111 protein-coding genes and 1 pseudogene (2 of these 112 cut by a window edge) are annotated in these 113,319 nt (G+C 66.7%); 58 read left to right on the forward strand and 54 right to left on the reverse strand.

Going from position 1 to position 113,319, the window contains the following annotated elements; genetic code table 11:
- The 7 genes from ACWW36_RS11305 to ACWW36_RS11335 form a co-directional block, all read right to left on the reverse strand.
- On the reverse strand, window positions 1–210 hold the start of the coding sequence (locus tag ACWW36_RS11305) for a YibE/F family protein (protein ID WP_456141622.1). The gene continues 1,053 nt to the left of window position 1, outside the view; only the first 210 of its 1,263 coding nucleotides appear in the window; it begins with the start codon at window positions 208–210; its stop codon lies beyond the left edge, outside the window.
- 137 nt (window positions 211–347) lie between these two features.
- Window positions 348–1,640, reverse strand: coding sequence for a pyridoxal phosphate-dependent aminotransferase (locus tag ACWW36_RS11310; RefSeq protein ID WP_456142448.1), 1,293 nt, complete (start codon window positions 1,638–1,640; stop codon window positions 348–350).
- Between the two features lie 32 nt (window positions 1,641–1,672).
- A complete protein-coding gene (locus ACWW36_RS11315) occupies window positions 1,673–2,539 on the reverse strand; it encodes a hypothetical protein (RefSeq protein ID WP_456141623.1) in 867 nt (288 codons plus the stop codon).
- A 12-nt stretch (window positions 2,540–2,551) separates the two neighbouring features.
- Entirely contained in the window at window positions 2,552–5,383 is a 2,832-nt protein-coding gene (locus ACWW36_RS11320; protein ID WP_456142449.1) for a (Fe-S)-binding protein, read from the reverse strand.
- A 138-nt stretch (window positions 5,384–5,521) separates the two neighbouring features.
- A complete protein-coding gene (locus tag ACWW36_RS11325; protein ID WP_456141624.1) occupies window positions 5,522–7,261 on the reverse strand; it encodes an Hsp70 family protein in 1,740 nt (579 codons plus the stop codon).
- A gap of 109 nt (window positions 7,262–7,370) precedes the next feature.
- Window positions 7,371–9,902 (reverse strand): isoniazid response ATPase/transcriptional regulator IniR, encoded by a 2,532-nt coding sequence (gene iniR, locus ACWW36_RS11330; protein WP_456141625.1) that lies wholly within the window; start codon window positions 9,900–9,902, stop codon window positions 7,371–7,373.
- A 3-nt stretch (window positions 9,903–9,905) separates the two neighbouring features.
- Entirely contained in the window at window positions 9,906–11,675 is a 1,770-nt protein-coding gene (locus ACWW36_RS11335) for an Hsp70 family protein (protein ID WP_456141626.1), read from the reverse strand.
- Window positions 11,676–11,878: 203 nt separating this feature from the next.
- Between ACWW36_RS11335 and ACWW36_RS11340 the strand changes: the two genes are divergently transcribed.
- The 5 genes from ACWW36_RS11340 (at window position 11,879) to ACWW36_RS11360 (ending at window position 17,778) form a co-directional block, all read left to right on the forward strand.
- Complete coding sequence (locus tag ACWW36_RS11340) at window positions 11,879–12,427, forward strand: Rv0340 family IniB-related protein (RefSeq protein WP_456141627.1); 549 nt, start codon at window positions 11,879–11,881, stop codon at window positions 12,425–12,427.
- A 278-nt stretch (window positions 12,428–12,705) separates the two neighbouring features.
- Complete coding sequence (locus tag ACWW36_RS11345) at window positions 12,706–13,686, forward strand: IniB N-terminal domain-containing protein (protein WP_456141628.1); 981 nt, start codon at window positions 12,706–12,708, stop codon at window positions 13,684–13,686.
- A 115-nt stretch (window positions 13,687–13,801) separates the two neighbouring features.
- Window positions 13,802–15,661 (forward strand): dynamin family protein, encoded by a 1,860-nt coding sequence (locus tag ACWW36_RS11350; RefSeq protein ID WP_456141629.1) that lies wholly within the window; start codon window positions 13,802–13,804, stop codon window positions 15,659–15,661.
- A gap of 21 nt (window positions 15,662–15,682) precedes the next feature.
- Window positions 15,683–16,234: an IniB N-terminal domain-containing protein gene (locus ACWW36_RS11355; RefSeq protein ID WP_456141630.1), complete on the forward strand. Its 552-nt coding sequence runs from the start codon at window positions 15,683–15,685 to the stop codon at window positions 16,232–16,234.
- Window positions 16,235–16,293: 59 nt separating this feature from the next.
- Window positions 16,294–17,778: a dynamin family protein gene (locus tag ACWW36_RS11360; protein WP_456141631.1), complete on the forward strand. Its 1,485-nt coding sequence runs from the start codon at window positions 16,294–16,296 to the stop codon at window positions 17,776–17,778.
- A 98-nt stretch (window positions 17,779–17,876) separates the two neighbouring features.
- On the opposite strand, the gene ACWW36_RS11365 is transcribed toward ACWW36_RS11360, so the two are convergent.
- From ACWW36_RS11365 to ACWW36_RS11380, 4 genes are read right to left on the reverse strand one after another with little or no spacing between them, the layout of a single operon-like run.
- A complete protein-coding gene (locus tag ACWW36_RS11365; protein WP_456141632.1) occupies window positions 17,877–18,386 on the reverse strand; it encodes a hypothetical protein in 510 nt (169 codons plus the stop codon).
- 19 nt (window positions 18,387–18,405) lie between these two features.
- Entirely contained in the window at window positions 18,406–18,873 is a 468-nt protein-coding gene (locus ACWW36_RS11370; protein ID WP_456141633.1) for a hypothetical protein, read from the reverse strand.
- Window positions 18,874–18,912: 39 nt separating this feature from the next.
- Window positions 18,913–19,854 carry an LLM class F420-dependent oxidoreductase gene (locus ACWW36_RS11375; RefSeq protein ID WP_456142450.1) on the reverse strand — a complete coding sequence of 314 codons (942 nt, stop codon included), beginning with the start codon at window positions 19,852–19,854 and terminating at the stop codon, window positions 18,913–18,915.
- A gap of 23 nt (window positions 19,855–19,877) precedes the next feature.
- The gene (locus ACWW36_RS11380) at window positions 19,878–20,318 is read right to left on the reverse strand and encodes a winged helix-turn-helix transcriptional regulator (RefSeq protein WP_456141634.1); all 441 of its coding nucleotides are present in this window, start codon (window positions 20,316–20,318) and stop codon (window positions 19,878–19,880) included.
- 120 nt (window positions 20,319–20,438) lie between these two features.
- On the opposite strand from ACWW36_RS11380, the gene ACWW36_RS11385 reads away from it, so the two are divergent.
- Complete coding sequence (locus ACWW36_RS11385) at window positions 20,439–21,356, forward strand: NADP-dependent oxidoreductase (protein WP_456141635.1); 918 nt, start codon at window positions 20,439–20,441, stop codon at window positions 21,354–21,356.
- A gap of 4 nt (window positions 21,357–21,360) precedes the next feature.
- Here ACWW36_RS11385 and ACWW36_RS11390 read toward each other — a convergent pair whose 3' ends face one another.
- From ACWW36_RS11390 to ACWW36_RS11410, 5 genes are all read right to left on the reverse strand, one after another.
- Window positions 21,361–21,984: a TIGR03085 family metal-binding protein gene (locus tag ACWW36_RS11390; protein WP_456141636.1), complete on the reverse strand. Its 624-nt coding sequence runs from the start codon at window positions 21,982–21,984 to the stop codon at window positions 21,361–21,363.
- A 12-nt stretch (window positions 21,985–21,996) separates the two neighbouring features.
- Window positions 21,997–22,503 (reverse strand): hypothetical protein, encoded by a 507-nt coding sequence (locus tag ACWW36_RS11395; RefSeq protein ID WP_456142451.1) that lies wholly within the window; start codon window positions 22,501–22,503, stop codon window positions 21,997–21,999.
- Window positions 22,504–22,526: 23 nt separating this feature from the next.
- On the reverse strand, window positions 22,527–23,246 hold the full coding sequence (locus tag ACWW36_RS11400; RefSeq protein WP_456141637.1) for an oxygen-binding di-iron domain-containing protein: 720 nt from the start codon (window positions 23,244–23,246) through the stop codon (window positions 22,527–22,529).
- 77 nt (window positions 23,247–23,323) lie between these two features.
- Window positions 23,324–23,545 (reverse strand): hypothetical protein, encoded by a 222-nt coding sequence (locus tag ACWW36_RS11405; RefSeq protein WP_456141638.1) that lies wholly within the window; start codon window positions 23,543–23,545, stop codon window positions 23,324–23,326.
- Between the two features lie 21 nt (window positions 23,546–23,566).
- A complete protein-coding gene (locus ACWW36_RS11410; protein ID WP_456141639.1) occupies window positions 23,567–23,974 on the reverse strand; it encodes a DUF5709 domain-containing protein in 408 nt (135 codons plus the stop codon).
- 196 nt (window positions 23,975–24,170) lie between these two features.
- Here ACWW36_RS11410 and ACWW36_RS11415 point away from each other — a divergent pair, with 196 nt between their 5' ends.
- The 3 genes from ACWW36_RS11415 to ACWW36_RS11425 all read left to right on the forward strand — a co-directional run bounded on the left by ACWW36_RS11415 (window position 24,171) and on the right by ACWW36_RS11425 (window position 28,834).
- Window positions 24,171–24,398 (forward strand): hypothetical protein, encoded by a 228-nt coding sequence (locus ACWW36_RS11415; protein WP_456141640.1) that lies wholly within the window; start codon window positions 24,171–24,173, stop codon window positions 24,396–24,398.
- 279 nt (window positions 24,399–24,677) lie between these two features.
- The gene (locus tag ACWW36_RS11420) at window positions 24,678–27,296 is read left to right on the forward strand and encodes a helix-turn-helix transcriptional regulator (RefSeq protein WP_456141641.1); all 2,619 of its coding nucleotides are present in this window, start codon (window positions 24,678–24,680) and stop codon (window positions 27,294–27,296) included.
- 275 nt (window positions 27,297–27,571) lie between these two features.
- Window positions 27,572–28,834: a PGRS repeat-containing protein gene (locus ACWW36_RS11425; RefSeq protein WP_456142452.1), complete on the forward strand. Its 1,263-nt coding sequence runs from the start codon at window positions 27,572–27,574 to the stop codon at window positions 28,832–28,834.
- Between the two features lie 10 nt (window positions 28,835–28,844).
- Here the strand turns inward: ACWW36_RS11425 and ACWW36_RS11430 are convergent, their stop codons facing one another.
- Window positions 28,845–29,420 carry an SHOCT domain-containing protein gene (locus ACWW36_RS11430; RefSeq protein ID WP_456141642.1) on the reverse strand — a complete coding sequence of 192 codons (576 nt, stop codon included), beginning with the start codon at window positions 29,418–29,420 and terminating at the stop codon, window positions 28,845–28,847.
- 249 nt (window positions 29,421–29,669) lie between these two features.
- On the opposite strand from ACWW36_RS11430, the gene dnaK reads away from it, so the two are divergent.
- Genes dnaK through ACWW36_RS11450 form a run of 4 tightly spaced genes read left to right on the forward strand, consistent with a single transcriptional unit; the run spans window position 29,670 to window position 33,742 of the window.
- Window positions 29,670–31,535, forward strand: coding sequence for a molecular chaperone DnaK (dnaK, locus tag ACWW36_RS11435; protein WP_456141643.1), 1,866 nt, complete (start codon window positions 29,670–29,672; stop codon window positions 31,533–31,535).
- On the forward strand, window positions 31,532–32,152 hold the full coding sequence (gene grpE / locus ACWW36_RS11440; protein WP_456141644.1) for a nucleotide exchange factor GrpE: 621 nt from the start codon (window positions 31,532–31,534) through the stop codon (window positions 32,150–32,152). Before dnaK ends, grpE begins: the two co-directional genes overlap by 4 nt.
- A 37-nt stretch (window positions 32,153–32,189) precedes the next feature.
- Complete coding sequence (dnaJ, locus tag ACWW36_RS11445; protein ID WP_456141645.1) at window positions 32,190–33,356, forward strand: molecular chaperone DnaJ; 1,167 nt, start codon at window positions 32,190–32,192, stop codon at window positions 33,354–33,356.
- On the forward strand, window positions 33,356–33,742 hold the full coding sequence (locus ACWW36_RS11450; RefSeq protein WP_456141646.1) for a heat shock protein transcriptional repressor HspR: 387 nt from the start codon (window positions 33,356–33,358) through the stop codon (window positions 33,740–33,742). Before dnaJ ends, ACWW36_RS11450 begins: the two co-directional genes overlap by 1 nt.
- A 77-nt stretch (window positions 33,743–33,819) precedes the next feature.
- On the opposite strand, the gene ACWW36_RS11455 is transcribed toward ACWW36_RS11450, so the two are convergent.
- The 3 genes from ACWW36_RS11455 to ACWW36_RS11465 are packed head-to-tail and all read right to left on the reverse strand — an operon-like array spanning window position 33,820 to window position 36,931.
- Entirely contained in the window at window positions 33,820–34,722 is a 903-nt protein-coding gene (locus ACWW36_RS11455) for an aldose 1-epimerase (RefSeq protein WP_456141647.1), read from the reverse strand.
- Window positions 34,723–34,742: 20 nt separating this feature from the next.
- Window positions 34,743–35,909, reverse strand: coding sequence for an FAD-binding oxidoreductase (locus ACWW36_RS11460; protein ID WP_456141648.1), 1,167 nt, complete (start codon window positions 35,907–35,909; stop codon window positions 34,743–34,745).
- A gap of 11 nt (window positions 35,910–35,920) precedes the next feature.
- Complete coding sequence (locus ACWW36_RS11465) at window positions 35,921–36,931, reverse strand: ABC transporter permease (RefSeq protein ID WP_456141649.1); 1,011 nt, start codon at window positions 36,929–36,931, stop codon at window positions 35,921–35,923.
- Window positions 36,932–37,029: 98 nt separating this feature from the next.
- Here ACWW36_RS11465 and ACWW36_RS11470 point away from each other — a divergent pair, with 98 nt between their 5' ends.
- Window positions 37,030–37,653, forward strand: a complete 624-nt coding sequence (locus tag ACWW36_RS11470) for a TetR/AcrR family transcriptional regulator (RefSeq protein ID WP_456141650.1) — start codon at window positions 37,030–37,032, stop codon at window positions 37,651–37,653.
- On the opposite strand, the gene ACWW36_RS11475 is transcribed toward ACWW36_RS11470, so the two are convergent.
- Together ACWW36_RS11475 and ACWW36_RS11480 are read right to left on the reverse strand one after the other, a co-directional pair.
- Window positions 37,648–38,298, reverse strand: coding sequence for a GAP family protein (locus ACWW36_RS11475; protein ID WP_456141651.1), 651 nt, complete (start codon window positions 38,296–38,298; stop codon window positions 37,648–37,650). The genes ACWW36_RS11470 and ACWW36_RS11475 overlap by 6 nt on opposite strands.
- Window positions 38,299–38,844: an Rv0361 family membrane protein gene (locus ACWW36_RS11480; RefSeq protein WP_456141652.1), complete on the reverse strand. Its 546-nt coding sequence runs from the start codon at window positions 38,842–38,844 to the stop codon at window positions 38,299–38,301. It lies immediately after the preceding gene.
- Window positions 38,845–38,891: 47 nt separating this feature from the next.
- Between ACWW36_RS11480 and clpB the strand changes: the two genes are divergently transcribed.
- The 8 genes from clpB (at window position 38,892) to ACWW36_RS11520 (ending at window position 48,680) form a co-directional block, all read left to right on the forward strand.
- A complete protein-coding gene (clpB, locus tag ACWW36_RS11485) occupies window positions 38,892–41,438 on the forward strand; it encodes an ATP-dependent chaperone ClpB (RefSeq protein ID WP_456141653.1) in 2,547 nt (848 codons plus the stop codon).
- 68 nt (window positions 41,439–41,506) lie between these two features.
- Window positions 41,507–42,346 (forward strand): trehalose monomycolate transport factor TtfA, encoded by an 840-nt coding sequence (gene ttfA, locus ACWW36_RS11490; RefSeq protein ID WP_456141654.1) that lies wholly within the window; start codon window positions 41,507–41,509, stop codon window positions 42,344–42,346.
- 195 nt (window positions 42,347–42,541) lie between these two features.
- Window positions 42,542–43,318 carry an SDR family NAD(P)-dependent oxidoreductase gene (locus ACWW36_RS11495; protein WP_456141655.1) on the forward strand — a complete coding sequence of 259 codons (777 nt, stop codon included), beginning with the start codon at window positions 42,542–42,544 and terminating at the stop codon, window positions 43,316–43,318.
- 6 nt (window positions 43,319–43,324) lie between these two features.
- Window positions 43,325–44,221, forward strand: coding sequence for a hypothetical protein (locus ACWW36_RS11500; RefSeq protein ID WP_456141656.1), 897 nt, complete (start codon window positions 43,325–43,327; stop codon window positions 44,219–44,221).
- Window positions 44,166–44,855, forward strand: a complete 690-nt coding sequence (locus ACWW36_RS11505; protein WP_456141657.1) for a TrmH family RNA methyltransferase — start codon at window positions 44,166–44,168, stop codon at window positions 44,853–44,855. The genes ACWW36_RS11500 and ACWW36_RS11505 overlap by 56 nt, the downstream gene beginning before the upstream one ends.
- A gap of 15 nt (window positions 44,856–44,870) precedes the next feature.
- Complete coding sequence (locus tag ACWW36_RS11510) at window positions 44,871–45,998, forward strand: glycoside hydrolase family 76 protein (protein WP_456141658.1); 1,128 nt, start codon at window positions 44,871–44,873, stop codon at window positions 45,996–45,998.
- On the forward strand, window positions 45,995–47,833 hold the full coding sequence (nhaA, locus tag ACWW36_RS11515) for a Na+/H+ antiporter NhaA (RefSeq protein WP_456141659.1): 1,839 nt from the start codon (window positions 45,995–45,997) through the stop codon (window positions 47,831–47,833). Before ACWW36_RS11510 ends, nhaA begins: the two co-directional genes overlap by 4 nt.
- Window position 47,834: 1 nt before the next feature.
- Entirely contained in the window at window positions 47,835–48,680 is an 846-nt protein-coding gene (locus tag ACWW36_RS11520) for an alpha/beta fold hydrolase (RefSeq protein ID WP_456141660.1), read from the forward strand.
- Here the strand turns inward: ACWW36_RS11520 and ACWW36_RS11525 are convergent.
- Together ACWW36_RS11525 and ACWW36_RS11530 are read right to left on the reverse strand one after the other, a co-directional pair.
- Window positions 48,645–49,322, reverse strand: coding sequence for a VTT domain-containing protein (locus ACWW36_RS11525; RefSeq protein WP_456141661.1), 678 nt, complete (start codon window positions 49,320–49,322; stop codon window positions 48,645–48,647). The two genes, ACWW36_RS11520 and ACWW36_RS11525, sit on opposite strands and share 36 nt — an antisense overlap.
- A gap of 20 nt (window positions 49,323–49,342) precedes the next feature.
- Window positions 49,343–49,993, reverse strand: coding sequence for a hypothetical protein (locus tag ACWW36_RS11530; RefSeq protein ID WP_456141662.1), 651 nt, complete (start codon window positions 49,991–49,993; stop codon window positions 49,343–49,345).
- 76 nt (window positions 49,994–50,069) lie between these two features.
- On the opposite strand from ACWW36_RS11530, the gene ACWW36_RS11535 reads away from it, so the two are divergent.
- From ACWW36_RS11535 to ACWW36_RS11545, 3 genes are read left to right on the forward strand one after another with little or no spacing between them, the layout of a single operon-like run.
- Window positions 50,070–51,083 (forward strand): alcohol dehydrogenase catalytic domain-containing protein, encoded by a 1,014-nt coding sequence (locus ACWW36_RS11535; RefSeq protein WP_456141663.1) that lies wholly within the window; start codon window positions 50,070–50,072, stop codon window positions 51,081–51,083.
- A gap of 47 nt (window positions 51,084–51,130) precedes the next feature.
- The gene (fbaA, locus tag ACWW36_RS11540; protein WP_456141664.1) at window positions 51,131–52,168 is read left to right on the forward strand and encodes a class II fructose-bisphosphate aldolase; all 1,038 of its coding nucleotides are present in this window, start codon (window positions 51,131–51,133) and stop codon (window positions 52,166–52,168) included.
- A 10-nt stretch (window positions 52,169–52,178) separates the two neighbouring features.
- Entirely contained in the window at window positions 52,179–52,463 is a 285-nt protein-coding gene (locus ACWW36_RS11545; protein ID WP_456141665.1) for a hypothetical protein, read from the forward strand.
- Here the strand turns inward: ACWW36_RS11545 and ACWW36_RS11550 are convergent.
- Window positions 52,460–53,302, reverse strand: coding sequence for an Rv0361 family membrane protein (locus ACWW36_RS11550; RefSeq protein ID WP_456141666.1), 843 nt, complete (start codon window positions 53,300–53,302; stop codon window positions 52,460–52,462). The genes ACWW36_RS11545 and ACWW36_RS11550 overlap by 4 nt on opposite strands.
- A 58-nt stretch (window positions 53,303–53,360) precedes the next feature.
- On the opposite strand from ACWW36_RS11550, the gene ACWW36_RS11555 reads away from it, so the two are divergent.
- Entirely contained in the window at window positions 53,361–53,777 is a 417-nt protein-coding gene (locus ACWW36_RS11555; protein ID WP_456141667.1) for a DUF3151 domain-containing protein, read from the forward strand.
- A gap of 2 nt (window positions 53,778–53,779) precedes the next feature.
- Here ACWW36_RS11555 and ACWW36_RS11560 read toward each other — a convergent pair whose 3' ends face one another.
- The 3 genes from ACWW36_RS11560 to ACWW36_RS11570 form a co-directional block, all read right to left on the reverse strand.
- Entirely contained in the window at window positions 53,780–54,670 is an 891-nt protein-coding gene (locus ACWW36_RS11560; protein WP_456141668.1) for a cation diffusion facilitator family transporter, read from the reverse strand.
- Between the two features lie 44 nt (window positions 54,671–54,714).
- Window positions 54,715–55,494 carry a site-2 protease family protein gene (locus ACWW36_RS11565; RefSeq protein ID WP_456141669.1) on the reverse strand — a complete coding sequence of 260 codons (780 nt, stop codon included), beginning with the start codon at window positions 55,492–55,494 and terminating at the stop codon, window positions 54,715–54,717.
- Window positions 55,495–55,684: 190 nt separating this feature from the next.
- The gene (locus ACWW36_RS11570) at window positions 55,685–56,272 is read right to left on the reverse strand and encodes a peptidase M50 (protein WP_456141670.1); all 588 of its coding nucleotides are present in this window, start codon (window positions 56,270–56,272) and stop codon (window positions 55,685–55,687) included.
- Window positions 56,273–56,341: 69 nt separating this feature from the next.
- Between ACWW36_RS11570 and ACWW36_RS11575 the strand changes: the two genes are divergently transcribed.
- Genes ACWW36_RS11575 through ACWW36_RS11585 form a run of 3 tightly spaced genes read left to right on the forward strand, consistent with a single transcriptional unit; the run spans window position 56,342 to window position 58,968 of the window.
- On the forward strand, window positions 56,342–57,637 hold the full coding sequence (locus ACWW36_RS11575) for an adenylosuccinate synthase (protein WP_456141671.1): 1,296 nt from the start codon (window positions 56,342–56,344) through the stop codon (window positions 57,635–57,637).
- The gene (locus ACWW36_RS11580) at window positions 57,637–58,272 is read left to right on the forward strand and encodes a PaaI family thioesterase (RefSeq protein WP_456141672.1); all 636 of its coding nucleotides are present in this window, start codon (window positions 57,637–57,639) and stop codon (window positions 58,270–58,272) included. The genes ACWW36_RS11575 and ACWW36_RS11580 overlap by 1 nt, the downstream gene beginning before the upstream one ends.
- An 18-nt stretch (window positions 58,273–58,290) precedes the next feature.
- Window positions 58,291–58,968, forward strand: coding sequence for a hypothetical protein (locus ACWW36_RS11585; RefSeq protein ID WP_456141673.1), 678 nt, complete (start codon window positions 58,291–58,293; stop codon window positions 58,966–58,968).
- Here the strand turns inward: ACWW36_RS11585 and ACWW36_RS11590 are convergent.
- From ACWW36_RS11590 to ACWW36_RS11610, 5 genes are read right to left on the reverse strand one after another with little or no spacing between them, the layout of a single operon-like run.
- On the reverse strand, window positions 58,916–59,182 hold the full coding sequence (locus ACWW36_RS11590) for a hypothetical protein (protein ID WP_456141674.1): 267 nt from the start codon (window positions 59,180–59,182) through the stop codon (window positions 58,916–58,918). The genes ACWW36_RS11585 and ACWW36_RS11590 overlap by 53 nt on opposite strands.
- A 50-nt stretch (window positions 59,183–59,232) precedes the next feature.
- Window positions 59,233–59,424: a ferredoxin gene (locus tag ACWW36_RS11595; protein ID WP_456141675.1), complete on the reverse strand. Its 192-nt coding sequence runs from the start codon at window positions 59,422–59,424 to the stop codon at window positions 59,233–59,235.
- Window positions 59,421–60,626 carry a cytochrome P450 gene (locus ACWW36_RS11600; RefSeq protein WP_456141676.1) on the reverse strand — a complete coding sequence of 402 codons (1,206 nt, stop codon included), beginning with the start codon at window positions 60,624–60,626 and terminating at the stop codon, window positions 59,421–59,423. The genes ACWW36_RS11595 and ACWW36_RS11600 overlap by 4 nt, the downstream gene beginning before the upstream one ends.
- 9 nt (window positions 60,627–60,635) lie before the next feature.
- The gene (locus ACWW36_RS11605; RefSeq protein ID WP_456141677.1) at window positions 60,636–61,442 is read right to left on the reverse strand and encodes an alpha/beta fold hydrolase; all 807 of its coding nucleotides are present in this window, start codon (window positions 61,440–61,442) and stop codon (window positions 60,636–60,638) included.
- Complete coding sequence (locus tag ACWW36_RS11610) at window positions 61,390–63,429, reverse strand: MMPL family transporter (protein ID WP_456141678.1); 2,040 nt, start codon at window positions 63,427–63,429, stop codon at window positions 61,390–61,392. Before ACWW36_RS11610 ends, ACWW36_RS11605 begins: the two co-directional genes overlap by 53 nt.
- A gap of 62 nt (window positions 63,430–63,491) precedes the next feature.
- On the opposite strand from ACWW36_RS11610, the gene ACWW36_RS11615 reads away from it, so the two are divergent.
- Window positions 63,492–63,974 carry a MarR family winged helix-turn-helix transcriptional regulator gene (locus ACWW36_RS11615; RefSeq protein ID WP_456141679.1) on the forward strand — a complete coding sequence of 161 codons (483 nt, stop codon included), beginning with the start codon at window positions 63,492–63,494 and terminating at the stop codon, window positions 63,972–63,974.
- Here ACWW36_RS11615 and ACWW36_RS11620 read toward each other — a convergent pair.
- Window positions 63,961–65,550, reverse strand: coding sequence for a Na+/H+ antiporter (locus ACWW36_RS11620; protein ID WP_456141680.1), 1,590 nt, complete (start codon window positions 65,548–65,550; stop codon window positions 63,961–63,963). The two genes, ACWW36_RS11615 and ACWW36_RS11620, sit on opposite strands and share 14 nt — an antisense overlap.
- A gap of 41 nt (window positions 65,551–65,591) precedes the next feature.
- Here ACWW36_RS11620 and ACWW36_RS11625 point away from each other — a divergent pair, with 41 nt between their 5' ends.
- The 6 genes from ACWW36_RS11625 to ACWW36_RS11650 are packed head-to-tail and all read left to right on the forward strand — an operon-like array spanning window position 65,592 to window position 69,705.
- On the forward strand, window positions 65,592–65,900 hold the full coding sequence (locus tag ACWW36_RS11625) for a UBP-type zinc finger domain-containing protein (protein WP_456141681.1): 309 nt from the start codon (window positions 65,592–65,594) through the stop codon (window positions 65,898–65,900).
- A 23-nt stretch (window positions 65,901–65,923) separates the two neighbouring features.
- Window positions 65,924–67,174: a formate-dependent phosphoribosylglycinamide formyltransferase gene (gene purT, locus ACWW36_RS11630; protein WP_456141682.1), complete on the forward strand. Its 1,251-nt coding sequence runs from the start codon at window positions 65,924–65,926 to the stop codon at window positions 67,172–67,174.
- Window positions 67,171–67,611 (forward strand): Rv0361 family membrane protein, encoded by a 441-nt coding sequence (locus ACWW36_RS11635; protein ID WP_456141683.1) that lies wholly within the window; start codon window positions 67,171–67,173, stop codon window positions 67,609–67,611. The genes purT and ACWW36_RS11635 overlap by 4 nt, the downstream gene beginning before the upstream one ends.
- Before the next feature lie 19 nt (window positions 67,612–67,630).
- On the forward strand, window positions 67,631–68,044 hold the full coding sequence (locus tag ACWW36_RS11640) for a rhodanese-like domain-containing protein (protein ID WP_456141684.1): 414 nt from the start codon (window positions 67,631–67,633) through the stop codon (window positions 68,042–68,044).
- Window positions 68,041–69,255: an O-succinylhomoserine sulfhydrylase gene (locus ACWW36_RS11645; RefSeq protein ID WP_456141685.1), complete on the forward strand. Its 1,215-nt coding sequence runs from the start codon at window positions 68,041–68,043 to the stop codon at window positions 69,253–69,255. The genes ACWW36_RS11640 and ACWW36_RS11645 overlap by 4 nt, the downstream gene beginning before the upstream one ends.
- Complete coding sequence (locus ACWW36_RS11650) at window positions 69,256–69,705, forward strand: hypothetical protein (RefSeq protein WP_456141686.1); 450 nt, start codon at window positions 69,256–69,258, stop codon at window positions 69,703–69,705.
- Window positions 69,706–69,768: 63 nt separating this feature from the next.
- Here the strand turns inward: ACWW36_RS11650 and ACWW36_RS11655 are convergent, their stop codons facing one another.
- Window positions 69,769–70,632 (reverse strand): SDR family oxidoreductase, encoded by an 864-nt coding sequence (locus ACWW36_RS11655; RefSeq protein WP_456141687.1) that lies wholly within the window; start codon window positions 70,630–70,632, stop codon window positions 69,769–69,771.
- A 127-nt stretch (window positions 70,633–70,759) separates the two neighbouring features.
- On the opposite strand from ACWW36_RS11655, the gene ACWW36_RS11660 reads away from it, so the two are divergent.
- The 5 genes from ACWW36_RS11660 to ACWW36_RS11680 are packed head-to-tail and all read left to right on the forward strand — an operon-like array spanning window position 70,760 to window position 75,106.
- Window positions 70,760–71,263 carry a GNAT family N-acetyltransferase gene (locus ACWW36_RS11660; RefSeq protein ID WP_456141688.1) on the forward strand — a complete coding sequence of 168 codons (504 nt, stop codon included), beginning with the start codon at window positions 70,760–70,762 and terminating at the stop codon, window positions 71,261–71,263.
- Complete coding sequence (locus ACWW36_RS11665; protein ID WP_456141689.1) at window positions 71,260–72,330, forward strand: LLM class flavin-dependent oxidoreductase; 1,071 nt, start codon at window positions 71,260–71,262, stop codon at window positions 72,328–72,330. The genes ACWW36_RS11660 and ACWW36_RS11665 overlap by 4 nt, the downstream gene beginning before the upstream one ends.
- The gene (locus tag ACWW36_RS11670; protein WP_456141690.1) at window positions 72,327–73,442 is read left to right on the forward strand and encodes an LLM class flavin-dependent oxidoreductase; all 1,116 of its coding nucleotides are present in this window, start codon (window positions 72,327–72,329) and stop codon (window positions 73,440–73,442) included. The genes ACWW36_RS11665 and ACWW36_RS11670 overlap by 4 nt, the downstream gene beginning before the upstream one ends.
- The gene (locus ACWW36_RS11675) at window positions 73,439–74,773 is read left to right on the forward strand and encodes an NtaA/DmoA family FMN-dependent monooxygenase (RefSeq protein ID WP_456141691.1); all 1,335 of its coding nucleotides are present in this window, start codon (window positions 73,439–73,441) and stop codon (window positions 74,771–74,773) included. The genes ACWW36_RS11670 and ACWW36_RS11675 overlap by 4 nt, the downstream gene beginning before the upstream one ends.
- A gap of 42 nt (window positions 74,774–74,815) precedes the next feature.
- Window positions 74,816–75,106 carry a hypothetical protein gene (locus ACWW36_RS11680; protein ID WP_456142453.1) on the forward strand — a complete coding sequence of 97 codons (291 nt, stop codon included), beginning with the start codon at window positions 74,816–74,818 and terminating at the stop codon, window positions 75,104–75,106.
- 4 nt (window positions 75,107–75,110) lie between these two features.
- On the opposite strand, the gene ACWW36_RS11685 is transcribed toward ACWW36_RS11680, so the two are convergent.
- A complete protein-coding gene (locus ACWW36_RS11685; RefSeq protein WP_456141692.1) occupies window positions 75,111–75,842 on the reverse strand; it encodes an MBL fold metallo-hydrolase in 732 nt (243 codons plus the stop codon).
- A gap of 35 nt (window positions 75,843–75,877) precedes the next feature.
- On the opposite strand from ACWW36_RS11685, the gene fgd reads away from it, so the two are divergent.
- Genes fgd through ACWW36_RS11700 form a run of 3 tightly spaced genes read left to right on the forward strand, consistent with a single transcriptional unit; the run spans window position 75,878 to window position 80,094 of the window.
- A complete protein-coding gene (gene fgd / locus ACWW36_RS11690; RefSeq protein ID WP_456141693.1) occupies window positions 75,878–76,888 on the forward strand; it encodes a glucose-6-phosphate dehydrogenase (coenzyme-F420) in 1,011 nt (336 codons plus the stop codon).
- Window positions 76,889–76,900: 12 nt separating this feature from the next.
- Window positions 76,901–78,961, forward strand: a complete 2,061-nt coding sequence (pta, locus tag ACWW36_RS11695; RefSeq protein WP_456141694.1) for a phosphate acetyltransferase — start codon at window positions 76,901–76,903, stop codon at window positions 78,959–78,961.
- A complete protein-coding gene (locus tag ACWW36_RS11700) occupies window positions 78,961–80,094 on the forward strand; it encodes an acetate kinase (protein ID WP_456141695.1) in 1,134 nt (377 codons plus the stop codon). The genes pta and ACWW36_RS11700 overlap by 1 nt, the downstream gene beginning before the upstream one ends.
- Here the strand turns inward: ACWW36_RS11700 and ACWW36_RS11705 are convergent.
- The 4 genes from ACWW36_RS11705 to glnX form a co-directional block, all read right to left on the reverse strand.
- Window positions 80,091–80,525, reverse strand: a complete 435-nt coding sequence (locus tag ACWW36_RS11705; protein ID WP_456141696.1) for an STAS domain-containing protein — start codon at window positions 80,523–80,525, stop codon at window positions 80,091–80,093. The genes ACWW36_RS11700 and ACWW36_RS11705 overlap by 4 nt on opposite strands.
- Before the next feature lie 211 nt (window positions 80,526–80,736).
- Window positions 80,737–82,995: a serine/threonine-protein kinase PknG gene (locus ACWW36_RS11710; RefSeq protein ID WP_456141697.1), complete on the reverse strand. Its 2,259-nt coding sequence runs from the start codon at window positions 82,993–82,995 to the stop codon at window positions 80,737–80,739.
- Entirely contained in the window at window positions 82,995–83,951 is a 957-nt protein-coding gene (locus ACWW36_RS11715; RefSeq protein WP_456142454.1) for a glutamate ABC transporter substrate-binding protein, read from the reverse strand. The genes ACWW36_RS11710 and ACWW36_RS11715 overlap by 1 nt, the downstream gene beginning before the upstream one ends.
- 8 nt (window positions 83,952–83,959) lie before the next feature.
- Window positions 83,960–85,279 (reverse strand): protein kinase G-activating protein GlnX, encoded by a 1,320-nt coding sequence (gene glnX, locus ACWW36_RS11720; RefSeq protein ID WP_456141698.1) that lies wholly within the window; start codon window positions 85,277–85,279, stop codon window positions 83,960–83,962.
- 155 nt (window positions 85,280–85,434) lie between these two features.
- Here glnX and ACWW36_RS11725 point away from each other — a divergent pair, with 155 nt between their 5' ends.
- On the forward strand, window positions 85,435–85,929 hold the full coding sequence (locus ACWW36_RS11725) for an NUDIX hydrolase (protein WP_456141699.1): 495 nt from the start codon (window positions 85,435–85,437) through the stop codon (window positions 85,927–85,929).
- Here ACWW36_RS11725 and thiE read toward each other — a convergent pair.
- Window positions 85,901–86,572 carry a thiamine phosphate synthase gene (thiE, locus tag ACWW36_RS11730; protein ID WP_456141700.1) on the reverse strand — a complete coding sequence of 224 codons (672 nt, stop codon included), beginning with the start codon at window positions 86,570–86,572 and terminating at the stop codon, window positions 85,901–85,903. The genes ACWW36_RS11725 and thiE overlap by 29 nt on opposite strands.
- Before the next feature lie 138 nt (window positions 86,573–86,710).
- On the opposite strand from thiE, the gene thiO reads away from it, so the two are divergent.
- From thiO to ACWW36_RS11770, 8 genes are all read left to right on the forward strand, one after another.
- The gene (gene thiO, locus ACWW36_RS11735) at window positions 86,711–87,733 is read left to right on the forward strand and encodes a glycine oxidase ThiO (protein WP_456142455.1); all 1,023 of its coding nucleotides are present in this window, start codon (window positions 86,711–86,713) and stop codon (window positions 87,731–87,733) included.
- Window positions 87,730–87,927, forward strand: coding sequence for a sulfur carrier protein ThiS (gene thiS / locus ACWW36_RS11740; protein ID WP_456141701.1), 198 nt, complete (start codon window positions 87,730–87,732; stop codon window positions 87,925–87,927). Before thiO ends, thiS begins: the two co-directional genes overlap by 4 nt.
- Window positions 87,920–88,678 (forward strand): thiazole synthase, encoded by a 759-nt coding sequence (gene thiG, locus ACWW36_RS11745; protein ID WP_456141702.1) that lies wholly within the window; start codon window positions 87,920–87,922, stop codon window positions 88,676–88,678. The genes thiS and thiG overlap by 8 nt, the downstream gene beginning before the upstream one ends.
- The gene (locus tag ACWW36_RS11750; protein ID WP_456141703.1) at window positions 88,675–89,436 is read left to right on the forward strand and encodes an SGNH/GDSL hydrolase family protein; all 762 of its coding nucleotides are present in this window, start codon (window positions 88,675–88,677) and stop codon (window positions 89,434–89,436) included. The genes thiG and ACWW36_RS11750 overlap by 4 nt, the downstream gene beginning before the upstream one ends.
- Window positions 89,437–89,504: 68 nt before the next feature.
- Complete coding sequence (locus tag ACWW36_RS11755; RefSeq protein WP_456141704.1) at window positions 89,505–90,416, forward strand: ATP-binding cassette domain-containing protein; 912 nt, start codon at window positions 89,505–89,507, stop codon at window positions 90,414–90,416.
- Entirely contained in the window at window positions 90,413–91,171 is a 759-nt protein-coding gene (locus ACWW36_RS11760; protein WP_456141705.1) for an ABC transporter permease, read from the forward strand. Before ACWW36_RS11755 ends, ACWW36_RS11760 begins: the two co-directional genes overlap by 4 nt.
- 22 nt (window positions 91,172–91,193) lie before the next feature.
- Entirely contained in the window at window positions 91,194–92,711 is a 1,518-nt protein-coding gene (locus ACWW36_RS11765; RefSeq protein WP_456141706.1) for a M28 family metallopeptidase, read from the forward strand.
- Window positions 92,708–94,168, forward strand: coding sequence for a M28 family peptidase (locus ACWW36_RS11770; protein WP_456141707.1), 1,461 nt, complete (start codon window positions 92,708–92,710; stop codon window positions 94,166–94,168). The genes ACWW36_RS11765 and ACWW36_RS11770 overlap by 4 nt, the downstream gene beginning before the upstream one ends.
- Here the strand turns inward: ACWW36_RS11770 and ACWW36_RS11775 are convergent.
- Window positions 94,122–95,414 carry a uracil-xanthine permease family protein gene (locus ACWW36_RS11775; RefSeq protein WP_456141708.1) on the reverse strand — a complete coding sequence of 431 codons (1,293 nt, stop codon included), beginning with the start codon at window positions 95,412–95,414 and terminating at the stop codon, window positions 94,122–94,124. The genes ACWW36_RS11770 and ACWW36_RS11775 overlap by 47 nt on opposite strands.
- Here ACWW36_RS11775 and ACWW36_RS11780 point away from each other — a divergent pair, their 5' ends adjacent.
- A complete protein-coding gene (locus ACWW36_RS11780) occupies window positions 95,415–97,082 on the forward strand; it encodes a SulP family inorganic anion transporter (RefSeq protein ID WP_456141709.1) in 1,668 nt (555 codons plus the stop codon). It begins immediately after the preceding gene.
- On the opposite strand, the gene ACWW36_RS11785 is transcribed toward ACWW36_RS11780, so the two are convergent.
- Window positions 97,079–97,729 carry a TetR/AcrR family transcriptional regulator gene (locus ACWW36_RS11785; protein WP_456141710.1) on the reverse strand — a complete coding sequence of 217 codons (651 nt, stop codon included), beginning with the start codon at window positions 97,727–97,729 and terminating at the stop codon, window positions 97,079–97,081. The two genes, ACWW36_RS11780 and ACWW36_RS11785, sit on opposite strands and share 4 nt — an antisense overlap.
- A 130-nt stretch (window positions 97,730–97,859) precedes the next feature.
- Here ACWW36_RS11785 and ACWW36_RS11790 point away from each other — a divergent pair, with 130 nt between their 5' ends.
- Window positions 97,860–99,563, forward strand: coding sequence for an alpha/beta hydrolase (locus ACWW36_RS11790; protein ID WP_456141711.1), 1,704 nt, complete (start codon window positions 97,860–97,862; stop codon window positions 99,561–99,563).
- Here ACWW36_RS11790 and ACWW36_RS11795 read toward each other — a convergent pair.
- A complete protein-coding gene (locus tag ACWW36_RS11795; RefSeq protein WP_456142456.1) occupies window positions 99,553–100,707 on the reverse strand; it encodes an APC family permease in 1,155 nt (384 codons plus the stop codon). The genes ACWW36_RS11790 and ACWW36_RS11795 overlap by 11 nt on opposite strands.
- Window positions 100,708–100,797: 90 nt before the next feature.
- Window positions 100,798–101,145, reverse strand: coding sequence for a hypothetical protein (locus tag ACWW36_RS11800; protein ID WP_456141712.1), 348 nt, complete (start codon window positions 101,143–101,145; stop codon window positions 100,798–100,800).
- A gap of 98 nt (window positions 101,146–101,243) precedes the next feature.
- On the opposite strand from ACWW36_RS11800, the gene ACWW36_RS11805 reads away from it, so the two are divergent.
- On the forward strand, window positions 101,244–102,485 hold the full coding sequence (locus ACWW36_RS11805) for a TetR/AcrR family transcriptional regulator (RefSeq protein ID WP_456141713.1): 1,242 nt from the start codon (window positions 101,244–101,246) through the stop codon (window positions 102,483–102,485).
- Here the strand turns inward: ACWW36_RS11805 and ACWW36_RS11810 are convergent.
- Genes ACWW36_RS11810 through thiC form a run of 6 tightly spaced genes read right to left on the reverse strand, consistent with a single transcriptional unit; the run spans window position 102,452 to window position 108,014 of the window.
- On the reverse strand, window positions 102,452–102,718 hold the full coding sequence (locus tag ACWW36_RS11810) for a hypothetical protein (RefSeq protein ID WP_456141714.1): 267 nt from the start codon (window positions 102,716–102,718) through the stop codon (window positions 102,452–102,454). The genes ACWW36_RS11805 and ACWW36_RS11810 overlap by 34 nt on opposite strands.
- Window positions 102,719–102,736: 18 nt before the next feature.
- Window positions 102,737–104,224: a flavin-containing monooxygenase gene (locus ACWW36_RS11815; RefSeq protein ID WP_456141715.1), complete on the reverse strand. Its 1,488-nt coding sequence runs from the start codon at window positions 104,222–104,224 to the stop codon at window positions 102,737–102,739.
- Between the two features lie 43 nt (window positions 104,225–104,267).
- The gene (locus ACWW36_RS11820) at window positions 104,268–104,960 is read right to left on the reverse strand and encodes a septum formation family protein (protein WP_456141716.1); all 693 of its coding nucleotides are present in this window, start codon (window positions 104,958–104,960) and stop codon (window positions 104,268–104,270) included.
- A 41-nt stretch (window positions 104,961–105,001) separates the two neighbouring features.
- Entirely contained in the window at window positions 105,002–105,622 is a 621-nt protein-coding gene (locus tag ACWW36_RS11825; protein ID WP_456141717.1) for an alpha/beta hydrolase family protein, read from the reverse strand.
- Entirely contained in the window at window positions 105,619–106,455 is an 837-nt protein-coding gene (gene thiD / locus ACWW36_RS11830; protein WP_456141718.1) for a bifunctional hydroxymethylpyrimidine kinase/phosphomethylpyrimidine kinase, read from the reverse strand. The genes ACWW36_RS11825 and thiD overlap by 4 nt, the downstream gene beginning before the upstream one ends.
- Window positions 106,452–108,014 carry a phosphomethylpyrimidine synthase ThiC gene (gene thiC, locus ACWW36_RS11835; RefSeq protein ID WP_456141719.1) on the reverse strand — a complete coding sequence of 521 codons (1,563 nt, stop codon included), beginning with the start codon at window positions 108,012–108,014 and terminating at the stop codon, window positions 106,452–106,454. The genes thiD and thiC overlap by 4 nt, the downstream gene beginning before the upstream one ends.
- 220 nt (window positions 108,015–108,234) lie before the next feature.
- On the opposite strand from thiC, the gene ACWW36_RS11840 reads away from it, so the two are divergent.
- Together ACWW36_RS11840 and ACWW36_RS11845 are read left to right on the forward strand one after the other, a co-directional pair.
- A complete protein-coding gene (locus ACWW36_RS11840) occupies window positions 108,235–110,004 on the forward strand; it encodes an MFS transporter (RefSeq protein WP_456141720.1) in 1,770 nt (589 codons plus the stop codon).
- A gap of 30 nt (window positions 110,005–110,034) precedes the next feature.
- A complete protein-coding gene (locus ACWW36_RS11845) occupies window positions 110,035–110,973 on the forward strand; it encodes a lysophospholipid acyltransferase family protein (protein ID WP_456141721.1) in 939 nt (312 codons plus the stop codon).
- A 68-nt stretch (window positions 110,974–111,041) separates the two neighbouring features.
- Here ACWW36_RS11845 and ACWW36_RS11850 read toward each other — a convergent pair whose 3' ends face one another.
- The 3 genes and pseudogenes from ACWW36_RS11850 to ACWW36_RS11860 all read right to left on the reverse strand — a co-directional run.
- The gene (locus ACWW36_RS11850) at window positions 111,042–111,842 is read right to left on the reverse strand and encodes an exodeoxyribonuclease III (protein ID WP_456141722.1); all 801 of its coding nucleotides are present in this window, start codon (window positions 111,840–111,842) and stop codon (window positions 111,042–111,044) included.
- 3 nt (window positions 111,843–111,845) lie between these two features.
- Window positions 111,846–112,735: pseudogene (locus tag ACWW36_RS11855) on the reverse strand (N-acetylglutamate synthase, CG3035 family).
- Window positions 112,736–112,741: 6 nt separating this feature from the next.
- A protein-coding gene (locus ACWW36_RS11860; protein ID WP_456141723.1) for a peptide deformylase crosses the window boundary here: on the reverse strand, window positions 112,742–113,319 show its 3' portion. It continues 16 nt past the right edge of the window; 578 of the gene's 594 nt are visible here — the last part of the coding sequence; the start codon falls outside the window, past its right edge — the gene reads right to left on this strand; its stop codon occupies window positions 112,742–112,744.

A 113,319-nucleotide genomic window follows, 5' to 3' on the forward strand; every position in this document is an offset into this window, starting at 1 on the left:
ATGGCCGCCTTCGGTGGTCACCGCGCCGCCGGCCGCGTTCTGAAACGGCAGCGGGATGTCGACTTTCTGGTGGCTCGGCCACAGCCACACCGTGGCGGCCAGCACGGCCACGCCGATGGCGACGAGCAGGCCGACGACGATCTTGGCGGCCATCGGCCCCAACGGCGCCGGGCCGGTCAGGGAGTGCGAGTGGGCGTGCGAGTGGGTCACGCGGCCAGGGTAGAGGCCGACCCTGAATGAGTTACCGGCGGCATTTGCCGCACATTCTGGACGCGAGACTGCAGTTATTGCGCAGAACTTCGAGTGAGCCGCACGATAACTGCGATCTCGCGGACGGCTTGGTGGGGCTACTGCCGGTAGGAAGACAGGAAGTTGCCGAGCCGCTCGATGGCGTTGGCGAGGTCGCGCGACCATGGCAGCGTCACGATGCGCAGGTGATCGGGTGTCGGCCAGTTGAAGCCGGTGCCCTGGGTGACCAGGATCTTCTCCTGCAGCAGCAGATCCAGCACGAGCTGCTCGTCATCCTGGATGTCGTAGACCTCTGGATCGAGGCGCGGGAATGTGTAGAGCGCACCCTCGGGCTTCACGCACGACACCCCGGGGATCTCGTTGAGCTTGGTCCACGCGACGTCGCGCTGTTCGAGCAGCCGGCCGCCGGGCAGTACCAGGTCCTCGATGCTCTGATGGCCGCCGAGCGCGACCTGAATCGCGTGCTGCGCAGGAACGTTCGGGCACAGCCGCATGTTAGCCAGCAGGCTGATGCCCTCGATGAAGCTGCTCGCGTGTTCCTTGGGTCCGGTGATGACCAGCCAGCCGGATCGGTAACCCGCGACGCGGTACGCCTTCGACAAGCCGTTGAAGGTCAGCGTCAGCACGTCGGGCGCGACCGACGCCATCGCGATGTGCTCGGCGTCGTCGTAGAGGATCTTGTCGTAGATCTCGTCGGCGAGCAGCAGCAGTTGGTGTTTGCGCGCGAGATCGGCCATCTGAGTGAGGATTTCGCGGGTGTAGACAGCGCCTGTCGGGTTGTTCGGGTTGATCACGACGATCGCCTTGGTGCGGTCGGTGATCTTCGACTCCAGGTCGGCGATGTCGGGCATCCAGCCCTGCGTCTCGTCGCACAGGTAATGCACCGGCGTGCCGCCTGCCAGCGAGGTGCATGCGGTCCACAGTGGATAGTCCGGTGCGGGGATCAGCACCTGGTCGCCGTTGTCGAGCAGTGCCTGCAACGTCATCTGGATGAGCTCGGATGCGCCGTTGCCGAGGTAGACGTCGTCGACGTCGAACTTCGGGAAGCCGTCGACGAGTTCGTAGCGCGTGAACACCGCGCGGCGGGCAGGCATGATGCCCTTGGAATCCGAGTAGCCCTGCGCGTATGGCAGCGCTTGGATGATGTCGCGCATGATGACATCGGGCGCCTCGAAGCCGAACGGGGCGGGGTTGCCGATGTTCAGCTTCAGGATGCGGTGACCCTCCGCCTCCAGCCGTGACGCGTGCTCATGTACCGGCCCGCGGATCTCGTACAGGACGTCCTGCAGCTTGGATGACTGCGTGAACGTGCGCTGCCGCGGGTGATGCCCGGTGGCCGGCCACGGCACATGCTGGGTAGTCACGTCATCCATCGTCTCATCGACGTCCAGCGATTTTGTAAAACCGCAGGTCACCGAGGCCGCTAACCGACCGATTCGTTGATGAAAATGCACTCGTCGGCAAGGGTGTCGACCATCTCGGGGATCTCGACGTTGAGCCGGCGTAATGCCCGGTAGGTCAGGTTCTGGGTGGAACGACTGCCGAGCCCCTGCTCGAAACCCTGATTACGGTAGTCGCTCATCTCGCGGTCCAGGGCGTCGAATCGGGTGCAGTCGAAACCCTTCTTGCCGGCTTGGTAGCTCCGCACCAGATCGTTGTACTTGCCGATGAATTTCTTGGCGTCAGCCTTCATCTGGTTTCGGTCGAAGTTGTCCGGTTGCTTCACCGGCTCGACCACCCAGCGGCCGTCGGTGACCGAATACTGGCCGATTCCCGCCCGTGGTTGATAGTTGGCCGAGCGCCCAGCGTGAAACGTGACCTCTAGGGGCAGGCCGTAGAGCAGGACGCGGCCCTCCTGGCGGCGCTCGACCAGGTCGTTGAGCAGGTGCATGGATGGCGTGAGCTCCTCGTCCGACATGCCGGGCTTGTGCACGAACACGTGGACCCCGACGTCGGACTTGTCGTCGTACTCGTATGAGGCGTTGCTGCCGAACAGATCAACCGCGTCGACGGTGAGTCCCGCGATTTCCGATTCGCCGGTCACCCGATTCACCACACGCAGGATCGCGTCGCGAACGTCCGGCTTCATCGCCATGCCGTTCCAGATCCGCGGATCGAGCTGTGTCGGGAAGGTGGTGATGGACTCGACGGCGTCGGACACCGCCGCGTCGGAATCATCCGCCAGTGGAGCCTGCGGACGCCCAGTCGATCCGCATGCCACGAGAAGCAGCACACTGCCGGCGATGACGGCCGATCTGATGGCGTTGACCAGATCCGTCCGCGCAGACATCCGACGTGCCGACTACCGCTTGCCGGGCGGGCGCGCACCCTTCGCGATGCCAAGACCCTTCACCGGCGGCGCGGGCTTCTCTCCGTTGCCATCGGCGGAAGGCTCAGGCTCAGAGTCCGATTCGCCGTCGGACTGCGGTTCGGGTTGCGGCGCAGCGGGTTTCGGTGCCGCGGGTGCCTTCTTTGCGCCGGGGCGCCTGGCTCCCGCCGCGATACCGAGGCCCTTGACCGGCGTCTCGGCCGCCGTGGATGCGGGCTCGGCGGCGGTCGACGCGGGTTCCGTTGCGGTCGGGGCGGGTTCGGCAGCAGCCGTGGGTGCGGCCTTCTTCGCGCCGGGACGCTTGGCGCCTGCGGCGATGCCGAGGCCCTTGGCGGGCGGTGCTGTGGCCGCCGGCGCTTCGGCGGCGGGGGCGGGGGCGGGGGCCGCCGTCTTCTTCGCACCGGGACGCTTGGCGCCACCGGCGATACCGAGGCCGGTGACGGGCTTGGTTTCGGTGGCGGCAGTGTCGGCCTTGGGCTCCGGTTTGGCTTCGGGCTCGGCCACGGTCGTTCCGGCGTCTGCCTTCGGTGCGGTCTTGGCGGCGCGCGCCTCGGATTCCTTTGCGGCCGTGCCCTTTTCGGGCAGCGTGACCGAGCTCTTGTCGAGTGACCCCAGCAGCAGCTGAGCCACGTCGAGCACCTCGGCCTTCGGTATATCGTTGGCCGCGGCGACGTCGTCGACACCGTCGGTGATCATCACGCGGCAGAACGGGCAGCCCGTCGCGATCGCCGATGCGCCGGTGTCCAGCGCCTCTTCCACGCGTTCGTGGTTCACGCGCTTACCGATGTGTTCTTCCATCCACATCCGCGCGCCGCCAGCACCGCAGCATAGGCCGCGGTCGGCGTGGCGGGGCATCTCGGTGAGCTTCGCGCCCGAGGCTCCGATGAGTTCACGCGGCGCGTCGTAGACCTTGTTGTGCCGGCCCAGGTAGCACGGGTCGTGGTAGGTGATGTCCTTGCCGCCGTCGGGAGGGCTGACGGGCACGAGTTTCTTGTCGCGGATCAGCCGGTTCAACAGCTGCGTGTGGTGCAGCACGGTGTAGTTGCCGCCCACCTGCGGGTACTCGCGGCCCAGCGTGTTGAAGCAGTGCGGGCAGGTGACGACGACCTTGCGGTCCACCCGCTCCACGCCTTCGAACAGGTCGTTGAGCGTCTCGACGTTCTGGGCGGCCAGCTGCTGGAACAGGAACTCGTTGCCGGAGCGACGCGCCGAGTCGCCGTTGCAGGTCTCACCCTCGCCGAGCACCAGAAACTTCACGCCCGCAGTGGCGAGCAGTTCGGCGACGGCCTTGGTGGTCTTCTTCGCGCGATCCTCGTACGCGCCGGCGCAGCCCACCCAGAACAGGTACTCGTAGCCCTCGAAGGATTCGACGTCCTTGCCGTACACCGGCACGTCGAAGTCGACCTCGTCGATCCAGTTGGTGCGGTCCTTGGCGTTCTGACCCCACGGATTGCCTTTGGTCTCAAGGTTTTTGAACAGCACACCGAGTTCGGACGGGAACTCGGACTCCATCATCACCTGGTACCGGCGCATGTCCACGATGTGGTCGATGTGCTCGATGTCGACAGGACACTGCTCGACGCACGCACCGCACGTCGTGCAGGACCACAGCACGTCGGGGTCGATGACGCCGAGCTGCTCGGCGGTGCCCACCAGCGGACGCGTGGCCTGCTCGGGTCCGGAGCCCATCACCCGCTCGAAACCGGATTCGGGGACGTGGTGTTCCTCGTCGTGCTTCTCGCCGCGGAGTTCCTCGCCGAGGCCACCCTCCGGGGTGTTCTCCAGCGGGGTCTCCTTGTCGCCGAGGATGTACGGCGCCTTCGCGAAGAGATGGTCGCGCAGGTTCATGATCACGAGCTTGGGCGACAACGGCTTTCCGGTGTTCCACGCCGGACACTGCGACTGGCAGCGGCCGCACTCCGTGCATGTGGTGAAGTCGAGGTAGCCCTTCCAGGTGAAGTCCTCGATCTTGCCGCGGCCCAGCACCGCGTCCTCGGCGGGATCCTCGAAGTCGATCGGGACGCCGTTGGACTCCACCGGCAGCAGCGGGCCGAGGGCGTTGGGCAGCCGCTTGAACGTGACGTTGATCGGCGCCAGGCCGATGTGAAGGTGCTTGGAGTGCAGCACGATCAGCAGGAAGACCAGCATCACGCCGATGTGCAGCAGCAGCGCGATCGTCTCGATCCAGGCGTTGGCGGTGTGGCCGAGCGGATGCAGGACCCAGCCCATCAGCTGCGAGAAGAAGGCACCGTTGCCATACGGCAGCGTTTCGGTGTTCACCGCGGCGCCACGCACCAGGGCGTAGGTCCAGATGACGTTGAAGATCATGAACAGGATCAGCCAGGCGCCGCCGGTGTGCGATCCGTAGAACCGCGAGTCGCGGCCATGCTTCTTGGGCTCGCGCACGATGCGGATGATCGCGAACGTGATGATGCCGAGGAGCACGGCGACGGCGAAGAAGTCCTGCAGGAAGCCGAGCGCGTCCCAGCGGCCGATCAGCGGGATGTGGAAGTTGTGTACGAACAGAAGGCCGTACGCCTCGAGGTAGACCGACGCGAGAATGAAGAAGCCCCACATCGTGAAGAAGTGGGCCAGGCCGGGGATCGACCAGCGCAGCAACCGGGTTTGCCCGAACACCTCTTTGAATTGGGTGGTGATGCGCGTGCCGAGGTGGTCCTTGCGCCCGTGCTCGTCGCTGGTGGACTGCCCCGAACGGATCAGCTTGGTCAGCCACAGGACACGCTTGGCGGCGAACACCAGGACTAGTGCTGTCAGTCCTAGCCCGACGACAAGCCTGATCAGCATCTGGGTATCCACCGCGTGCCTCCCGATTCCTAAGTTACTCAACAGTAACTAACGGTATGTTACTGGTCGGTAACTTTCGCTTGATGCCTGCTCATAGTTGCATCTTGCGCGGAAACGTCGCTACGAAGGCTGCCCTAACTAGGCTCCGGGTGCGGTTGTGGTCCCTCCGCCGCCCGTGCCCGGATCGACGGGAGGCGATTTCGGAAGCGTCCCGGCGCCGCCAGTCCCGGGGTCGATCGGAGGCGGTGTCGTCCCGCCCGCGCCGCCCGTGCCGGGGTCGATCGGCGGTGGCGACGGCGTCGTCGTTGTGGGCGGAGTGGTGGTGGTCGGTGGTGTCGTGGTCGTAGTCGTCGGGGTTGTCGTGGTGGGGGTGGTGGTCGTCGGTTCTGTCGTCGTCGGCGGTGCCGGCGGTTGCTGGGTTGCAGGTGCCTGGGTTCGCGGCTGCTGGGGGTATGACCGCTGGGCGGGCTTCTGCATCACGACAGTCGTGACTACTTGGGGGGCCTGCGGCGCCGGGGGTGCTGGGAGAAGCGCCGGCGCCGCAGGCGCTGGAGCGGTCGACGTGGCGGTGGCTGCCGCGTCGACCGGGGTCGTGGTGGTGTCGTTGAGCAAGGTGAAGCCGAACACCGCCGAGGCGACGGCCGCGGCGACCGCGGACAGACCGAACAGCACAAGCGGGCCGCGTCGTGGCGGCTCCTCGTCCTGCCATTCCTCGTGACGGAAATTCACCTCGGGGCGGGAGTCCGTGACATCGCTGTACGGCAGCACGTCCTCGCTGGCGTCGTCTTCAGACCAGGCCAACGCTTCCTCGTGGGAAACCAGCGACACGGTCGCGTGCGTCGCAGCGGGAGCGGCCGCGGCGGTCGCGGCCGCCGGTGTCAGCGCGGTTGCGGTGTCGACGATCCGGGCGCGTTGTGCGATCAGGGCGGCCCCTTCGGCCGCGGTGAGTTGCGGGTGCGGTGTGGTCACGACGGGCGCACGCAGGTGTTCGGACAGCTGCTGGGTGATCAGCGGAATGCGCGCGCCTCCGCCGACCGTCGCCACGGCTGAAACACCTTCCGCGGGCACCTGATTGCGCGCAAGCGTCTCGTCAAGCGCGGCAAGGAAATCCGCGAGTGGCGGCTGCATCAGGTCTTCGAGCTCGGTACGCGTGACGCGGATATCGCCGCGGTACCCGGGAACGTCGGCCGCGATCGTCGTCGACGTCTGGGCGGACAGCCGCTCCTTTGCGCCCCGGCATTCGTCGCGTAGCCGCGCCAGTGAGCCGACCATCGCGGTGCTCGCCGGATCGGCCTGCGACGAGTCCAATAGCCCGACGACGACGTACCTCAGCAGGGCCTGGTCGATCTGGTCACCGGAGAAGTCAGAGAAGCGGACCGTCTCGCCGATGGGTGCATAGTTCGACGCCGCATCGGCAAGCGTGATGCTCGTGCCGCTGCCGCCGAAATCGCACAGCACGATGACGCCGCGCAAGGGCAGCCCGGGCTTGGCCCGCAGAGCCGTCAGTGCGGCGGTGGCGTCCGACACCACCGGCACGCCGTTGCGCAGGTTGCGGCGCAGGGTGTCGACGACCGGCGCGCGCCAGTGCGCGGGCACGGTGACGGCCATGTCGCCGGCCGGCATGCCACCGGTCAGCGACTCGGCCATCGCGCCGAGCGCATCGGCGACAAGCCGCTCGGAGTTGTACTTGGAGCCGTCGGGTGCCACCAGCGGCACCGGGTCGCCGACTCGGTCGACGAAGCCGGTGAGCCGTCGTCCCTGCAGCGTGACCTCCGCGGGGTGGATGGCGGCGGTGCGGCCGTCCCGGGTGCCGGCGATGTTGGTCGCGCCGACCGAAAGGCCGAGTGAATGGCCCTGGTTGCCTGGGGGATTGAACATGCGAATGACCGTATGGCGAACCGTGAGCCGGCAAATCCGGTGCTGGACCCCTGGCTGGGGCGGTCCCTATGGGGATTCCGGATTAGGGGATGTGAGCCCGTAGGGGGATTCAGCCCTGGGGCGCGAGCATCGCGCGCAGCATCGACAGCATCTCCGAACGCGACTCGGCGCCGAGCCGGCGTCGGATCCGGGCGACGTGGTGCTCGACGGTCTTGGCCGAGATGAACAGCTGACTGCCGATGTCGCGGTAGGGCATGCCGAGCAGGAGCAACTCCGCAACCTCACGCTCGCGGTCCGAGAGCTTCGAGGATGTGGGCCGCGACGGTGCGCTGCGCACCACTTCGGTGGCCGCGGAGGGTTCGACCCCCGGCGCCTCGTCGACGGCGACGGTCTGTTTGAGGTCGCGTGCCAACTGCAGCATCGCACCGGACACCCGCCCGTCGGGCGTCTGCAGGGCGGCTTGGCTTGCCAGCCGCGTCGCATCCGATGTCAGGCCGAACTGTGACAGGCCCCGCGCCGCCACGGTCACCTCGTCGGTGTCGACGTGATTGGCCAACACGCGCAGCCAGGTGCGGCCTGCGTTGGCCAGCACCTTGGCGAACGCGCTGTGGGCCGCGGCGGCGGTCAACGCCTGGCCGTGTGGCGCGACCGCTTCAGGTGAGTTGGCCAGGATGCCTGCGTGCACGCCGGCCCAGTGCAGTGGCACCGACCACAGCAGCGGGTTGCCGAGCGACGCAAGCAATGCGAATGCCTCCGCCAGCGTGTGCTCGAGCCGGTCGACCTGACGCATCCGCGCGGCCGCGACCCACAGCTCGCCCAACGGCAGCAACGCGAACAGCTCCACCGAGTACTCGGCGAGCACTTCCATCGCGGCATACCAATGCTTCTGCACTGCACCGCTGTCACCGCTGCGGCGCGCGATCGCCGTTTGCAACGCCGCCGCCCACAGTGCGTCCCTGCGGTGCAGTGCCGCGTCGGCGGTCGAGGCGACATCCGCAGTCGCGGCGGGCAGTTGGCCGTCCTGCATCCGAACCCAGCCCAACAGCAGACGATGGCGATGGGAGAAGAAGGATTCATCGACAGTGCCTGTTGGGCCGCCGGCTCGCACAGCACGGCCGATCACACTGCGGGCGCGAACCGGGTCGCCGCCGTGCAGGGCGGCCAGCGTCACGAGTGCGGCCGGCGAATCGGGTGCGACACCGGGCTGGTGCTGCTCCGCGGTGATCGACTGACCCAGCCGCGCGACAGCGACGGGGAACGGCTGATCGAGCGACAGCAACAGACCTTCGGCGAGGCTGCGCGCGCCGCGGGCGGTCGACGTCGGCGGTCCCGCGCTTTCGGGGCTCAACGCCGCCCTCGCCGAATCGGGATCGCCCGTCGCGACGCCCACAATCGCACCCGCCGCGCTGACGAACGCGTCGGGATACGGCCCCATCCACCGGAACAGGTCGGCCGCCTGCGCCGCGCTGCCGTCGTGCATGGCGATGCTCGCGGCGATCCTCACCGCGGCGGCTCGTACGGCGGGATCCTCGCTGCCGAGCAATTCGTCGGCCAGCCGGCCCGCGGTCGCGCAGTCACCGGTCAACGCGAGCGCGTCGGCAAGGCGTGTGTTCAGCGCCGTCGCCCCGGCGTCCGCGGCGGCGCGATACAGCCGGGCCGCTCGTGCGGGTTGGTCGTGGCTTCGGGCAGCCAAGTCCGCCAACGCATTTGCAAGCCGGTCGTCGCGCAATCCATGCTCGGCCAATCGCAGCGCGAGATCACCTGAGAGCGTTGACAATTCGATCTGGGACACCAGCAGTGAAATCTCGGTGTCGTGATGACGCGCGTTGCCGATGATCTGGGCGATGCAACGATGCACGGTCCGCAGGAAGGCCTGGCTGTGCGACGGCTCGATCAGCCCGCTCGCACGGGCGCGGTCGACCAGACGCTGCGCGTCGTCAGCCGACACCCGAAGCGCGGCCGCGACGTCGTCGGCCCCGAGTTCGGGGCTGAGCGACGACACCAGCAGCGCGTCGAGCACCGGTTCTTCCAGCCGGCGCAGCCGCTCGATCAATGCGAACTTGGCGGCCTGCATGATCGCCGTTGCGGGTGGTTCGCCATCGGGTGACGCGGCGGCCGCGAGCGCGGGCCGCAGCAGGAACGGCAGGCCGGCCGTCGCGACCATCAGCGAGCGGACGATCTCGGAAGTCGGTGGGGCGCCCAGTGTTTCGGCCGCCGTGCGGCCCACCTCCTGCGGAGTCAAAGCGCCGAGCGAAACCACGGGGTTCTCGCGCTCCATTGCGGTGGCGAGGGAGCGCAGTCCCGGACGGTGCGCGAGCGGTTCGGCGGCGACCACGACCGTCGACGCGGGATCGGCGACATGCTGGGTCAGCGCATCGAGTTCACCGTCGTCGAGCAGATGGGCGTCGTCAATGACCACCGCGCCGCCATCGTCGCCGTCACGTGGCGGCCTTGTCAGGACTGTTACGCCTGCCGCCCGCAGCGCCGCGCGGATGGCCGCGAGAACCGAACTCTTACCGGTGCCGATGCCTCCGGAGACCAGGATCTTGGCCGCCGCGGTGGGGGTGGCAACCAGTGTGGTGACGGCCTCGCGCGCGGCCGGCGGGATGTCGGTCAGCGATTCGGGCGCCGGTCTGACCATGGCTCACGGCGTGGATGTCACGGGCGACAGCGCGGCGGCCGTCGTCGTGATCACCTGAGTCGTCGTCGTCGGCGGCTTGGTGGTCGTCGGCGGTGTCGTGGTGGTGGTGGGCGGGGTTGTCGTCGTGGTGGTGGTGGTCGTCGTGGTGGTTGTCGTCGTAGTGGTGGTGGTGGTCGTCGTCGGCGATGTCGTGGTCTCGCTGGACGACGGTGTCGGCGACGGCACGACCGTCGTGCTCGGCCGGCCGTCGGGGCCAGTGACAGTCACGGTCTCTGGGGCGCCCTGTGTGGCGGGTTCGGTTGGCGGAGGCCCGGTTTGGACATGCGTGGCCGTCTCGGTCACCGGGCTGCTGCTGCCGCTCGTGCTGGTGAGCGTGACCGCCAGGCCGCCGACCGCGAGGAGTGCGGCCGCTGCCGCCGCGCCGAAGAGAATGGGCGGGCGCTTGTACCAGGGCAACGGAGGCGGCTCCTCGCCGTAGCCCTCCTCTTCGTGGGCGAACTCCATCTGCGGGCGGGCGCCGGTCGCGCCTGCCTCGAAGGTGTAGTCCTCGCCCGAGTAGGGCACGGGCTCGCCGCTCGGTGAATCGTCCTGCGACCACGCCAGCGCGCGGAACGTCGCCGACCCGGCGCCGTCGGACGCCGATTCGGCCGCCGCCAGTCCCGCGGCTCCTGCCGCCCAGCCCGCGGCGGCCATCGTCGGCGGTGAATCGGCCGCAGCCGCCATCCCCGTCGGCGCGTCAGCCGCCAGGGCAGCGTCGGCCACCAATGCAGCACCGGCCGCGACGTTGAGCTGTGATTGCGGCGTCGTCACGACCGGCGCCCGCAATCGTTCGGACAGCTGCTGCGTGACGATCGGTATGTTGGCCCCGCCGCCGACAGTCGCGACGGCCGAAAGGCTCGCGACCGCAATGTTGTTGCGCTGCAACGTTTCTTCAATCGTGGCGAGCAACCCGGCCAGCGGCGCCGAGACGAGGCTTTCCAGCTCGTTGCGGGTCACACGGATGTCGGAGTTGAAGCCGGGCAGTTCGGCGGGCACGACCGTCGCCGTCTCGGCCGAGAGCCGTTCCTTGGCCTGCCGGCACTCGTCGCGCAGCCGGGCCAGTGACCCGAGGCCGAGGGTGCCGGTGGGGTCGGCGTTGTTGGCTTCGGCGATGCCGGCGACGACGTGGTCGAGCAGTGCCTGGTCGATCAGGTCGCCGGAGAAGTCGTGGTAGCGGACCGTCTCGCCGACCGCGTCGAAGTTCGCGCCGGCGTCGGCCAGCGTGATGCTGGTCCCGCTGCCGCCGAGATCGACCAGCGCGACGACGCCGTCCGACGGCAACCCCGGCGCGGCCTGCAACGCGGACAGCGCGGCTACGGAATCGGGTATCAGCGCGGCGGGCACGCCGTCGGGCGCGAGGCTCGGCTTGGCCCGCAGTGCACCCCGCAGCGCGCCGACCGTCGCCGGACCCCAATGCGAGGGCACGGCTATCGCGATCGGGGCGCCACCGCCGACCGTGCGCGCCATCGCGTCGAGGGCTTCCACGAGCACGCGCTCGCCGCGGTGAGGCGAGCCGTCGGCGGCCACCAGCGGCACCGGGTCGCCGACCCGCTCCACGAACCCACTCAGCACCAGCCCGGGCTGGCTCAAGTTGGGGTTCTCGCCGGGCACACCGACCTCGGGCGCGCGATCATTGAAGAGAGTGAGCACGGATCGGCGCATGATTGGGGGACGGCCGATGCGGGCCGCCACCAGGTTGGTCATTCCAATAGACAACCCAAGTGAGTCGCTCATGTTGTGGCCACGATAGCGGCTTTGAGCCTCGGGAACAGGGAGATCCCCCTAGTGGCGCGAAACCCCTAACGGTGAGTCCCCTAACGTGCGGGCGGTAGAGGTGGGTTGCGCACCGATCACCGCCGCGACGTCCGTGGATAGCATCAGGTCAAGCCTTTGAGCTGACGCCGCAATTATCTCAGCAATGGAAAGGAGGGTGTTCCATGGCAAACTCGCTACTCGACTTCGTCATGTCGTTGGTCCGCGACCCGGACGCCGCCGCAGCGTACGCTGCTGATCCCGCACAGGCCATCTCCGATGCGCACCTCGGCGATGTGACCAGTGTCGACGTGAACAATCTGATTCCTGTCGTCTCGGAGTCCTTGTCGATGGGGATGCCCACTACGGGCGCCGACGCCGTCGTCGACGATCACGCCGGCAACGTGTGGGCCAGTGGCGCGGCAACCGCCGCGTTCGACGCTTTCGACGACCATGTACCCGTCACAGTCGACGACGTGCATTCGGTGACCACCCAACTCGTCGACGACCCGCACGCTGCGCTGCAGTCGGGTCTGGATGTTCTGGCTGAGCACGAGGTGCCGACGGTGACAGGTGCCGATGACACGTCGCTGCAGTTCGACGCCCCTGTAATCGACGATGCACCGGCGCTGGACGCTCACCCCGACGACGATTGGAGCCATTCGGCCCCGGTTGATCACGATGTCGATCAGCATATGGACGCCGACGCGCATAGCTTCGACATCTTCGACTAGTTCCTACGGCAACCACAAAGATGCGCGGCCCGCAGAGGCCGCGCATTTTTGCGTTCTGGACCTGGGCATTCAGCCAACGAACCCGATGACCGTCCAATAGTCCCTAGTATCCCCCTAATCCCCTAATGGAGACCCCACCATGATCCCGAGACGTAGGTATGGAGGGAGGGGTTTCGACCCCGTTCCGACTGGGCCGGCAGCTCCATAACGTAGTCATCAGTTCGCCGGACAGCCCGGCGACCAGACCCCGGCAACACCCACAGAAAAGGACCAAACAAATGACCAACGTGATCGATTGGATTCTCGACCTCTTCCGCGACCCGGTTCAGGCCCAGGCCTTCGTCAACGACCCCGACCGCGCAATGGCCAACGCCGGCGTTCAGGGCGTGACGGCAGCTCAGGTGAACGCGGTAGCGGCCACCGTGGCTCCGGCCGCGATGATCAATGGCGGCGGGAACCCGGTGCACGGCCTGCAGCAGGCCGTTGCCGAGACCCACGGCATCGCCTTCACTCCTCAGTACGCGCCCGTCTGGGCTCCTGAGACGCAGGCCTTCAGCAACAACGACACGCTGAGCCACAACAGCACGCCGATCTTGAGCCCGGAGGCGGGACACGACGTCCAGCAGGGCGGCGTCAACCTGGACTTCGGTGACATCACCTTCGGCGACAAGAACACCGCGTCCGATGGCAGCGTGATCAACACCGGCAACGCGGGCGACATCCACAACACGAACGTCCACGGCGACGGCAACGTGACGGGCGACGGCAACGTCGGCGCCAACACCGGTGACATCCTCGCCGGCGAGGGCTCCACCGTTCAGGCCGGCGGCGTCGGCAACACCAGCGACAGCCATGGCAGCAGCACCATCCACAACAGCGGTGGTGGGGATGTCATCTCCGGCAACGAGGGCCCGGTCGTCAAGACCGGTGACATCGACACCAGCGGCGGCAATGCGGCCGGCGGTCACGGTGGCGGAATCCTCTCCGGCGGCGGCGGCGACGCGACAGGTGGGTCCGGCGGCGCAGTCGTCATCGCACCGACGCAGACGACGTCCACCAACACCGGCGGCGGCGACGTCACCACGGTCGACACTCACGGTGGTGACATCGGCGGCAACGTCGACGCGAGCCACCACGACGACAACTCGGTGCACGTCGACAACAGCACGCATGACAGCCACAACGACAACTCGGTGCACACCGACAACTCCGTGCACCAGCAGGTCGACACCCACGTCGACACCGGAATCCACTTCTGATCGACGGGACAACGAAATAGCGCAGCTGGCGGGGACCGAACACAGGTCCCCGCCAGTTGGCACGCCTACCGTTGGTGATCCAACGGCTTCGAAAGCTACTGCCTAAAGGGACCCCATGACGCAACCGAACGACCCCCGCAAGGTCAAGGTCATCGTCGAGTTGATCGACCACAGCATCAAGATCGCCGAGGTGCAGGATCGCGGCGATCTGGTCGAGCGGTTGGGCAGGGCGAAAGACCGGATCAGCGACCCGCAGATCCGCGTGGTGATCGCCGGGCAGCTCAAGCAGGGCAAGAGCCAGCTGCTCAACTCGCTGCTGAACGTGCCGGTGTCACGCGTCGGCGACGACGAGACGACGGTTCTGGCCACCATGGTGTCCTTCGGAGAACAGGCCACCGCGAAGTTGATCGTCGCCGGCGCCGACGAGGGCGAGCCCGACGCCGTCGAAATCCCCATCGCAGACATCAAGAACGACTTGCGTCGCCATCCGGCGGCGGGCGGGCGCCGGGTCCTTCGGGTCGCGGTGACCGCGAACAGCCCGCTGCTCAAGGGCGGACTCGTCTTCGTCGACACCCCGGGCGTCGGCGGCCATGGGCAGCCCCATCTTTCGGCCACACTGGGCCTGCTTCCCGACGCGGACGCCATGCTGATGATCAGCGACACCAGCCAGGAATTCACCGAGCCGGAAATGACGTTCATCCGGCAGGCCTTCGAAATATGCCCTGTCGCAACGATTGTCGCGACCAAGATCGACCTCTACCCCCATTGGCGCGAGATCGTCGACGTCAACAAGGCCCACCTGCAGCGGGCCGGCCTGCCGTTGCCGATGATTCCCGCATCGTCGCTGCTGCGCAGCCACGCCATTCAACTCAACGACAAGGAACTCAACGAGGAATCCAACTTCCCGGCCATCGTGAAGTTCCTCAGCGAGAAGGTGCTGTCGCGCGAGAACGACCGGGTGCGCGATCAAGTCCTCGCCGAGATTCGTTCGGCCGCCGAGCATTTGACGCTCGCCGCCGATTCCGAGCTCTCCGCGCTCAATGACCCAGAAGCCCGCGACCGGTTGCAGGCCGACCTGGAGCGACGCAAACAGGAAGCGCAGGACGCTCTGCAGCAGACCGCGCTGTGGCAGCAGGTGCTCAACGACGGAATCGCAGACCTGACCGCCGATGTCGACCACGACCTGCGCGGCCGGTTCCGTGCCATCACCCAGCACACCGAGCACGTCATCGACACCACCGACCCGACCCAGCACTGGGCCGAGATCGGGGCCGAGCTGGAGAATGCGATCGCCACCGCCGTCGGCGACAACTTCGTGTGGGCCTATCAGCGTGCCGAAGTGCTCGCGGCCGAGGTGGCGCGCACGTTCGTCGAGGCAGGCCTCGAGGCAGTCAAGATGCCCCAGCTCGATGCGCGCGAAATGGGTGCCAGCCTTGGTGAGATCAAGTCGCTGTCCAGACTCGAGGCCAAGCCGATCAAGGCCGGGCACAAGGTGGTCACCGGCATGCGGGGCTCATACGGCGGCGTGCTGATGTTCGGCATGCTGACGTCGATCGCCGGCCTGGGCATGTTCAATCCGCTGTCGTTGGGCGCCGGCCTCCTGTTGGGCCGCAAGACCTACAAAGACGACATGGAGAACCGCATGATGCGGGTGCGCAGCGAGGCGAAGATGAACATGCGCCGGTTCGTCGACGACGTCTCGTTCGTCGTCAACAAGGAATCCCGCGATCGGCTCAAGGGTATTCAGCGTCAGCTGCGCGACCACTACCGCGGCATCGCCAACCAGACCACCCGTTCGCTCAACGAATCGCTGCAGAAGACGATCGCGTCGGTGCAGCTCGAGGAGAACGAGCGCAACAACCGGATCCGCGAACTCGAGCGGCAGCTCAACATCCTCAAACAGGTGACCGATCACGCGGTCAAGTTGGCGCCCGGCGCCACCCAGCCAGCCCGCGAACCCGTGGGCACGACCTAAACCACCACCCGTGGAGCCATCATGTCGATCCTCGATTTCACGACGGACCTGTTCCGAGATCCGACCAATCTGCGCTCGTTCGTCGACAACCCCGACAAGGCCCTGAACGACGCGGGACTGACCGACGCGACCCCGGGGCAGGTCCACGATCTGCTTCCCGTGGTCGCCGAGTCGATGCCGCCGGACCACCCGTTGCAAACCGTCGTTCACTCGCTGGATCCCGTTGCGGCGCTGCAACAATTGGACTTCGACGAACATCAGCACCACCACGCGACCTCCATCATCGACAAGGTGCTCGCCCCCGCCGAATGCCGGCCCGACGACCATGACGACGATCACCAGACGATCCACGTCGGCAACTGGAACGTCGCGGCTGACGTCGACAAGGCGCTCGGGGAGGTCAACCCGTTCTCACCCCAGGCTGACAACGGCCTCGGCGACGACCAAGCTGACGCGGCAGACCACTACCCCGACCCGGCCGACGACCACTTCCACGATCACGACCACGCCCTGGACGACCACCCGGTCGCCCTCGATATCAGCGCTCTCGCTTGGGGCAAGGCCATCGAGTGAGGCTGTGGCGCTTAAGCTGGAGCTTCCGCTGAGTGGGAGGACGGCCGAGGTAGCGCCACATGAGCACGAGCGATCAGGTGCGCGCGATCCTTGGCGGGACCATTCAGGCGTACCGCAACGATCCGGCCTATCGCCATCGCCCCGATGTGCACAACGAGCTCGAGCGCATCGGATGGCGGCTCAACCAGCCGATCCGCATCGCCCTGGCAGGCACGCTGAAGGCCGGTAAATCGACTCTGGTGAATGCGCTTGTGGGCGAGGACATCGCGCCGACCGACGCCACCGAGGCCACGCGCATCGTCACCTGGTTCCGGCACGGCCCGACCCCGAAGGTGACCGCCAACCACCGCGGCGGCCGACGCTCCAACGTCCCGATCGCTCGCGACGGCGGGCTGACATTCGACTTCGCCAGCCTCGACCCCGAGGACGTCGCCGACCTCGACGTGGAATGGCCTGCCGCCGAGCTGATCGACACCACGATCATCGACACACCAGGGACGTCGTCGCTGAACCGCGACGTCTCTCAGCGGACACTGCGCTTGCTGGTGCCCGAGGACGGCGTGCCGCGCGTCGACGCTGTGGTGTTCCTGCTGAGGACACTGAACGCGGCGGATATCGCGCTGCTCAAGCAGATTGGCGAGCTGGTCGGCGGGTCGGCGGGCGCGCTGGGCGTGATCGGGGTGGCGTCGCGCGCCGACGAGATCGGCGCGGGCCGCATCGACGCGATGCTGTCGGCCAAGGATGTCGCCAAGCGGTTCACGGCCGAAATGGACAAGACGGGTATCTGCCAGGCCGTCGTCCCGGTCTCCGGTCTGCTCGCGCTGACCGCCCGCACCTTGAGGCAGAGCGAGTTCGTCGCGCTGGAAAAGCTCGCCGGGGTGGACGCCGCCGAGCTCACCAAGGCCATGCTGTCCGTGGACCGTTTTGTGCGTGAGGACGATTCACTTCCGGTGGATGCCGCCACTCGGGCCGCGCTGCTGGACCGGTTCGGCATGTTCGGCATCAGAATTTCGATCGCGGTGTTGCGCGCCGGTGTCAGCGATTCGGTGGCGCTGGCCGACGAGTTGCTTGAACGCAGCGGCCTTGTCGCGTTGCGCGACGTCATCGACCAGCAGTTCGCGCAGCGCTCGGACTTGCTGAAGGCGCACACCGCGCTGCTGTCGCTGCGGCAGTTCGTGCAGAACAACCCGATCTACGCGACGCGCTACATCATCGCCGACATCGACCCGCTGCTCGCCGACACGCATGCCTTCGAGGAGCTTCGCCTGTTGAGCGCATTGCGTTCGCGCCCAACGACTTTGAACGAAGACGAGATGGCGTCGCTGCGGCGGATCATCGGCGGCTCGGGCACCGACGCGGCCAGCAGGCTCGGCTTGCAGCCCGACGCTCCGTACGACGGGCCGAGGGCCGCGTTCGCTGCGGCTCAACGCTGGCGGCGCCGCGCCGACCACCCGCTCAACGACCCGTTCACCACGCGCGCCTGCCGTGCCGCGGTGCGCAGCGCCGAAGCATTGGTCGCCGAGTACGCCGCTCGAGGACGCTAGGTCGAGCGCACCGGCTCGTTGACTCTGCGCTGAGGGCGTGACTCTCTCGCACTTTTGCGCCCTGTACGCAGAGTGAATGGAAGGCGGCCGCGACGACCTCAGCCGCCGGGCAGGGTCGGCGGCAGCGTGATGGTCTGCGTCACCGTGCTGGTGCTCGTACTCGTGCTGACGCTCGTACTGACGCTTGTCGTTGTCGTCGTCGTGGTGGTCGTTGTCGTCGGTTCGGTCGTCGTCGTTGTGGTGGTTGTCGTGGTCGGCTCCGTGGTGGTCGGCTCGGCCGTCGTGGTGGTGGTGGTCGTCGTCGGAGTGGCCGACCGTGATGTTGTGGTCAGAGGCGTCAGGCTGGTCGGGGTCTTCGTGGACGTGCCGCCCGTGAGCAGCTCGGCCAGGCCCCACACGATGAGCGCGATGACCACCGCGCCGAGCGCACCGAACGCCACCAGTGCGGCGGGCTTGCGGTACCAGGGGACGGGTTCGCCGGGTTCGCCAGGAGGTGGGCCGGGCGGGCCGGGCGGTTCGCCGTAGCCGCCCCGATCGCCGTAGTTGGAGTAGGCGGTCGGCTCTTGGTTGGAAAAGTCGTTGGGGTCGGGAGGTCCGTAGCGCGCCACGGGCACTGATAGTAAGCGCTCAGGGCTGCGGATAGAGCGTGCGCGTCACATTCGTGCGTGGCCCGCGTCGGGTGGGGCTCGGCGTCGACCCGTCCCCGCCGGGCGGTGTGTACGGCTTGGTCCATGCGGTTCGCGTGGGGGGCGAGACGTCGCTGCTGCTCGACGTGTCCGAGGACGAGGTGGGGGATTCTGAGGACGGGTTGATGTCGCTGGTGATCGGCGGGCTGGTGCTGGTGATCGTCGCGGTCGTGGTCGGCGTCGAGGGCCCGGTGGCGGTCGCCGAGAACGACGGCTCGACGAAGTTCAGCGGGGCTTGGTCCGGCTCGTTGAATTGGCGGCTGACGAACGTCACGGCGGCGATCAGGATCCCGATCGCTGCGAGGCCGGCGACGCTGGCGCCGACGACGGCGGATGTGCGGTAGTGCCAGGGCGTCGGCGACGGCGTGTCGTCTTCGCCGTCGTAGTCGTCGAGGTCCTGGCGGGCCATGGCGACCGATAGTAGCCCTGGCCTGCGCGTCGGCGCCGGTCAGCTGAACTGAGGGACGACCTGGCCAGCGACAAACTCCACGTGGTCCAGGTCGGACATGTCGAGCACCTGCAGGTACACCCGTTGCACGCCGGCTTCTATATAGACGCCGAGTTTGTCGGCGATCTCCGCGGGTGTGCCGACCACAGGCGAATTGCTACGCAGCTCGTCGACCTCCCGGCCGATAGCGGCTGCGCGCCTGGCGATCTCGGCGTCATCTTTTCCGGCGCACACCACGAACGCCGCCGAGTAGGTCAGCGAGTCCTGGCGCCGCCCGGCGTCCGACAGCGCCGAGGCGACCCGCTCGTATTGCGTTTTAAGGACGTCGAGCGGTGCGAACGGGATGTTGAACTCGGCGGCGAATTCAGCCGCGAGCGCCGGAGTGCGCTTGGCGCCTCCGCCACCGATGATGATCGGCGGATGCGGTGTTTGCGCGGGTTTGGGTAAGGCGGGGGATTCCACCACGCTGTAGTGCGTGCCGGAATAGTCGAACTTCTCGCCGACGGGTGCGGTCCACAGTCCGGTGATGATGTGCAGCTGCTCGGTGAGCCGGTCGAATCGTTCGCCCAGCGGCGGGAACGGGATCGCGTATGCCTGGTGTTCGGCCTCGAACCAGCCGGCGCCGATGCCCAATTCCACACGGCCACCGCTCATTTCGTCGACCTCGGCGACGGAGATCGCCAGCGGGCCGGGATGACGGAAGGTCGCAGAGGTGACCATCGTGCCCAGCCGGATCGACGACGTCTCACGCGCGATGCCGGCAAGCGTCACCCACGAGTCCGTCGGGCCGGGCAGGCCGTCTCCGCTCATCGCGAGGTAATGGTCGGACCGGAAAAACGCCGAATAGCCCGCGGCCTCGGCCGCGCGTGCGACCGCGAGTTGATCGGCGTATGTGGCGCCCTGCTGGGGTTCGACGAAGACGCGAAAATCCACGACCGCCAGCCTAGAGGTGCGGCTCGAGGGTTTCAGCGCACGCGGTCGTCGTACTCCTGGCGGTTGGCCAGCACCTCGTCCATGTGTGCCTCGGCCCACCCCTTGATGTCGCGCATCACTTGGTGCAGAGAGAGGCCGAGCCCGGTCAGCTCGTAAGTGACCGTCACCGGCACGGTCGGCGTCACGGTGCGGGTGACGAGGCCGTCGCGCTCGAGGGACCGCAACGTTTGGGTGAGCATTTTCTGGCTGACCCCGGCAAGCCGGTGCGACAGCTCGGAGTAGCGCATCGCCCGTGGTTCGCCGGCGCAGTCGGCACCCGGGTGGGGGCCGCCGCTGCCGAGCGCGGCGAGGATCAGCGCGACCCACTTGTCGGAGATCCGGTCGAGCAGCTGTCGGCTGGGGCAGCCGGCGAGAAACGCGTCGTAGTCGGCCTTCGCTTGGGCCCGTTTCTGGGCTGCCGTCGTCGTTGGCACGACCGCTCCTTCCTACCGCGGGGTGACCTACGCACTTTGAAGTGCGTACTTCCTGATAGAAAGTTACTCGCCAACAGTGGGGTTGGACAACCACAGAAGACCAACTGAGAGGAGTCAATCATGAGCACCCCCACATTCCGAGCCGCAGTCGTTCGCACCCCTGCCGGACCCGACTCGATTGAGATCATCGACGTTCCTGTCGTCGAGCCCGGGCCAGGCCAGGTCCGAGTGCGTATCGCGGCCGCCTCGGTCAACCCTGTCGACCTCGCGGTCGCGGGCGGCGTCTTCCACGGCATGGGGCTGGTCCACCAGCCTGATCACACCGGGCTTGGGTGGGACTTCTCGGGCACCGTCGTCGCGACCGGTCCGGACGTGGACCTGGCCGTCGGCACCCGGGTCGCCGGTTTGGTTGACGGCTTTGACCGCGACTTCGGTACCTACGCCGAGCAGCTCGTCGTGTCCGCCGCAGACCTCGCCGTCGTGCCCGACGGACTGGACCTGGTCGCGGCGTCGACGGTGCCGCTCAACGGGCTGGCGGCGGCCCAGATCCTCGATCTGCTCGGTGATGCGCCGAGCGACGGCAACCGGCTGTTGGTGACCGGTGCGGCCGGCGCGGTCGGGGCGTACGTCGCGTCGCTGGCGCGCAACCGCGGCTGGCAGGTGACCGGTCTGGCCCGAGCCCAGGACGAGGAGTTCGTCTGGGGCCTCGGCGTCGACTTCACCACTGGCGCCGAACCCGGTTGGGACGCCGTTGCCGACGCCGCCTCGTTGCAGGACCAAGCCCTGGCCCTAGTCCGCGACGGTGGAACGTTCGTCGGCGTCAAGCCGAACGCCGGGCCTGCCGCCGAACGCGGGATCACCGTGGCTGCCGTGGTCGCACACCCCGACGGCCATCAGTTGGCAGACCTGCTCGAACGGACCGCGTCCGGTGAGTTGCCGACCCGGGTACACAAGGCCGTGCCGCTGGACCGAGTCGCCGACGCCCACCGGGAGGTGGCCAAGGGCGGCGTGCGCGGTCGCTACGTGCTCACGCCGTGATCGGCTAGAGCCCGCGCCGGCTTGCGCGAACCGCGTCGACGATCGCGGCCTCACCATCGAAATCCAGGCGTACCGCGTCGCGGCCGGAGATGAACAGCAGCAGCTCGGCCGGTTCGCCGGTGATGGCCAGCCCCGGTCCTCGGCCTACGGTCGCCAGCTCCTTGCCCTGCGGCGTGCGCAGCGACACCGTCGCAGGCGCCTTGGCCAAGGTGAGGCGGGCCATGAGGGAAAGCCCGCGGCCTAGGGCCTTCACCGTCGCGTCGTCGAGTGGCCTTGGCTCCCAATTGGATTGGGCGCGACGAACATCCTCGTGGTGGATGAACATCTCGCCCATGTTCGCCACCGGGTCGAGAATCTTGAACGGCGAATACAGCGGCGGCCCTGACGCGACCTTGTCCAGTAGCTCGTCCCAGTCGTTGTCGGCGGTGACCTGGCGCTGAACCTTCTCGGTGTAGCCGGCGAGAAACGGCACCATGACGCCGGCCGTGGCATCCAGTCGACGTTCGCGCACCACCAGGTGGGCGGCGAGGTCGCGGGTGGTCCAGTCGCCACACAGTGTGGGCGCGTCGGGACCGACGGAGCGCATGGTCTCTACGAGTGCGGCGCGTTCGCGTTGTGCTGCGGTCATTTTCAGAACTCCCTAGAACGCTTGGACACCGTCGACGGCGACGGTCATGCCGTGACCGGTCTGGTTGTTGGTGAAGCGGGTGCCGTCTTCGCCCGCGTCGATGGTCCAGCCCACGGCCGAATAGGTGCGGTAGTCGAGCGTGACGGCCGGGATATCACCCAAATTGCCTACCAGCCAAGTGACTTCGCCGTTGGCGCTCAGCCGCACGCCGTTGGCGTGCATGCCGTTCATCATCGGCGAATTGGTGAACGCCGACTCGCAGCCGACCTCGTCGGTGCTGAGCTGGCAGCGGGTCTTGCCCGACTTCGTTTCGATGAACACGTAGCCGTTCTCCGGTGGCAGCACCTCCGCACCGGGCGTGGGCTGATGCGTCGGCGTGATCGTGTGTGGCGGCGCGGCGGTCGGCATGCTGGGGCGGCTGGTCGGAAAACTGGGTTCGGTGGGCGATTGCGGGCTGGGCACCGGGTTTCCCTCGATGTTGGACTGGCAGCCCGATAGCAGCGCGGCCGCCGCCAGCATGCAGGCCACCGGTGACCGTGCTTTCACTCAGCGCCCGCCAGCGCCGCGTACCCGTCGGCCAACGACCGCAACTGTGCGGCCCCGTCGCCGGTGTAGGACGACCCGTGCATGATCGCCAGCGTAGCGGGGTTCAGGTCGGCCAACTGCTGAAGGGTCGGGCCGAGGTTGGTGGTCAGGCCCGTCGCATGGAAGAGCGCTTCGGCCTCCAATGCCGGTGCCACACAGTCGGATTCGGTTATCGCAGGGCATTGTCCGGTATGGGTGAGTATGTCGCCGGCAAGCAGCGTCGACGTCGTCTCGTCGAACCACAGCGCGGCTTCCCAGTTGTGCGGCACGTGCGGAGTGGGGATGAAGCGCAGCCGGTGCCCGCCGATGTCGTGGACGCCGTCTTCCGGGGCCACCACGGGTGGGCGGTCGCACAAGTCGATCAGCGACACCATGCACGCCAGCGCACCGTGGATGACTTCCGCGTTGGGCGCGGCGTCGAGCATCAGGTTCATCGCTCCGCATTCGTCGGCCTCAACATGGCCGAACGAGATCCAGCGAAGCTTCTCCAGCGGCATCACCCGGTTGATGGCCTCCGACACCAGCGGGAACAACTGCCGGTGCCCGCAGTGGAACAGGAACGGCTCGTCCCCGGTGAGCAGGAACTGGTTGAACGTGAAGCCCTGCTCGCTGACGTCGGGAACCCAGGTGGACAACCGGTAGATGTCGGTGCCGATCTCGTCGACTTTGGTTTCCATGGGCTCCATCGTGCGCCGATTTCTGCACCATGTCGTGGTTTCGGCGGCTGTTCAGAGCGCGATGAGCCTGACGTCCGTCATTGCCATTTGAGATCTCCGTCCAGCGATCGGGCATCTTCGTCACGCTGATCCGAGGCGCGCGTATCGATCGTGACTTCCTGCCAATACGCGGGACTGTAGAGATGGATGTCTTTTCCGCTGTTCACTCGCAGCACTCCGCCGGGAAGCACTTGATAGGTGGCGTCGTCCGAAGACTCGTCGTCCTCATCGTGATCTTTGAGTTGTATCCACATCTTCATGATCGATGCTCCTCTGAGCGGTCACCCTCGCTCTTCGATGATGTGAACCGCAGCTTCCTCAGCGGAAGCTGCGCCTCCGCTGATGCCGACGTCATCGGCGACAAGTTCTGCCTCGGTGTCTTCGCCGAACCCCATGTCCGGCGCGATAAGTCGCCCCGCACGAGCGTCTCCGACCTCGCGCCGCGCCGGAAATTCGGCGTCACGCTCGGAATCGTCGGACCGTTGTTGTTCGTCCTTGTCGAGCAGGACGTCTATCCGCGACGCGGGATCTTGCTCTTCCTCCGCGAGAAGCTGGTCGAGGCTTTCCGACGGTCCGAACGCGCCCCTGCCATACGGTCGCTCGGGCGGCGAGTATCCCTCGTCGAGCACATCGTCGATGCCGCGGTCGATGAGGGTGTCCTCTGGCTGAAGCTGGTTCTCGTTGTCCACGGTTTCGATACTCGACGGGGGCGACCACGCGCTGTAGGGCCGTTCGTCCTTCGAGGCAGCGACGTTTGGACCCGGCGTCCGGTTGCAGGAATTCAGTAAATTACGCCAGAAACATGTGATCGGTAATGGGTGTTCGGCCGTTGTACTAGTAGACGCGTATTAACGACCGCGAACCGACATTTATCAGGAGCTTGTGATGGGCCGGAAGGCGACGACCTACCAGGTGACTGATCTGCTGCGCGACAGCCGCTCCGCGCGTGTCGGGTGCGACCAGATCGCTTCCACGGTCTCGCGATGGTTGGCCGAACTGGGCGCCGACAGTCCGCTGGTCGAGGACCTCGCCCGCGCGGTGCAGACGGGCGACTGGGCTGCCGCCCACGCGTTCGCCGAGTACTTGTCCATCGACGTGGCCGTCGCTGCCTAGTGCGTATGCGAAACGGCTCAGGGATTGGGACGCGTCGCCGTGCATTTCCTTCGAGGTTGCTGTGAGATGCGGTCGGTCGGAGCGCGGGCGGACGGTTGCCGGGCTAGGCTCGTCGCCGCATCCTGACCCGATGACGGTGCGGTGATGCCCGTGGCTGGCCGCCCGCCGCACACTCACTGCGTACTGTGCTGGACTGTCCTCCCCGGCGCACCAGGAGATTTCCGCATATTGGCCCAAATGCGCGGCCTGGGAAGTTGTTCCGAGGAGGGCTGAGGGCCGATGGAACGTCTGCTCGAGCGCGACGCGGTGCTGGCCGACCTGGATCGTTGCCGGCGCGCCGCGCGTGCTTCGGGGCGGGTGGTGTTGCTGCGGGGGGAGGCCGGCGTCGGCAAGACCGCGGTCATCGGCCGGTTTGTCGCCGGCCTGGAACAGAGGATCCGGGTCCTGCGGGGGTGGTGCGATGCGCTAGCCACGCCGCGGCCGTTGGGCCCGCTGATCGACATGCTCTCCGACATCTCGGACGAACAGGCGACCCGCCTGCGAGCGGCGATCGACGCCGGTGATAGCGAAGCGATCTACACCCGGCTGGTGGGCATGTTCGGCCAAGGAGCCCTTTGGGTGTGCGTCATCGAAGATGTGCACTGGGCCGATGGCGCCACCCTGGATCTTCTGCGGTTTCTGACCCGCCGGATCGACGCGCTGCCGCTGCTGCTGTTGGTGTCCTACCGCGATGACGAGATCGGCGACCAGCACCCGTTGGCCGTGCTGCTGGGTGATTTGGCCACCTCGGCCGCGGTGACACGGATCGGGCTGGCCCCGCTCAGCCCGCCGGCGGTGGCCAAGCTGTCCGCCGGTAGCGGGGTCAACGCCGATGCGTTGTATCGGCTCACCGGCGGCAACCCGTTCTATGTCACCGAGGTCCTTTCTGCCGGTCCCGACGTGCTGATCCGAGATGCTTTGCCTAGCAGTGTGTCTGAGGCCGTGTGGGGCAGGCTCGCCCGGTTGTCGACAGCCGGTCGCGAGGTGGCGCAGGCGACAGCGGTGTGTGGACCGCGGGTCAACCCCGAACTCGTGCAATCGGTATGCGCCGACTCGGCGGCCGCACTGACCGAATGCGTGAACGCCGGGGTGCTGGTCGCAGAAGCGGACGCGATCGGCTTCCGCCACGAGCTGGCCCGCCGCGCGACCGTCGACAAGATCCCCGAATACCAGCGCCGACTGTTGCACAAACGGGCATTGACCGTGTTGGCCGAACCGCCGATCGACCCGGATGTGCTGGGAGCGTTGGCTTTTCATGCCGATCAAGCTGGCGAACACGACGATGTCATTCGTTACGCCCCGGCCGCTGCCGAGCGGGCTCTCGCGTTGGGCGCCAACCGCGAGGCCGCCGAGCTGTACACATTGGCGCTGCGATACGCCGACACCGTCGCCGATGACCAGAAGGTGATTTGGTTGGAGCAACACGGGTTCAGCAGCTATTTGAGCGGGCTCACCGCCGCCTCCGCGCAGTCGTATCGCGACGCAAGCACGCTGCGCCACAAGCTGGGTGATCGGCTTGGGGAGGGTGACGACCTTCGATATCTATCGCACATGTTGTGGCCGCTGGGCCGCACCACAGAGGCGCTTGAGGTGGGCCGGATGTCGGTCGAGCTTCTCGAAGACATCGGGCCCTGCCCTCAGCTGGCCTGGTCGCTTGCCAATCTCGCGGAGCTGGCCGCCTTCGGTTACGACCCACGGTGCAGTGAATATGCGGCTCGGGCCATAGCCGTGGGCACCCAGCTCGGCGATCCCGCCGTGGTGGCGCGGGCGCGCTGCTACACGGCGCTGGCCAAAGTCGCGCAGGGCGATACCGGTTGGAATGAGCTCGAGGCGGCCTGGCTCGATGCCAGGGCTGTGGAGGAAGGGTTTGCACACGCCGGCATCATCGGGGCGATCCTCTGCTGGTTCGCCGTCTTACATCACCGCCTCGATCGTGCACAGAACTACATCAGCGAAACCGCCGCCTACTGCGCTGCCCACGGCCTCGACCAGTACTACCCATTCGCGACCGGGTCGGCCGCCGCGGTCGCGTTACACCGCGGGGATTGGGCAAACGCACTCGCATTCGCCGACGACGTGCTGACTCGGCCGGCTCTGGCCCCGATGCACCGAATCTTGCCGCTGATCAGCGCGGCCTTGGTCCGTGCGCGGCGTGGAGAGCAACCCGTGGCCAGGCTGCTGGACGAGGCGCTGGCAGCCGCCGAACCCGATGACCTGTTTCGCCTCGGGGTGGTCTGGGCCGCCCGCGCCGAGGCATCTTGGCTGGCTGGCGACGATGGAACCGCCCGCGCCGAAGCGCAGGCTGGGCTGGGTGCGGCCACTGAAAACGCCGATCCGTGGCTGGTCGGTCAGCTGCGCCGCTGGGCACACCTGACCGGCGGCCCACTCGATGATGCGCCAGTGATCGACACCGTCAGCCCCTACCGACTCGAAATCAGCGGGGAGTGGCAGGCCGCAGCCGACGAATGGATTCGCCTCGGCTGCCCCTACGACGCCGCCATCGCCCAACTCGGCGGTGACATTGCCGCCGTCCAGGCCGCGCTGGAGACTTTCCGGCGCCTGGGCGCCCGCGCCGCGGCGCGCCGCGCCCAGCAGCGCCTCGCTCAACTGCGTGGACGCACCCCCAGCGCGCGACGCGCCGACACCCTCGCAGACCCGGATGGATTGACGCGACGGGAACGTCAGGTCCTCGAGCTGCTTGCCAGCGGGCGCAGCGACGCCCAGATCGCCGCCGAACTGCATATCAGCCCCAAGACCGCCGGCTCTCACGTCGGCTCGATCCTGCGCAAACTCGGAGTGCGCAACCGCATTCAGGCCGCCACCCATGCGCTGAAACGCCATTCCGTGCCGCCGACCTGACAAACCGCGTCAGATCGCAAAATGCGGAAGATTCCCGATGCTTTGCGCGCACCCGGCCTCGCACACTGGCCACGACGTGAGCAACATCAGGAGGGCTGGCGATGCAGAAGAAGACGCGTCCGTTGGCGGCAGCGGCGGCGGCCATCGGCGGTGCGGGCCTCGTTGTGACCATTCCAGCCGCAGCGTTACTAGCGAACCCGGGCAAAGCGCAGGCTGCGCCAATACCGGGATCGCCGCAATCCACGTTGTTCGGCTGCATTGCCGCACCCGCAACGATGGGCGGCACCTGCCCAGCGGGTGCGGCGCCAAGCTCGTTGGTTTCGGCGAGCACACTTGCCGATCCATTCACCGATGGCTTCATTGATCTATTCGGTGCGATCCCGGGCGTCAACATCTTCATCAGCAACGGTGCCGACGGCACTGCGGCGCATCCCGATGGTTTCAACGGCGGCCTTCTGATTGGCAGTGGAGGTGCCGGCTACAGCCCGACCACACCCGGTGCCAACGGCGGTAACGGGGGCGCGGCGGGACTCGTCTTCGGCAGTGGCGGTGCCGGTGGCAACGGCGCCGACGGGGACGGCATGCACAACGGCGGAAAGGGCGGAAACGGCGGCGCGGGAGCGTTTTTCATCGGCGACGGCGGAGCGGGAGGTAACGGCGGTAACGGTGGCGCGGGCGCCAACGGCGTCAACCTCACTACGACGAACACGGCCGGGTACGACCCAACGACCCTCAACGACGGGATGGACGGCGCGGGCCTGCAAAACGGCGGCGACGGCGGTTTTTCGCAATCCTCCGGCGGCAATGGCGGTAACGGCGGACCCCTTGGCGGTAACGGCGGTAATGGCGGCCCCGCTTTGAACGGCAACGGCGGCGCGGGCGGCGACGCCCTCGCCTCCGGCGGCAATGGCGGTAACGGCGGTGACGGCGGCTTCTTTGGCCACGGTGGCGACGGCGGCAACGGCGCGATCGGTGTGAACGGTGACACCGGCACAGCTGGCGGCAACGGCGGTGCTGGTGGGTCCGGCGGATTCATCGCCGGTGTCGGTGGCAACGGGGGCAACGGTGGGGCCGGTGGTGTCGGCGGCTCCGGTGCTGATGGCGGCAATGGCGGCAAGGGTGGCGCCACCTTCAATTCCAACAGCACCGGCGGCAACGGCGGAAACGGTGCCTCTGGAGGATCGGGTGGTGACGGCGGTCCTGGTGGCAACGGCGGCGTCGCCGGTTCCGGTGGACTGGTCGGCGGTAGCGGCGCGCCTGGCTCCGGCGGCCCGGGGGGTTCCGGCGGCGCGGGCGGAACCGGCGGTGTGGGAGGCACCGGTGGTGGCGGTGCGGGGGCCGCCGCCGGCCAGGCCGCGACTGGTGCCTCCGGCACTGGTGGCGCGGGTAGCAACGGCGGAAACGGGGGCAACGGCGGCACCAGTGGCAGCGGCAATGCTGGCGGTACGGGTGGCACCGGAGGCACCGGCGCAGGTTCCACAGGCGCGGCCGGTGGCGCTGGAGGCAACGGAGGAAACGGTGGCAGCGGCAGCGCGTAACACCGCCGCGTCAGCCGCCGAGGATGCTGCGCTTCTGTGCTTCGAACTCCTCGTCGGTGAGTAATCCGCGGTCTTTGAGTGCGGCCAGCCGCTCGAGCCGGTCGACCGGATCGGAGCCCGCATGCATCGCCGACATCGCCTGCTGTTGTATCTCAGCGCCCCGGCGCATCATCTCTGAACGGAAGGTTTCGGGGTTGGCCATCGCCTGACGGACCATGTCGCCCATGGGAATACCCATCACGTCCGCGCCGGCCAGATCGGGCCGCGCAGCCGTGATGGCATCGATCGCGGCGTCAGCCGGAGCCGCCGGCTCTAGTTCGATGCGGCTGTGGCTCTTGGGGTCGTAGCGGACGGCCAGTCTCGTGCCTGGCCGCGGCCTCGTCAGCTGAGGCAGCAACGCATGAACTGTCGCGTCGAACGGCGGCTCGTTGTCGGGTGTCACCCGCAGCCGCAGCGTCCACCGGACCTGCGTGTTGCCGACCAGATTCGAGTTGCCGAACGTGACCGACACAGCGGACTGCTCTGCCTGGACAACATCGGCGAACGCGCGCACACCGACTTCGCTCAGCTTCCTTCGCCCGAACATGCGCCATCCCTCCGACGGACCGTCATCTCGTGAAGTGTCAGACGGGCAGCCGGCGCGGCACATCAGGAGATGTCCCGATTTTTGGTGCCCGATGGCGCCTCGGGAACAAACTCGGAACACCCGCCGTTGTGCACATCGACAGTTGAGTGCCTTAGGCTCAAGTCTGGATTGACAAGGTAGTGTCGGCCAGAGCAGTCTTGAGTGCGGTGCACTCAGACCATATAGAAGGACTATTCAGGAGGAAACACCATGGCTCGTGCGGTCGGAATCGACCTCGGGACCACCAACTCCGTCGTCGCGGTATTGGAGGGTGGCGACCCTGTCGTCGTCGCCAACTCCGAGGGCTCCCGCACCACGCCGTCCGTCGTCGCGTTCGCGCGCAACGGTGAGGTGCTGGTCGGCCAGCCCGCCAAGAACCAGGCGGTGACCAACGTCGACCGGACCATCCGCTCGGTCAAGCGTGAAATGGGCACCGACTGGTCTGTCGAGATCGACGGTAAGAAATACACCGCGCAGGAGATCAGCGCACGCGTGCTGATGAAGCTCAAGCGCGACGCCGAGAGCTACCTCGGCGAGGACATCACCGACGCGGTGATCACCGTCCCCGCCTACTTCAACGACGCTCAGCGGCAGGCCACCAAGGAGGCCGGCCAGATCGCCGGGCTCAACGTGCTGCGCATCGTCAACGAGCCGACCGCAGCGGCGCTGGCCTACGGGCTGGACAAGGGCGAGAAGGAGCAGACCATCTTGGTCTTCGACCTGGGTGGCGGCACATTCGACGTCTCGCTGCTGGAGATCGGTGAGGGCGTCGTCGAGGTCCGCGCCACTTCGGGTGACAACCACCTCGGTGGCGACGACTGGGACGACCGCATCGTTGAATGGCTCGTCGACAAGTTCAAGGGCACGTCGGGCATCGACCTGACAAAGGACAAGATGGCCATGCAGCGGCTGCGTGAAGCCGCCGAGAAGGCCAAGATCGAGCTCTCGAGCTCGCAGAGCACCTCGATCAACCTGCCCTACATCACCGTCGACGCGGACAAGAACCCGCTGTTCCTCGACGAGCAGCTGACCCGCGCCGAATTCCAGCGCATCACCCAGGATCTGCTGGACCGCACGCGCAAGCCGTTCCAGTCGGTGATCGCCGACACCGGCATCTCGGTGTCCGACATCGACCACGTCGTGCTGGTGGGTGGCTCAACGCGTATGCCCGCGGTGACCGAACTGGTGAAGGAACTCACCGGCGGCAAGGAGCCCAACAAGGGCGTCAACCCGGATGAGGTTGTCGCGGTGGGCGCAGCGCTGCAGGCCGGTGTGCTCAAGGGCGAGGTGAAAGACGTTCTGCTACTTGACGTCACACCGCTGTCCCTCGGTATCGAAACCAAGGGTGGCGTGATGACGAAGCTGATCGAACGCAACACCACGATCCCGACCAAGCGCAGCGAGACCTTCACCACGGCCGACGACAACCAGCCGTCGGTGCAGATCCAGGTCTATCAGGGTGAGCGTGAGATCGCCGCGCACAACAAGCTGCTCGGCAGCTTCGAGCTGACCGGCATCCCGCCGGCCCCGCGCGGTGTGCCCCAGATCGAGGTGACGTTCGACATCGACGCCAACGGCATCGTGCACGTCACCGCGAAGGACAAGGGCACCGGCAAGGAGAACACGATCCGAATCCAGGAGGGCTCCGGCCTGTCCAAGGAAGAGATCGACCGGATGATCAAGGATGCCGAGGCGCACGCCGAGGAGGACCGTAAGCGTCGCGAAGAGGCCGACGTCCGCAACCAGGCCGAGTCGCTGGTGTACCAGACGGAGAAATTCGTCAAGGAACAGCGCGAGGCCGAGGGCGGCTCGAAGGTCCCCGAGGACACGTTGGCCAAGGTCGACGCCGCGATCGCCGACGCGAAGCAGGCGCTCGAGGGCACCGACATCGCCGCGATCAAGACCGCGATGGAGAAGCTCGGCGCGGAGTCGCAGGCTCTTGGCCAGGCCCTCTACGAGGCCACCCAGGGCGAGGATGCCGCCAGTGGCGCTGCCGCCGGCGGTGGTTCGGCGGGGTCTTCGCAGGACGACGTCGTGGACGCCGAAGTTGTCGAGGATGACAGGGAGAACAAGTGAGCCAGAACGATTCGCACGAGCCGGTGACCGTCACCGACAAACGGCGTATCGATCCGGTGACCGGCGAAATACGTGAGGCCTCCGGGCCGGCCCCCAGCGGGCCGGCGCCGGGGGAGTTCGCGGGTGAGAGCCCCGAAGAGGCCGGCAAGGCAGCAGAATTGCTCGCCGACCTCCAGCGCGTGCAGGCCGACTTCGCCAACTACCGCAAGCGGTCGTTGCGTGATCAGCAGGTCGCGGCCGACCGGGCCAAGGCCACGGTCATCGCGCAACTGCTTCCGGTGCTCGACGACCTCGACCGGGCCCGCAGCCACGGCGACCTCGAGTCGGGCCCGCTGAAGTCGGTGGCCGACAAGTTGGTGACCGCTCTTGAGGGGCTTGGTCTTTCGCCTTTCGGCGAAGAGGGCGACGAATTCGATCCCGGGCTGCACGAAGCGGTGCAGCACGAGGGCGAAGGCACTCATCCGATCGTCGGGACCGTGATGCGACGCGGCTACAAGGTCGGTGAGCAGGTGGTCCGCCACGCGCTCGTCGGCGTGGTCGACACCGTGCCCGATGCCGAAGAGCCTGCTGACACGCCCGATAAGAGCGACGAGGCGGCTGATCAAGCCGCAGAATGAAACGACAACTAGACAAAAGGTAAGGAGGTGACGCGGTATGGCCCAGCGTGAATGGGTCGAAAAGGACTTCTACAAGGAGCTCGGCGTCTCCTCTGAGGCCAGCGCCGATGAGATCAAGCGGGCCTACCGAAAACTGGCCCGCGATCTTCATCCCGACACCAACCCCGACCCCGCCGCCGCCGATCGATTCAAGGCGGTGTCCGAGGCGCACAGCGTGCTGTCAGATCCGGCCAAGCGCAAGGAGTACGACGAGACCCGTCGGCTGTTCGCCGGGGGCGGCTTCGGCCGTGGCCGGTTCAGCGGCGGCAACTTCGGCGGATTCGGCGGGGACGGTGCCGAGTTCAATCTGAACGACTTGTTCGACGCCGCCGGGCAGACCGGCGGTGCGAACATCGGCGATCTGTTCGGCGGACTGTTCGGTCGCGGCGCGCAGCCGCGTCCAAGCCGGCCGCGCCGAGGCAACGACCTCGAGACAGAAACCGAGCTGTCGTTCATGGAGGCCACCAAGGGCGTGGCGATGCCGCTGCGGCTCACCAGCCCGGCGCCGTGCACGAATTGCCATGGCAGCGGGGCTCGCCCGGGCACCAGCCCGAAGGTCTGCCCGAACTGCAACGGGTCCGGTGTCGTCAGCCGCAACCAGGGCGCGTTCGGATTCTCCGAGCCGTGCACCGAATGCCGGGGCAGTGGCTCGATCATCGAGCACCCTTGCTCCGAGTGCAAAGGCACCGGCGTGACGACGCGCACGCGCACCATCAACGTGCGGATCCCGCCGGGCGTCGAAGACGGCCAACGCATCCGCTTGGCCGGACAGGGCGAGGCTGGACTGCGCGGTGCGCCCTCGGGTGACCTGTATGTGACAGTACATGTCAAGCCCGACAAGGTGTTTGGCCGTGACGGCGATGATCTGACCGTCACCGTTCCCGTCGCCTTCCACGAATTGGCCCTGGGGACAACGCTTTCAGTGCCGACACTCGAGGGCAAGGTCGGTGTGCGGGTGCCGAAGGGCACATCCGACGGCCGCATCCTCCGGGTGCGTGGGCGCGGGGTGCCGAAGCGCTCCGGCGGCCACGGCGACCTGCTCGTCACCGTCAAGGTGGCGGTGCCGCCGAACCTGGAAGGCGAAGCTCAAGACGCGCTGGAGGCCTACGCAAAGGCCGAGCGCGCCAGTGGGTTTGACCCGCGGGCCGGATGGGCGGGTGCGTAATGCCGTCGAAGCGCTCGCAGGACGAGGCCCGTACGTTTCTGATCTCGGTAGCCGCCGAGCTGGCCGGCATGCACGCGCAGACGCTGCGGACATACGACCGGCTCGGCCTGGTCAGCCCGCAGCGCAGCTCGGGCGGTGGCAGGCGCTACTCGCAGCACGACGTCGACCTACTGCGCGAGGTGCAGCGGCTGTCGCAGGACGAGGGCGTGAACCTCGCAGGCATCAAGCGCATCATCGAGTTGACGAATCAGGTTGAGGCGCTTCAGGCCCGCGTGCGCGAACTCGCCGAGGAGCTCGAGCAATCGCGGGCCAGGCAGCGCCGTGACGTCGCGGTCGTGCCGAAGAGTACCGCCGTCGTCGTCTGGCAGCCGCGCAACAAGCGCTAGGGCAGCCGAGTGGCCAGTTATGTCGCGGGCTTGGTGGTTGCCGCGTGTAATAACTTCCCACTCGGCGCCTGACAACGCTATGCGACCTTGATGCGGAACTGCGCGACGGCGGACTCGCCCGGTTTCACCTCGCGGTAGCCGCCACGGCGCAATGCGTCCGTCGGCGCGGCCATCGGTTCGAAGCACACCACGTCGTCGTCGCCGGGCGCGAATACCTGTGTGGCGGTGTAACCCTCGTCGAAATGAACCTCGATGCGACGATTGCCGCCCGACAGGGCGAACGTCGACCCCGGCTGAACATCGTCGAATCCGTCGTCTAAGATCTTGTCGCCCAACGTTTCTGTGGCCGCATCCCGCGGTTCCCCGGCTCCGGTGGGAACGCCCCACGCGTTGACGGGACGGAACCGCATGGCCGGCGTCTCGATCTGCCACTGCGCTCGCGGCACATCGGGCAGCTGCAAATACGGGTGAAAGCCGAAGCACAGCGGCACCCGTGACCCGGTCGTCGCGCTGACCGTGGTCTTCACGGTGAGTGTTCTGTCCTCCAGCGTGACGTCGAGCGTGAGCAGGTGCGGAAAAGGAAATGTGGCGAGCAATCCGGGCCGCGCGGCGAAGTCCAGGTCGGCGGTCAGCTGCGACTCGAGGGCCGTGGTGACCTGCCAGTCGGGATAGCCGGCCAACGTGCCGTGGATCGGCACACCGTGCTGGTCGGTGCGTACACCGCCGGTGCCCGGCGTTAATGTGACGACGGCGCCGTCGACGCCATAGCCGTTGCTGCTCAACCGGTTCGCCCACGGATACAGGATCGGGATGCCCATTGTCTTGTGGTTGGACACGTAGGCTTGCAGGCCGCGGCGCTGGCCGAGTAGTTCCACCCCGCCGTCAGACAGAGACGTGGCGATCATGCCGGCGTTGGGCACGTAGGTCGCGGTCAGCGATGACGACGGGTCGCGCAGCGTGACGAATTCGAATTCGGACACGGTGACGATCCTGCCATGGATCAACTTGCGAGCGGATCGTGTTGTATCCGCTCTTCCAGCGCGCCCTTGGCGATCAGAGCGGCCTTTGTCGCCTCCACCATCTGGGGCCCACCGCAGATCAGAATCTGTCTGTCACCCCAACCGCCGTAACGCGTCACCACCTCGGGCAGCTTGCCCGTCTGCCGCACATGCAAACCGCGGGGTGGCTCAACGTCGGGATATTCGGCGGCCCATGGCGGGTCGGTGTTGTACTCCGACACAGGCGTGACCGACAGCCACGGGTTGGTCGACGCGATCTGCCACAGCGTCTGCAGGTCGTAGAGCTCGCAGGGAAATCGGCCGCCGAAGAACAGGTGCACTCGCGGATTGTCGCCGTATCGGGTCAGGTCCATGATCAGCGTGCGCAGCGGCGCCAGACCGGTGCTGCCCGCGACCATCAGTACGTCGCCGCCGTTGCGGTCGACGTGCATACCCCCGTGTGGGTTGGACAACCTCCACCGGTCGCCGGGCTTCGTCTCGCCGACGATCGCGGTGCTGACCATGCCGCCGGTGACCGAGCGGATGTGAAACTCGATGGCGCCGTTGCGGTCGGCAGGAATCGCCGGGCTCAGGTACCGCCAGCGCCGCGGCCACTGCGGCACCTGAACCGTCACGTATTGGCCTGGGTGGTAGAACAGCGGCCGGTCGAGCTGCATCCGGACCACCGACACGTCACGTGTTGCGCGGATGTGTTCGATGACGGTGCCGTCGCAGAACGGCGGACCCTTGTCTGCATCGGCCGCGCCCCGCATCACGCCGATGATCAGGGTCACTGCATCGCGAGCTGCCTCGGCCAGCTTGTCGTCCCAGCTGTCGATCAAGTGGCTGCGCAGCGTGGTGAGCAGCGACTCGTGCATGGTGTCGTAATGGCCTTGCGTCACACCGTATTTGCGGTGGTCGCGGCCGAGCTGCGCCAGAAACGCGACCGGCTCCTCGGCGCGCTGGGCGATCAATTCGCCGAACAGCCAGGTCATGGCGTGGGCGAAGGCGCTGCGTTGCGCGTCCATATCCGGCGGGAACAGGTCGCGCGCCGACAAGTCGAGGGCGAACCAGTGCGTGTAGAACTGCCGGATCAGGTCATCGGAGCCCAACGCGGGGTCGACCGCGTCGCGCAGCATGCGCAGCGCGTCACGGTCGTCGAGTCCCACGCCGCCCGAGTTTAGGCGGGCGAAATCCTTCGCTGTCGCACAGCGGCGATCGCGATGAGCGTCACACCGGCCAGCGCCCAGCAGCTCAGCACGACGATTGCGGTCGTCGCGCCCGCTCCGTCGAAGAACGCGGTGGACCGCAGCAGGGTGGCATTCGCGCCCTGGGGCAACCACTGGCCCAGCCTTCCCCAGCCGCTCGGCAGCATCTCGGGCGCGCTGTTGAGTCCGGACAGCGGGTTGCCCAGCAGTAGGGCCAGCAGCGCGCCGATCGCCAGGCCGATGCGGCCGAACAGCGAGCCAAGGCCCAACATCGACAGTCCGGCGGCGAGCACACCCAGCGTCAGCCCACCGGCGACGCCCCAGAAGTTCTGATCGATGGATCCGAACACGTAGCGCAGCAGCGCTGCGATGGTCCAGCCGGCCACGCCCGCGAAGACGACCACGGCCGTGAACCGTGTCCACACCTCGCGCTTGAGCAGCAGCACCAGTGCCACCGCGGGCAGCAGCCCGGCCAGGGTGATCGGCAGGGCCGATGCGGCCAGGCCGGCGCCGCGCGGGTCGTCGGCGGTCGGTGGCGCAAGGTCTTCGGTGCGCAGTTGCGTGCCGGTCTGCTCCGCGATGCCATTGCCGATCTGGGTGAGCATCTGCGCGACCATCAGGCTGCCTCCCGTCGCGATCAGCAGGCTGCGGCCGTCGGGGCCAAAGGATATGCCGCCGTACACATCTCGATTGCGGATGGCCTCCCGCAGCGATGCTTCGCCGGGGTAGTAGGTGATCGCGAAGGCGCCGGGCGCATGCTGCTCGAGCGTGTCGGCGACTTGTCCGCTGGCCACTTGCGGGCCTGCCGCGCCGATGGGCACGTTGTGAGGCTTCGACCGCGCCGCGGGAAGCGCGAAGGCAATCGCCAGGATCGCCAGCGCGACGGCCAGGACGACGACGATGCCGGTGGCGCGGATGGCGGCGGGTGGTTCATGGGCGACGGCGCCGTGGTGCGTGCGCCCCGGAAGCGAATCCGTGGTCATGATTAACCCTTTTCATCCATCGTTGAATTAGTTGCTTCCGTGAGCGTATCTCCAGAGCGCCAGCATTTCAACACCCATTGAAATGATACTGTCGATGTATGCCGTCACCAGCGAAGACGACGAAGCGACGCGGCCGACGCCAGGGCGAGCCGGTATCCCGCGACGCGGTGCTGGCGGCGGCCAAACAACGCTTCGCGACCGAGGGCTACGAGAAGACGACCCTGCGGGCGATCGCGCAGGACGCCCGCGTCGACCCGTCGATGGTGCTGTACCTGTTCGGGTCCAAGGAGGCGCTGTTCCGTGAATCCCTGCGTCTGATTCTCGACCCCGACGCGCTCGTCGCCGCCCTGACAAGCGACGACGACGCCGACATCGGCACCCGCATGGTGCGCACCTATCTGCAGATCTGGGAGACGCCCGACAGCGCCGCGAGCATGAGGGCGATGCTGCAGTCGGCCACGTCGAACTCCGATGCCCAGGATGCGTTTCGCGGCTTCATGCAGAACTACGTGCTGACCGCGGTGTCGGGCGCACTTGGCGGCGGTGAGCACGCCAGGCTGCGAGCGATGCTTGGGGCGTCGCAGTTGGTCGGCGTAGCTATGCTGCGCTACGTCATGGAGGTGCCGCCGCTGGCGACGCTGTCCGCGGACGAGGTCGTGCGCTTGATCGCACCGACCGTGACGCGGTATCTGACCGCCGACGCCGACGAGCTCGGCCTATAGGCCGTGAATTCCCTTGTACAGCACCAGAAGTCCGATGATGATCAGGATGGCCGCGACGAGCGTTGCGTGCTGACGCTCCATCCACTCCTTGAGCCGCTGCAGCGGTTCGTCGAGCCGGTCACCGGAAACCGCGTACGCCAGAATGGGAATCGCGACCGTGGACCCCGCGATCGCCACATACCAAGCGACCGCAAGCCATGCATGCGTACTTCCGACCCCAGCGGTGCCGATCGCCAAACCCGCTGCGGCGGAAATGAATAACACCTTCGGATTGACCACGGTGAGTGCCACGCCCGCACCGGCCGCCCGGACAGGCGTGAGCTTACTGAGACTCTGCATCCACCGCGGCATGTGCTCGGATCGCTTGCGGGTCAGCCATCGGTAGATGCCGAAAACGATCAGGGCGGCGCCGATGATGATGCGCAGCCACGACGCCCACCCTGGAGGCTTGTTGCCGAGACCCCCGAGCAGGCTGGAAACTTCGAGGAAGATCGCCGTCAGCGCAGCGAGCCCGAGCAGCCAGCCGGCCATGAAGGCCAGACCCGTCGGCCGCGGCCGTGGGGTATGCAAAACCAGCACCGCCGGAATGATCGTCAGCGGCGACAAGGCAACCACCAGCGCCAGCGGAACGAGTTCGGTCAGCATCTATACGGCCCGCGGGGCGTGATAGCGGCAGGCCTTCCATTCGCTGCCCTCGCGCAGGAAATCGATGTCGAGCGTTTTGGTGTCCTCATGGTTGGCCGCCTGGAACTGGACGTTCGCGACGGCTCGAGGCTGGGCGCCACCTGTCACGTCGATCGAGTTGACGGTGATCTGCGTCGGTCCGTCTGATTCTCGGCTCTGATGCCAACCAGCTTCGTAGCCGTTGGCGCGCAGCATGTCCGGGCACAGGTGCGAGGCAAACCCGGCGAAATCGGAGCTGTTGTACGAGCCGTTCATGCGGGTTAGCACGGCGCGGACCTGGTCTTCGTCCGAGGTCGCCGGCCCCGATCGCATCCCGACGGCGACGAACAGCGCGACGAACGTCAGCGCGACGACGGCCACGCCACCCGCGATGAGGAGCCCGATGCGGGCATGCGATCGCACCCGTTCAGCCTCGCCGATGATTCCCGGTGGGTACACCCGACTCGCCGTCCGCGAAAAAAAGTTAAACTTGAGCGGAACAGACTCAACCTTGACGGCGTTGAACAACGCGACAAGGCTTTACCCAGGACTTTTTCGAAGATTGGAGGATCGTCGTGGATTCATTCAACCCGACGACCAAGACCCAGGCGGCGCTGACCGCGGCGTTGCAGGCGGCAAGCGCTGCGGGCAATCCGCAGATTGTGCCCGCCCACCTGCTGATGGCGTTGCTGACCCAGAACGACGGCATTGCCGTGCCGCTGTTGGAGGCCGTCGGCGTCGACCCTGCGGGCATCCGCAGCGAGACCGAGCGGCTGATCGACCGGCTCCCCAGCGCCAGCGGCGCGAGCTCGCAGCCGCAGCTGTCCCGTGAATCGCTCGCCGCGATCACCACGGCACAGAACCTCGCCACCGAGATGGACGACGAGTACGTCTCGACCGAGCACTTGATGGTCGGCCTCGCCACCGGCGACTCCGACGTGGCCAAGCTGCTGACCGGGCACGGCGCCTCCCCGCAGGCATTGCGTGAGGCATTCGTGAAAGTCCGCGGCAGCGCCCGCGTCACCAGCCCGGAACCCGAGGCGACGTATCAAGCGCTGGAGAAGTACTCCACCGACCTGACGGCGCGTGCGCGTGAAGGCAAGCTCGATCCAGTTATCGGGCGCGACAACGAAATTCGTCGCGTCGTGCAGGTGCTCTCCCGCCGCACCAAGAACAATCCGGTGCTGATCGGTGAACCCGGCGTCGGCAAGACCGCGATCGTGGAGGGCCTCGCCCAGCGCATCGTGGCCGGCGACGTGCCGGAGAGCCTGCGCGACAAGACGGTCATCAGCCTGGACCTCGGTTCGATGGTCGCCGGGTCGAAGTACCGCGGCGAGTTCGAGGAGCGCCTCAAGGCCGTGCTCGACGACATCAAGAATTCAGCGGGCCAGATCATCACGTTCATCGACGAGTTGCACACCATCGTCGGCGCCGGCGCGACCGGCGAATCGTCGATGGACGCAGGCAACATGATCAAGCCGATGCTGGCCCGCGGCGAGCTGCGGCTGGTCGGCGCGACCACGCTCGACGAGTACCGCAAGTACATCGAGAAGGACGCCGCGCTGGAGCGCCGCTTCCAGCAGGTGTTCGTCGGCGAGCCGTCGGTCGAGGACACCGTCGGCATCCTGCGTGGTCTCAAGGAGCGCTACGAGGTGCACCACGGCGTGCGCATCACCGACTCGGCGCTGGTCGCGGCGGCCACACTGTCCGACCGCTACATCACCGCCCGCTTCCTGCCGGACAAGGCCATCGACCTGGTCGACGAGGCCGCCTCCCGGCTGCGGATGGAGATCGACTCCCGGCCCGTCGAGATCGACGAGGTCGAGCGGCTGGTCCGTCGCCTCGAGATCGAGGAGATGGCGCTGGCCAAGGAAGAAGACGACGCTTCCAAGGAGCGACTGGCGAAGCTGCGGTCCGAGCTGGCCGACCAGAAAGAGAAGCTGGCCGAACTGACAACGCGCTGGCAGAACGAGAAGAGCGCCATCGACGTGGTCCGCGAGCTCAAGGAGCAGCTGGAGAACTTGCGCATGGAGTCCGAGCGGGCGGAGCGCGACGGCGATCTGGCCAAGGCCGCAGAGCTGCGCTACGGCCGCATCCCGGAGATCGAGAAGAAGCTCGACGCTGCGCTGCCCCAGGCCGAGGCCCGCGAGGGCGTCATGCTCAAGGAAGAGGTCGGGCCCGACGACATCGCCGAGGTGGTGTCGGCGTGGACCGGGATTCCTGCCGGGCGGATGCTCGAGGGCGAGACGGCCAAGCTGCTGCGCATGGAAGACGAGCTCGGCAAGCGCGTCGTCGGCCAGCGTCAGGCCGTGCAGGCCGTGTCCGACGCGGTGCGCCGCAGCCGGGCAGGCGTCGCCGACCCGAACCGGCCGACGGGTTCGTTCATGTTCCTGGGCCCGACGGGTGTCGGTAAGACCGAGTTGGCCAAGGCGCTGGCGGAGTTTTTGTTCGACGACGAACGCGCGATGGTCCGCATCGACATGAGCGAGTACGGCGAGAAGCACTCGGTCGCTCGGCTGGTCGGTGCGCCTCCGGGCTACATCGGCTACGACCAGGGCGGCCAGCTGACCGAGGCGGTCCGGCGGCGTCCGTACACGGTGATCCTGTTCGACGAGATCGAAAAGGCCCACCCGGACGTGTTCGACATCCTGCTGCAGGTGCTCGACGAGGGCAGGCTGACCGACGGTCAGGGCCGCACGGTCGACTTCCGCAACACGATCCTGATCCTGACGTCCAACCTTGGGTCGGGCGGCACCGAGGAGCAGGTGATGGCGGCGGTGCGCTCGGCGTTCAAGCCCGAGTTCATCAACCGGCTCGACGACGTGATCGTCTTCCACGGCCTCGAGCCGAGCGAACTCGTGCAGATCGTCGACATTCAGCTGGCTCAGCTGCAGAAGCGGCTGGCTCAGCGGCGGCTCACTCTCGAGGTGTCGTTGCCTGCCAAGGAGTGGCTCGCGCAGCGCGGGTTCGACCCGGTCTATGGCGCCCGTCCGCTGCGCCGGCTGATTCAGCAGGCCATCGGCGACCAGCTGGCCAAGATGCTGTTGTCCGGCGACGTGCACGACGGCGATGTCGTGCCGGTCAATGTCAGTGCCGACGGCGAGTCGCTGGTCCTCGGCTGATCGGCGATGCCGGGTTGTGACCTGCTCGCGTTCGGGCGAATGGGGTACCAGCAAGTAGGCTAGGCGCGATGGTTCCACTCTGGTTCACGCTGTCCGCGCTCTGTTTTGTGGGCGCGGCGGTGCTCCTGTACGTCGACATCGACCGTCGACGTGGGCTGGGCCGTCGGCGAAAGTCCTGGGCGAAGTCGCACGGCTTCGACTACGAGCACGAGTCGGCCGACATCCTCAAGCGCTGGAAGCGCGGCGTGATGTCCACCGTCGGCGACGTGACCGCCAAGAACGTGGTGCTCGGGCAGATCCGCGGTGAGGCCGTGTTCATCTTCGACCTCGAGGACGTCGCGACGGTCATCGCGCTGCACCGCAAGGTGGGCACCAACGTCGTCGTCGACCTGCGGCTCAAGGGCATCAAAGAGCCGCGGGAGAACGACATTTGGCTGCTCGGCGCGATCGGCCCGCGGATGGTGTACTCCACCAACCTCGACGCCGCCCGCCGCGCTTGCGACCGGCGCATGGTGACGTTCGCCCACACGGCGCCCGACTGCGCCGAGATCATGTGGAACGAGCAGAACTGGACGCTGGTGTCGATGCCGGTCACCAGCACGCGCGCGCAGTGGGACGAGGGGCTGCGCACCGTGCGGCAGTTCAACGACCTGCTGCGGGTGCTGCCCCCGGTACCGCAGCCCGTGTCCAGCCAGGCCGTCGCCCGGCGCAGCGGCTCGCCGAGTCGTCCGCTCAAGCCGGGGCCTGCGCGGTCCGAGTTGCCGCCTGGTCGCGCCGATTTGCCGCCGGGCCGCGCGGATGTCGGTCGCTACGCCGCACCGCGGCCCGAGGCGGGCAGGGCCGAGCCCGTTCGTCGTCCGCCGCCACCGTCGCGCAACGGACGGCAGTCACCGCATTATCAGCGATAGTCACACGCGTCACATTCCGCGCCGATAGGCGTTTTGCCCGCCTCGTAGCGACAACCCAGCGACGAGTAACCCCTGTCGCTGAAAAGTCGCTAATAGGCGGGCAATTTGGCCAATGGGCTTCCCGGGTCACGTTCGCCGCCCGGGCGTCTGCCCGCAGGTTCGGCGGCCTCGGCGCCGTTGGCTACGCTCATACGCATGTCACGCCCTGTCGCATTGATCACTGGGCCGACGTCCGGGCTGGGTTTGGGATTCGCCAGGCGCTACGCCATCGACGGCTATGACCTTGTGCTGGTCGCCCGCGACGTGGATCGCCTCGAGCAGCTCGCCGCGGAACTGCGCGACGAGGTCGGCGCGCATGTGGAAGTGCTGCCCGCCGACCTGGCCGACGCGGCCGACCGCGCCAAGGTCGCCGACCGGCTCGCCGCGGGTGTTCAGGTGTTGGTGAACAACGCCGGTTTCGGCACCTCGGGCGAATTCTGGTCTGCCGATTTCGCGGTGCTGCAAAAACAACTCGACGTCAACGTCACCGCGGTGATGCAGCTGACCCATGCGGCGCTGCCGTCCATGGTCGCGGCGCATGCGGGCACGGTCATCAACGTCGCCAGCGTCGCGGGGTTACTGCCGGGCCGCGGGTCCACGTACTCCGCATCCAAGGCATGGGTGATCGCGTTCTCCGAAGGCCTCGCCAATGGTTTGGAAGGCACCGGCGTCGGGGTGCACGCGTTGTGTCCGGGATTCGTGCACACCGAGTTTCACGCGCGCGCCGGCATCGAGATGAGCGGCACTCCGTCGTTCCTGTGGCTCGAGGTCGAAGACGTCGTACGTGAAGCCATGGCCGATGTCGCCAAGGGCAAGGTCGTCATCATTCCAGGCCTGCAGTACAAGGTGCTCACCACCGGCGGACGGATGGTACCGCGAAACCTGGTGCGCGCCTTCACAAAAGTTGTTGGCAAGGGCCGTGGCCGCACGTAGCGACCGGTGCGCGCCCTAATCGCAACGCTGACCGCGATCGTCGTCGTCGCGTCAGCCTGCTCGAGTGACGACAACCGTGGCGGTGCCTATTCCATACAAGGCGCGGCGATGGGCGAGTCGCAGTCGATCCTCGGCTGGAACATGTCGGTATCGAATCTTCGTTTCGACGGCGATTACGTCCTCGTCGACGTCGACGCCTCACCGTCGCAGAACGGCGGCGCGCACGCCAAACCCGAAGACGTGCGATTCGGACTCTACGGCGCGCTGGCCCATCCGGTGGAGGCCAACGGGCTCGCCGGCTGCAAGGATATGACGAGCCTTGCTGTGCAACCACTTTCGGCACCAACACCAGACCGGCTCACGGGCGCAGTGTGTTTGGGGCCCCTGCGAGACCACTCGCAGGTCCGCGGCGTCTACGTATACTCGCCGCGCGATCGCATCGCGGGCACCACGGTCGGGTATCCCGCGGCGTTCCCCGTCGGTGTGCCTGCGACCAACGAGAATGACACCGGCCTGGTGCTCAAGACCACGAGCGTGGACGCGTTTCGCGCCGATGGGGCGCAGCTCGATGCCACCGCACTTGGCGACCCTGAAGCGTTCTCCGGCAACGGCTACATGCTGCTCGGCCTCGAAATCACCGGCCTGGCAGAGCGATACCGCGACGACTCGACTCGCCGCGGCGGCCCGTTGATGGTGCTTGCGACACCGACCGTGCCGCCTCCCGGGCTGAGCCATGCCTGCGACGTCTACGGCTCGTCGGTGCTCGTGCTGCCCGAGGCATCGCGCGCGGCTGTCGAGGTGCGCGCGTCGCTGTGCACACAGGGCGAGATCAACCAGGCGCTGCTCTATGCGACGGTGTCGATGGTCGGCACCCACGCTGCGCTGTGGACGACCCGTGAGTAACGCCGGACCGACCGAATGGGGCGAAAGCCCTGGCGTGGGGCCGTGGCAGGGTCCGTTGCCCGACGATCCGCGCTACGACCCGGCGCTACTTCGTGACGGTGATACCCGCAATGTCGTTGACGCATACCGTTATTGGACCCGCGACGCGATCATCGCCGACATCGACGGCCGCAGGCATCCGTTGAATGTGGCCATCGAGAACTTCGGAAACGACGCCAACATCGGCGCGGTCGTGCGCACCGCCAACGCCTTCGCCGTGCACACCGTCCATATCGTCGGGCGCCGCCGATGGAACCGTCGCGGCGCGATGGTGACCGACCGCTACCAACGCCTGCAACATCACGACTCCACCGCCGACCTGCTGGCCTTCGCGGCTGACGCCGGGCTCACCGTGGTTGCGGTGGACAACGTGCCGGGCGCACAGCGCATCGAAGACACCACCCTGCCCCGCGAATGCCTGCTGATCTTCGGCCAGGAGGGCCCGGGTATCACCGCCGACGCGAAGGCCGGCGCCGCCGTCACCGTGTCGATCGCGCAGTTCGGCTCGACGCGCAGCATGAACGCGGGGGTCGCCGCCGGCATCGCGATGCACAGCTGGATCACCCAACATGGGGACATTTCCAAGGCCTGGTAGGGCAGGATCAACACCATGGATCAGGTCTGGGCAAACCGCGCGGCCAGTGCGGAAGCCGCGATAGCCAAGCGGCACCTGAAACGGATCTGGAAGGTGCCAGGCACGCAACTCGGTGTGGTGTCGTGGCCGCCGACGCGACACGACGCGGAATTTCGCACCTGGCACTACTGGTGGCAAGCCCACCTGCTCGACTGCCTCGTCGACGCGCAAGTGCGCGACCCGCAACCCGATCGGGTCAAGAAGATCACCCGCCAGATTCGCTCACATCGGCTGCGCAACACCGGATCTTGGGTCAACGACTACTACGACGACATGGCCTGGCTCGCGATCGCGCTCGAGCGGGCAGAGCGGCTGGCCGGCGTGGCGCGGCCCAAGGCGCTCAAGAAGCTGTCCGAGCAGTTCATCAACGCGTGGGTGCCCGAGGACGGCGGCGGCATTCCATGGCGTAAGCAAGACCAGTTCTTCAACGCGCCGGCCAACGGACCGGCCGGGATCTTCCTCGCCCGCTACGGCGACCGGCTGCGGCGCGCACAGCAGATGGCCGACTGGATCGACGAGACGTTGATCGACCCTGAAACCCACCTCGTCTTCGACGGCATCAAAGGCGGCTCGCTGGTGCGGGCGCAATACACCTACTGTCAGGGTGTGGTGCTCGGCCTGGAAACCGAACTCGCTGCCCGAACCGAGGACCCCGACCACGCGCCGAGAGTGCATCGGCTGGTCGCCGCCGTGAACGAGCACATGGCCCCCGATGGAATCATCAAAGGTGCCGGCGGCGGCGACGGCGGACTGTTCAACGGGATCCTGGCCCGCTATCTCGCGCTCGTGGCCACGTTGCTGCCGCAGAACATTCCCGACGACGCCACCGCTCGCGAGACCGCCCGCGAGCTTGTGTTGAAGTCCGCGCAATCAGCATGGGACAACCGTCAAACCGTCGACGATCTGCCGCTGTTCGGTCCGTTCTGGGAACGCGCCGCGGAGATCCCGTCAGGCGGCGGCCGGCAGGCCCAATTCGTCGAGGGCGCCGTCAACGCGTCAGAAGTGCCTGAACGCGATATGTCGGTGCAGCTGTCGGGCTGGATGCTGATGGAGGCCGCTCACACGGTCACCGCCGCGAGCGGCGACGACGGCACCGCCGCGTGACCGCAGAGCCGCTGCCGCGAATCGTTCGCCTACTACCGAGCCGATTCAGCCGCGACCCCAAGGCCCCAGGCACCAAGGAAAACACCGCCGCCGCGCTCTTGCTGGCCTTCACCGTCGCGGCGATTCTGTGGGCGAATTCGCCGTGGGCCGAAACATATTCGGCCCTGCTGGACACGCATGTCGGATTCACGTTCGGAGAACGGCACTTCGAACTGACCGTCAAGCATCTGGTCAACGACGGCCTGATGACATTCTTCTTCTTCATCGTCGGATTGGAAGTCACCAGTGAGTTCGCCATCGGCGAGCTCACCGATCGCGCCAGGGCCGCGGTGCCCGTGGTCGCCGCGATCGCCGGGCTGACGCTTCCGGCGATCATCTTCCTGCTGTTCAACCCATCGGGCGAGGACGCGCAGGCGTGGGGAGTGGTGATCTCCACCGACACCGCGTTCCTGATCGGCGCGCTGGCCATCATCAAACCCAAATTCCCTGCCCGCCTTCGGATCTTCCTGCTCACGTTGGCGGTGGTCGACGACATCGGCGCGTTGTGCGTGATCGCGTTGTTCTATTCCGATCGCATCAACGTCGTCCCGCTCGCGTTTGCCGTCCTGCTGATCGCCGCCATCGCGTCGGTCCGATACTTGCCCGCTGGCCGCGGCCCGGCCTACGCGCTGCTGGGCTTTGCGCTGTGGGTCGCGTTGTTCATGTCCGGTGTGCACCCGACACTGGCCGGGGTCGTCGTGGCGCTGCTGATCCCTGTCTTCACGCCGGAGCGTCAGCGTGTGGAGGAAGCCGTCGACCTCATCCGTGCCTTCCGGCAGTCGCCCAATTCGCAGTACGCCAGGGCCGCGACTCGTGGTCTGCGCGAATCGATTTCGATCAACGAGCGCTTGCAGACCGCCGTCGGCCCGTATGTGTCGTTCGTGGTGCTGCCGCTGTTCGCGTTGGTCAATGCCGGTGTGCGCCTCGATGCCGAGAGCTTGACGGGCGCACTTCGGTCGACGCTGACGTGGGGAATCGTCGCGGGTCTGGTGGTCGGTAAGTTCGTCGGCATCACCGGGGCGACCTGGTTCATGCAGCGCACCGGCATGGGTCAGCTGGCGCCAGGCGGCAGGCTGCGCCGAGTCGCCGGTGGCGCGGCCCTGTCCGGAATCGGTTTCACCATTTCACTTTTCATCGTCGACATCGCGATCACCGAGCCGGAGCGTCAAGACCAGGCGCGGATCGGTGTGCTGCTCGCGTCGGCCATCGCGTTCTTCGCCGGGTGGGCGATCTTCAGGCTCACGGACTGGCTCAGCCCGCCGGAACCGGTGGGGCTCAAGCTGATCCGGCCCATTGATCCCGACCGTGACCATATCCGCGGCGACCCGAACGCACCCCTGACGCTGGTGGAGTACGGCGACTACGAATGCCCGTTCTGCAGCCGGGCCACCGGCTCCATCGACGAGGTGGTTGCGCACTTCGGCGACACGCTGCGCTACGTATGGCGCCATCTTCCGCTCGAGCGGGTGCACCCGCGCGCGTTCGACGCCGCGAGGGCGGCCGAAGCGGCGGGGCTGCAGGGCAAGTACTTCGAGATGGGACGGATGCTGTTCGCCAATCAGGACGATCTGGAGTGGTCCGACATATATCGCTACGCCAATGCGATCGGGCTCGACCTGGAACGGTTCGACCAGGACGTGCGTGTGCACCCGACGAAGGTGCTGCACCGCGTGCAGGACGACGCGCAGGATGCCGAGCTGATGGACCTGAACTCGACTCCGACGTTCTTCGTCAACGGTAAGCGGCACAAGGGGCCCTGGGATTCCGCGAGCCTGATCCGGGCATTGGAGGCCTGAGTTGGACCAATTCCGCCGCGGTGAGCTGGTTTTCGACGTTCGCGACGCCGGCCCGGCCGACGGGCCCGTCGTCGTGTTGTTGCATGGATTTCCACAGTCCAACTCCTGCTGGGACGCCATCATCGACCGGCTGACCGCTCACGGGTTCCGCTGCCTTGCGCCCAATCAGCGTGGCTACTCGCCCGGCGCCCGGCCTCCGCGGCGCCGCGACTATCGGATCTCAGAACTCGTCGACGACGTCGGCGCACTGATCGATGCCAGTGGCGCAGAGCGGGTCCACATCGTCGGGCACGACTGGGGCGGCTTCGTGGCATGGGCGGTCGCCGCGCAGCTGCCGTCGCGGCTGGCGTCGGTCTCGCCTATCTCCGTGCCGCATCCCGCCGCGTTCGTCAAAGCGATGGCGACCAGCAAGCAGGCCCTGGCGTCGTGGTACATGGCCGTCTTCCAACTGCCACGCATTCCGGAGCGGCTGCTGCTGCGTCGCAACGGCGCATCGAGCCGGCTGCAGAGCTTCCTCGAGCAAGGAGGGTTGGCTCCGGACGCCGCCGCCCGCGACGCGCGGGCGATGGCCGAGCCCGGCGCGCTCACCGCGGCACTCAACTGGTACCGCGCCATGCCGTTCTCCGGTGGACGACGCGTCGCGAAGAAGATCACGGTCCCGACGATGTACGTGTGGAGCGATAACGACGCCGCGTTGCTGGAAAAGGCCGCAAGGGCCAGCGGACGTTACGTCAGTGCCGACTACCGATTCGAGACGCTGCGCGGCGTCTCCCATTGGATCCCCGAAGAGCGTCCGGACACCGTCGCCGAGTTACTCCTCGATTGGTTCCGGCTTCACCCCGCGTGAGCGCCGCCGCCTGTACCACTCGATGAGCATCGGCGTTATCGACGCCAGCGCGATGAGGATGAAGATCGGCTCGATCAGTTTCTGGATGAACTCGAACTGGCCGAGCCCGTAGCCGAGCAGCGTCAGGCCGACGCCCCATACGACGGCGCCGATGACGTTGAAGAGTGTGAACGCGCCGTAGCTCATCCGCGCGGCGCCCGCTGTGATCGGCGCCAGGGTCCGCACAATCGGCACGAAGCGTGCGAGCACGATGGCGAACGGTCCGCGCTCCTCGAAGAAGGCGTGGGCCTCATCGAGATACCGCTGCTTGAGCACGCGAGCATTCGGCTTGAACATCGCGGTACCGACGTAGCGGCCGATGAAGTACCCCACTTGGCCGCCGAGCACGGCGGCGATGGGGATGAAGACCAGCAGCTGCCACAGCTGGAAGTCGGCCTGCCCTGCGGCGGCTGTGCCCGCGGCGAGCATGCCCGCGACGAACAGCAGCGTGTCCCCGGGCAGGACCGGGAACAGCACCCCGGACTCGACGAAGATGACGACCAACAACCCCACCAGCGCCCAGGTACCGAAGTATCCGAGCAGCTTGATCGGATCCAGGAAGTCCGGCATGAGCGCCAGCTGGGTCGCGGGGGTGAGGTCCATGGCCCCCCAAGATACCGACGCTACGGCTCGACGGTGATGGGCAGGTATTTGGCGTAGCGAAACCCGTGACGCATGGGGTTCGCCGGGTCCGTCGGTGTCACGTTGATCGTCGACTCGCCATTTTTCACCGATCCGTCGTCGTCGGGGTCGAGCTGCATTTCGAGTTCATAACTGACGGTCTGATTGTGAGCGAGTGGAAACGGAGGCACGAGGTTCGCGGTGATGTAGTCCATGCCGGTTCCTTCGGCGACGTACGGAACCGACACCCACGTATTGGTTTGAGGGTCCAGCATGTGCATGGACCCGCTGGGCATCATGGCGGCCCCGCCCGGACTGCACGAACAATGGCCCATCGACACCACCATTCCCACGGAGTCGAGGTCGGCGCCGTTGTTGGCCATGGTGACGTTGAAACGGATCGGCGGGCCGCCGGGCCGGACGGTGGTGCCGCCCTCGGCTGTGATGCGGACGTCGATGCCGCTCACCGGCGACTGCGGTTTGGGCTTCGGCGTCTGCCACGTCGCCCAAGGCCGGCTCGTCGCCGGCGCGGCTTGCGAGGTCGTGGCAGTGCCGGAAGCCAATGGCGCACTTGTACTTGTGCAGCCGGCGACGGCCGCACTGGTTGCCGCAGCGACCATCGCGGCGATTGCCAAACGTCTGCTGATGTCCATGGTCGAATGCTGCTTTCGAGGCCTCAACGGATTCTCAAGCGGGGCTTGGAACCCAAGGTCGGCGTTAGGGTCAGCTATGGCCACCCATAAAGCCGTGCACGTCGCATCCGCTCAAGCGCCACTGACCCTCGTCGACGTAGAAACAGAGCCGCCAGGCGCCGGCCACGTCCGCATTGCGGTCAAAGCGTGCGGGGTGTGCGGGACCGACCACGGATTCGTCAACGGCGGTTTCCCGAACATGACCTGGCCGCTCACACCGGGGCACGAGATCGCGGGCACGATCGCCGAAATCGGCGACGGGGTCGAGGGTTTCGCCATGGGTGACCGGGTCGCGGTGGGGTGGTTCGGCGGCAACTGCAACCGCTGCATCCGCTGCCGCAAGGGCCAGTTCATGCAGTGCGTCAACATGCAGGTCCCGAGTTGGCATTACCCAGGCGGCTACGCCGAATCGGTCACCGCCCCCGCCACCGCGCTGGCGCGCATCCCCGACGAATTGTCGTTCGCCGAGGCCGCCCCGATGGGGTGTGCGGGTGTCACCACGTACAACGCGCTGCGCGGAACCAGGGCCGTCGCAGGTGATCGGGTGGCGGTGCTCGGCATTGGCGGGCTGGGTCACCTCGGGGTGCAGTGGGCCCGCGCGATGGGCTTCGAGACCATCGCGATCGCGCGAGGCGCCGGCAAGGAGGCCGACGCCCGCGAACTGGGCGCTCATCACTACATCGATTCGACGGCCGGTGACGTGGCGAGCGCGTTGAAGGACCTCGGCGGCGCGACGGTGGTGCTGGCCACGGCCGCGAACTCCGCGGCGATGGCCGACACCGTCGGCGGCCTGGCCCCACAGGGTGAACTCGTCATCATCGGTGTGACCGCCGACCCGCTGCCGATCGCGCCGATCCAACTGATCAACGACGCCCTGTCGGTGACCGGCCACCCGTCGGGCACGTCGCGCGATGTCGAGGAGACGATGCACTTCGCGGTGCTGTCCGGGGTGCGCGCCGTGATCGAGGAGCGGCCGCTGGCCGAGGCCGCCGACGCATATGCGGCGATGGACCAGGGCAGGGCTCGCTACCGAATGGTGCTGACCGTCTGAGTCTTGAGATACTTCGTTACCGATACGGTCAGCCGAGAGGAACTGTCATGCCCATCGCAACGCCCGAGGTCTACGCCGAGATGCTGGGCCGCGCCAAGGAGCACTCGTTCGCGTTCCCGGCGATCAACTGCACATCGTCAGAAACCGTCAATGCCGCGCTGAAGGGCTTCGCCGACGCGGGCAGCGACGGCATCATCCAATTCTCCACGGGCGGAGCGGAATTCAGCTCCGGCCTTGGCATCAAGGACATGGTGACCGGTGCCGTCGCGCTGGCGGAGTTCGCCCACATCGTCGCCGAGAGGTACCCGATCACCGTCGCGCTGCACACCGACCACTGTCCGAAGGACAAGCTGGACACCTACGTCAAACCGCTGCTGGCGATATCGCAGAAGCGGGTGGCCGAGGGCGCTAATCCGCTGTTCCAGTCGCACATGTGGGACGGCTCGGCGGTACCGATCGACGAGAACCTCGAAATCGCCCGCGAGCTGCTCAAGGAGGCGGCGGCCGCCAAGATCATCCTGGAGATCGAGATCGGCGTCGTCGGTGGCGAGGAGGACGGCGTCGCCCACGAGATCAACGACAAGCTCTACACCACGGCCGAGGACTTCGAGAAGACCATCGACGCGCTCGGCGCCGGCGAGCACGGCAAGTACTTGCTCGCCGCGACGTTTGGAAACGTGCACGGCGTGTACAAGCCGGGCAACGTGAAGCTGCGGCCCGACATCCTCGACGAGGGCCAGAAGGTGGCTGCCAAGAAGCTCGGATTGCCCGACGGCGCAAAGCCTTTCGACTTTGTGTTCCACGGCGGCTCGGGCTCGTTGAAGTCCGAGATCGAGGAAGCGCTGCGCTACGGCGTGGTGAAGATGAACGTCGACACCGATACCCAGTACGCGTTCAGCCGTCCGATCGTCGGGCACATGTTCACCAACTACGACGGTGTGCTCAAGGTCGACGGCGAGGTCGGCAACAAGAAGGTGTACGACCCGCGCAGCTACATGAAGAAGGCGGAGGCCTCCATGTCGGAGCGCGTCGTCGAGGCGTGCAACGATCTGCACAGCGCCGGCCGGTCAGTCTCGGCGGGCTAGGGTGTTACCGGTGAAGCGCGGAATTCTGATCGCCTGCACATTCGCGACGGTCCTGGGGTCGCTTTCCGTCGCCGCACCTGCCGCGGCCGACGGGTGCCCGTACGGCACGTTGCCCACTCGATTCCCCGGCGTATGCAGCGCCGGTCAGGGAGGTGCGCCGCCGGCTCCGATCGTCGTTGCGCCCACCGGGTCCGTCCCGACGACCGCTCCGGGAAGTGCGTTCACCAGCGTGGACGGCATCCCGTGCAACCAGCAACACATCAGCACCTGCATCGGGCTGTCCCAGCAGCCCTAGCCGTTCGGAGCCTGGCAGATCTTCCACTGGTCGTCGCGGAACTGTAGGTCGAAGCTGCGCGTCGAGCGGGTCTGCGGCGCATAGGCCATGAACGTGGTGACGTTGGCCTCGGCGTGGTCGCCGTTGACGACTACCTGATCGATGCTCGCGACGACCGGGTACTGCTTGGCCGCGGCCACCCGGGCGTGGGTGTCGGTCCAGGCGCGGTCGTCGTAGTTGACGTAGCTGTCGCGCGTGGTGCCGCAGGTGATGCTGCGCAGCGTGGCCAGATCGCCTCGCTGCACCGCGATGTCGAAGTTTTGGATCGTCGAGCGGACCTTGTCCTCCTCGGACGCCTTCGGCGTCGACCCGCGGGTCAGCAGCAGGGTCCCGAGGATGGCGACCGCGGCCAGCGCGGCGATCACCAGCACCAGAGCGATCACCCAGCCCCAGCTACGCCGCTTGCGAGGAAGCGGCTTGGTTGTCTCGCCACGGGCCGGAATATGTTGTGGCGCAACCACTTTCTGCTGGGACATGGGTTCGGTGGCGGCGGTCCCCGCAGCCATGCCGGCAGGTGCGTCGGGCACCGACATGACCTCGGTGGCCGGCTCTGCGGGCGTGTCGATCTTCTGCGTCGAGCCGGCGTCGAATCCCGACGGCGCGGTGAATCGGCGCTCGGCGGGCTTGTCCTCCTCGGGCTGAGGCAGCTCGGCTTGGGCCTCAGGCGACAGCAGGATCTCGGTCGCGGGCTCGTGGTCCGGTTCGGGATCGGCCTGCGTGGCCTCGTCGGTGGCGGCTACGTCGTCGGCGGCCACATCGGTGGCTTCATCCGGTTGGTCAGGCCCTGATGGGTTCGACATCCGTGCTGCGGTCCTCCCTTACGACGCTACCGGCGAAGCCTAACGGCACAATGGGGCAATGACGCGGATGGGTGATCTCCTGGGACCGGATCCAGTACTGCTGCCCGGCGACAGTGCGGCCGAGGCCGAACTGGCTGCCGCCGAGAATCCCGCCATCGTGGCCGCTGCACACCCGACGGCGTCGGTGGCGTGGGCGGCGCTGGCAGAGGATGCGCTGGCCGACGACAAGGCCATCACGGCGTATGCGTATGCCCGCACCGGCTACCACCGCGGGCTGGATCAGCTACGGCGCAACGGCTGGAAGGGCTTTGGGCCCGTGCCTTACAGCCACGAGCCCAATCGCGGTTTCCTTCGGTGTGTGGCCGCGCTGGCCCGCGCCGCGGACGCGATCGGTGAGACCGACGAATATCAGCGATGCCTGGATCTGCTCGACGACTGTGATCCCGCGGCTCGCCACGAACTCGGGTTGGGCTAGCCCTACTCGGCTTCGCAGTTGCAGTCGGCCGCGCCCTCTGGCGGCTCCACCTGAACGGTCGCATGGTCCAGGCCGCGGGCGGTCAGTACCGCGCGTGCGTCGTCCAACACCCGCGCGGAGTCCGCGGTGCTGGTCAGGTGCGCGGTGACCATGTTCTTGCCCGGCACCAATGTCCACACATGCAGATCGTGCACCTCGGTGACGCCGTCGACCGCGCACAGCGCGGTGCGCAACTCCTCGACGTCGATGTGGGACGGCGAGGACTCGGACAGGATGCGCAGCGCCGCGCGGGCCAACGAGATGGCACGGGGGAGCACCCACAACGCGACGAACACGGCGACCACGACGTCGGCGTAGGGCCAATGCGTCGTTACGGTGACGACGCCCGCGATGAGCACACCGATGCTGCCGACCGTGTCGGCGACGACCTCCATGTAGGCGCCCTTGACGGCCAGGCTCTCCTTGGAGTGAGACCGCAGCAGAAGCACGACGATGGCGTTGGCGACCAGGCCGGCCAATGCCACGGCGATCATCGGCACACCGGGGACTTCCGGCGCGTTGCCGAGGCGTTCGAACGCCTCGTAGAGGATGAACACGGCCACGCCGAGCAGCAGCACCGCGTTCGCGACGGCGGTGAACACCTCGGCACGGTGCCAGCCGTACGTCCGGGCCGGCGACGCGCTGCCCCGGCGGGCGAGCAGCACGGCCGTCAGGCCCATGAACATCGCGACCAGGTCGGTCAGCATGTGGCCGGCATCCGCCAGCAGCGCGATCGAATTGATCAGCAGCGCGGTCGTCAGCTCGAGGGCGAAGAACGCGGTCAGGATCCCGGCGGCGATGACCATCCGGCTGACCCGGGTATCGGCACTGCTGTGATCGTGTCCGGCACCCATGCCTGCAATCTATGCGTAAAGTCGCATATATCGCAAGGCGTCGATCAGACCCAGGCGGACCAGAACCGGGTGAGGTCCATGCCTCGCCCGATCAGCCCTCGTGGAACGCCGGACGCGTCGAAGAACCACAACACCACTTCGAAGAACCAGCGGTTGACCTGTGGTGTGAAGAGCAGGAGCAGCAAGATGAGAAACCCCCACTGCTTGGCGGGCTGCAGCGCGCGCTGCGTCTGCGGGCTCAGATGCGGTTCGAGCGCGCTGTAGCCGTCCAGGCCCGGGACGGGCAGCATATTCAGCACGAACGCGGTGACCTGCAGGAAACCGAGGAACGCCACCGCGGACCAGAACACCGTGTGGCCCGGCTCCCACAACACTCGCGTCAGCACGAGCAGGACGATTGCGAACAACAGGTTGGTGGCAGGCCCGGCGAGGCTGACGAACGTCTTCTGCCGCTTCGTCATCCACCCGGTACGCACGTACACGGCACCACCGGGAAGGCCGATGCCGCCCATCGCGATGAACAGTGCCGGCAGCCCGAGCGACAACAGCGGGTGTGAATACTTCAGCGGGTTCAAGGTCAAATAGCCGCGCGCTTCGACATCACGATCGCCGAAGCGCCACGCGGTATAGGCGTGCGCGAACTCGTGTAGACACAGCGACACCAGGAAGCCCGCGATGACGAAGGTGAAGACTCCGACATACGCCAGCGGGCGTCGAACGTCGGTGGCCAGCCACGCCAGCACACCGCCGACCACTGTGATCGCGACGATCGCCAGGAAGATCGGGCTGGGCCGCACCGACTGGTGCAGCGGGCGAACACTCACGTCACGAAGCTACAGCCGAAATTGCATACAGGGTCGTGCGGCGCGACGGATCCCGACCCTGCCTTCGGTGAGTCCAGGTGCTAGTTGACCGCAGTGCTATCGCCGAGATCGGCATCAGGGTCGTCCATTGCGCTTCCAAAACCCCTACCAACAACCCTGGTGTCGATCTCGCGGCTAGGAGCGCAGCGAACTAGTGCACCCGGAGCCAGCCCTGGGTATGGCGATAGAACGTCGACCGTCGGACGGGGCGCGGCCCCGGCAGCCCGTCGCGAACCACCAGCGCGGCGTCGGTGCCGAGCTGCACGGCACGACCGGTGACCCAGCGTTTCGGCTGCATCCGCGACGTCAGCGCGCTGGCCCTCAGCCCGGGCATGGCGTCGATCGGCTCGATCCATACCCCGGTCGCCTCTCCGTCGAAAAGCAGGGTGTCGTCGACGACGGCTTCGCCGTGGATCGTGCGCTCGTCCTCGACGGGCAGCCAGTAGGCGGCGCGAGTGATGACGGTGCCGGTCTCGTCGCGGATCAGCGGAACCCGCCGCGCCGCGCCGGTGCGCGCCCGTCGTGCGTTCCACGGTCGACGCGCGTGGCCGACCTCAACATCGAGGCGATCCGCCCGCAGCAGCCGAGTCAGCACGGCCGCCAGATCGGCATCCGTCCCCACGACGACGACGCGGCGGCAGTCGACGACCTCGTCGAGGCCGACCACCGGCAACCCCCGCAACACCCTCGGTATCCGGCGTGCACTGCACGACACCACCACAACACCTGCTGTGGTCAACGCGTCTCCTCGTCAGCAGCTGGGATAGGGTAGCTCACCGGCTGCATCACAATAAGCGGGAGAAATGCCATGCCGGCAATCGTGCTCATCGGCGCCCAATGGGGTGACGAGGGCAAAGGGAAGGCCACTGATCTGCTCGGGGGCCGCGTCCAATGGGTCGTGCGCTACCAGGGCGGTAACAACGCAGGCCACACCGTGGTGCTGCCGACGGGTGAGAATTTCGCGCTTCACCTGATCCCGTCGGGCATCCTGACGCCCGGCGTCACCAACGTGATCGGCAACGGCGTCGTGGTCGATCCGAGTGTGCTGCTCACCGAACTCAAGGGCCTCGAGGATCGCGGCGTCGACACCGAGCGCCTGCTGATCTCGGCCGACGCGCACCTGTTGATGCCCTATCACGTGGCGATGGACAAGGTCGTCGAGCGGTATGCCGGCAGCAAGAAGATCGGCACTACAGGCCGCGGCATCGGCCCGTGCTACCAGGACAAGATCGCCCGCATCGGCATCCGGGTCGCCGATGTCCTCGACGAGGCTCTGCTGGCCCAAAAGATCGAGGCCGCACTGGAACTCAAGAATCAGGTGCTGGTAAAGATCTACAACCGCAAGGCGCTCGAGCCGGCCGAAGTCGTCGACTCCCTGCTGACCGAGGCCGAGGGGTTCAAGCACCGCATCGCCGACACCCGCTACCTGCTCAACGTCGCGCTCGAAAAGGGCGAGACCGTTCTGCTGGAAGGTTCGCAGGGCACGCTGCTCGACGTCGACCACGGCACGTATCCCTTTGTCACGTCGTCGAATCCGACTGCGGGCGGCGCTGCCGTCGGCTCGGGCATCGGCCCGACCAGGATCACGACGGTGCTGGGCATCCTCAAGGCGTACACCACCCGCGTCGGGTCAGGTCCGTTCCCCACCGAACTGTTCGACGAGAACGGCGAATACCTGAGCAAGACCGGCGGCGAGTTCGGTGTCACGACCGGCCGACGCCGCCGCTGCGGATGGTTCGACGCGGTGATCGCCCGCTACGCCACCCGCGTCAACGGGATCACCGACTACTTCCTGACCAAACTCGACGTGCTGTCCAGCCTGGAGACCGTGCCGATCTGCGTCGGCTACACCGTGGACGGGAAGCGCACTGACGAGATGCCGATGACCCAGAGCGACATCGGCCGTGCCGAGCCCATTTACGAGGAGCTGCCGGGCTGGTGGGAGGACATCTCTGAAGCCCGCGAATTCGACGACCTGCCCGCCAAGGCGCGAGACTATGTGCTGCGGCTGGAAGAGCTTGCCGGAGCGCATATTTCGTGCATCGGTGTCGGGCCCGGACGCGAACAGACGATCGTGCGCCGCGACATCCTGGCGGCCCCCTGATGACCGACGATCCCCATCTCCTCGACCCCGACTACGACAAGCACGGCGGATTCCCGAACTTTCAGCCAGCCGACCCGGGCCCGGGCTTCGCACGCTTTCTCACCGCAATGCGCCGGGCGCAGGATCTGGCCGTGTCGGCCGATCCGGACAGCGAAACGTGGGAGCAGGCTGCCGACCGCGCCGAGGAACTGGTCAAGCTGCTCGACCCATTCGAGGCGGCCGAGGGCGTCGGCCCGGCCAACCGCGTGCCCTCGCTGCCGGGCTCGGGCAGCCTGCTGATGCCGCCGTACCGGGTGACCAAACTCGACCCGGATGGCGTCGAATTGAGCGTGCACTTCAGCCGGTTCTCCGTCGGGGGCAACTATGCGGTGCACGGCGGTGTGCTGCCGCTGCTGTTCGACTCGGTGTTCGGCATGGTCATCCATGCCGCGGGACGCCCGATCAGCAGGACCGCCGTCCTGCATGTCGACTACCGCAACGTCACGCCCATCGACACGCCGCTGACGGCGCGGGGATGGGTGCGTGAGGCCGAGGGGCGCAAGGCATTCGTCAACGCCGAACTGCGCGGGCCGGAGGACAACCTGCTCGCCGAGGCCAACGGGCTGATGATCAGATTGCTGCCCGGCCAGCCCTAGGCGTGCGACCATGACGGCGTGCCCGAAAGACAGCAGCGCAGCTTGTCCACGCCACGGGCCGCCGCAGCGGCAGGCGTGGTATTCGCTCTGCTGTTCGGCGCGGCACTCATACTGATCCGACTTGCGTTACCCGAGGGCGCCGAACCCGGAGCGCAGTGGCTGGTCTCGGGCAGCACGAACCTCAAGGTCGCCGCGACCATCATGCCGTTCGCCGGCATCGCATTCCTGTGGTTCATGGGTGTGATTCGCGACGGGCTCGGACATTACGAAGACAAGTTCTTTTCGACGGTGTTCATCGGCAGCGGACTGTTGTTCCTTTCAATGATGTTCGTCGCCGCCGGTGTGGGAGCGGGCTTGGAGCGCAGCCACGCATCAGGGGCTCCGGAGGTGGCCACGTTCGGGCAGATGGTGCTGCTGGCCGTGTCGAAGACGTACGCGCTGCGCATGGCGGCGGTGTTCATGATCTCCCTCGCCACCATCTGGCTGAAGACAGGGCTCATGCCGCGATGGCTGGTGGGGGTGAGTTACCTTGCAGCCGTTGGACTTTTGGTCGCCGGCGACATCACCATGTGGCTAGTGCTGGCCTTCCCGGTGTGGGTTTTGGTGGTCAGCGTGCTGCTGTTGACGAGGGGTCACACCCCGCTCAACGCGGGTGCGGAACAGGGCTCTCCGATGACACCCGCAGATCCACAGTGAAATAGTTGATATCCGGCTTCTCGCTCATGACGATCTCGCGCAGCTTCGCAAAGGCTTTGTCCAGCGCCTCAATCGGATCCACGTCACGGGGCACCACCGAGATGCCCACGTCGAACCAATGGCCGCCATACCGGGTGAGACCGTGGGCGAACCCCGGCAGATCCAGATGGTCCTCGGGATCCCACGAAACAACTTCCATCGCTTTGTCGCTCATACCATCGACGCTATTGGCCGCGCGGTGACGGCGCCGGGGTCAAAAGACCCTTAATCGACGAGTCTCAATGCCTGTGACGGGCAGAGCTTGACCGCTTCGCGGGCGTGGTCCTCTTCTTCCTCGGGCACCTCGTCGACGAGCACCACGACGATGCCGTCGTCGTCCTGATCGAACACCGCACCGGCGGACATCACGCAGTTGCCGGCCTGAATGCAGACGGCGCGATCGGCTTGCATTTTCACCAGCCCACCTCCAGTGACTTCAGACCATAGATGAAGTGGAACGAGCGGAACTGCACATCGGCGAAGTCCTCGGCCAGGCTTAATGTCGGAAAACGATGTAACAGCGCCGGGAACGCGATTCGCATCTCCATGCGCGCCAGCGGCGCGCCGAGGCAGTGATGCACGCCATGGCCGAACGCCAGATGTCCCAGCGCGCCGCGACGAATATCGAGAACCTCCGGCGAGTCGATGAAGTCGGGATCCCGATTGCCCGACGGCAGTGACACGAACACCAACTCCCCGGCCGAAATCGGTACTCCGGCGATCTCGACGTCGGTGGTCGTGATGCGCGGTATCGCACTGTGCACGATCGACAGCCAGCGCAGCAGCTCCTCGACGGCCGGCCCGACCGCGTCGGGGTCGTCGCGAACGGCGGCGAGCTGATCGGGGTGCCGCAGCAGTGCTAATGTCCCCAGCCCCAGCATGTTTGACGTGGTCTCGTGGCCGGCCAGCAGAAGCAGGCTCGCAACGCCGATGAGTTCATCGTCGGTGAGCTCGTCGCCGTGTTCGCGAACCAGCATCCCCAGGATGTCGTCGCCCGGTTGGCGTCTGGCGCGCGCGACCAACGTCCCCATGTACTCGCGGCCACGACGGACAAGCTCTAGCCGCTCGGGAATCGGAATCGACAAATCGAGCTGGCGCGCGCTGCGGGACTGGAAGTCGTCGCGATCCTCATACGGCACGCCGAGCAGCTCGCAGATCACCAACGACGGAATCGGCAGCGCGAAGTTCTCGACCAAATCGACTGGCGGGCCGGCCTTTTCCATCGCATCCAGTTGCGCGTCGACGATTTCCACAATGCGCGGTTCCAACCGCTTCATCCGCCGGATCGTGAATTCAGGGGTCAGCATGCGACGCAGCCGCGAATGCTCTGGAGGGTCGAGGCCAAGCAGGTTGCCTGCCCGGGCGCTTTCCTGCTCCTGAGCCGAAACTGGTGGCGCGCCCGGTACGACGAAGCCGGGTGGGCGGCTGTTGGAGAACCGCTGGTGATCCGAGAGCACCGCCTTGATGTCGTCATGGCGCGTGACCAGATAGACCCGCATGCCGAACGCGTTGACGACTGTCTGCACGCCGGTGGTTTCGCGAATGTCCCGCAGCTCGGCGGTCGGATCGAATGCGTCGCGCCGCATGTGCAGCGGCGGCAATTCGGGCGCTTGCGTCATGCTTCGACGCTACTCGCGGGACACAAACTCCCCGATCAGCGTGTTGACGGCGGCCGGGTCCTCCAGCGCCGCAAGGTGCGCGACCCCGTCGAGCACGGCGACCGCGCCGCCGGGAATGGCGTCGGCCATCGCGGCCGTCTCGGCCACCGGGAACGTCGCATCCTCCGCACCGGCCACGACCAACACCGGCGTTTTCACGTTCGACAACAACGCGCGCTGATCGGGTCGTCTGGGCACCACGCTCTTGACCGCCCATGCTGCGGACCGCACATCGACGGCCTGCACCGTGTCCCTGACAAACGCGACGATGTCGGGGCGGGTGGCGAACGTTGTCGGGCCGAGGAACGCCTTGAGCACCGACCGGGTCAGCGGTGGCCGAATTCCGCCCAATAGCTTGGCCATCCGCAACAGGAAGCCGTATTCGACCTTCTGTCTGATGCCCGCCGCCGAGGCCGTGCAGTTCATCAGCACCGCGCTACCGATGCGGTCTGGGTAGATGGCCGCGAACGTGCCGCCGATCATTCCGCCCCACGAGTTGCCGACGAAATGTACGCGGTCTACCCCAAGGCGGTCGAGGATGTCGACCACGCATCGGGCGCACTCGTCGAAAGTGAATGGGGAGGTGAGCTTTTGACTGCCACCGAACCCCGGCGGATCGACCAGGATGACCCGATGCCGCGCACCGAAGTGTTCGGCCTGCGCCGCCCACATGTCGCCGGTCATCAGCAGGCTTGGCCAAAACATCATGGCGTCACCAGCTCCGCTAGTGCGGACGTGCACCTGCCCCAGCGCGGTGTCGACCTCGTGCTCCTCCACCGTTGGCACGGTAGCCCGCCGACCGCAGACCGGGCCACCAGATGGCCGGACCGATGAGGGTGAACAGGGACGGGACGATCACCGTGCGGACGAGGAAGGTGTCCAGCAGGATTCCGAGGCCCACGATGATGCCGACCTGGGTCAGGACGATCAGCGGCAGCACGCCGAGCACACAGAACACCGCGGCGAGCACGATCCCCGCGCTGGTGATCACCGCACCGGTGGCCGAGACCGCCCGGATGATCCCGTCCCGTGTGCCGTGCGCGGGCGTCTCTTCACGGGCCCGGGTCACCAGGAAGATCGTGTAGTCCACCCCGAGTGCGACCAGGAATAGGAACGCAAACAGCGGCGCGGTGTTGTCCAGTGCGGGAAATCCGAACACGTGGACGCTCACCCATCCGCCCAAGCCGAGCGCCGCAAGCGCGCTGAGCACCGTCACCGCCACCAGGATCACCGGCGCCAACGCCGAACGCAACAACACGTACAGCACGATCAGCACCACGGCCAGGATCGCGGGAATCACGATGAAGCGATCGTGTTCGGCGGCGCTGCTGGCGTCATACGCCTGGGCGTCGGATCCACCGACCAACGCGCTGCTGTCCACCCTGTGGACCGAATCACGAAGCGCCGCAATGATTGTGAACGCGTCTTCGGATGCGGGCGCGGCGTCGAGCACCACCGACCATTGGGTGAGCCCGGTCGCCGACGGCCCGAGCGGGGTGGCGGACACGACGCCGGGGGTGTCGGTGATCGATCGTTCGACGGCGGCGGCCTGGTTTGTTGGTGCGATGACGCGAGTCGGGTCGGTGAGCCCGCTGGGAAAGTGCGCCGCCAGCGTCTGGTATCCGGTGACCGACTCGGCCTGTACCCGGAATTGCTCGGTCTGCGACAACCCGATCGGCGTAGTCAACAGGCCTGTGCACAGCAGGAGACCGGCGATCGCCACCGAGGCGATGCGAGCCGGTCTGCGAGCGACCGCATCGGCGATGCGGTGCCAAACTCCGCTGTCGGTCAGGGCTTCGGCGCCGGCCTTCGGAATGAAGGGCCAGAAGAGGTGCTTCCCGAACAACGACAGCAGCGGGGGTAGTACCCCAAGCACATAGACCGCCGCGACCACAAGACCCGACGCGGCCTGCACACCGAGACTGCGGGTGCTCGGCGATGCCGCAAAGAGCAGCGTCAGCAGGGCGAGCACCACGGTGGCGTTGCTCGCAATGATCGCGGGCCCGGCTCGCCGCACCGCCACGCCGAGGGCGGCGTGGTGATCCTCGTTGCGGCCCAACTCTTCCCGGTAGCGCGAGATGAGCAGCAATGCGTAGTTGGTGCCGGCCCCGAACACCAGCACGCTCGTGATGCCCGACGTCGAACCGTCGGGATTCATACCCATAGCATCGGCGATCGCGGTACCGGTCACCGCAGCGACGCGATCGGCGAACCCGATCACCGCGAGTGGCACCAGCCACAGCACCGGCGAGCGATACGTCACGATCAGCAGCAAAGCCACCACCGATGCCGTGACGGCCAGCAGCGTGATATTCGCTCCCTCAAAGGAATTCGCAATGTCGGCGCCGAAGGCCGGCCCGCCGGTGACCTCGGCGCGAAGATTGGCCGGAAGCTCGTCGGCAGCGGTCTGACGTACCCGCTTGATTTCGTCGTTCAGCGCGAAGCCTGACAATCCGGCATCTAGCGGCACCGTGGCGACAGCGGCGCGGCCGTCGGCGGACACCTGGACCGGCCCCGGCTTCACCGCGGCCACATCGGCCGGCGCCAGGACAGCGCCGTCGCGACGGGTCACCACGATGATCGCGGGCACGCGGTCGCCCCCGGGCAGCTGAGTCCGCAGCGCGTCGGCGCGCGCCGATTCAGCGGTCGTCGGCACCGGCACTGGTGACCGCGAACTGGAATCGTCGCTGCCGATCAACAACATCGACACAGAGGAAAGGGCGACGATCGCCAATGCCAGCACCCAGGAGAAGCGACGCGACATGCAGATAATATTTCAGATACTTAACAATTAATCAAATGAAGGTTGCCCGCTATGCTGCTGTCATGCCGAAGGCCGACCGCGCCGAATTGGAAGCGGCCATCGCCGCCGATGTGCGTGCAATGACGGCGGAGTCGGATCAGATCGGGCGGCACTTCGCGGGTCGGCATGACGTGGCCGCCAACGACTTTCGCGCGCTCCTGTATGTGATGGTTGGCGAGACCGCGGGCTCGCCGCTGACGGCGGGGGAGCTGCGAAAGCGAATGGGAACGTCGGGTGCGGCCATCACCTACCTCGTCGAGCGGATGATCGCCTCGGGCCACCTGCGACGAGAGTCCGACCCGGCGGACCGTCGTAAGGTCATCCTGCGAGTCGCCGACCACGGAATGGACGTCGCACGAGGCTTTTTCACCCCACTCGCGGAACACAACAGGCGGGCACTGGCTGACCTGCCCGACCGTGACCTGGCCGCCGCCCACCGCACCTTCGCCGCACTCATCGGCGCGATGCGGGCCTTCCGCAGCGAGCTCGACGCTACTTCCGGTTGAGTGTCGCCTCTTCGAGGTCGAGCCCTTGCAACACGGAGCGCAGCACTTCGTCGTCGATGCGGCCGCTGTCACGCTCGGCGATGAACGTCGCGCGTTCGGCCGCGAGCATCTCCAGCCGTAGCCGGCGGAATGCCGAGGCGGGGCTCTCACCGATGTCATGGTCATCGCGGCCGAGCCGCTCCCATGCCGAGTTGCGCCTGCGAGTGTTCCAGCTGCGCAACACATCTGCTGCGCGCTCGTGCACGTCGGTGGTTTCCGATGCGTCGAGCACTTCGTCTAGTCGGTCGGCCGCTGCCCGGGCCGCTTTGTCTTGTGCGGCCGCCATCGCGAGCGCGTCGGTGCGCGCGTCGTCGCCCTGCACACCGAGCCGCCGGATCAGCCACGGCAGCGTCAGCCCATGCAGCAGCAGCGTGCCGATCACGACGACGAACGTCAGGAACACCAGCTGCGGGCGGCCAGGAAACGGCGCACCGGACATGGTCGTCATCGGAACGCCGAACGCCGCCGCCAGCGAAACCACCCCACGCATGCCTGCCCACGCGACAACGAACACCTGCGCGGCAGTCGGCGCAGGTTCACGTTCACGGATGTGCTTGAACAGAATCCGCGGCAGGTACGCGAACACGTAGACCCACACGATCCGAACGATGATCACCGTCGCGAGCACGGCCGCCGACGAGATCGCGATCACCGACGCGGAGATGCCGGCCAGCTCGCTGACCACCGTCGGCAGTTGCAGGCCGATCATCAGGAACGCGAACGACTCCAGCACCAGCTGGACGGCCTTCCATACCGCGTTGTCCTGCAGCCGGGTCGCGTAGCTCGCATGGGTGGACTTCTGGCCGAGCATCAGCGCGGCGACGACCACCGCAAGCACGCCGGAGCCGTGGATCTGCTCGGCCGCGAGGTAGATGATGAACGGCGCGACCAGACCGAGCGCACTCTCCACAAGCGGATCGTCGAGCCGCCACCGGATCCAGATGATGATCGCTCCCAGCGCCACGCCGACCACGACCCCGCCGGCCGCGGCCAGCGCGAACGTCTCAAGCCCTGCGCGCCACGTAGCCGCCGTGCCGATCGCCGCCGCGAGCGAAACCTTGTATGCCGTCAGCGCGGTGGCGTCGTTGAGCAGGCTTTCACCGCCGAGCAAGGTCATGACCCGGCGCGGCAGCCCGAGGCGGCGTCCGATCGCGGTGGCGGACACCGCATCCGGAGGCGCGACGATCGCACCGAGGGTCAGCGCCGCCGCGACCGTCAGCTCAGGGACGGTCTTGTACGCAACCCAGCCGACCGCGAACGTCGTCGCCAGCGGCAGCCCCACCGCGAGCAATCCGATCGGACGGATGTTGCGCCGCATCGCGTGATAGCTGCTCTCCAGGCCTGCCGACCACAGCAGCGGCGGCAGCAGCACATACAGCACTAGCTCCGGGGCGAGCTCGATCTGCTTGAAGCCGGGTATCAGGCTGCCCGCCAGGCCGGCGACCACCAGGGCGAGCGGGGCCGACACGTCGTAGCGGCGGGCCACCGCGGCCAACAGCACCGACACCACCAGAACCGCCAGCAGCGAGGCACCCACGTCGCCAACCCTCCTTCGTCGCCGTCCGTATCCTGATCAACATGTTGAGGAGACCACGCGGGCGCGAACAAAATTCCGCGGCGGACTCACACACATGCGAGCACCTTGCGGCCGATGTCGTCGAGCCGCAGCCCCGCACGCCGGGCACGTGCCAAGAGTGCGACGAGCTCGGTGAGGATACGTGGGCGCACCTACGCATGTGTCTGACCTGCGGCCATGTCGGATGCTGCGACTCGAGCCCACACCAACACGCCAGCGAACATTTCCGCCGAACCGGCCATCCCGTGATGCGGTCCGCCGAGCCGGGGGAGAACTGGCGGTGGTGCTACATCGACGACCGGCTGGGCTGAGGATCTGGCAGGCTGGACGCGCGATGAGTGAGACGACAGAAGGCCAGACCGCGCCGGAGCCGGTCGTACAAGATCCACCTTCCTCGACGGCTTCGACCGTGATGCTGCTGGGTTCCGGCGAATTGAGCCGCGAGCTGGCGCTGGCGTTTCAGCGGCTGGGTGCCGACGTCATCGCCGTCGACCGCTACGCCGACGCGCCTGCGCACGGGGTGGCCGATCGCGCAGCCGTGGTGAAGATGAACGACGCCGAGGAGCTGACGGCGCTCATCGAGAAGGAGAAGCCGCGCTACGTCGTCGCCGAGGCGGGTGTGATCGCCGCCGATGCGCTGATCGCGGTCGCCGAGGGCGGCAATGTCGAGGTGTTTCCGACGCCGCGCAGCACGCGGCTGTCCGTCGACCGCGAGGGCCTGCGCCGGCTGGCGGCCGACGAGCTGGGCCTGCCGACCGCGCCGTTCTGGTTTGCCAGCACGGCCGAGGAGTTGACCGCGGTGGCCGAGCACGCGGGCTTTCCGCTCGTCGTCAAGCCCATAGCGGCGCCGCCCGGCGAGGGCCAGTCGGTGCTGCTGCGACTCGATGACGTCGAGCCCGCCTGGCGGCGTGCCGTGGCGGCGGGCCGGATCCCGCACAACAGGGTGATGGCCGAGACGGTCGTCGATGTCGACTTCGAGGTGACGCTGCTGACCGTCAGAACCACCGGGCCGTCGGGTCCGGCCGTGCGGTTCTGCGAGCCGATCGGGCACCGCCTTGCCGACGGCGACGTGCTCGAATCCTGGCAGCCGCAGCAGATGTCGCCCGCGGCGCTGGACGCGGCGAAGTCGATCGCGGCACGGATCGTGAACTCCCTCGGCGGCCGTGGGGTATTCGGCGTCGAGCTGCTGGTGCGTGGTGACGAGGTGTACTTCGCCGACGTGCGGCCCCGCCCGTACGACAGCGGATTGGTGACGCTGCGCTCGCAGCGGCTTTCGCAGTTCGAGCTGCACGCCCGCGCGATTCTCGGGCTGCCTGTCGACACCATCATGATTTCGCCGGCCGCAGCGGAAGTCAGCTACGCCGGGGCGGAATCGACCGGTGCCAAGCGCGACGGCGTCGACGTGGGCGCGGTGCTCGCAGAAGCGTTGGAGGTCGCCGAAAGCGACGTGCGGCTGTTCGACCGCCCCGACGAGACAGCGGACCCACGCAGACGGCTCGGGGTGGCGCTGGCCACGGCGCCCGACCCGATCGTCGCGCGTGACAGGGCCCGCCGGGTGGGAACGTCGCTGCGCAAACTCTGGTGACCGAACCCGCCGACTCCGACCGGCCGACGCTGGCCCCGTTTCTGGGCGCGTTGGCAATCATTGTGCTCATCGTGAGCACAATCGCGGTGTTCAATGTTTTCGGCAGCGACGACGTGCCAGAGGACCAGCAAGTCGGCCGCGCGGCGGTGGGCCAAAACGATGCGCTGCAGCGGCAGCACTACGGCGATTTTCGCACCTACACATGCAAAGCCCTGCAAGGCACCGAGGCTGAAATACTTGGCCGGCAACGAGATTCGGTGGCCAAGCGCGGCGAGCGGTTCGTTGACGATGTCACGAAGGTGGTGATCGACGGTGACCGCGCCACCGCGACGGTGACCTACCATTTCGGCAAGGCACCGGACACCAAAACGGACGTCCCGATGACGTTCGTGCGCGAGGACAGAGCATGGAAGGTCTGTTCACCCGGCCCCAGCTGACTGTGGGACACTCACGACCGTGAGCTACGCCGGAGACATCACGCCTGAGGAGGCTTGGAAGCTGCTGAGCGACAACCCCGAGGCCGTGCTCGTCGACTGTCGCACCGACGCCGAGTGGCGCTTCGTCGGGGTGCCCGACCTCACCTCCCTGCAGCGCGATGTGGTCTACATCGAGTGGAACCGCACCGACGGGTCGCACAACGACGGCTTCGTCGACGAGCTCAAGTCCGCGGGCGTCACGCCCGGCGACAGGCCGGTGGTATTCCTGTGTCGATCCGGCAACCGTTCGATCGGCGCTGCGGAGGCAGCAACCGAGGCCGGCATCGCCCCGTCGTACAACGTGCTGGACGGCTTCGAAGGCAACCTCGACGAGCACGGCCACCGTGGCAGCACCGGCTGGAAGGCGCTCGGCCTGCCGTGGAGGCAGTCATGAGTTCTGAGGTTCCGTCGGTTCGGCGGCCCGCCAAGTTGCCCGACGGGGTCAGCCAGGCAACCATCGGCGTGCGCGGCGGCCTGCTGCGGTCTGGTTTCGAGGAGACCGCCGAGGCGATGTACCTGACGTCGGGATACGTCTACTCGTCAGCCGCGGAGGCCGAGAAGGCGTTCACCGGTGAGATCGACCGGTACGTCTACTCGCGCTACGGCAATCCGACGATCTCGATGTTCGAGGAGCGGCTGCGGCTGATCGAGGGTGCGCCCGCGTGCTTTGCGACGGCGACGGGGATGGCGGCGGTGTTCACATCTCTTGGCGCTTTGTTGGCCGCGGGCGACAGGTTGGTGGCGGCGCGCAGCCTGTTCGGTTCGTGCTTCGTGGTGTGCAACGAGATCCTGCCTCGCTGGGGCATCGAGACAGTGTTCGTCGACGGCGATGACTTGTCGCAGTGGGAAGAGGCGCTGTCGAAGCCGACGCAGGCGGTGTTCTTCGAGACGCCGTCGAACCCGATGCAGTCACTGGTCGACATCGCTGCGGTGTGCGACCTGGCGCATGCGGCAGGCGCAAAAGTAGTGCTGGACAACGTCTTTGCGACGCCGATCCTGCAGCAGGGCTTCCCGCTGGGCGTCGACGTGGTGGTGTACTCGGGCACCAAACACATCGACGGGCAGGGCCGCGTGCTCGGCGGGGCGATCCTCGGCTCGAAGGAATACATCGACGAGCCGGTGCAGAAGTTGATGCGGCACACCGGCCCTGCGCTGAGCCCGTTCAATGCGTGGACGCTGCTCAAGGGTCTGGAGACGCTGGCGGTGCGGGTGGAGCACCAGAACACGGCGGCTCATCGGATCGCGGAATTCCTCGAGAACCATCCTGCGGTGAGCTGGGTGCGGTATCCGTTCCTCGAGTCGCATCCGCAGTACGACCTCGCGAAGCGCCAGATGACCGGGGGCGGAACGGTTGTCACGTTCGAGCTCAAGGGCGGCACGAAAGACCGCGCCTTCGAGGTGCTCGACAAGCTGGCCATCGTCGACATCTCCAACAACCTGGGCGACTCCAAGTCTTTGATCACGCATCCGGCCACGACGACACATCGGGCGATGGGTCCGGAAGGCCGCGCGGCGATCGGGCTGGGCGACGGGGTCGTGCGAATATCGGTGGGGCTGGAGGGAACTGACGACTTGATCGCCGATCTCGATCAGGCTCTGAGCTAGGTGTCGCGGCGGTCGCCTGCGCACGCGAGGAGCAGGAAAGCAGAGGACAAGAAGGCGCGCCGGCGCAAGCGGCAGGCTGCGCAGGGTTCGCGGTGGCTGCCCGACAACGTCTTGGATGAGCTCGTCTCGACGCAGGCGACGATCGCGACGGACCTGGAAGCCTTCGATCAGCGGATCACCGAGCGCGGGTGGACGTTTGACGAAGACGAGTCCGACGAGGACTTCGTGTTCTGGTATTACGAACCGTCAGGTGCGCAGGTCGCAGGCGACGAGGTGGCGCCGGTGACGACCGTCTGGATGTCGGCCGACGAGGACGCCCAGATCGTCCACGTGATGTTCGTCGGAACCACGGACGACGGCGAGTTCACGCCGGACGCGCTCTTTGAACACATCGAGGCGATCGAGGCGTACCGCGTGGGGGATCCGGTGCCGGAGTTCGACCATTCGTAATGCCCGCCTCGTAGCGACAAAGTCGTCAGTAGCGACAAAGTCGCCCAGAGGCGGGCAATTTACTCAACTCTTGTCCGGACCCTCCACCACGCCCTGAGCCGCTCGGGCGCGTTGCTCGTAGCCCTGGCGCGCCTTCGTGTCGAAATCGAGGAAGACACGATCGAGGCCCAGCCGCTTGTTGAGCCAACGCCTTCCGCGTGGCCCCAGCATCTGCGCGGCCTGCGCCGTGAACCGCAGCGGAGTCGGCACGGAGACATGGGTTTTCGGCTTTTCGAGCGTCTTGACCACCGCCGCGGCGATATCCTCCGGCTCGACCGGCTTGATCGCGCCGCTGCCCTTCGTGCCCGAAATCAATTCGGTGTTCGTGAACGGTGGCATCACCACGGACACCTCGACGCCATGGGGCGCCATCTCGTCGGCCAGCGCGGCGGACAGTCCCACCACACCGAACTTCGCTCCCACATAGACGACTTGACCGGGAACGGGGATCAGACCCGACAGCGATGCGATGTTGATGATGTGTCCGCCGCGGCGCGCGATCATGTCCGGCAACGCCAGCTGGCATCCCGCGATGACGCCGTACAGGTTGACCTCGATCGAGGAGCGGATCGCCTGCTCGGATTGCTCGAGGAACGGACCGATCGGCATCACGCCCGCGTTGTTGATCAGGACGTCGATGTGACCGCCGCCGTCGGTGCGCGCCTTGTCGAGGAACGTCGCGAACGATTCGCGGTCGGTGACGTCGAGGGGATAGCCGGAGACCTGGCCGAGCTTCGTCAGGTCCGCGACGGCCGACTCCTGCAGTGCGACATCCCGGTCGCCGATGACCACCCGCGCGCCGCGGGCCAACAGCGCCTTCGCCGTGGCATATCCGATCCCGCGGGCCGCCCCGGTGATCGCGATGGTCTTACCTCGGATGTTGTCCATGCGGCGAAACTTTACACGTGTCAAGTTTGGAGTGGTAGGAGCGGTTTCTTGCGGTTATTTCCGATCACGGTGAGCGAATCGGCGGCTGTGGAATGCGGCCCTGCCGCCCGCGTTAGACATTTAGGTGATGACTCACCGCGGTCGCGCGGCAGTGAACCAGCTGCGCTTCGTGGCGGTCGGCCAGGACGATCCACTGGCCGAGCCGCTGCTTGCCGAGCTCGCCGTCGAGTACGCCGGCCGGTACGGCGCGACCGAGGAAGCCGTGGCGAAATGGCTGCGCACCTATCCCGCAGACGAGTTCGCCGCACCCGGTGGCGGCCTGCTGATCGGACTGCTGGACGGCCAACCCGTCACCGGCGGCGCGTTCCGTCGCTTCGATGACACCACCGCCGAGCTGAAACGCGTCTGGACCGACAGTCGACGCCGCCGCCAGGGGCATGCCAAGGCGTTGCTCGCGAGACTCGAGGCCGAGATAGCCGCCCGCGGCTACACGCGCGTCTACCTGACAACCGGCGACCGCCAGCCCGAAGCCGAGGCGCTCTACCTGTCGACCGGATATGCCCGTCTTGCCGAGCCGCTGCCCGCCGAGGGTGAGGTCTATCCCATCGCGTTCCTCAAGGTCCTCTCATGACGGATCAGCTGCGCCTGGCGGTAGCGCTCGAGGGCTACGGCTGGCACCCCGAGGCCTGGCGTCACACTCCTGACCTCGTGCCCATCGCCAGCGGCCGGTACTGGTCCGGCCTTGCCAGCACCGCCGAACGCGGCCTGCTCGACTTCGTCACCTTCGACGACGCGCTCACCCCGCAACGCCGTCGCCGTCCCGAGATCGAACCGCGTTGGCTCGCAGGCCGTCCCGACGCCGTCCTGGTCGCCTCCAGCGTGGCGCCCGCAACCCAGCACATCGGACTCATCCCCGTCGCCACCGTCACCCACACCGAGCCATTTCACATCTCGAAAGCGATTGCCACGCTTGACTTCGTCTCCCACGGCAGGGCCGGTTGGCAGCCCCGCGTCAGTGGCACCCAGCACGAAGCCGACCTGTTCGGCAGACGAGACATAAGCGAGGTCGATCTGTTCGACGAGGCCGCCGATGTCGTGGAAGTCGTCCGCCGGCTGTGGGACAGCTGGGAGGACGACGCCGTCATCCGCGACGTCGCCACCGGCCGGTTCGTCGACAGGGACAAACTGCATTACATCGACTTCGTCGGCAAGTACTTCTCCGTTAAGGGGCCGTCGATCACGCCGCGGCCGCCGCAGGGGCAACCCGTGATCGCCGCGCTGGCGCACGGCCCACGTATCTACGAATTCGCCTCGCGCAGCGCGGATCTGGTGTTCATCACACCCCAGGATGACGACTCGTTGCGGACTATTTTGGCTCAGGTCGCGGGCCTGAAGGTGTACGCCGACCTGTATGTGACCTTCGACGGCACCGTTGACGCGCGCTCCGACGCATTGGTGTTCGACGGCACGCCAACGCAATTGGTCGAATTGATGCTGCGCTGGCAGGAGTGCGGCCTTGACGGTGTTCGCCTTCGGCCCGCCGTCAGCGCCACCGATCTGCCGGTCATCGTCGACGAGGTGGTGCCGCTGCTGCAGCAAGCCGGCCGATTCCGCGCCGCGTACCGCGACGGCGAGACCCTGCGTGAGCGCCTCGGGTTGCCCGTCGCCGAAAACCGCTATGCGAAGGCGCAATCGTGAACGTCCCACTGTCGATCCTCGACCTGTCGCCGATCAGCGAAGGCTCCGACGCCGCCACCGCCTTACGCAACACCATCGACCTCGCCCAGCATGCCGAGCAGTGGGGGTTCAAGCGCTACTGGATTGCCGAGCATCATTTCGTTGCGGTCGCGAGCTCGTCACCCGCTGTGCTGATCGGTCAGATCGCCGCCGCCACTGACAGGATTCGCGTCGGGGCAGCCGCGGTGCAGCTCGGCCAGACCACTGCCATCGCGGTCGTCGAAAGCTTCGGCATGCTGGAAGCGTTCCATCCGGGTCGCATCGACCTTGGTGTCGGCCGCTCCGGGCAGCGGCGCCGGGAAGCGCTCAAGGATGACAAGCCGAAGCCCGAACTGCCCACGGATTGGCGCGATGTCGGCGGAGTGATCGTCCCGCCGCCCTTCGACATCAGCGCTTTGATGCGGAACCCGCGGCTACGTGCGCGCATGTCGGTGCTGCAGCAGCCGGAAGCCGTCACACCGGACTTCGCCGAACAGGTCGGCGACATCCTGGCGATGCTCGACGGCAGCTACCAGATCGACGGCGTCGACGCGCACGCTGTGCCCGGCGAGCGGTCCGGTCTGACGCCGTGGGTATTCGGCAGCAGCAAGGGCCAAAGCGCCAAGGTGGCAGGCGCCCGCGGGTTGCCGTTCGTCGCCAGCTACCACATCACGCCGGCGACGGCGCTCGACGCGATCGATGTGTATCGCTCCTCGTTCCAGCCCTCGGCCGCGCTCGCCGAACCGTACGTCGTGGTGTCGGCCGACGTGGTGGTGGCCGACGACACTGCCGCCGCGCGGCGGATTGCTTCCAGCTACGGGCATTGGGTGTATTCGATCCGCGCCTGTGACGGCGCCATCCCATATCCGAATCCCGACACTGTGAAGCCGTTGACCGATGACCAGTTGGGGGTCGTAAGGGACCGCACCGCAACACAATTCGTCGGTGACCCCGACGAGGTCGCCGCCAAACTGGAAACGCTGCAGAGGGTCACCGCGGCCGACGAGTTGGTCATCACGTCCGTCGCACACTGCCACGCCGACCGGCTGCGGTCCCATGAACTCATCGCCAAACGCTGGGGGCTGTCAGGATGAGCATACGAGAAGGCAAGCACCGCAAGCCGATCCACCTGGCCGCGCATTTTCCCGGCGTCAACAACACGACGGTGTGGGCTGACCCCGACTCCGGCAGTCAGATCGACTTCGACTCCTTCATCCATCTCGCGCAAACGGCCGAGCGTGGACTGTTCGACTTCTTCTTCCTCGCCGAGGGGCTGCGGCTACGCGAACATCGCGGACGCATCCACGACCTCGACGTCGTGGGCAGGCCCGACACCTTCACCGTGCTCGCCGCCCTTGCCGCCGTCACCGACCACATTGGCCTGACCGGCACCATCAACACCACGTTCAACGAACCCTTCGAAGTGGCACGCCAATTCGCGACTCTGGATCACCTGTCCGACGGTCGCGCCGGCTGGAACATGGTCACCTCTTCGGACGCATTCACCGGCGAGAATTTCCGCCGCGGCGGCTTCCTCGACCACTCCGACCGCTACAAACGCGCCGAGGAATTCGTCATCGTGGCGCGCAAGTTCTGGGACAGCTGGGCACCCGACGCAGTGCTGGCCGACCGCGACAGCGGACTCTACGTCGACGCCGGCCGCATCCGCCACGTCGAGCACAACGGCCCGCAGTTCGACGTGCGTGGCGTCGCTACGCTGCCACCATCGCCGCAGCGCCATCCGGTGCTGTTGCAGGCCGGTGACTCCGACGACGGCCGTGCCTTCGGTGCCAAGCATGCCGACGCGTTGTTCACGCTGCACTCCACGCTGCAGGCCGGGCAGAAGTACTACACCGACGTCAAAGGCCGCGCCGCGTCAGACGGTCGAGACCCCAATCGGCTCAAGGTGTTTCCCGCCGTGACGTTCGTCCTCGGCGACACTGCGCAAGAGGCCGCCGACAAGGCGCGCCACATCCGCCATCAACAGGTGAGCCCGCAGACGGCGATCGCGATGCTCGAACAGGTCTGGCAGCGAGACCTTTCCGCCTACGATCCCGACGGTCCGCTGCCCGACGTCGAACCCGCCGACGACCCGACCATCACCCAAGGCCGCGTTCGCCACGGCGACCCCAAGGCAGTCGCCGCCGCATGGAGGGAACGCGCGGAAGCCGACAACCTGAGCATCCGCGAACTGGTCATCGCCGTCACCAACCGTCAGCAGTTCGTCGGCACACCCACACAAGTAGCGGGCGAGATCGACCTGCACGTTCAGTCCGACGCCTGCGACGGGTTCATCCTGGTGCCACACCTCACCCCGCACGGGCTCGACGACTTCGTCGACCGCGTGGTTCCGCTGCTTCAGGACCGCGGCAGTTTCCGCACCGAATACACCGGCCGCACCCTGCGCGAACACCTCGGCCTATAGGCTGGCCCGCAGGTGTCGTGGACGCCGGGGGTGGTTGTGTCGATTTCACAGACGACGGTGGCGTGGCTGCTTGTCGCGGCCGCTGTGCTGATGTTCGCGGTGGGCTTCGCCTCACGGACGTTCATCGGGCGCCGACGCAACACCAAAGCCGTGCGCAGGCTGGTGCACACGTTCCGGCGGACCGGGGTCGCGCGGGTGCTGTTCGGGCGATTCGAGGGTGACGTACTCGACGACGACGAACTCGACAGCATGATCCTGATGCCCACGATCGTCGTGGGATGCGGCCTCTGCCTGACCGCGATCTTCCTGTTCGGCTACGAGACGTTGGCGTAGTCGCTCAAACCTTCGCGGCGGCTTCCTCGGCGGCATCGCGGATCGAGCCCCGCCACACCGGCCCGTGGCCCGGCAGCAGCACCTCGGTGTCCAACAACCCCAGCGCGGCCAGGCTTCGGATGCAGCCGTCCTGGTCGTGATTGAACAGCTGCGGCAACAGTTGCGGCCCGACGCGCGTCAACAGCGGATGTCCCGTCACCAGCGCATCACCTGCGACCAGCACGCCGTCGACCACATATGAGCAATGGCCGCCGGTGTGGCCGGGGGTGGGAATGGCCATCGGCTGGCCCGGTAAGGAGACGTCCTCGGTGAGCGCCTGGGTGGTCGGGATGCCGTCGCGCACCATTCCGCCCTTGCGGGAGATCGCCACCGTCCACTTCAAGAACCGGGGCTGCCAGAGGTGCGGGAGGATGTCGGCGGCCCCCGCCTGCTCCAGATACTCACGCTTGGAATGCCCGACCTCGGCGGCGTGGCAATACACCGGTGTGCCATGGGTTTTCGCGAACCAGATCGCCGAGCCGAAATGGTCGATGTGCGCATGCGTCAGCAGGATCGCGCGTAGGTCATCGATGCCGAACCCGAGATGTCGCAACGAGTCGAGCACGTCGTCGCGGTGGCCGGGAAAGCCGGCGTCGATCAGCATCACGCCGCTCCCGTCGGTGACGAGTGTCCAGTTGACGAGGTCGGTCTGCGCGAAGTGCACGGTGTCGGTGATGGCAGTCATGGTTGGCGCCATCTCGCGAGTGTAAGCAGGGGAGTAGAAAAGAACTCGTGGCTGAACTCAAACTCGGATACAAGGCGTCGGCGGAGCAGTTCGCGCCGCGGGAACTCGTCGAGCTGGCCGTTGCGGCCGAAGAGCACGGCATGGACAGCGCGACGGTCAGTGACCACTTCCAGCCGTGGCGACATGAGGGCGGGCACGCGCCGTTCTCACTGGCCTGGATGACGGCGGTCGGCGAACGCACCAAGCGGCTGATTCTCGGCACGTCGGTGCTGACCCCGACGTTCCGCTACAACCCTGCCGTCATCGCGCAGGCCTTCGCGACGATGGGCTGCCTGTATCCCGACCGGATCTTCCTCGGCGTGGGCACCGGCGAGGCGCTGAACGAGATCGCCACCGGATACGAAGGCGAATGGCCGGAGTTCAAGGAGCGCTACGCCCGGCTACGCGAGTCGGTGCGACTGATGCGCGAACTGTGGCTCGGCGACCGGGTGGACTTCGACGGCGAGTATTACCGCACCAAGGGCGCCTCGATCTACGACGTGCCCGAGGGCGGCATCCCGATCTATATCGCGGCGGGTGGCCCGCAGGTGGCCAAGTACGCCGGCCGTGCAGGCGATGGGTTCATCTGCACCAGCGGCAAGGGCGAGGAGCTCTACAAGGACAAGCTGATCCCGGCGATGAAAGAGGGTGCCGAGGCGGCGGGCCGCAACCCCGACGACATCGACCGCATGATCGAGATCAAGATGTCCTACGATCCGGATCCGAACCTGGCGCTGGAGAACACCCGCTTCTGGGCGCCGCTGTCGCTGACAGCCGAACAGAAGCACTCGATCGACGATCCCATCGAGATGGAGAAGGCCGCCAACGCCCTGCCCATCGAGCAGGTCGCCAAGCGCTGGATCGTCGCATCGGATCCCGACGAAGCGGTCGAGAAGGTCGGCCAGTACGTGACGTGGGGTCTCAACCACTTGGTGTTCCACGCGCCGGGCCACGATCAGCGCCGGTTCCTCGACCTGTTCCAGAAGGATTTGGAGCCGCGCCTGCGCCGCCTCGGCTGATACGTTTGCCGCGTGCCCACCGCCATTTACGTGGCCTCACCCGAGGGTGACACCGGCAAGTCGACGATCGCGCTCGGCATCCTGCACCGGCTGGCCGCCACGGTCGCGAAAGTCGGTGTGTTCCGTCCGATTACCCGGATGGGCGAGGACCGTGACTACATCCTCGAACTGCTGCTGGCGCACACCACCGCGGGCATCCCATACGACGAGTGTGTAGGTGTCAGCTATCAGCAGCTGCACGAGGACCCCGACACGGCGATAGCCGACATCGTCGACCGCTACCACCACGTCGCCGACCAATGCGATGCGGTGCTGATCGTCGGCAGCGACTACACCGACGTCGCCACACCCAGCGAGCTGTCGATGAACGCACGCATCGCGGTGAATCTGGGCGCGCCTGTGGTGCTCGCGGTCAAGGCCAAGGGCCGCACGCCCGACGAGGTCGCCCAACTTGTCGATCTGTGCTTGTTCGAGTTGGACGCGCAGCACGCCCACGTCGCCGCGGTGGTCGCCAACCGCTGCGCGCCGGCGCAGATGGCGGCGGTTGCCGAGGCGTTGAAGCGCTTTGAGCCCCAAACCTATGTGCTGCCAGAGGAACCGCTGCTGGTCGCGCCGTCGGTGGCCGAGCTCGGCTCCGCGGTCGAAGGCACACTCGTGCGCGGCGACCCGGCGATGCTGACACGCGAAGTGATGGACGTGCTGGTGGCCGGCATGACGGCCGAACACGTGCTCGAGCGGCTCACCGACGGCGTGGCCGTCATCACCCCGGGTGACCGATCCGATGTCGTCCTGGCGGTCGTGAGTGCGCATGCCGCAGAAGGATTTCCGTCGCTGTCGTGCGTCATCCTCAACGGCGGCCTTGAACTGCACCCGTCGATCGCATCGCTGGTGGCGGGGCTCGGCCTTCGGCTGCCGATCATCGCGACACGGTTCGGTACGTTCGAGACCGCCAGCCGGGTGGCATCGGCGCGTGGACGGGTGACGGCGAATTCACAACGCAAGATCGACACCGCGCTGGCGTTGATGGACACCCACGTCGATACCGCCGATCTGCTTGCACGCCTGTCGATTCCGATCCCGACCGTCGTGACCCCGCAGATGTTCACGTACCAATTGCTCGACAGGGCGCGGTCAGACCGTAAGCGCATCGTGCTGCCCGAGGGCGAGGATGACCGCATCCTCAAGGCCGCAGGCCGGCTGATGCAGCGCGGGGTCGCCGACCTGACGATCCTCGGCGAGGAGGCTCAGGTCCGTTCGCGCGCCGCGGAACTGGGCGTCGATCTGTCGGCGGCGGTGGTGCTCAACCCCCGCACCAGCGAGCTGTGTGACAAGTTCGCCGAGCAGTATGCCGAGATCCGTAAGAACAAGGGCGTGACGGTCGAACAAGCCCGCGAAATCATCCACGACGTCTCCTATTTCGGCACGATGCTGGTCCACAACGGCATGGTCGACGGGATGGTTTCGGGCGCCATGCACACCACCGCGCACACGGTGCGACCCGCGTTCGAGATCATCAAGACCCAACCCGGCATCACCACGGTGTCGAGCATTTTCCTGATGTGCCTTGCCGACCGGGTGCTGGCCTACGGTGACTGCGCGATCGTGCCCGATCCGACGTCCGAGCAGCTGGCCGACATCGCGATCTCGTCGGCGGGCACCGCCGCCCAGTTCGGCATCGACCCACGTGTCGCGATGCTGTCGTACTCGACGGGAAGCAGCGGATCCGGCGCCGACGTCGACAAGGTCAGGGCGGCAACGGAATTGGTGCGCCAACGCGCGCCGGAGCTGCTCGTCGAGGGACCGATCCAGTATGACGCGGCCGTCGACACGACGGTCGCCAAGGCCAAGATGCCGGACTCCAAGGTCGCCGGCCGGGCGACGGTACTGATCTTCCCCGACCTCAACACCGGCAACAACACGTACAAGGCCGTGCAACGCAGTGCCGGGGCAATCGCGATCGGACCGGTCCTGCAGGGGCTCAACAAACCGGTGAACGATCTGTCGCGCGGTGCGCTGGTCGAGGACATCGTCAACACGGTCGCGATCACAGCGATCCAGGCGCAGGGTGTGTGATGCCGCGCAGCGTCCTGGTGCTCAACTCCGGTTCGTCGTCGGTGAAATACCAACTGATAGAACCGGAGTCGGGTGCATCTCTGGTCGACGGCATTGTCGAGCGGATCGGCGAGCAAGGGTCCGGCGTCGCAGACCACGAAGCGGCGTTGCGCACGGTCTTCGACGAGATCGGTCCGCAGGTGGGCGATTCCGAACTGGTCGCGGTGGGCCACCGGGTGGTGCACGGCGGCCCCGACCTGTATCGGCCGACGTTGGTCGACGACGCGCTGATCGCCAAGCTCGAGGAGCTGTCTTCGCTTGCCCCGCTGCACAATCCGCCGGCGGTGCTCGGGATTCAGTTGGCGCGCAAGGCGTTGCCCGAGCTTCCACATGTCGCGGTGTTCGACACGGCGTTCTTCCACGACTTGCCGCCGGCGGCCGCCACGTATGCGATCGACAGGGATATCGCGGCGCAGTGGCACATTCGCCGCTACGGGTTTCACGGTACGTCGCACCAGTACGTCAGCGAGCAAGCGGCTGCATTTGTCGATGTGCCGCTCGCCAAGCTGAGCCAGATCGTGCTGCACCTCGGCAACGGCGCGTCGGCGTCGGCGATCGTCGGTGGCAGACCCGTGGATACGTCGATGGGGTTGACGCCGATGGAGGGCCTGGTGATGGGTACTCGGTCCGGCGACATCGACCCCGGCGTGATCATGTATCTGTGGCGCACCGCAGGCATGAGCGTCGAGGACATCGAGGCGATGCTCAACAAGCGCTCAGGGGTTCGCGGTCTCGGCGGTGAGGTTGACTTTCGCGTCCTTCATCAGCACATCGAATCCGGTGACGAGTCAGCGCAATTGGCGTATGACGTGTACATCCACCGGCTCCGCAAGTACATCGGCGCGTATCTGGCACTGCTGGGCAGCGCCGACGTCATCACGTTCACGGCCGGCGTCGGCGAGAACGATGCGGCGGTGCGCCGCGACGCGTTGAGTGGCATGCCGGCGCTGGGCATCGAACTCGACGAGCATCTCAACGCCAGCCCAGCCAAGGGCGCGCGCCGCATCTCCGCGGACAACTCGCCCACCACGGTGCTGGTTATTCCGACGAACGAAGAGCTCGCGATCGCGCGCGCCTGCCTGGACGTCGTCTAGTTTGTCCGGCTGACGGGAAGCGGAACTGATTGCTGCTTATCGAGGGGTAGGCAGCCGTCGGGATCGCAGATCGTGAGCAGGCGAGAAAGCTGCGGTCCGACGCTCACCACCCATTCGATGCCGTGTTGGGAGCAGATCACGTTGACGTGGTGGAGTGCGGCGAAGCCGGCCGTTCCGAAGAAGTCCACGTGCGTCAGGTCGAGCACAAGGCGCGCCGACCCGCAGACCTGGCGCTCGATGTAGGCGACCAGAAAACGGTCGTTGGCTGCATCGATGTCGCCCTCAACCGCGATGACGACGGACGACGCCGGTAGGTGCCGGGCGGAGAAGCGTCCTCGATGCCGGGTTTCTCGCTGGTCGATGGTCTGCGGATCCGGGCGGAAAAGCCGGGTGGTGGGTATACGCACTGTGAACTCCCTCAGCAAACTCATGATTTGTACTGTGGGTGCCGTCAGGGGTTATGGCCCTACGTCTTAAAGCCGCGCGCCCCGGAACATCAGCCCGTGTGCGCCCGGTGACGTCACCAGGCGGCTGCTAGCTCAACCTGTGAGCACCCTACTACGAAATCAGTGTTTTGACCATGGTGTCAATTGCCAGAAACCGCGTTGTGCAGGAAAAAGTGCGCAACTCGATCCGTTGCCCCTAGAACGTGCTCGTCGGCCGCACGCTGTTGGCGAGGTCGACCAGGGCATAGCGATGCGCCTGCGTCGGCGCGACACGGGCCAGGCTGCGCAGCGACGCCTCCACGCCGAGCTGCAGTCCATGCTGGGTGAACGGAAAGCCCAGGATGTGGTTGGTGCTCGCGGTGTTGTCGGCCAGCCAGTCCATCGCGGTGCCGAGCACCAGCGCTCTGATCTGCAGCACTCGCGGCTCGGTGTCGGGCAGCGCCTCCACACGGCGGGCGGCATCGCGAATGTGTTGCTCGGTGATCTCGCTCGTCGAGCGTCCCGACAGCAACGTCACCGCGCTTGTCAGCCGTGCCGTCGTGAAATGCCTTGAGGTGGAAGGTACTTGGTCCAAGGTGTGGACCGCTGCGTCACGGTCACCCGCGGCCGACTGCCACCGTGCCAGCCCGAAACCCGCCGAGATCACACCGTTGTCGGTGCACCACACCGTGTTGTAGAACTTGCATTCGTCGGTGTTACCGGACAGCTCGGCCGTCGCGGCCAATGCCAGTTTCGGCGCCAGCTCGCCGGGCAGCGTGTCCAGCACTTCGGTGAAATGCTTTGCGGCCGACTCATAGTCGGCTGACAACATCTCTGACACAGCGCGGAACCAGACCAACCGCCAGCGCCAGCCGACACGGTCGGCCAGGTCGTCGAGCTTTCGGGTGGCCTTGGCGACATCACCTAGATCCAGCAATGCACGAACTTCCATCAGGGGCAGCTCCACCGACTCCGACAGGTCGATGCCCTCCGAGTCCAGCGCGCCGTGCCGCGCCGCCCGCAGTTGATCCAGCGTCTGCACCGGCTGGCTCAACACGCTGGCCGACAACACGGCCGCCCCGACGTCGGCCGGGTCGACGAGCGGCACCGGAAGCGCCTTGACGATTTCGTGTGCGGTGAGCTTCTCCGAATGCACCTGCCCGTCGAGATACACGTCGGTGTGCGCCACCAGCAGGTCGACGCCGAACGTCGAACGCGTCGGGGAGAACACCGTCGACAAGCCTGGCCGCGGCACCCCGGTGTCCTGCGCGACCACCTCGCGCAGCACACCGAGCAGCTGCCCCGACATCTCCTCCGAGCTGCCGAATCGGCGCCGCGGGTCGGCGTCGATGGCGCGGCGCAGTAGTCGGCCGAACGAGTCGTACTCGGCGAGCACCGGATCGTCCTGCGGCAGGCCGTCGACGTAACGGCCTTTGCGTGTGCGCAGATTCACCGTCAGCGCGGCCAGCGTGCGGCCGACGGTGTAGATGTCGGTCTGCACGGTCGGGCCGGTGCGGACAATCTCGGGAGCCTGGAAACCCGGTGTGCCGTAAAGGTATCCGAAGGAATTGATCCGTGACACCGCACCGAGGTCGATCAGCTTGAGCTGCTCCTCGGTCACCATGATGTTTTCCGGCTTGAGGTCGTTGTAGGTCAGCCCGATGGAGTGCAGGTAGCCAAGAGCGGGCAGGATTTCGAGCATGTACCCGATGGCCTGAGCGACAGGAAGCTTCTCACCCTTGGCCTCCTTGAGCGACGTCCCGCCGACGTACTCCATGACGATGTAGCCGACCGGGTTGCCGTGCTTGTCCTTGTGCTCGACAAAGTTGTAGATCTTGACGATTCCAGGGTGAGTCACCTCGGCGAGGAACTGCCGTTCGGCCATCGCGATCGCTTGGGCCTCGGCGTCGCCGGAATGCACCAAACCCTTGAGCACCACCGGACGTTCGTTGACGTTGTGGTCGAACGCCAGATACACCCAGCCAAGCCCACCGTGTGCGATGCAGCCCTTGATCTCGTATTGCTCGTTCACCATATCGCCCGGGTTCAACTGCGGGAGAAATGAATACGGGCTTCCGCAGTGCGGGCACCAGCCCTCCGACAGCGCCCGGCCGTCGGGTGAGGACCGGCCGACCGGCCTGCCGCAGTTCCAGCAGAATCGTTTTGATTCGGCCACAACGGGATTGGTCATCAGGGCTTCGAGCGGATCTTTCGCGGGCACCCGCGGGATCTCCACCAGGCCGCCACCGAGGCGCCGGGTCGGTGACAGCGCCCTGGTCACCATCGTCGTGTGTTCGTGCGGCTCGGTGTCCTCGGTGCCGACCGATGTGCTGTCGGTGTCCTCGTCGAAATGCGGCCGGAACACCGCCTGGGTCGCCATCGGCCGCACGGTGGACATGGAATCCATCTCGAGCTCGTCCAAATTCGCCGGCCGGGTTCCTGGTCCTTCTTCGAGGTCTTTCTGCGGCTCGGCCATCAGTCGGTGTACCTCGCGACTGGCGGTGCCGGGGCCGGGCCGAGCACGGTTAACCACTTGCGGTACAGGGTGTTCCAGGTGCCGTCGCGACGCACACGCTCAAGCGTCCCGTTCACGAACCGCACCAACCCGGTGTTCTGCAAGTTGACGCCGATGCCGTACGGCTCCTCGTTGAGGCTCGGGCCGACGATGTGCAGATAGGGATCCTGTACCACCAGCCCGGCCAGGATCGAGTCGTCGGTGCTGACCGCGTCGATCTGACGCTGCTGCAACGCGACAAGACAGTCGGCCCACGTCACCACTCCGACGATGATCGGCTGCGGGGTGATCTGCTGAATGCGCTGCAGCGACGTCGTGCCCTTCGCGACGCAGACCCGCTTACCCGACAGATCGGACGGCTGCGAAATCGTTGAGTCCCGCGCAGCCAGGATGCGCTGGTTGGCGTTCAGGTACACCGTCGAGAAGTTCACGAGCTTCTTGCGGTCACAGGTGATGGTCATCGTCTTGACGACGACGTCGACCTGATTGTTCTGCAGCGCGGCGATGCGATCGGCCGACGACAGGATCCGGTACTCCACCTGTGAGGGAGTGCCGAAGATGTCGCGGGCGATCTCGCCGGCGATGTCGACGTCGAACCCGGTGATCTCACCCGTGATCGGGTCGCGGAAGGAAAACAGGTTGCTGCCGATGTCGAGCCCGACGATCAGCCGACCACGATTGCGGATGTTGGTGACCGCCGCGTCGGCCTGGGCCTTGGTGGGGAACGGGCGCAGGCTCGCGGTGCGGTTGCAGTCGTCCTCGGTCGTCGGCGCCTTTGCGGGTTGTGGTGGCAGCTCTTGCAAACCCGCGGGGGCCGGTGGCGCCAATGTGACTCCTGGCGACGGCATCACCGCGGCGCCCTGCGCGCAGCCGCTGAGCAGCGCCGCCACAGTGAGCAATGCCCCAACGCGCTTCATCGCGCTCATCACCGGTACTCGCTAAGTCTTGGCCACAGCCCCAGCGCCACCGCCACCGCTGCGACGACAGACAACACCGCGGCGCCGACGGTCGCGCCCGACAACACCCGGCGGGCGTTGAGGATGTCGTTGCGCAGCTGGCTGCGGCCCTCCTCGATGCCCTTGCTCAGTGACGCGTCGAGCTTGTCGAACGCGGGAGTGGAGTCGTCTTCGCCGGTGCCCAGCGCGACCTGTGTGGCGGCCTGATAGTTGCCGACCGCGATGTAGGCGTTGATCCGGTCGTCGGCCGCGCGCCACTTCTTGAGCAACTGCTCGGCGTCGGACAGGTCGTTCTTGTCGATCGCGTCGCCGCGGGACAGGTAATCCGACAGCTGCTGGGCCATCATGTCGATGCGCTGATAGTAGGACTGCTTGCGCACACTCTCATCGCCGCGGCGGATCAACGACAGCGTCTCGTCGGCGCGGGCCTGCTGTGCGGTGATCGCAAGGTTGGTGACGGTCTTGAGGGACTCAGCCGCAGTGTCTTTCGCGCTGCGGCTGTCGGCAGTCGAGATCACGAGTGCCGTGCCCACCCATATCAACATAATCAGCACGGCAAGGCCGCCGGCGACAAAACCGATATTCACCCGGCGTCGAGTTCGGCGGGCCAGCCAGCGATTTGCGAAGGCGCCGAACAACAACGTGGCCAGCACCACGAGTATGACCGGCCCGGGAATCCGCGCCGACGCGGTCGTCTCGGCGTCCACCCGTGCCGACGTCTGCTCGTACAGCCGCTGCGCGTCGGGAAGGATCTGCGTCTGCATCAACGACGACGCCTCGGACAGATAGGACGAACCGACGGGATTGCCCGCCCGGTTGTTGGTGCGGGCCGTCTCGATCAGGCCCGTGTACACCGCCAGCTGCGCGTTGACGCGGCCAAGCAACTGCACCATCGGCTCGTCGGTCAGCCCGCTCGACGCCCGGGTGACGGCCACGGAGGCGTCGGTGATGGCCTGCTCATACCGCTGCCTGACATCACGCGGTTCGGCGCCGGCGATGAACGCCGTGGCCGCGGCGGCGTCGGCCACCGACAGCTTCGTGTACAGCTGCCCGGCCGCGAACGACAGCGGCTCGGTGTGGTTGAGAACGGTGGTCAGCGCCTGTTGACGGTCATTGATCGTCGTCGATGTGGCAAACGCGCTGGCAACCACGAGCGCCGACAGGACCACTCCGATGGTCAGGATCCGGCCTGGGGTTGTCCACAGAAACCACCAGCGAGGGTGCGCTGGTGTCGTCGGCGACCGCGACGCCAGTGGCTCGGTCGACGGGTGCGCCAACTCCACAGTCACGTGTGCGCGGACCTCATCTTTTCGCTGCTCTCCGGCTATCGTCCCCGACCATTACCAACTCTATAAAAGAATTCTAAGAGTTTCAGGGGTGGTCTGCGGGGATTCGGGAGCTCGTGTTTTCGGCGGCCTATGCCGCCGTTCCCTAAGCTGAACGCGTGCGTGGCGACGGTGACGGCTGGGTGGTGTCCGACACCGGGGCCGCCTATTGGGGCAAGCACGGTGCGGCCGGCCTGCTGCTGCGCGCGCCGCGCCAGGACGGTTCGGCGGTCGTCCTGCTGCAGCACCGTGCGCCGTGGAGTCATCAGGGCGGGACATGGGGTTTGCCCGGCGGTGCGCGCGACAGCCACGAGACGCCTGAGCAGGCCGCGGTGCGTGAGGCCCACGAGGAAGCGGGGCTGCCCGCCGATCAGCTGACGGTGCGCACCACGGTCGTCACCGCTGAAATTTCCGGTACCAGCTGGACGTACACGACCGTGATCGCCGATAGCGCAGAAGTGCTCGAGACCGTGCCCAACCGTGAAAGTGCCGAACTGCGTTGGGTGGCCGTAGACGAAGTCGCCGAGCTGCCGTTGCATCCCGGGTTCGCCGCAAGCTGGCAGCGGCTTCGCGAGGTGGTGGCGTCTATTCCGCTGCTGCAAGCCGAGCTTTGAGCCTGCCGGCGGCGGCCTTCGGATCGTCGGCGGCGGTGATCGCCCTAACCACGACGATGCGGCGCGCACCGGTCGCGAGCACCTCTGGTAGCCGCTGCTCGTCGATGCCGCCGATCGCGAACCACGGTTTCTCCGTTTGCAATTGAGCAGTCGCCCGCACGAGGTCGAGGCCCGGCGCTTGGCGTCCCGGCTTGGTCGGCGTCGGCCAGCACGGGCCGACGCAGAAATAGTCGACATCTTCGGTGACCGCTGCCCGGGCCTGCGCACTGTCGTGGGTGGACCGGCCGATCACCGGATCTGGTCCGACGATTTCGCGGGCAACGGCCAGCGGCAGGTCGTCCTGGCCGAGGTGCAACACGTCGGCGGCCGCGGCCAGCGCGATGTCGGCGCGGTCGTTGACGGCCAGCAGCGCGTTATGCCGCCGTGCCGCGTCGGCGAGCACCTCCAGCGCCTCGAGTTCTTGGCGGGCCTCGAGCGGCCCGAACTGTTGCTCGCCGGCCGAGCCCTTGTCGCGCAGCTGGATGATGTCGACCCCGCCCGACAACGCGGCCTCGGCGAATTCCGCCAGGTCCCCGCGCTCGCGGCGGGCGTCGGTGCACAGATACAGCTGCGCTGTGACCAGGCGTTCACGAGGTTTGTGCACCCCGCGACCGTAACGACTACCGTGGAGGGCCGACACGGGAGTCCCGGGGACCGGGGACTGAGAGTGGGCGGGCCTGCCCTTACCGTCGCACCTGATCCGGGTCATGCCGGCGAAGGGAGGGAATTGACCACAGGCCGAATTGCCGGCTCGCCGGCTAAGGGATCGCTCGCCGTCATCGGTGGCGGCGTCATCGGGCTGTCCGTCGCGCGTCGCGCGGCGATGGACGGCTGGACCGTCCGCGTGCACAGGAGTTCCGAACGCGGCGCCTCGTGGGTGGCCGGCGGCATGCTGGCTCCGCACAGTGAGGGCTGGCCCGGTGAAGAAGAACTCCTGAGCCTCGGCCTGGCATCGTTGGCTCTGTGGCACGGCGGCTTCCTCGACGGGCTGCCTGCTGACGTCGTCACGGCGCGTGAATCTCTGGTGGTCGCCGTCGACCGCGCCGACGCGACCGACTTGAAGACAGTCGGTCAGTGGCTCGCGGCGCAGGGCCATCCCGTCACGCTGACATCGGCCGCCCGTGACATCGAACCGCTTCTGGCGCAAGGCATTCGGCACGGTTTCGTCGCCGAAACCGAGCTCGCCGTTGACAATCGGGCCGTCGTCGAGGCGTTGGCGGCGCATTGCGAACGGCTGGGCGTGCAATGGGCGCCACCGGTGACCGACCTGTCAGACGTGGTGGCCGATGCGGTCGTGATCGCCAACGGCGTTGACGCGCCTGCGCTGTGGCCCGGTCTGCCGATCCGTCCGGTGAAGGGTGAGGTGCTGCGGCTGCGGTGGCGGGGTGGATGTATGCCGGTGCCAACGCGGGTGATCCGCGCGCGGGTGCACGGGCGTCAGGTCTACTTGGTGCCGCGGTCCGATGGGGTGGTCATCGGCGCGACGCAATACGAGCATGGCCGTGACACGGCGCCCGCCGTCACCGGTGTGCGCGAGTTGCTCGACGACGCGTGTGCGGTGATGCCGGCATTGGGTGAATACGAATTCGCCGAATGCGCCGCCGGTTTGCGGCCGATGACGCCGGACGGGTTGCCGATTGTCGAACGGCTCGACGAGCGCACGCTGGTCGCCGCCGGGCACGGGCGCAACGGTTTCCTGCTCGCGCCGTGGACGGCCGAGCGGATCTCGGCAGAACTGAACGTCACGGTGGGAGCGGGTACATGAAGCTAACCGTCAACGATGAAGCCGTCGAGGTCGACGATCAGACGACCGTCGCCGCTCTTCTGGAAAGCCTCGGCTTCCCGGAGAAGGGCATCGCGGTGGCGGTGGACTGGGCGGTGCTGCCGCGATCCGATTGGCATACCGCGCTCACCGACGGTGCGCGGGTGGAAGTGGTGACGGCGGTGCAGGGTGGCTGATTCGAAACTGACGATCGCGGGCCGCGAGTTCGGGTCGCGGCTGATTCTCGGAACCGGCGGAGCGGCCAACCTCGCCGTCCTGGAACAGGCGCTTGTGGCCTCGGGAACCGAATTGACCACCGTCGCAATGCGACGTGTCGACGCCGAGGGCAAGACCGGCGTACTGGATCTGCTCAACCGGCTCGGGATCACGCCGCTGCCGAATACGGCCGGATGTCGTGGTGCCGCCGAGGCGGTGCTGACCGCGCAGCTGGCCCGCGAAGCGCTTGGCACCGACTGGGTCAAGCTCGAGGTCATCGCCGACGAACGCACGCTGTTGCCCGATGCCGTTGAATTGGTCAAGGCCGCAGAACGATTGGTCGACGACGGCTTCGTCGTGCTGCCCTACACCAACGACGACCCGGTGCTGGCCCGGCGCTTGGAGGACACGGGCTGTGCGGTGGTGATGCCGCTGGGCTCGCCGATCGGTACCGGCCTTGGCATCGCCAACCCGCACAACATCGAGATGATCGTCGAGCAGGCGGGGGTGCCCGTCATTCTCGACGCCGGCATCGGCACCGCAAGCGATGCGGCGATGGCAATGGAATTGGGTTGCGACGCCGTGCTTCTCGCCACCGCCGTGACCCGAGCCGCCGACCCGCCGACGATGGCCACCGCGATGGCTGCCGCTGTCACAGCCGGGTACTTGGCGCGGCAGGCGGGCAGGATTCCCAAGCGATTCTGGGCGCAGGCGTCGAGTCCCGGCATATGAGTCGCTATGTGGCGCTTGGTAGTTCGATGGCTGCCGGCCCGGGTATCCGTCCGAGCGCACACGGCGCACCGTTTCGTGCCGGCCGCTCGGCGCGCAACTATCCGCATCTGGTCGCCGAAAAGCTGGGCCTAGATCTCGTCGACGTGACGTACTCCGGTGCTACTACGGCCCATGTGTTGCGTGAGCGCCAGAATGGAGAACCGCCGCAGATCGAAGCGCTGGACGGGTCAGAGGATCTGGTCACGGTGACGATCGGCGGGAACGACGCCGGTTACGTGCCACTGCTGTTCGTCGCCGGCTTCCCGAGTGTCGTTCGCCGGCTGCCGTTACTCGGTGGCGTGCTTCGCGACCGCGTTGACCCCGCTGCGCGTGATCGTGCGCTCGCCGACGTGGGCGAATCGCTGAAGGAGGTTGGCCGCGCATTGCGCGAACGGTCACCGCGAGCGAAGGTGCTGTTCGTCGACTACCTCACCCTGCTACCGCCGCCGGGCACGCCCGCGCCGCCGCTGTCGGACACCGACGTCGCGTTGGGGCGTCACGTCGCCGAGACTCTGGAGCGGCTGACCGCGGAAGCGGCCGCGGACACGGGATGCCAAGTGGTGCGGGCCGGCGAAGCCAGCCGGGACCATCACGCATGGTCGACGGAGCCGTGGACAACCAAGTTCGGACTGCCGGTGCCCAGCAGGACAGCGCCGTTGCATCCCAACGCGGCAGGCATGCGCGCGGTCGCCGACCTCGTCGTCGCCCAGGCCGTATAGGACGTGCCGAGAGTACGGTTTGTGACGAATTTTGCGCGCTTTTCATCACAATCCGTACTCTCGCGAACGTGATCGAGCTGACGGGACTGACCAAGCTGTTCGGCCGGTCCCGCGCCGTCGACGGCTTGAGCTGCTCAATCGAACCGGGAATGGTCACCGGGTTCCTCGGCCCCAACGGCGCGGGCAAGACCACGACGATGCGGCTGATTCTCGGGTTGGACCATCCCACGTCGGGCACCGCCACCATCGACGGCAAGACGTACCGCGAGCTTGCCAATCCTTTGCACACAATCGGGGCGCTGCTCGATGCCAGGCAGGCGCATCCGAATCGGTCGGCGCGCGACCATCTGCGTTGGATCGCCGCGACCAACCGCATCCCCGCCAGGCGGGTCGACGAGGTGCTCGACATGGTGGGGCTCGGCGCTGTCGCCGGTCGCAACGCAGGCACGCTGTCGTTGGGCATGAGCCAGCGCCTCGGCATCGCGGCCGCAATGCTGGGCGACCCGCCGGTGCTGCTGTTCGACGAGCCGGTCAACGGCCTTGACCCAGAAGGCATCCGGTGGGTCCGCACGCTGATGCGCACACTGGCCGGCGAAGGCCGGACGGTGTTCGTGTCCAGTCATCTGCTCGCCGAGATGGCCAATACCGCGGACCGGTTGGTCGTCATCGGAAAAGGCAAGCTGATCGCGTCGACGACAGTGAACGAGTTCGTCGGGCAGTCCGGCGCCCACACTGTGCGGGTCCGCAGCCCGCAGCTGGACGCGCTGGGGCGGGTGCTCTCCGACGCCGGACTCGAGACGCATGCAGAGCCGGACGGTTCCGCGCTGCAGGTGCGCGGCGCAGCCATCGAGGTCATCGGCGACCTGGCGGCCCGCAATGCGATCACGTTGCACGAGCTGAGTGCTCAGCATGCCTCGCTCGAGGAGGCGTATATGCAGCTCACCGATCAGGCCGTCGAATACCGGGCGGTGAGCCAATGAGCGCGGTCGGCGTGCTGGATTCCGAGCGCATCAAGTTGTCGACCACCCGGTCGGTGCTGTGGTCGGCGCTCGCCGTCGCGGTGCTCAGCCTCGGCCTGGCCGCGCTGCAGGGTGCGAACGCCTACGGCGCAGCGCCGCTATCGCCGGAGAGGGCGGCGACGGGCGCGGCGGTGTTCGGCGTGCCGGTGCTGATGATCCTGGCCGCGATGACGGTCACCGGCGAGTACCGCAGCGGGATGATCCGCACGACGTTCATGGCCACGCCCAACCGCACTGCCGTTTTGGTCGCCAAAGTAGTTGTCACATCGGTCTTCTCGGCGGTGTACGCCGCCGCGATGGTGGTTGGCGTCATCCTGGTCGCCAAGCTGGTGTCCCCGCCGTTGGTCGCGTCGGAGTTGTCGCTGGCCCGGCCGGACACGTGGCGTCCGGTCGGTGCGATCGCATTGTTCGCTGCGCTGGCCGCGGTGCTCGGGGTTGCGGTGGCCGCATTGTTGCGGCATTCGGCGGGTGCCGTCGCGGTTCTGCTGCTATGGCCGTTGGTGGTCGAGCCCGTCGTGGGCAACCTGCCGAGCATCGGCTCGGAGGTGGGGCCGTATCTCCCGTTCGCGAACATGTTCCTGTTCATCGATGTGCAATGGCTTTATCCCGCGTATGCCATGCCGTGGGGCGTGCTGGGTTCGCTGGTGTATTTCACTGCGGTCGTCGGCGCGCTGTTCCTGGCGGCGATCGCGGTGGTGAACCGTCGCGACGCCTGAGCCGGAGGCTAACGTGGTGCCGATGGGGCGCAGATCACTGGCGACGTTGGCTGTCCTGACCGCGGTCGTCACAACCGTGACGCTCGGCGGGTGCGGGCGGCTGACGCGACCGCAGCCGTCGCCACAGCCGACCACCACGTCGGCCGCCGCGTCCGGACCGGCCGCAGAGTTCGGCACGACGTTGCAGAAGCGGGTGACCGCCGACGCGATGATGACTCACCTGCGCAAGCTGCAAGAGATCGCCGACGCGAACAAAGGTACTCGTGCCCTCGGCACACCCGGTTTCGACGCCAGCGTGGACTATGTGGCCAACACCTTGCGGGACAAGGGTTTCGACGTGCAGACACCCGAGTTCGAAGTGCGGCTGCCGTTCGCCGACGAGCCGACGCTGACCGTTGCGGGCGACAACGTTGCCGCCAAGCCGTTGGAGTTCACCATCGGTACCCCGCCCGAGGGCGTCTCGGGGCCTTTGGTGCCTGCACGCGTCGAAGACTCGCCAGGGTGTACGGCATCGGATTACGACGGCCTGCCGGTCGCCGGGGCCATCGTGCTGGTCGATCGCGGCAAGTGCCAATTCGCGGAGAAACAGGCGGTGGCGGCCGAACGCGGCGCACGGGCACTGATCGTCGTCAACAACGAAGACGGTGACGAAATGGGTGGCACTCTCGGCGATGCTGACGTGAAGATTCCGGTGATCAGCGTGACCAAGGCATCGGGCGAGCGGCTGCGGGCCCGGCCTGGCGACGCCACCATCAAACTCAACGCAGGCGTGCGCACGGATCACACCCGCAACGTCATCGCGCAGACCAAGACCGGTTCCACGACCGACGTCGTGATGGTCGGCGCGCACTTGGACAGCGTGCCCGAGGGGCCCGGCGTCAACGACAACGGCTCCGGTGTGGCTGCGCTGCTGGAAACCGCGCTGCAACTTGGTAATTCGCCGCAGGTGCGCAACGCCGTGCGGTTCGGGTTCTGGGGTGCCGAGGAAGAAGGATTGCGCGGGTCGAACAACTACGTTTCGTCCCTGGACCTCGACGGGCTGAAGGACATCGCGCTGTACCTCAACGCCGACATGCTCGGCTCACCGAACCCGGGGTATTTCACCTACGACGGTGACCAGTCCGCGCCACGCAAGGCCGACGACGGCGTGCCGCGGGTGCCGGAAGGCTCTGCCGGCATCGAAAGGACACTGGCCGCCTACCTCGACCGTGCCGGGAAACCCGCGGAGGACACTTCTTTCGACGGCCGCTCGGACTACGACGGGTTCACGCAGTCGGGCGTGCCCGCAGGCGGCCTGTTCTCCGGCGCCGAAGAGACGATGTCCGACGAACAGGCAAAGCGCTGGGGCGGCCGAGCGGGTGAGCCGTTCGATCCCAACTACCACAAGGCAACTGACACACTTGATCACGTCGACCGCACGGCACTGGAGATCAACGCCGGCGGGATGGCCTACGCCGTAGGTCTTTACGCGCAGGATCAAGGCGGCCGCAACGGCATACCGGTCCGCGGCGACCGCACCCGACACGTGCTCGCGAAATGAGGAGCATCTGCGCGACGGCTGTCGCACTCCTCACGGTTGCCGCGGTGTCGTCGTGTTCGTCGTCGAGCTCCGCGCCCGCATCGCCGGATGCCTTCGCCCGGGAATTGGCGGCCAAGGTCACCGTCGACGGCATCCAGACCCAGCTTCGCAAGTTGCAGGAGATCGCCGACGCCAACCACGGCAACCGCGCCCAGGGCACAGCGGGCTATGACGCCAGTCTCGACTATGTCGTTAAGACGTTGAAGGACAAGGGCTTTGACGTCCAGACGCCCGAATTCGACCGTCTGGACAGCACGCAGGTCGGCAACCCGACGCTCACCGTCGGCGGCCGCGCCTACCACGTCGACCAGGCTTCGCTACTCGTCACGACGGCGCCGGGCGGGCTCAACGCGATCACGCTGCGGCCCCAGGCACCTCGTGGCTGCACGGCCGCGGACTACGGAACGGTGTCGGTCAAAGGGGCCATCGCCGTCGTCGACGACACGGGCTGCTCGGTCGTCGACAAACAGAACACCGCCGTCGCCAAAGGAGCCGTCGGACTGCTTGTCGTCAGCAAGCCTGGACCCGCCGGTGGTTCACCGGGGCTGTTCACTCCGGGCTACTACCAGCGGCTGACCATCCCGGTCGGCGTGATCGACAACGATGCCGATGCCGCCGTGCGCCGCACCAACGCGCCAGTGAAGCTGGTGCTTGACGGCAAGCCGGTGATGAAGAAAGCCCGAAACGTGGTCGCGCAGACCAAGTCCGGCGATACGAAGAATGTTCTGCTCGTCGGAGCTCACCTTGACAGCTCGCCGCGCAGTCCCGGCATCAACGACAACGGCTCCGGGGCAGCCGCACTCCTGGAGACCGCGTCGGCACTGGGATCCGAACCGAAGATCACCAACGCCGTGCGCTTCACCTTCTGGGCATCCGAGGTGGAGGGCCCAACCAAATATGTGACCGGACTGAACACCGACCAACTCGGCGACATCGCGTTGTACCTGGACTTCGACATGCTCGGCTCGCCGAACGCCGGGTACTTCACCTACGACGGTGACCAGTCCGGGCAGCCCAACCCGGAGATTCCGGCCGGCAACGTGCCCGGCGGCTCTGCCGGTATCGAGCGGACACTGGCGGGCTACCTCAACCTCGCCGGCGTGCGTCCCGCCGACATGCCGCTTTCCAGAACCGCCGATTACAGCGCGTTCCTCGCCGCCGGCGTCCCCGTCGGCGGTGCGACTGCCGGTGCGTCACAACGGAAAACCGAAGTGCAAGCCCGGCTTTGGGGTGGACAGGCCGGCGTGCCCTTCGACCCGAACTACCTCACCGCCCGCGACACCGTCGACAACGTCGACCGCCACGCGCTGTCGGTCATGGGTCCGGCGGTTGCATTCGTGGTCGGCATGTACGCGCAGTCGGTCGAGGGTGTCAACGGCGTCCCACCGCGGGATCAGCGTCACCGGAGTGTGCCCTAGACGTCGTCCTGAACCCCAACAGCCGCATGCCGTGATACACGAGCAGCGCGGCGATGGACCCCAGCGCTATCCCGGTGAACGTCAAATCACCGGCGTGCCAAGTGAAATCGGCGATACCGACGATCAACGGGATGGCCGCGGTCATCTGGTTCAGCGGCTTGGAGAAGTCGACATGGTTGGTCAACCAGATGCGAACCCCGAGCACGCCGACCAACCCGTACAGCACGATCGTCGCACCGCCCAGCACGCCAGGCGGAATCGCTGAAATCGCCGCGCCCACCTTCGGGCACAGCGACAACGCGACTGCCACCGCGGCGGCAATCCAGTACGCGGCCGTCGAATACACGCGCGTCGCGGCCATCACGCCGATGTTCTCGGCATACGTCGTGGTCGCCGAGCCGCCGCCGAAGCCGGCTAACGTCGTCGCCACCCCGTCGGCGGCCAGCGCCCGTCCGATAACGGGATCGAAGTCGGTGTCGGTCATCTGCCCGACCGACTTGACGTGCCCGATGTTCTCGGCGACCAACGCGATGACCGCGGGCAGGAACATCGGCAGCACCGACCAGGTGAACGTCGGCGTCTGAAATTCGGGAAGGCCGACCCACGGCGCCGCCGCGATCTTCGAAGTGTCGACGTCCCCGAGTATCAATGCCAAGACGTATCCCGCGACGACGGCAAGGAAGATCGCCAGCCGCCCGATGATGCCGCGAAAGAACGCCAGCGTCGCGACCAACAACACCAATGTGACGATGCCGACGAGCGGACCCTTTTCGAAATTCGACTTGGCGGCCGGCGCCAGATTGAAGCCGATCAGCGCGACGATCGCACCGGTGACCACCGGCGGCAGCACCACGTCGATCCAGCCGGTTCCGGCGAAGTGCACCGCAACACCGATGAGGATCAACACGATGCCGACGGCGACAAGGCCGCCCAGCGCGCTGCCGCTGCCATGTGAGGCGACTGCGGCGGTGACCGGCGCGATCACCGAGAAGCTCGAGCCGAGATAGCTGGGCAGCCGGTTGCCGGTGATCAGCAGGAACAGCACCGTGCCGACCCCGGAGAACAGGAGCGTGGTTGCGGGCGGAAAACCGGTCAACACCGGCACCAGGAACGTGGCGCCGAACATCGCCACCACATGTTGCGCGCCCAGCCCGATCGTGCGGCCCCAGCCGAGGCGTTCGTTGGGTGCGACGACGAAGTCGGCGTCGGTCCGGGCCTCGACGTGTTTCCATTTGAGCGGGATCACATGAGTATCTTGCCGGGGCTTGCGCAATTTCGCGGATATCAGCGGGACTGGTTGCGCGGAGACATGGTGGCCGGTGTCACCGTCGCCGCCTACCTGGTCCCTCAGGTGATGGCGTATGCGACGCTGGCTGGGCTGCCGCCCGTCACCGGTCTGTGGGCCGCGCTCGCGCCGTTGGCGGTGTACGCGGTGCTGGGCTCCTCGCGCCAACTCTCGGTGGGTCCGGAATCCACGACGGCGTTGATGACGGCGACCGCGCTCGGTCCGCTGGCCGCCGGCGACCCTGCCCGTTATGCAGCGCTGGCCGCCATGCTGGCGCTGCTCGTCGGAGCGATGTGCTTTGTCGGCGGCTTGATCCGGCTCGGGGTGCTCGCGGATCTGTTGTCGCGGCCGGTGCTTGTCGGCTACATGACCGGTGTTGCGGTGATCATGATCGGCAGCCAGCTCGGCAAGATCACCGGTGTGTCGGTGGAAGGCGACGAATTCATCGACCAGATACGGTCATTCGCTTCCGGAGTCGACGCGCTGCACTGGCCGACGATTGTTCTGGCCGCCGCAGTGCTCGCCCTGTTGCTGGTACTCGGGTGGGCGGTGCCGCGCATGCCGGGCCCGCTTATCGCGGTGCTGATCGCGACGGCGGCGGTCGCGGTGTTCTCGTTGGACAGCCACGGAGTCAAGGTCGTCGGCGAAATCCCCGGCGGACTGCCCCTGCCCGGTGTGCCGGTCATTTCTGGCGCTGATCTGGTGAACCTACTCATTCCGGCGGTAGGGATTTCGATTGTCGCGTTCTCCGACAATGTGCTCACCGCACGCACTTTCGCCGTCCGCCACAGTCAACGCGTCGACGCCAATGCGGAACTGCGGGCGCTTGGCGTGTGCAACGTCGGCACCGGTCTGCTGCACGGTTTCCCGGTGAGCTCCAGCGGTAGTCGTACCGCGCTGGGCGATGCGCTCGGCAGCCGCACGCAGCTCCATTCGATTGTGAGCCTGATCGCCGTGCTCGCGGTGATGGTGCTCGGACGTGGACTACTCGGACATTTCCCGTTGGCGGCGCTCGGAGCATTGGTCGTCTATGCGGCCTTTCGCCTCGTCGACGTGCCGGAGTTCAAGCGGCTGGCCCGTTTTCGGCGCAGCGAGCTGATCCTGGCGCTGGCCACGACGGCGTCGGTACTGCTGTTCGGTGTGCTCTACGGCGTGATCGTCGCGATCACGCTGTCGATTCTCGATCTGCTGCGACGGGTGGCTCGTCCGCACGACGCGATCCAGGGGTTCGTCCCCGGGGTGGCCGGCATGCACGATGTCGACGACTATCCCGAAGCCGACCGCGTCCCTGGACTTCTGGTGTACCGCTACGACGCCCCGCTGTTCTTCGCCAACGCGGAGAACTTCCGTCAGCGCGCGCTGGCCGCCGTCGACAGCAATCCCGACCCCGTCGAATGGTTCGTGCTCAACGCCGAGGCCAACGTCGAGGTCGATCTCACCGCCCTCGACATGCTCGACCAGCTGCGCGGCGAATTGGCAAGCCGCGGAATAGTCTTCGCGATGGCTCGGGTGAAGCAGGATCTGCGGGTCATGCTCGATGCTGCGGGCCTGACAGAGAAGATCGGTGAAGACCACATCTTCATGACGCTGCCGACCGCGGTCGAGGCTTTCCGCAGCCGCGTTGACTAGCCGTCGAAGACGGCGCGCGGCGGAGGAGGATGGGCGACGAGCGCCGGCAGGACGAACACGTCGATGTAGCGACGCGCCGTTTGCGGGTCCTCGATGTCGGGAATGACGCCGAGAAGCATGGTGATGTTGGTGGAGATCAGGAACTGCGCCAGGTCCTTCGGGCGCAGATCGCGCCGGAATTGTTGTCCGCCATCCTGATTCAGCACGTCCTCCATCACGCTCGCGACCATCTGGGCTAAACCAGTGTTGTTGGCCAGCATGTGCGCGACGGTTCGTTCGTCGGTCTGGTCCGAGATGGTCTTGAGCAGCGGGTCGTGGATGAGCTCGGTGGCCACGATCACCATGCTCTCCACCAACAGTTCGACGGGCCCGGCGTCCTCGGGTACTCGCCCGAGGATGGCTGCCATGTGCCGTTGCGTGGTTCGTTGCACCAACGCCTCCACGAGACGTTCACGGGTCGGAAAGTGACGGTAGATGCTGCCGCGCGAGTAGCCCGCCTCTCGGGCAATGATCTCCATCGTCGATTCGCGAAAGCCACGCGTGGAGAACAACCGCTCCGCCGCGTCGAGGAAGGCCTCCTTGGACTCCTCAGCCGTAACCCCGCCGCCGGCCGGGCGGCCACGGTTGCGGCGTGGTGGCGTTGGCAAACGATCTCCTCGGTGCTGGACGTGACCTGACCGTACCTGCCCGAAAAAGTACATAGCGCCGATTTTGTTCATTTTCCTGCGGAGGCTGTGTGGCGGGGGCTAGCGTCAGCGCCGTCGCTGGGAGGTGCACGTGGTCAAACGGTTGATAGCGCTGCTGGGCATGGCAGTAGTGATGATGGCGATCGCATCGGCGATGCTTGCCGGTGCTGCAATCGCAGCCGCCGAGACCGGGGCGGATTCTGGGGCGGGCGACACCAAGACCTCAGAGTCAACACAGCACTCCGATCCCAAGTCAGACCCCGATCCCAAGACAGACCCCGTCGACAAGACGACCACCGGTGGCACAACCACGCAAAAGCCCGAAGCGGAATCCGACGTCGACGAGAAGAAACCGGCCGAGCACACCGACCCGAAACCCGCTCAGGGCGACAGCAGTGAGGCCGCCGAGGCCACCAAGCCAGTGACCGATCCCGTCAAGCACGGCAAGGACTCCAGCGACGAGGTGCCGGGTCCGGCGGCATCGAAGACCAACAAACCGCACGCCGACGAGCAGAAGGTCAGCCAGCCTGTCCGAGACACGCCCACCACGACGGCGACCGAATCTCCCGCAACCTCGGAGCCCGACCCGACGCCGGCTGCCAAGCCGACGACGTCGGTGGACGACACCGTCGTGCAGTCGCGGCCGACGGCCGATACGACTACGACCTCGTCGACCTCGACGACGACGATGTCGGCGCGCACGACCGCCGCGATCACTCAAGAGGCCACCCCGGCGCACACGCCGACGCTGGTCGATGTCGTCGGCTCCATCGTCTTGAACCTCGTCATGGGTCTGATCCACGTCTTCGATGGGCCCCCGGTGCTACCGCCTGGCAGTACCGTCACCGTGCGCACGTCCACTCTCACGATCGGCAACCAGACGGTGGAAGCGGACTGGTACTTCCCCGCCGACGCCGACCCGACGCGGCTCATCTACCTGCAGCATGGGCTGCTGGCCAGCGGCCCGATGTACAGCTACACCGCGGCAACCCTGGCTGAACAAACCCACAGCATCGTGGTGGCGCCGTCGTTGACGTCGAACTGGTTTGCCCCAGACGGAATGTGGCTCGGTGGAACGCCCATGCAGCAGGCCGTCGCCGACCTGTTCGCCGGCGACCGGGCTGCGTTGACCGAAAGTGCCAGTGCGGCAGCGGGATACGATGTCACTCTGCCGGATCGATTTGTCCTGGCCGGCCATTCGCTGGGCGGCAGCCTCGTGATGGGCGCGGCGGGGGACATGGTCGACAACGGAGCCATCGATGATCTGGCCGGCGTGTTGCTTCTCGACTCGGTCGACGTCGGCAACACAGTGCCGACGGCGTTGCAGAAGCTCACCGGCGTCAATGATCGCCCGGTGTACAACATTTCGTCCGAGCGATACGTCTGGAACATGGACGGCGTGGTGGATGACGAGCTGGAGGCCGCCAGGCCGGGACGCTTCAACGGCGTCATGCTAGTCGGCGGCCGGCACATCGATGCCCTGCAGGGCGGCAACCCGCTGATCCAGTTCAGCGAGTATCTGGTCGCGGGTTTCTCACAACCCCAGAACATCGAAGCGGTCAAGATACTGGCTGTCGGATGGGTCAATGACATGTTCGCCGGCACTCACAATGGCATCTACGGGACGCCGCAACAGGCGATTGAAATCCCCACCACTGCGGGCACGGCCACGGCGGTGGCGCTTCCGCCGACGCCGGCGGAGCCGATACAAGGGACGCCGTTCGACTGGCTGTTCCGGCTCGTCCTCCCGTTGATCGGCGGGGACTCCTTAGCGGCCGAACCGGTCACCGTCTAAGCCGGCGAACCCAGTACGCGGCGACGCCCACCGTCACCACCGCCGTGCCAACGACGACCGACGAGACGGGCAGAAGGAACGCCAGCAGCAGGCATCCGGCCAGTCCAACGCCGGGCATGATCCTGCGGCCGAGCGTCCACGCCGACGCGTTGGCAATCGCGTAGTACAGCAGCACCGCGAACGACGAAAAACCAATGGCGCCACGCACATCCACAATCGCAGCCACAACAGCGACGACGATGCCGACGATCACCTCGGCTCGGTGCGGGCTGCCGAACCGCGGATGCACGGCGGCCAGAGCGTGGGGCAGATGCCGGTCACGTGCGATCGCTAGCGTGGTGCGCGAGACGCCGAGGATCAGCGCCAGCAGGGACCCCAGTGCGGCCACCGCGGCACCCACCCGAACCACTGGTTCGAATCCGGGCAGCCCCGCCACGCGGACGGCCTCCGCCAGCGGTGCAGGCGCGGAAGCCAGTGTGGCGCTGCCTAGTTCGGCCAGCACGGCGACTGCAACCACGCCGTAGACCACCAGCGCGATAGCGAGCGCGATGGGTATCGCGCGTGGAATGGTGCGGGCGGGATCGCGAACCTCTTCGCCCAAGGTGGCGATCCGGGCGTAGCCCGCGAACGCGAAGAACAGCAACCCGGCGGCCTGCAACACGCCGTGGATGCTGAGGTCGCCGCCGAGCGCAAGCCGCGAGCCGTCGACGTCGCCCCAGCCGAAGACGATCATCAGCACCGCCGCCAGTACCGCCAGCACCACCGCCACGATGAGCCGCGTCAGCAGTGCCGACTTCTGAATGCCTGCATAGTTCACCGCGGTCAGTGCCACCACGGCCGCGACGGCGACCGCATGCGCCCACGCCGGCCACACGTAATACCCGACGGTCAACGCCATCGCCGCACACGAGGCGGTCTTGCCGACCACGAAGCTCCAGCCGGCGGTGTATCCCCAGAACTCGCCGAGGCGTTCGCGCCCGTACACATAGGTGCCGCCTGACTGCGGATACAGCGCCGCCAGCCGAGCCGACGACATCGCGTTGCAGTAGGCGACGACGGCCGCCACGGCCAATCCGATCAGCAGACCCGAACCGGCGGCCGCAGCCGCCGGGGCCAGCGCGGCGAAGATGCCCGCGCCGATCATCGAGCCGAGCCCGATCGTCACCGCGTCGAATGTCCCGAGCCGCCGCTGCAGCGCAGGGCCGTCCGGCTGGCTCACGCGCCAGATTTTATGTCACGCGGTGTCGGGTTTGCGGACGAGCGATTCGGAGCCCGACGTGATCGCCGACGCGACCACCACCGTGAGGAGCACGATCGCGCCGACGACGGCGAGCGGAATGGTCCACAAGCGGCGCAGCATCAGCGCGCTCTCGCATTCGTCGACGTAGTTCGCCGGCCCCGTCGCGGCGGTCGCCTGGGTCAGCTCGGAGACATAGCCCGTCCCGCAGTTGATCTGCCATCCCCATTGGTCATAGTCGTCGAGGAAGACCGGAAACCGCAGCGCGAACAGTCCGATCGCCAGCACCACGGCACTGACGATTCCGGTATAGGCCAGCCGATGATGATGTCGCCGCACCTCCATTATGTTAATGGTGATTCTCGCCTGGGCTGGCACTTTCCCGTGATTTTCCAACCAAAGTGGACCGATATGTGTGCATAAGGTCCGTTATGGTGATGGCCATGGCGCGCACGGGTCCCACCAGCGATGACGCCGTGCGGCGCCGCCCGAAGGACCGCAAGGCGCAGATCGCACGCGCGTCGGCCGAGGCGTTCAGCACGCTCGGTTACTACGGCGTCAGCATGGAGGCGATCGCGTCGCGCGTCGGCATCTCCGCGGCCGCGCTGTACCGGCACTACTCGAGCAAGTACGAGTTGTTCCGCGACTCCGTGCTCACCCTCGGCCAGCAGTTGGTCGACAGCACCGCATTCGCCGACGACAGCACCATCGACGATCCGCAACAGACACTGCGCCGGCTGATTGCCGCTCTGATCGACACCGCGATGGCCAACCGCGAGTCCGGCGGCCTCTACCGCTGGGAAGGCCGCTACTTGCGAGGAGACGACCAGGCCACCCTGATCGCCCAGTTGCGTAGTGTCCACCATCGGATGCATAAGCAGCTCAGCGGGATTCGGCCGGACCTGACGTCGCGGCAGCGGTGGACGCTGTCGACCGCGGTGCTCTCGGTGACGGGCAGCATCGTCGATCACCATGCCAAACTGCCTGCCATCCAGGTGCGGGCGCTGCTGTCCGAACTGGCCGACGCGGTGCTGACCGCCGAGTTGCCCGACCTTGGCGTCCTCACCCCTGACGCCCGTTCGCCAGGTCCGGCGGTAGCCGAAACGTCGAAATACGAAGCGCTGCTCAATGAATCGATGCGCTTGTTCAACCTCAAGGGTTACCGCGACACCAGCATGGAGGACATCGCCGCCGCAGTGGGCATGCCGGCGTCGGGGATCTACAGGTACTTCTCGGGCAAGAGCGACATGCTCGCCGCCGCGTTCCGCCGCGCCGCGGACCGGTTGTCTGCCGACCTGTCGTCGATCGTGGCGGCCGTCGCCGATCCCGAGGAGGCGCTGACCACCATCATCGATGCGTACGTGGTCAGGTCGTTCGACCAACCGGAACTGGACTACGTCTACTACACCGAGCGGCTCAACATGACGATGGCGGACCAGAAGATCTTGCGCAGCCTGCAGCGGTCCAATGTGGAGTCGTGGGTGGAACTGCTGGTTGCCATCCGGCCTGACTGGACGCCGGGTCAGGCGCGGTTCGCCGTGCACGCCGCGATGTCACTCGTCGTCGACCTCGGCCGGCTGATGCGCTACGTGAACAAGCCGGAAACCCGCGCGACGGTCGGACGGCTGGTGGATCTGACGCTGCTGGGCCGCTACCGGTTGCGTACGACGTTGCCGGCCAAGTAGGCCAGGTAGCCGATGGTGCCGGCGATCGCCAGCGGTCGCGTCTTCGGAACTGCCAGGCCTAGACCGAGCGCCGTCTCGATGCCGCCGTTGATGTAGAGATGCTGGCGGCTGTTGTTCGGAAACGCCTGCTCGGTGATCCCGTCGAACAGCTGCGGGCTGGCGAAGTGGGCCAACCCGACACCGGCGACAGCCAGCCCGGCGAACTTCGCGGCACGCGAATTCCTTTTCGGCACAGCTAGTTACCCTCTCTGCTACGCAATCTGGTAGTCGCTCAACGGATATTCCGACGCTTCTTTGATCGCCGTCCGCGTCGACATCGGGCGCAGCAGCGTGGCCTCGCCGCTCGGGTTGTAGTAGTACGACCGCGCCGAGGCGCAGTTGCCCAGCGTGAACAGGGAATCGCCGAGCAGTTCGGTCATCCGGTCCAGATAACGGGTGTTGGCTTCCTCTGTCACCTCGAACGTGGTGGCGTTGCGACGCTTGAGCTCACCGAACAGCCGGTCCATGTGCCGCATCTGGTATTCCATGGTGTTGAAGAAGTTCAGACCGAGGAACGCGTATGGGCTGGCCAAGCTGAGGTAGTTCGGGAAGTACGGCACCGTCACACCCTGATAGGCCTGGAATCGCGTGTCCCGCCACCACTTTCCGAGGTTTCGGCCGTCGCGGCCGATGACCTCGATCGCCGGGAAGTTGGCCTCCCACAGGTCGAATCCGGTGGCCAGCACCAGGGTGTCGATAACGGTCTTCGTGCCGTCGGCGTTGACGATGCCGTCGGCTTCGATGCGCTCGATACCGTCTGCCTGCAGATGCACGTGCGGCTTGGTGAACGTTCGGTAGTAGCTGTTGGAGAACGTCGGCCGCTTGCAACCGAAGTCGTAATCGGGGGTGAGTTTCTCGCGTAGCTCCTTGTCGCGGATCGACACGAACCGGTGCATCTTGGCCAGGTCGGAGGCGGAGACATTGAAACGGCCGCGGAACAGCCGGTAGTTCACGACACCGACGGAGACCATGAACTCGTAGACGGTGTCTGTGATGACCCGAATAGCTCGCTGTGCCAACGGAACCCGGGTGAACAGCCGCTTCGCCGACTCTCCGAAGCGGAAGTCGACCTTCGGCACCACCCAGATTGGGGTGCGCTGGTAGACGGTGAGGTCGGCGGCTTTCTTGGCGAGCTCGGGAATCAGCTGCACGGCGGTGGCGCCGGTGCCGATGATCGCTACCCGTCGGCCGGCCGGGTCGTAGTCGTCGTCCCAGTCCGCGGTGTGGACCACCTTGCCGTCGAAGCTCGTGATGCCGGGGATGTCCGGCAGCTTCGGCTGGGACAGAAAGCCCGTCGCGGTGATCAGGTACCGCGCGTTGAGGGTCTCGCCGCCGGCCAGGGCGACCCGCCACAGCTTGGCATCCTCGTCCCAGCGTGCGCTTTCGACAGTGGTGCGCAACCGCATGTGTCGGCGCACGTCGTACTTGTCCGCGACGTCGTCGGCGTACTGCTTGATCTCCGTGCCGGTGGAGAACAGCCGCGACCAGTTCGGGTTCGGCTCGAAGAAGTACGAGTAGGTCGTGGTGGGGACGTCGACGGCCAGGCCGGGGTAGTGGTTGACGTACCACGTGCCGCCCAGGTCGTCCTCTCGATCGAGGATGACGAAATTCTCGTAGCCCGACCGCTTGAGCTGGATGGCCGCGCCGATTCCGCCGAAACCGGCCCCCACGATGACCGCGTCGAAAAGCTCCGAAGTCATGTCCCAGACGGTACCTCAGGTACCGGCAATCGCCGTTATCGACTCAGTGCTTGAGGGTCCCCGTGCGAGGCGGGTCCAGGGTGGCGATGCAGGTCACGGCCCGATCGCCCTGCTTCCATGTCTCCGCGGTCGGGTACAGCACATACAGCTGCACGGAGTCGTCGGTGATCGCGTCCGCAGCGTACGTGGCCAGTTCGGGCTCGCACTTGTTCTGGTACTCCTCGATCGCGGACTGGCCGGGGAAGTCGCCGTCGGGCATCTGCAGAACCGCGAACACCTCTCCGGCGTGCGGTTGGTCGCAGCCGACGGTGTCCACGGTCATCACCCGCGTGCTGCTCGGAATCTCCTTGAGGCAGTCGCCCACTTTGACGTCGGTCGCGGTGACGGTGCCCTTGTCGATCACGAGGAAGAAGACGACGGCGATCACGCCCACGACGACCCACAGCGCCGAAAGGACAAGCCCGGCGATCGCCATGCCGCGGCCGCCCTGGCCCTTCTTGGCCCTGTTCAGCCCGATGATGCCGCAGATGACGCTGAACAACACGGCACCCACGAGACCGAGGATCAGCGATGCGATCGCCCACCCGTTCGTTTGGGACTGTGGCGGGGCGTAATAGCCCTGCGGATACTCCTGGTAGGGCAGCGGCGGAGGCGGCGGATAGGGGCCTTGCGGGCCCGCCGGGCCCGGCGGCGGTGGCGGAGGATACGGCGGGGGATTGCCCGGCGGCATGGTCACGGCAGCAAATGTATCGCGGTGGAGCTCTTTTGGCGCTGCCTTCAGAGTTCGAGCAACCGTAGCGCCGCATCGACCGCCAGGACGGGCACATTCAGTGTCTTGGAGCCGAGGTCGTGGCGAGCGCCGGTGACCTCGACGATTTCGGTGGGTGCGCCGACAAGTGCCGCCGCGGGGCGCAATTCGTCGATGGTCCCGAACGGGTCGGCTGTGCCGTGTGTGAACACGGTCGGCACCGCTATGTGGGGCAGGTGTTCGGTGCGGGCCCGCTCCGGCTTGCCCGGCGGATGCAGCGGATAGGAGAACAGCGTCAGCACATCGACATTGGCCGTCTTGTCGGCGATCACCATCGACGTCATCCGGCCGCCGTAGGAGTGACCGCCCGCTATCACGGGACCGTCGGCCAGCGTATGGGCGAGCGCGATGGCCTCGGCGACGCCGGCTTGATCCTTCGCGGCCGATCCCGACGGCGGTCCCTTGGGCCGGCGTCGCCGGTACGGCAGGTTGTAGCGCACAGCGAGCCAGCCGCGGCGGGCCCACTCGTCGCAAATCTTCTGCAGCAGTGGCGATTCCCTGCTGCCGCCTGCGCCGTGCGTCAGCACGACGGTCCCCTTCGGTTTGCCGTCGGGTTCGTGCGCGATGCCCGCGATCTCGTCGAGGTTCATGACCCGAGCCTGAACAATGCGGAGACCGGGCCGTGTCCATGGCCCAACGGGTATGCGGCACGCAGACATTCGGTGACCCAGCGTTTGGCGAAGGCCACCGCATCGGGCACCGGGTAGCCGTGGGCCAGTGCGCTGGCGACGGCGGCCGCCAACGTGTCGCCGGCGCCGTGGTCGTTGCCGGTGTCGATGCGCGTCGCGTCGAACTCGTGGAAGTCGGTGCCGTCGAACAGCAGATCGGGACTGTGCGACGAGGATCGCAGGTGCCCGCCCTTGACCAGCACCCACTGCGGTCCGAGTGCGTGCAGGGCGCGGGCGGCCTCACGCTGAGATTCGTCGTCGACGACATCGATGTCGACAAGCAGCCGCACCTCGTCGAGGTTGGGCGTCACCAGCGTGGCCAACGGAAAGAGTTGTCCCTTAAGCGAATCCAGAGCACTGGGGTGCAGCAGCGGATCGCCGTGCATCGACGCGCACACGGGATCGACAACCAGCGGCACTGAGCCTGCCAGGCCCTGCTGACGCCAGGTGTCGGCGATGGTGTCGATGATCTCCGACGACGCCAACATGCCGGTCTTGGCCGCCTGCACGCCGATATCGGAGGCCACCGCCTCGATCTGACCGGCGATCACGTCGAGCGGAATCTCGTGAAAACCCTTGACGCCCACCGAGTTCTGTATGGTCACCGCGGTGACGGCGACCAGGCCGTGTATACCGAGTAGTGCAAAGGTGCGTAGGTCGGCTTGGATGCCCGCGCCACCGCCGGAGTCGGAGCCGGCGATCGTCATGACCCGCAGTGGCGTCTGGCCCGGGGGCGTCAACGGTAGGAACGTCATGTGATCGGCAGGTAGACGCGATTGCCGTGTTCGGCGAATTCCTTGGACTTTTCGGCCATGGCGTCGCGTATGTCCTGCGTGATGCGCATCGAGCAGAACTTCGGACCGCACATCGAGCAGAAGTGCGCGGTCTTGGCGGGCTCGGCCGGAAGGGTCTCGTCGTGGAATTCGCGGGCGGTGTCCGGGTCGAGCGACAACGCGAACTGGTCATGCCACCGGAATTCAAAACGGGCCTGCGACAGTGCGTTGTCGCGCTGCTGTGCGTGCGGGTGACCCTTCGCGAGATCGGCTGCGTGCGCGGCGATCTTGTAGGCGATCACACCGTCCTTGACGTCCTTGCGGTCCGGCAGGCCCAGATGCTCCTTGGGCGTGACGTAGCAGAGCATCGCGGTGCCGGCCTGAGCGATGATGGCCGCGCCGATCGCGCTGGTGATGTGGTCGTAGCCCGGCGCGATGTCGGTGGCCAGCGGGCCCAGCGTGTAGAACGGCGCCTCCTCGCACAGCTCTTCTTCCAGCCGCACATTCTCGACGATCTTGTGCATCGGAACGTGGCCCGGGCCTTCTATCATCACCTGCACGCCATGGGATTTCGCGATCTTGGTCAACTCGCCAAGCGTTCGCAGTTCGGCGAACTGGGCCTCGTCGTTCGCGTCGGCGATGGAACCCGGCCGCAACCCATCGCCCAGCGAGAACGTCACGTCGTAGCGTGCGAGGATCCCGCAGAGCTCCTCGAAGTTTTCGTACAGGAACGACTCTCGATGATGCGCGAGCATCCAGGCCGCCATGATGGAGCCACCCCTGCTGACAATGCCGGTGACCCGCTTGACCGTCAGCGGGATGTAGCGCAACAGCACGCCTGCGTGCACCGTCATGTAGTCGACACCCTGTTCGCATTGCTCAATCACGGTGTCGCGGTACATCTCCCACGTCAGCTCGACGGGATCGCCGTTGACCTTCTCCAGCGCCTGATAGATCGGCACCGTGCCGACCGGGACGGGTGAGTTGCGAAGGATCCATTCGCGCGTCACGTGTATGTCACGCCCGGTAGACAGGTCCATGATGGTGTCGGCGCCCCAGCGGGTGGCCCACACCATCTTGTCGACCTCTTCGGCGATCGATGACGTGACGGCCGAATTGCCAATGTTGGCATTGATTTTCACCGCGAACGCCTTGCCGATGATCATCGGCTCGCTCTCGGGATGGTTGTGATTGGCCGGGATCACAGCACGGCCGCCGGCCACCTCGTCGCGGACCAGTTCGGCTGGCACACCTTCGCGCTTGGCGATGAACGCCATCTCGGCGGTGATCTCGCCGTTGCGCGCGCGCTGCAGTTGCGTGCCCTTGTCGCGAACGACGCCGGGCCGCGGTGGCAGTCCCGTGTGCAGGTCGATCACCGCGTCGGGGTCGGTATATGGACCCGAGGTGTCATACAGGTCGAGGTGCTCGCCGTTGGACAGGTTCACCCGTCGAAACGGCACCCCGTCGACATAGATCTTGGTGCTGCCCGCGATCGGGCCAGTGGTGACAGAAACTGAAGCGGAAACATCAGACAGCGTCATCGCGATTCTCTCCCTACGCCGGCATTACCCGGTCAGGTTCTTACGGTCGACAGCCCCAGCTGTCCTCTCAGCGCACTGGGTGTGCGCTCCCGCGTTTGGACGCTTGCCACGCTAGCGCAGTGCACCGCCGGCCGGGAATAGGAATTGCCCCGCGATGCTTTGTATAGCTAACATATGTGTTTTGCGCCGTTGCTGCGCCCTCGATACGTAAGCGAAGTAGATGACGACTGAGATAGAGAGAACGAAGACTCCGCTGGTAGCCGACACCGACGACGCCCTCGTGGAAACCGCGCGCCGTCGCCAGCGAATGGACCACGACCACCCGTTCTACAAGTGGATCGTGCTGTCCAACACCACGCTGGGCATGCTGCTGGCCTCGATCAACGCCTCGATAGTCCTGATCTCGCTGCCGGCGATCTTCCGCGGCATCGGCCTGAATCCGCTGGCTCCCGGCAACGTCAGCTATCTGCTGTGGATGCTGATGGGTTACCTGGTGGTGACCGCCGTGCTGGTGGTGTTCTTCGGGCGGCTTGGCGACATGTTCGGCAGGGTCCGCATCTACAACCTCGGCTTCGCCGTCTTCACCGTCGCAGCGATCGCGCTGTCCTTCGATCCGTTCCAGCTCGGTGGCGGAGCGCTGTGGTTGATCGGCTGGCGCGTGATCCAGGGCGTCGGCGGGGCGATGCTGATGGCGTCGTCCGCCGCGATCCTCACCGATGCGTTCCCGTCGAACCAGCGCGGGATGGCGCTCGGCGTCAACATGGTGGCGGCGGTGGCCGGGTCGTTCCTGGGCCTGCTGATCGGCGGCGTGCTGTCGGAGATCCACTGGCAGGCGATCTTCTGGGTCGGCGTGCCGATCGGCGTGCTGGGCACCGTCTGGAGCTACCGCTCACTGAAGGAACTCGGCGTGCGCACCCCGAGCAAACTGGACTGGGCGGGCACACTGACCTTCGGTATCGGTCTGACCGCGCTGCTGACCGGCATCACCTATGGCATCCAGCCGTATGGAGGCGCGACGACCGGCTGGACCAGCCCGTGGGTGTTGGGGTCGATCGGATTCGGTGTGCTGTTGCTGGTCGCCTTCTGTTTCATCGAGCTGCGTGTTGCTGCGCCGATGGTCAACCTCCGGCTGTTCCGGTCGACCGCGTTCGGGATGGGCAACCTCGCCGGGTTGATGTCGTCGGTCGGGCGCGGCGGGCTGCAGTTCATGCTGATCATCTGGCTGCAGGGCATCTGGCTTCCCTTGCACGGCTACAGCTTTGAGTCGACGCCGCTGTGGGCGGGCATCTACTTGCTACCGGCGACGTTCGGATTCTTGGCGGCCGCGCCGATCGCCGGCTCGCTTGCGGACCGCTTCGGCGCCAGGCCGTTCACCGTCGGCGGGATGTTGTTGATGGCGTCGGCGTTCGTCGCGTTGGTGTTGATCCCGGTCGACTTCAACTACTGGGTGTTCGCCGTGCTGGTGTTCCTCAACGGGCTCGGTGGCGGCATCTTCACCGCGCCCAACACTGCGGCGATCATGTCGAGCGTTCCGGCGGCCGAGCGTGGCGCCGCGTCTGGCGTGCGCGCGACGTTCTTCAACGCCGGCTCGTCGCTGTCGATCGGCATCTTCTTCTCGCTGATGATCGTCGGGCTGGCCCATACGCTTCCCGGCGCGATGAGTTCGGGTCTGCAAGCGCAGGGTGTGTCCGCGTCGGTGGCGCACGAGGTGGCGAACCTGCCGCCGGTCGGCAGCCTGTTCGCGGCATTCCTTGGCTACAACCCGATCGGTGAGCTGCTGGGGCCGTCGGGCGCATTGCACCAGCCGGGCGTCAACACCGATGTGCTGACCGGCCAGACATTCTTCCCGCATCTGATCACGGGACCGTTCCACAGCGGGCTGGTCGTGGTGTTCGTCGCGGCCGCGGTGATGATGCTGATCGGTGCGATCGCGTCGGTGTTCAACCCCGGCCGATACGGCACGGACCCCGGCGCCGACAACGAGGCGTAGCCGACGGCCCGTCATGGGTAACCAAGCCCCATGACTACTGGTACTGATCACAGGCCACGGGAAGTCCGGCAACAGGCGCGCGAGCATGCGGACGACGCGCGCACTCGAATGGATGCAAAGCGTCGTCGAAACGATGACGGGCTCACGGGTTGGCTCAACAAGCGGGCAGGCGAATGGGATCTGAGCGGCCCGGACGAAGCGACGATGCAGCGTCAGAAGTACTTCTGGAACACCCTGGTCGACCACTGGTTCCGGATGGAGTTCGACGGGTGGGAGAACTTGCCGGAGCCGCCCGTGCTGCTGGTCGGCATCCACTCCGGCGCGCCGTTCGTGTGGGACGCCTGGACGGTGGGCGTTCAGTGGTGGCGGCGGTTCGGACAGGACCGTCCGCTGCACGGCACCGCCCACGACGCGTTGATGGCCATTCCATTGATCGGCCGCTACTTCCGCGCGATGGGCGTGCTGCCCGCGGCGCCGGACTCGATGGCGACCGCGTTGGCCGAGGGCCGAGACGTCGCGGTGTGGCCCGGCGGTGAAGTCGATTCGCTGCGGCCGTGGAGCGAACGAGACCGCGCCAACCTCGCCGGCCGCAAAGGCTTTGTGAAGCTCGCGATTCGCGCGGGTGTGCCGATCGTGCCGATCGCGACCGTCGGAGGCGCCGACGCGATGCCGGTTCTGATTCGCGGCGACCGGCTGTCGCAGGCGTTGCGGCTCGACAAGATGTTGCGGCTCAAGGTGTTTCCGCTGGCGGTGTCGTTGCCGTGGGGCATTGCGCCTGCGGCCCTGCCGCAGTTCCCGCTGCCCGCGAAGATCCGTACCCGATTCATGCCGGCTGTCGAGCTGGAACACGATCCCGATCGCGCCGACGACGACGACTACATCGAGGAGAAGTACTGGGAAGTGCAGGACAGCATCCAGCAAGGCATGGACGCGCTGGCGCGCAAGCGCGCACTACCGCTGTTCGGGTAGATCCCGTTCATTCTGCGTACAGGGCGCGGGTAACTCGAACTCTTGCGCCGTGGTCGCAGAGTGAACGCTCACGCGAGCTCCACAAGTACCGGTGCGTGGTCGCTGGGCGCTTTGCCCTTTCGTTCGTCGCGCACGATCTCGGCGTGGGTGACGCGCGCTGCCAGTGCAGGCGAGCCGAGGATGAAGTCGATACGCATGCCGCGATTCTTCGGGAACCGCAGCTGTGTGTAATCCCAATATGTGTACACCGCGGGGCCGGGGGTGAAAGGCCTTACCAGATCGTCGAATTGAGCGTCGACGATCGCGTTGAACGCCGCCCGCTCCGGCGGTGTCACGTGCGTGCTGTTGGCGTAGAACTCCGGGCTCCAGACGTCCTCGTCGGTGGGGGCGATGTTCCAGTCGCCGACGAGCGCGATCTGCGCGCTCGGGTCGTCCGTGACCCATGTGTGGGCCGTATTCTTCAGCGCCGCCAGCCATTCCAACTTGTAGTGATAGTGGGGCGAGCCCACGAAACGGCCGTTGGGCACGTACAGGCTCCACACCCGCACGCCGCCACACGTCGCACCCAGCGCGCGGGCTTCTGCGGCGGCTTCCACGTCGGGCTTGTCGCTCCACGTGGGCTGGCCCTCGAAGCCGACCTGAACGTCGTCGATCCCGACCCGCGATGCGATCGCCACCCCGTTCCACTGGTTGAACCCGCAGTGCACAACGTCATAGCCGGCCGCAAGGAACGGCATCGTCGGGAACTGGTCCTCGCTGCACTTGGTTTCTTGCATGGCCAGCACATCGATGTCTGCGCGCTCCAGCCAGTCCGTGACGCGATCGACCCTGGCGCGGATCGAGTTCACATTCCACGTCGCCAACCGCATGCGCTACAGGCTACGGGCGTCGACGTATCGCGAGCGGTGGTGAACGGAAAAGCCCATCGCCTCATACAGCGCGATCGCCGCGGCGTTGTTGACGAGCACCTGCGTGTAGGCGCGGCTCGCACCGCGCGACGCGCCCCATGCCAGCAGCGCCGCACACAGCGTCCGTGCCAAGCCGCGACCCCGGGCCTCCTCGACGACGTGCACCGCCGAAAGTCCGACCCAGCGGGTGCCGTCCGGAGCCGAAGTGACCGCGCCTCGTCCCACCGCAGCCTCCGCGGTCGTCGCGAACACGACCTCGCCGTCGACGACCGCCGTCAACACATCGATGGGCACCTCACGCCGGTACAGACGCAGCCACTCGGCGTCGGGCTCAACCGCCATGGTCACCTCGCCCCGGACGCATCGGCCGGCAGATCGATTGTCATGACTAGGTTTTCGGCGTCAGTAGGGACGCCCGGTGGCACACGGAACAACCGGTCCGGCGTGGCCACCAGCGCAGGAACGTCGCGCGCTGTATACCACTCCACAATCGCCCGAACATCTGCACCCGTCGAAACATTCAGCGGCACGGCCGAATTCGCGCGTCGAGTACTGCCATGGCCGAAGCGCAGCAGCCAGCCGTCGACCCACTCCTGCTCGACGCCCGGCCATGCCATCGCCGCGGCATGTTCGAGGTTGCGGATGTCGGAGGTGCGCACCGGCGCGGCGGCCAAACCTTTGATGGTCACCACATCCGAAACATCGATGTCCACGACGTCACCGCGTTTGGTGCGCACCCGCAGCGTCGCCCCGACGTCAACCACGTGGCCGATCACGTCGGTCAGCGGGGGCACCGATCCGGCCGGCAGCCGGTACCGCACCACGACCCGACTGCCAACCGCGGGCAGCTCCACGACGGCCTAGTGGCCGAACGGATCGGGATCCTCGCCGGGCATCCACGAAAGCCCGGGCGTTCCCCAGCCGTGCGACTTCACCGCCCGCTTCGCGCTGCGGGCGTGGCGTCCGACGAGCCGATCCAGATACAGGAACCCGTCCAAGTGGCCGGTCTCATGCTGCAGCATCCGCGCGAAGAGGTCGGTTCCCTCGAGGGCGATCGGTTTGCCCTCGGCGTCCAGGCCGGTCACTCGGGCCCACTTCGCCCTGCCGGTCGGGAACGACTCCCCTGGCACCGACAGGCAGCCCTCGTCGTCGTTCTCGGGGTCGGGCATGGTCTCGGGCACCTCGGAGGTTTCCAGTACCGGGTTGACGACGACACCGCGGCGGCGCGCCGTGCGGCCGCGCTCGTCGGCGCAGTCGAAGACGAACACGCGCTTCGACACGCCGATCTGGTTTGCGGCCAACCCAACTCCGTTGGCAGCATCCATCGTGTCGTAGAGATCCTTGATCAAGTCCGCCACATCGGCCGGCAGCGAACCGTCATCGGCGACGGGCACTGGCTCTGTCGCGGTGTGCAAGACGGGATCTCCTACGATGCGGA

Source organism: Mycobacterium sp. MMS18-G62, from assembly GCF_053877835.1.

What these genes read in the sequence shown, in the direction of transcription:
- ACWW36_RS11315 (WP_456141623.1), bottom strand. Translation starts at nt 2,539, where the DNA reads ATGTCTGCGCGGACGGATCTGGTCAACGCCATCAGATCGGCCGTCATC.
- ACWW36_RS11320 (WP_456142449.1), bottom strand. Translation starts at nt 5,383, where the DNA reads ATGCTGATCAGGCTTGTCGTCGGGCTAGGACTGACAGCACTAGTCCTG.
- ACWW36_RS11325 (WP_456141624.1), bottom strand. Translation starts at nt 7,261, where the DNA reads ATGTTCAATCCCCCAGGCAACCAGGGCCATTCACTCGGCCTTTCGGTC.
- iniR (WP_456141625.1), bottom strand. Translation starts at nt 9,902, where the DNA reads ATGGTCAGACCGGCGCCCGAATCGCTGACCGACATCCCGCCGGCCGCG.
- ACWW36_RS11335 (WP_456141626.1), bottom strand. Translation starts at nt 11,675, where the DNA reads ATGAGCGACTCACTTGGGTTGTCTATTGGAATGACCAACCTGGTGGCG.
- ACWW36_RS11340 (WP_456141627.1), top strand. Translation starts at nt 11,879, where the DNA reads ATGGCAAACTCGCTACTCGACTTCGTCATGTCGTTGGTCCGCGACCCG.
- ACWW36_RS11345 (WP_456141628.1), top strand. Translation starts at nt 12,706, where the DNA reads ATGACCAACGTGATCGATTGGATTCTCGACCTCTTCCGCGACCCGGTT.
- ACWW36_RS11350 (WP_456141629.1), top strand. Translation starts at nt 13,802, where the DNA reads ATGACGCAACCGAACGACCCCCGCAAGGTCAAGGTCATCGTCGAGTTG.
- ACWW36_RS11355 (WP_456141630.1), top strand. Translation starts at nt 15,683, where the DNA reads ATGTCGATCCTCGATTTCACGACGGACCTGTTCCGAGATCCGACCAAT.
- ACWW36_RS11360 (WP_456141631.1), top strand. Translation starts at nt 16,294, where the DNA reads ATGAGCACGAGCGATCAGGTGCGCGCGATCCTTGGCGGGACCATTCAG.
- ACWW36_RS11370 (WP_456141633.1), bottom strand. Translation starts at nt 18,873, where the DNA reads ATGGCCCGCCAGGACCTCGACGACTACGACGGCGAAGACGACACGCCG.
- ACWW36_RS11385 (WP_456141635.1), top strand. Translation starts at nt 20,439, where the DNA reads ATGAGCACCCCCACATTCCGAGCCGCAGTCGTTCGCACCCCTGCCGGA.
- ACWW36_RS11390 (WP_456141636.1), bottom strand. Translation starts at nt 21,984, where the DNA reads ATGACCGCAGCACAACGCGAACGCGCCGCACTCGTAGAGACCATGCGC.
- ACWW36_RS11395 (WP_456142451.1), bottom strand. Translation starts at nt 22,503, where the DNA reads ATGCTGGCGGCGGCCGCGCTGCTATCGGGCTGCCAGTCCAACATCGAG.
- ACWW36_RS11400 (WP_456141637.1), bottom strand. Translation starts at nt 23,246, where the DNA reads ATGGAAACCAAAGTCGACGAGATCGGCACCGACATCTACCGGTTGTCC.
- ACWW36_RS11405 (WP_456141638.1), bottom strand. Translation starts at nt 23,545, where the DNA reads ATGAAGATGTGGATACAACTCAAAGATCACGATGAGGACGACGAGTCT.
- ACWW36_RS11415 (WP_456141640.1), top strand. Translation starts at nt 24,171, where the DNA reads ATGGGCCGGAAGGCGACGACCTACCAGGTGACTGATCTGCTGCGCGAC.
- ACWW36_RS11420 (WP_456141641.1), top strand. Translation starts at nt 24,678, where the DNA reads ATGGAACGTCTGCTCGAGCGCGACGCGGTGCTGGCCGACCTGGATCGT.
- ACWW36_RS11425 (WP_456142452.1), top strand. Translation starts at nt 27,572, where the DNA reads ATGGGCGGCACCTGCCCAGCGGGTGCGGCGCCAAGCTCGTTGGTTTCG.
- ACWW36_RS11430 (WP_456141642.1), bottom strand. Translation starts at nt 29,420, where the DNA reads ATGTTCGGGCGAAGGAAGCTGAGCGAAGTCGGTGTGCGCGCGTTCGCC.
- dnaK (WP_456141643.1), top strand. Translation starts at nt 29,670, where the DNA reads ATGGCTCGTGCGGTCGGAATCGACCTCGGGACCACCAACTCCGTCGTC.
- dnaJ (WP_456141645.1), top strand. Translation starts at nt 32,190, where the DNA reads ATGGCCCAGCGTGAATGGGTCGAAAAGGACTTCTACAAGGAGCTCGGC.
- ACWW36_RS11450 (WP_456141646.1), top strand. Translation starts at nt 33,356, where the DNA reads ATGCCGTCGAAGCGCTCGCAGGACGAGGCCCGTACGTTTCTGATCTCG.
- ACWW36_RS11465 (WP_456141649.1), bottom strand. Translation starts at nt 36,931, where the DNA reads ATGACCACGGATTCGCTTCCGGGGCGCACGCACCACGGCGCCGTCGCC.
- ACWW36_RS11470 (WP_456141650.1), top strand. Translation starts at nt 37,030, where the DNA reads ATGCCGTCACCAGCGAAGACGACGAAGCGACGCGGCCGACGCCAGGGC.
- ACWW36_RS11475 (WP_456141651.1), bottom strand. Translation starts at nt 38,298, where the DNA reads ATGCTGACCGAACTCGTTCCGCTGGCGCTGGTGGTTGCCTTGTCGCCG.
- ttfA (WP_456141654.1), top strand. Translation starts at nt 41,507, where the DNA reads ATGGTTCCACTCTGGTTCACGCTGTCCGCGCTCTGTTTTGTGGGCGCG.
- ACWW36_RS11495 (WP_456141655.1), top strand. Translation starts at nt 42,542, where the DNA reads ATGTCACGCCCTGTCGCATTGATCACTGGGCCGACGTCCGGGCTGGGT.
- ACWW36_RS11505 (WP_456141657.1), top strand. Translation starts at nt 44,166, where the DNA reads ATGCGACGGTGTCGATGGTCGGCACCCACGCTGCGCTGTGGACGACCC.
- ACWW36_RS11510 (WP_456141658.1), top strand. Translation starts at nt 44,871, where the DNA reads ATGGATCAGGTCTGGGCAAACCGCGCGGCCAGTGCGGAAGCCGCGATA.
- ACWW36_RS11525 (WP_456141661.1), bottom strand. Translation starts at nt 49,322, where the DNA reads ATGGACCTCACCCCCGCGACCCAGCTGGCGCTCATGCCGGACTTCCTG.
- ACWW36_RS11530 (WP_456141662.1), bottom strand. Translation starts at nt 49,993, where the DNA reads ATGGACATCAGCAGACGTTTGGCAATCGCCGCGATGGTCGCTGCGGCA.
- ACWW36_RS11535 (WP_456141663.1), top strand. Translation starts at nt 50,070, where the DNA reads ATGGCCACCCATAAAGCCGTGCACGTCGCATCCGCTCAAGCGCCACTG.
- fbaA (WP_456141664.1), top strand. Translation starts at nt 51,131, where the DNA reads ATGCCCATCGCAACGCCCGAGGTCTACGCCGAGATGCTGGGCCGCGCC.
- ACWW36_RS11550 (WP_456141666.1), bottom strand. Translation starts at nt 53,302, where the DNA reads ATGTCGAACCCATCAGGGCCTGACCAACCGGATGAAGCCACCGATGTG.
- ACWW36_RS11555 (WP_456141667.1), top strand. Translation starts at nt 53,361, where the DNA reads ATGACGCGGATGGGTGATCTCCTGGGACCGGATCCAGTACTGCTGCCC.
- ACWW36_RS11560 (WP_456141668.1), bottom strand. Translation starts at nt 54,670, where the DNA reads ATGGGTGCCGGACACGATCACAGCAGTGCCGATACCCGGGTCAGCCGG.
- ACWW36_RS11575 (WP_456141671.1), top strand. Translation starts at nt 56,342, where the DNA reads ATGCCGGCAATCGTGCTCATCGGCGCCCAATGGGGTGACGAGGGCAAA.
- ACWW36_RS11580 (WP_456141672.1), top strand. Translation starts at nt 57,637, where the DNA reads ATGACCGACGATCCCCATCTCCTCGACCCCGACTACGACAAGCACGGC.
- ACWW36_RS11590 (WP_456141674.1), bottom strand. Translation starts at nt 59,182, where the DNA reads ATGAGCGACAAAGCGATGGAAGTTGTTTCGTGGGATCCCGAGGACCAT.
- ACWW36_RS11600 (WP_456141676.1), bottom strand. Translation starts at nt 60,626, where the DNA reads ATGACGCAAGCGCCCGAATTGCCGCCGCTGCACATGCGGCGCGACGCA.
- ACWW36_RS11610 (WP_456141678.1), bottom strand. Translation starts at nt 63,429, where the DNA reads ATGTCGCGTCGCTTCTCCTGGGTGCTGGCATTGGCGATCGTCGCCCTT.
- ACWW36_RS11615 (WP_456141679.1), top strand. Translation starts at nt 63,492, where the DNA reads ATGCCGAAGGCCGACCGCGCCGAATTGGAAGCGGCCATCGCCGCCGAT.
- ACWW36_RS11625 (WP_456141681.1), top strand. Translation starts at nt 65,592, where the DNA reads ATGTTGAGGAGACCACGCGGGCGCGAACAAAATTCCGCGGCGGACTCA.
- purT (WP_456141682.1), top strand. Translation starts at nt 65,924, where the DNA reads ATGAGTGAGACGACAGAAGGCCAGACCGCGCCGGAGCCGGTCGTACAA.
- ACWW36_RS11645 (WP_456141685.1), top strand. Translation starts at nt 68,041, where the DNA reads ATGAGTTCTGAGGTTCCGTCGGTTCGGCGGCCCGCCAAGTTGCCCGAC.
- ACWW36_RS11655 (WP_456141687.1), bottom strand. Translation starts at nt 70,632, where the DNA reads ATGGACAACATCCGAGGTAAGACCATCGCGATCACCGGGGCGGCCCGC.
- ACWW36_RS11660 (WP_456141688.1), top strand. Translation starts at nt 70,760, where the DNA reads ATGACTCACCGCGGTCGCGCGGCAGTGAACCAGCTGCGCTTCGTGGCG.
- ACWW36_RS11665 (WP_456141689.1), top strand. Translation starts at nt 71,260, where the DNA reads ATGACGGATCAGCTGCGCCTGGCGGTAGCGCTCGAGGGCTACGGCTGG.
- ACWW36_RS11675 (WP_456141691.1), top strand. Translation starts at nt 73,439, where the DNA reads ATGAGCATACGAGAAGGCAAGCACCGCAAGCCGATCCACCTGGCCGCG.
- ACWW36_RS11685 (WP_456141692.1), bottom strand. Translation starts at nt 75,842, where the DNA reads ATGGCGCCAACCATGACTGCCATCACCGACACCGTGCACTTCGCGCAG.
- ACWW36_RS11700 (WP_456141695.1), top strand. Translation starts at nt 78,961, where the DNA reads ATGCCGCGCAGCGTCCTGGTGCTCAACTCCGGTTCGTCGTCGGTGAAA.
- ACWW36_RS11705 (WP_456141696.1), bottom strand. Translation starts at nt 80,525, where the DNA reads ATGAGTTTGCTGAGGGAGTTCACAGTGCGTATACCCACCACCCGGCTT.
- ACWW36_RS11710 (WP_456141697.1), bottom strand. Translation starts at nt 82,995, where the DNA reads ATGGCCGAGCCGCAGAAAGACCTCGAAGAAGGACCAGGAACCCGGCCG.
- ACWW36_RS11715 (WP_456142454.1), bottom strand. Translation starts at nt 83,951, where the DNA reads ATGAAGCGCGTTGGGGCATTGCTCACTGTGGCGGCGCTGCTCAGCGGC.
- thiS (WP_456141701.1), top strand. Translation starts at nt 87,730, where the DNA reads ATGAAGCTAACCGTCAACGATGAAGCCGTCGAGGTCGACGATCAGACG.
- ACWW36_RS11750 (WP_456141703.1), top strand. Translation starts at nt 88,675, where the DNA reads ATGAGTCGCTATGTGGCGCTTGGTAGTTCGATGGCTGCCGGCCCGGGT.
- ACWW36_RS11760 (WP_456141705.1), top strand. Translation starts at nt 90,413, where the DNA reads ATGAGCGCGGTCGGCGTGCTGGATTCCGAGCGCATCAAGTTGTCGACC.
- ACWW36_RS11765 (WP_456141706.1), top strand. Translation starts at nt 91,194, where the DNA reads ATGGGGCGCAGATCACTGGCGACGTTGGCTGTCCTGACCGCGGTCGTC.
- ACWW36_RS11770 (WP_456141707.1), top strand. Translation starts at nt 92,708, where the DNA reads ATGAGGAGCATCTGCGCGACGGCTGTCGCACTCCTCACGGTTGCCGCG.
- ACWW36_RS11780 (WP_456141709.1), top strand. Translation starts at nt 95,415, where the DNA reads ATGAGTATCTTGCCGGGGCTTGCGCAATTTCGCGGATATCAGCGGGAC.
- ACWW36_RS11795 (WP_456142456.1), bottom strand. Translation starts at nt 100,707, where the DNA reads ATGATCGGCGCGGGCATCTTCGCCGCGCTGGCCCCGGCGGCTGCGGCC.
- ACWW36_RS11800 (WP_456141712.1), bottom strand. Translation starts at nt 101,145, where the DNA reads ATGGAGGTGCGGCGACATCATCATCGGCTGGCCTATACCGGAATCGTC.
- ACWW36_RS11805 (WP_456141713.1), top strand. Translation starts at nt 101,244, where the DNA reads ATGGCGCGCACGGGTCCCACCAGCGATGACGCCGTGCGGCGCCGCCCG.
- ACWW36_RS11815 (WP_456141715.1), bottom strand. Translation starts at nt 104,224, where the DNA reads ATGACTTCGGAGCTTTTCGACGCGGTCATCGTGGGGGCCGGTTTCGGC.
- ACWW36_RS11825 (WP_456141717.1), bottom strand. Translation starts at nt 105,622, where the DNA reads ATGAACCTCGACGAGATCGCGGGCATCGCGCACGAACCCGACGGCAAA.
- thiD (WP_456141718.1), bottom strand. Translation starts at nt 106,455, where the DNA reads ATGACGTTCCTACCGTTGACGCCCCCGGGCCAGACGCCACTGCGGGTC.
- thiC (WP_456141719.1), bottom strand. Translation starts at nt 108,014, where the DNA reads ATGACGCTGTCTGATGTTTCCGCTTCAGTTTCTGTCACCACTGGCCCG.
- ACWW36_RS11840 (WP_456141720.1), top strand. Translation starts at nt 108,235, where the DNA reads ATGACGACTGAGATAGAGAGAACGAAGACTCCGCTGGTAGCCGACACC.
- ACWW36_RS11845 (WP_456141721.1), top strand. Translation starts at nt 110,035, where the DNA reads ATGACTACTGGTACTGATCACAGGCCACGGGAAGTCCGGCAACAGGCG.
- ACWW36_RS11850 (WP_456141722.1), bottom strand. Translation starts at nt 111,842, where the DNA reads ATGCGGTTGGCGACGTGGAATGTGAACTCGATCCGCGCCAGGGTCGAT.